Below are 115,343 nucleotides of genomic sequence, written 5' to 3' on the forward strand. Positions count from 1 at the left end.
GGAGACAGTGCCAGCGAACCATCGTCGCCCTTGGCTTGCTCGCTCGGCTTGAAACTGACGTGGCGATGGCAGTCCGTCAGATACTGGAAAGCATGTGGTCTTATTCTGCAAAGCGCATCTGACAGGCTGATGCAGATCTATGGCGGGAGCTCGCCGCCGGCATGGGACATTAAAGAGGGGCGGCATCGGCGCACGTGACCGTCCACCCCGCGAATGCAGACGCTTTATCAGGCTTTCGAGCCGAACTTCGCTCATGCGGCCACATAGATGACGCATTGGCCTGTTTCAGGCTCGCCGAGGAGCGAGGGCCTAGGAATGATCGAGTACTACGGCGACAAGCGCGCATCTGACCGAGGCGGCAACGCTTGTGGAAGCCACAACCATGTGAGGGCGCCACACGGCTTGCTGGCCATGACGGAAAGTCCGGACGAAACATGCTCGATAGGATTGTATTGCGCACGCCAGTCGACGCATCCGCGATGAAGGAGACCATTTGTCAGCGGCGCAAGTCCTGTGCTGCTCATTTATTCCGCCCACCGCCGCGACTATGCGCTCTCTGCGTTCGATCGGGTCGCTCGCAATGATCGCGTCGTAAACGAAGGCTGGGCGAGACGATCACCGGCCGAGCTGTCACGGGTTCGTAGGCCTGCCTTCGGGCGTTCTTCCTTCGCTTCCAACCGGTCCGTGTCAGTCGCGCGTCTTGCGGCCCGGATTGCGGTCGGCTCGCAAGACGGATCGTACGTGGGCAAGAGCGAGGAAAACCAAATCTGGGGCTGGCAAAGTCCTCCGGATCCCTGTCGCGCCGGGTTCTGTGAGAGCCGCTTTGCCATTAGGCGGTGATGAATCGGGAAAGCGCCATTCCGGCGCGCCGGCAAGACCGCTTGATCGAATTCTTCGAAGAGGGTCCTGAGCTTTCAAAAATGGGTAGTGGAGGGATGAATGATGACCGGCATCTGCGCCTTGCTTCGCAGATTGTTCGTGCAGCCGCTCACGCAGGCTGACCGGAATGTTGCATTGAAAACTCAACTCGCGCCGATCAATGGGACGCGGGACAACGTAATCCACGTGGATTTCAAAAGGATCCGCGAAGCGAAGGAGGGGGCATGCGATCACGGATCATAGAAAAGCTGGAGGCTGGCCGTATACGATCCGGCCGATTCGCCAGTGTTCCGGGATCAGGTCCCTGCGGCCTGTTCTTGGTCCAAGGGCCTTGCGGCTGTGAACTCAAGATCAGCGGACTGGTTCGCCCAGGCTGGGAGCATGTCTCCGCGTCGACGGCGCGGCGCTGCCCGAACTGGGAAGAGATGTGCTTTGTCAAGGATCTGTTCTGGGATGAAGAGGAATGCGTGATGCAGCTGCATCCGCCTCATTCGCAATATGTGAATAACAGCCGCTATTGCCTGCATCTGTGGAAGCCGACATATCGGGACATTCCGATGCCACCGCCAAGCTTTGTAGGCATTGTCGGACTTGGACCGTCGGACTCTGCAACGTTGTTTGCGCAGATGACGGCGACATCGTGACTTGATCGATGATGTCGGTAACTGGTCAATGACGTCGAGCGGCTGCAAAGGAGATCTGCTCGCCTTCGTTGAGCATCTCTGAAGGTCGGGGAAAGACATTGCCTTGCAGCTTCGCGGACCGGACGCCGAGCGCGGCAAATTGCCGCGCAGATTTCGGTTGGACGACGCTCGCCCATCCACCAACACCAGCGTGATCTAGGTGAGTCGCTTACTCGCGAACGGGCAGAAAACTGCTCCAACACGGTTTCGCTCCCAACGCTTGCCGATAACCGGCCCGTCCGCGCCAAGCTCGCAGCGCTCGCCACTCTTATTTCGAGCGTCGGCGCGGCGATCACGACCTTCGTCGTCCCAGTCAGTTCGCTGGCGGCGAACATCTCGCGATAACGCCATCGCTCACTCCACACTTGACGTCCGTTGCTCGGAAGAGGCAAACACCACATGCATGCCACTCGAACTATAGCACAAGAGGTCGAAGCATGATCGGGAATGAGCGATGAGGCAGTTGCTGCGCCCAGTATTGCGCTCGCCCTTACGACCGCAAGGCGAGAGGCTGCAATGCGCCACTGGCCCGAGCAGCAAAGCAATGCCGGCGATCTCTCTTGGCCCGCAAGCCAGGAGAGCGGCTCCGCTCGTTCTTTGGCGCCAGGGCCGTCGGGTGTGACGGCAGGAAGGACATAAGAGGATGCATATCGAACCGGGACTCGTAACGGGCACGAAGCTCGTGCTGGGCTACGCGACGGGTATGGCCGTAGGCGGCGTCGCACTCAAGCTCGCGGTCGAAACCGTTCGTGAAAAGGGCATCGCGTCGTTTCTGGTGCGGACGGGCGTGGCGACTGCGCTCGTCTTCACGTTTTTCGAGATCTTGCCGCACTTTCCGGTCGGGGTGTCCGAAGTGCACTTCATCCTCGGCTCGACGCTGTTCTTGTTGTTCGGTGCAGCGCCAGCTGCGCTCGGATTGGCGCTCGGCCTTCTGGTGCAAGGCCTGTGCTTCGTGCCGACCGACCTACCGCAATATGGCATGAACGTAACCACACTCTTGGTCCCGCTGCTCGCGATTCAGGCGCTTGCCCAGCGTATCGTTTCCCGCAACACCGCTTATGTCGACCTCCGATACTCGCAAACGCTGGCGCTATCGACCGCATATCAGTCGGGTATCGTGGCGTGGGTGGCCTTCTGGGCCCTGTATGGCGCCGGATTTGGCGCGGCGAACCTTTCCAACATCGTAACTTTCGCCGCATCCTATGCGATCGTCATTGTCATCGAGCCGTTCGCCGACCTTGCGGTGTTGGCGACAGCCAAGGCAGTGCGTGATCTGACCGCCGATGCGCTGGTGACGACCCGCCTCCACAACTCTGGCTAGCGATGATCGGCGGGACGGGATGTGCCGCCATTCAAGGGATGTGGCTCTGTTCCCGATTGTGTATCGGTTGCCGGAATACCGGGAAGCTGACGCTCGCCGCGGCTCGCACGGAATAGCAAACCGTCGACATTTCGTGGAGCTATAGGAGGAATGGGCCGGACTGCGCGTGAGGGCAGCTTCTCTCTTGCTCGTCGTCGATCATCGGGCAGACTGGGCGCCCACCGGCGTGGGAGCTCCTATGGCGGCGAGGAATTTGGTTCGCCACCCGCAGGCCTCCGACGCGACGGGCTGCAGCGAAGTCGGCGTCAAATCCAGTCGGCAAGCGGTGACTTCGCTATCCTGCAGTCGCTCAGCCTCGCCTTCAAGCGACTCTCTCTCGGTTATCTGGTGCCGGCGTTCATCCATCACGCTGGATTGACACCCAGCCTGCGCAGTTATGCGTGCCTGCCAGCGCGGCGCAAGCGGCGGCAACTGTGAAGAAGTGGCCTCGCGGACGGGCGTCTGGCCTGATCGTCCCGCTGGAAGACCGGCCCAAAAAGCCCGGCCGCCAGCTACAGCGACCGGGCGAAGGCAAATACGAATTTCATGAACGCTCCAATCATATGGCAGTCCATTCGGGACGGACATCCCCCGCCAATGCGGGGCCGCACCCGGTGGGCCTGCCGGCTTACAATGAAAATTGGTATCCTCCGGGTTCGATAATTCTCGCGCCAACGTTGCGGAACGGGCCAGAGCACGCCGAACTCAACTTGGACGAATGTCACGCCGAGACATCGTCAATCGTGAGTGATGCGGTGGAATCAGCCGGATCCGTTGTGAGCGCCGCCAGATAGCGAGCGAAGAGTGAGATCGTTCGGGTGTGCGACTCGAGGGCGCTCTTGCCGCTGCGGCCTCCAAGCCAATCGTTAAACAGTCGTTTGCGGCTAGCGCCAAGGTCGGCGTTTTCGACGAGGGTATCGCGTGCTGAATAGACCCTCTCCCGCAAAGCGGATCGGCCGAGGAAGCCGCCATTCCGGCAAAGCATAATATGCGCCTCCTTGGCGGACCGCGGACCACCGTCTCTGTCCGAATGCATCCGCTGAAAAACTCTAGCCTCGATCGCAGCGAACGGACCGATGTTCAAGCGGATAGCCTCCGAGGTGTACCGCCCATTCTTGTTGTAGACATTGGTAGGCAGCTGGCGCCAATTGCGAAGTGATACGCTGGTCTGCAGGAGGTCGAGCCGGAAAAGGCAAACGGTTTCGCGGCTTCCACTACGGCGTGCGGCTCCAGCTGAGACGAGGTCAGTCTCGCCCCAGAACGTCGGAGTGGGGGACAGTCCAGGAATTGGTGCCTCGCCCCGAAGCCTGCGCACCGCGTCCGGGCCGATCTGCCGGACCTGGTCGGCCGCCGTCGCCCGGTGGATATCCAATTCGATCGCGAGGCCCCCAAAGTTATCCTCGTTGTGAGCCAGCATGCCGGAAAGAACGTCGATGTAGTGATAGCCGGAATGACAAAGCATTCCGTAGCCGTACCGGTAGGGATGGTCTTCGCGGCAGAGTATCTCCTCCTCGGTGTTCCATACCCCCGCGTGATGCTCGATACCAATATACGTGACCGGGGTACCGAGCTTGCGAGAAGCGTGGCGCGCATACCATCCAATCAGTTCGTAGACGGCATTGTAACGGCGAGGCGTCATTACGGCGCAACGCCCGCCTGTGCGCCTGCAGATCTCCTTCAGCTCCGTGATTGCATCAACGATGCGGTTGGCTGCAGGGCGCCCACACGAAGTCATGGGAAGTATGACGGGCTTATCGACCAGACAATCGAGGCCAAGTCCGAGAGCCGCTCGGAGGTAGCCTAGATGAGCCTTTGGTTCCGTTGAGATGATTACTTTCGTGGCTGGAGTTGCTCTGGCTTTGAGAACGTCCTCCCCATCACGGGAGTACCAGATTCCGTATCGGCGCAGATCGGGGACGTATGAGACGCTCGCCGGCTTGCATGCGCGACTCCGAAAGAAGGCATTCACGCCATCTCTGGCGCTCTCAAGCTCAACGACATGAAAGTCCGACGCCAGCCTGCCGGCGACGGCATTCTCGATCAGAGGAATGTACTTCGCCCGGGCGTAGGGACCAAGCCCAACGAGTATGAGATCCCCTTTCATTCTTCTATCGCCCTCTCTTCTTTATCATGGATCGGAACTTCAGGTTCGATGTCAGCAGACAGCCGGCCCCAGCGGTGAGCGTCCAGCGGCTTGCGGCCCCCAATCGTTCAATCAAGAAAGTGCTCGCTGCTTGGCATTGTTCGCAGCCGGCGTCGGCAACAGGCGCTGCCGCCGGCGTCTGCTGGTGGTTGGGGCCGACGAAGGTCCGGCAAGCGGCCGTCGGACGGATTTTGGTGATCGGTTGCTGTTGAGGCCGGACCGCCAGCCGTCAATGGCGCCGGCCACGAAGATGCCGCGTCAACGAGCATCCGTGATCGGAGTGTGAAGCGATGGGATAGACCTGCAGGTTCTCCGGTTTCTTCGATCACGCCCAGCGGTGCGTCTTCGTTGTCGATAGAAAGACCTGCAGCGACGCCAGTCTGATCTCGAAGGAGCCGAGACACGCGCAATGAAGAAGGTGGGAGAAAGATGCATCAATTCATATCTGGCGAGCGATGGTTGAATGTGGTGTCGAGGCAGATGACTTCACCTCGATCTTCTTGGTCTCGAACAAGAAGCAGGATTTGGGCCATTGCAAATGTTGAGAAATACCGACATTCCTTGTGCGGCAAATGTCGCGCAGCAGACAGCTTGGCGGACTGCAGACACCGGATGGCTTGCCTGCAGCGAGCAGCACGCGGACGCCTTGGCAGTCCAAGCCAATCGTCGAATCTCGTCAAGTATTGACGTCATCAGCCTTTTGCTTGCAGTAAAGGAGATCCGCATCATCATTCCGCCGAGAGTATCGAGCGCGCCGGCGTGCAGAACGCTCTTCTTGCAGAGATTCGAGATCATCTGATGTGCTCGAGACGCGATCCTTCGCTGCCACCGTTTTCGGTTCTTGGAGCGTTGACCCTCCGGTGGGCAGTAGATCGCCAGGCTCGCGTGCGAGTGGCACCATCGATGCTAGCGACGCCCTGAACCATCGCCAGTTTCGGGATATCTACAATATACGTTGATATACGTTGTGCGTGGAGAGCTGCCGTGTAATTGCGCTTTTCGGACAAGGTATCAATGGACCTCCACGCCGATGGGAAAAGAGCCCATGTCTTCCGCAGAAGTGCACCGGCACATTATTTCGCTTCTCCAGAAGCCAAACCCGGTCATCCTGGATATCGGTTGCAACGACGGCACCGATACGAAACATTTTCTCAAGCTGTGCCCGCAGGCGCAGCTCTATTGCTTTGAGCCGGACCCTCGAGCGATCGCTCGTTTCAAGAACAACCTGGGACCGTGCCTCGACAAGGTGAGGCTGTTTGAGGTCGCGATCAGCGATCGAAATGGATCGATCGAATTCCACCCAAGCAATGGGGAGGGAGAGGCGAAGGAATGGGATCTCTCGGGCTCGATACGCCGGCCCAAAAACCATCTCACCGAGTACGGGTGGGTCCGGTTTGACAAGCCATTCTCGGTTGAAACGCGACGGCTGGACGACTGGTGTAGCGAAGCGAAGCTGGACAAGATCGATTTCATTTGGATGGACGTGCAGGGAGCAGAGTCCGATGTGATCGCGGGCGGCAGAAAGGCCTTCAGCAATACGCGCTTTATTTATACAGAATACAGCGACCGGGAGCTCTACGAAGGGCAGCTATCCTTGCAGGCCATTCTTGAGCTGTTGCCTTCGTTCGAAGTGGCAACCCATTATCCGGGCGCGGTAGAAGGCGATGTGCTGCTCAAGAACACGCGATTTTAGAACGATCGCCGCTTTTGGGCACGACAGGCGTGCCATCCAATGTTCGCATCGTGGCCGACCGTGAACCACAGGGTACTCGTTTTGTGATATCGACCCTGCCAGCTTCTATGCGGCACGTTGCGAAGAGGAGCGAGATGGTGCACGATTGGTTTTGATGGCGCATCCTCGCTTCAATCCCGACCGTCGCGCTTGAATGGTTGCAATCGGCGCAATCTTCAGTCCTAACGGTACTTGGCAGTCAGCACGACCCATCTTCGTCCAGCATCAGACCCGCCATGCTCCTGTCGAGCGATCTCGCGCGCGACTATTGATTCCCGGCGCCGCCTGCGACCCTGCATCGATCAACGGCATCGACCGTCTTTGCCTCGCCTCAGGCGCGGCAAAGGATCTGCAGGCCAACGAGGTGAAATTCGTCGCGCCGGATCTACGCGATCGTCCCAGACGGCCGGGTTTCCCCGTCGGTTGATCTGGTTTCAGATATTACAATATGACGCCACGTGCGATTCAAGACCCTTGAACTGGCGGTCGCTCGAATATTTCAAGGCGGCCGCTTCTCACAGGCGAGAGCTCATCCGCGCACTAGTCCGAGGCGTACGCTCGCGCCGTCTTCGGATGGGCTTGTTCCGCATAAGCAGTTGAGGCACATTGCGCTCCATACTTTTTGAGTGACGTCCCATGTGTCGGCCTGCTTCAGAAGCTCGCCTATTTCTCGTTGCCCTGTAGTGGTCCATGAATCTTCAGGTGACCATTTTGAAGCTGCTTGTTAGCTATCCGAATGGCCTCGCCAAGCTCGACGATCTCAAGCGCGACATTGCCATTCTGGCCACGAGCGGCCAAGATTGGTCCGAGCGCACCAAGCGCCTCGCTGCCAGGGTACCTGATCTGAGTATATTTTCCATGAGGCTTGTCGAACGCTACCCGTTCGGATGGCACATCACGGAGAAGGGGCGTGGCGTGCTGGAATACATGGAGAGCCACGAGCGGCCGTCAGTCGTCGACACAAACACTCCAGAGCCCGAATGTGCCCTTGGTAAAATCCCGCCGATGAGGGGTAAGGCATCTCGGCGAGCTCGTGGAAGATCGCGGCAACGGCGCAGTCCACGCGCCCACATCGCCTGAATATTCGATACGCGGTCGATCAATTCTATCTCCGCGGCCGTGCGTCAGAACGTCATGGTTTCCTGGTGGTGATCAAGCCTATGGAGCGAGCCGATGGGTTCCGCCGAAAGAGCGCGTTCAGGAGCTCAATTTGTCCTGCCTGGCTCAAGAAGGTTCCGTGTTTGCCCGAGGTTCGGCAAAAGCCGTCGGTATCGACTGACGTTGCGGCCCGGGCCGAGCACGATCGGCGAGAAACCGTCCTCGGAATCGTCAATGACCAGATGATTGCGGCGTCCATGTCGTGGACGCAACGCGGGCGCTGGTTGGACGATTGGCGCAGAGCGAACGGCCTCAGCAGGAGCCGATGTACCTCGATAATCCGGCGAGGCGGATTTCGTCCTATATAATACGGCCCGCATCATGGGAGAATTCGAGCAGTTCACCAGCACTCTCTCTGGAACCAGGACATCGAGGGTCAAAATGATGGTCGTGTTGGATCGCGTAAAGGCCGGCTTTGCTGTTCCAGAGGAGACGCCATCCGACCACTGAGCGAATGCTGACATGTCGCGATCTTGCCAATCGCTGCCTTTGCGTCTTATTGCCTACATCTGCGCGACCGTTTTCTATAAGCCGATCGTGAAAGTCCTGGGTCGTCCTTCGTTGGTGACGGCGTGTTTTCGTCAATAATCCTCATTTTGATCTGAGGTGCTTTTATTCGGCCATGGACAGTCTTGCCTCGAGGTCCGCACTGATCTCGCGCTGGCCTGCAAGGGCACCAACGCTGGTACGATCCGGACGGCGCCGAAACTCGTCGGCCGCCCAGCGCCGAGCAGCGAGGTATGGCAGGCGCTGGTTTCGTCTAGGACGAGGACAAATTCCCGTAGTCTGCCAAATTTGACAGTGACAATGGCGGGTGTCTCAAGCGTCGCCCGATCTGCCTGGCATGCTTGACAGTTGCCGACGCTTTCGCAGATATGGCGGCCTCTCGCAAAATAGAGTGGATACCCGCGTCGATGATCAAGTCCGAGCTCGTTCAGCGCATCAGCGACCGCAGCCCGCATCTTTATCAGCGTGACGTCGAGAAAATCGTAAGCGCAATCCTGGACGAGATCGTCGACGCACTCGTGCGCGGCGACCGGGTCGAGTTGCGTGGCTTCGGAGTATTTTCGGTCAAGCAACGCCGGGCTCGCACGGGCCGCGACCCACGAACAGGGCGGAACGTTCACATTGACCAGAAGCGCCTTCCGTCCTTCAAGGCCGGCAAGGAAATGCGCGAGCGCCTGAAGCGCGAGATGCAATGCGAGACGGTATCCTCACCATCCGACAAGCAGCTCGACAGATGTATTTGGCCAAAAGAAACCGCGTGACCACAGGGCAACTGATCTTCGCCCGCAATCACCACAAGGCTGTCTTTTGTTTCGTCTATGCGCAATGCGGCCGTACTCGCCATGCGGCCGGCGCGGACTCAAATTGAAGCGTTTTTCTACCTGACCCATGACCGTCACCGCTGAAATCGGATGGTTAGGTTGACGACGGTGAGCGGTCAAACCACGACCGTCGACAGCGGACATTCTCTGCGGCCCTTGATATGAGGCCGGCTGCGCCGATCAGCGCGGCAATGATCCATTTCGACCGAGGGGTGAGCCATTCGAAGCTCGTGACGATCGCGCAGAAAGAAGGGCGCTTATGCGACGTCGTCCAGGACAGTCTACGTGCCTCATGCGCCTCGACGAACCCAGACATGCATATGCACGCAGTTGTGTCCGCTGTCCTGGCTGTAGGCTGCACGTGCAACGCGACGTTCTCAGCTTCCCTCGGACAACGACGGCATCAAAGTCCTTGCCGGCTTTGGGCCCCGTGGAGCGCGGTGGTTCGCCTTCACGGCGCGTGTAAAACAATCAGGACGTCCGGCTAAATGAAGGCAAGGACGAGCAGGCTCGAACAGAGCAGCGCGAAGCTGGTCGCAGTCAGTGCGAGAAGGCTGCCGGAGACAAGGTCATGATTGCGCATCAATCACCCTCGATTGCACAATTAGACAAGCCAGGAGCGGTAGTTCCAATGCCCACTTTGATATAAAACCGATAACTGATTCCGGATGCACTATTCCTGCTTCTTCGAGGACATCATGCATCTTCGCTGCGCCATTGGACTGAAGTTCGTTGAACTTTGGCGCAGGCAGGCTCTTTGAGAGCCTTCCGAAAAAGGCAGGATCTGATGCGGCGATTGTCGAATGTTGATCGGCACGCCAGGCGAAGCTGAGACCAATGACCCGATCGCGGGCCGATGGCCAGCCTTTGAACTCGCTGTGGAACCTGCGGGAAAATCGGTGTTCGGTTGTTTAGTGTCCCAGACGGTTCAACTCTCAGCAAGCTGGTCCACCCGATCGGCCGGGGCGGCCGGCTATTGGTGCCTTTGCCGAGCTTGCGGCCGTATTATCGCGGGTCCCAGTTCGGGCGTGTCGTCCTTCCAACGGACTGAGCCGAACGGCCTCTCCAACATGCGGCGGACGCGTACCGGGGCAGGGCCGAGATGGAAGCGAATGGCCCGCTGCTCCAATTCACGTTCCCACTGGGTCGAGCGGTTGCGCCAGCGCAAGTAGTCGAACCAGGTCGGGCAGTGATAGCGCTCGGTCCACAATTCGGGATCGGCAATGTCGCGCGCGATCGACCAGCCATAGGCCCCGTTGCGCTGGCGTGACAGTTGCACGTCCTGCATCACATTATGAAACGCTCGCGCATTCTCCTGTGCAACCCGATACTCGATCTCGACGACGAGCGGTCCGCTACGCCCGGTCAAGGCGAGACGTACCTCGGGATCGCCGACAAGCGCGGCTTCTTCTCCTCTCGCGCCGACGCGGGGCATGGGCAGCCAACGGCCGATCAGTGGAGAGGCCAGCATCAAGGCGGCCGACACCATGAGCGCAGTTTCGACCCCTGCCGCGTCGGTTAGATGACCCCAACCCCAGCTGCCGACGGCAATTCCGCCTGAGCTCGCCGCCTGATAGGCTGCGAGCGAGCGTCCGGCCACCCAGCGCGGTGCCGACAACTGCACCCCAATGTTGAACACGGTCCACGCCATCATCCAGACGGCCCCGGCCAGGACCAGTGCCGCCGCGGTCAACACAGCTTCGCGGCTGAGCGCGACCGCGGCGATCGCCGCGCCCATCGTCAGCGCGCAGGCGCGGATTGCGGCCTCGCCGCTCATCCGCTTGCGGATCTCGGTGATGTTCAGTGCGCCGACCACCGCGCCCAGGCCAAAGGCGCCGAGCATGATGCCGTAGGTCTGAGCGTCACCATGCAAGAGGTCGCGCGCCACCAGCGGCATCAGCGCGGTGACTGCGCCGCCGACGACGCCGGTCACCAAAGTGCGGACGAGCACAATCTTGATCGATGGCGAATTGCTGATGTAGCGCACACCGGACACTATCGCGCGGCTGAACCCTTCAGGCGGCAGGCGTGAGGGCGCGCTGCTGCGTTTCCAAAGGAACAAGGCGATTACCAGCGGCAGATAGAGCAACGTGTTAAGCGCGAATGCGGCCACTGCGCCCGCAGTCGCCACCACGACGCCGCCGATCGCCGGACCTACGCTGCGCGCGATATTGTAGCTGATGCCGTTCAGCGCGACTGCCGCAGGCAGCTGCGCTTCCAACGGCACTTGTTCGCCAACCGACGATTGCCAAGCCGGTCCCATCAGCGCCATGCCGCTGCCGACGATGAAGCAAAGCATGAGCAAGAGGTTCGGTGTGGCTAGACTAAGCCAGGCGACCACGGTGAGGGCGGTTGCGCCGGCGCACGCGATGCCAAGCGAGATCAGTGCGACGATGCGACGGTCATACATATCGGCGATCGCGCCGGCTGGTAACGAAATCAGCATCACCGGCAGCAACAGTGCGGTCTGCACCAATGCGACCTTGTCGGCCGAGGACGTCATCTGCGTCATTGCCCAAGCCGCACCAACACCTTGAATCAGGATGCCGAGATTCGAGAGGAGGCTCGCAAGCCAGATGCGCCGGAAGGTCGCGTGCCGAAGCGGCGCCGTGATGCCGTCGGCAGCGCTACGCATCTGGACTTTGGCTCGATCGATCATATCGGTTCGTGATGATCTACCATGATTCGAGTCGGGTGCGGATCACAAGGATGTTCCCGGCGCGATGCCGCGCTCAAAAGTCTGGCATGCGTGAAGCGCTGCGTCGATCGCCTGTGACGCAGACGATGATAATGGCGGCGTGCGAAGCGGCACCCTTACCGGCGTGATATCTGCAATCTCCTATCACGACATGATGCAACGAAGATGCAACAGGGAAGCGCCGATTGCGCTCTCGCGTACGCTTTTGCTCCTCGAGCCACCTGTCGCAACTTGTCCCACAACGTCCGGCGATCGCTGAAGACGATGAAGGCACGCTATGCCACGAGAAGAAGGCGGGCGTAGAACGATCGCATTGGTCCGTTTCGTACAAAGTGCGCATCCAACTGCGAGCACAATCTGTCAATATAACCCTGCCAGCGGTGTACGAAATGTTCTGCGCCGCGAGATGCGTGGTGAACTGCGCTCTCGATCAGACGGAGCCGACACATTCCATGTCGCGGGACTTGTCCAATATCAAACTCATACAGGTGTGCGGTGATTGGTGGAGTTTGCTGTCGCCTACCGAATGGCTTCGTGCCAGTGTGTCTGGCGCGGGTTCTAACCCGTCTCAGGCGGCGATGCTAGCGAACGAGCTCCGCCGAACGCAAGATGGCGCAAGAGATCGATCTCGATTGGAGCTGCGGGACCAACGATTGTTGAGGCCGCAGAGAGCGGGTCTATCGCAGGTGGAATGAAAGTATTCGAGAATCGAAATACTGACACCGTTGCTTGATCCACCATGCAATCTTCATCCTAGGGAAGCGAACGTGACGGCATACCGTGGACCTGTCTTTGACATGGCCGTGAAGCAATTCGAGGTCATCGCAGATTATCTATGCATACCGCAGGACGCGAGAGCTCGGCTACTGATGCCAAAGCGCGCGGTCACGGTCTCTTGTCCGATTCATCGTGATGACGGCACGATGGCGGTCTTCGAGGGCTATCGCGTGCAGCATCACCTAACGCTTGGCCCAACGAAAGGTGGTACGCGCTTCGCTGCAAGCGTTGATCTCGGCGAAGTTGCGGCACTCGCCATCTGGATGAGCTGGAAGTGCGCACTGGTCGGATTGCCCTATGGTGGCGCGAAGGGAGGAATCAACGTCGATCCCTCAAGCTTGTCCAAGCGCGAACTTGAGGTGCTTTCGCGTCGCTATATGCAGGAGATGATTCCGTTCGTTGGACCGCATACAGATGTGATGGCGCCCGACATGGGAACCAACGAGCAGATCATGGCCTGGTTCATGGACACCTACTCTATGTATCAAGGGCAAACAGTCACGGAAATCGTGACGGGAAAGCCCGTCAGCGCCGGCGGAACATTGGGACGTCGTGAAGCCACAGGCAGAGGCGTCGCTCATTTGGTTCATCGTGCCGCAGATGAGCTTAAGATCCGTCTCAGTGGTGCAACCGCGGTCGTACAGGGGTTCGGAAATGTCGGTTCGATCGCCGCGCTCGAACTGCACAATATGGGTGTGAAAGTGATTGCGGTAAGCGATCACACCGGCGCGCTATATCGGCCCGCGGGCCTCGACATTCCCCAGTTGGTCAGGCATGCAGCCTCGCGAGGGAGCCTGAACGGCTACTCCAGCGAACTTGCTTTGGACTCAATGGAGATGCTGACGTTGCAGTGCGATGTGCTTGTTCCAGCCGCCGTGGAACGGGTCATCAACGGCAAAATTGCTGGTAACCTGCGTTGCCGGATACTTGCTGAAGGAGCGAATGGTCCGACCACGCCAGAGGCCGATCGAGTTCTCGAGAAGCGTCAGAAGGAGATCTTTGTGATCCCGGATATTTTGTGCAACCCAGGAGGTGTGGTGGTCAGCTACTTCGAATGGGTGCAGGACCTTCAGCGATTGTTCTGGGAGGAGGAAGAGGTGATGCGGCGAGAGTACCAAGTGCTCGATCGCGCGTTTGAGCGCGTATTGTCGCGAAGCAGGCGAGACAAGATTTTCAACCGGAGCGCCGCTATGGCAATTGGTGTGGAGCGGGTCCGTGGTGCAAAGGACACGCGTGGACTGTTTCCGTAGCGATATCCGAGCACCGAATTGACTGAGCGCGACGCAGCCGCGAGAGACTCTCAAGTGGAACGGCCAGCGACCGTGCTCGCGTGTCGTTTGGCGACCGCGATGACGGCAGGCATGTGTCGAGCGGTTACGACCGCACCAGGGCGGAGCACGGTCGCCCCGGCGCTCTGCTCCTTCAGTCCATTTGGCGGTGCGTCGGGACACAGTCAGAGCCATATTATGCTGATGCAATGTCTGGCGCATCCGTACGATACGCATGATGAATGGGTCCAGATGCGGCACGGCTCAACCCGAGTTGCCGTCGGCGACGCTTCCGCCGCCGCATGCGCTGGCTCAGGCTTCTGTTGCGGCAAATCCTGTCTCGTCCCGCCGCCGCGTCCTTAGTCGTTGCTCCGGCCTGAAATCAGGGGCTTTCGCCGACGATTGCCCAGGCGCAACCGAGGGTTGAGGTGCCGGTGCTTGTCGGAGTCGAGGAGCGCGCTCGTCGCACCAACAGAGTCCAGAACGCCTCTCAGCCAGCCTGCCGTCATCCGAGACGGCAGACCCAGCAGCGGGGGCTCACCCTTCTCCTCGCGTTAGTCAGCTTCTCGAAAGCCAACCTTCCTAGCATTCGAACCTGGTCTCTAGGTGTCGATGCCGTCCATGACTGAACTGGTCACAAACCTTGGGGTACCCGCTGGGCGGATCGGCGAGAAGCTTAGTTCTCATAACAGCGAGGAGGGCAATATGGATTCCAATCGGATAAGCGGTACCGGCTCGCCAGCGGCGCCAACGCGGTATATTGGCGCACAGGAGGATCATAGTCTTCTATTTGGGCAGGCTCTGAATGAAGCCAGGTCATCGTCTGCCACGCCTGGAAAGGCTCCGATCTGGAGTTCGAGCGCTCCATACGGGAACTTCTCACGCGATGGCTACACTTGGAACAACGACGTATGGGGCGCGGGCGCCGGACTTCAGACGATTTCTGTGCGTGCGGTCAACCAGTGGGGCGTGTGGTCGAACCAGCCTAATACCGGGGGAATCAAGAGCTATCCGCACCAGGCTTTCAATGTCGGGAAGCCGCTGAGTTCAATCAACACGCTACGCTCGAGCTTCAATCAGGGTGTTCCTGCCGGCGGCGCCTGGGACGTTGCCTACGATATCTGGGACAGCTCAAACCAGTATGAGATAATGCTATGGACAAACTACACCGGAAACTCGGACGGCGGCGGCAACGTAAAGCCCATTTCATATCATTACTCTCCTTCGCGGGCGGCGATCCCGGTCTATCGAAATATCGATGCAGGCGGGGCGACTTGGAACGTGTTTGAAGGCTTCAATGGTCACAAGGTCATCTCACTCCTTCGCACTTCGAAGACCAACAGTGGGACAGTGGACATCAAGAGTATCCTGGAGTGGATCAAGTCGAAGGGCTACTTTGGCGACATAAACGTCGGTAGCGTCCAATACGGCGTCGAGATCACCTCGTCCCCAGGCGGAATGAACTTCAATTTCAACGACTGGACCGTGACCTCAAAATGAGGATCCACGGGCCGTGAGGTGACCTGCGCTTATCCAGTCGTGTCCATGCGCCGTGGGCTGCCTCGATCTGGCTGCGGGGATCGATGCTCGCCCTTTGACTTGCCGGAGGGGTCTCCACACCGCACCCCATGCCCTCGGGCAATGCGATTTCCGTTCTTTGGCGCGAAGCCGGATTGGAGGGATCGCCGGAGTTACCTTCAACTGGCTTAACGTTTTGGCATACCGCCAAAATGAAGCCGAGCAACTCGCTTGCCACCGCCGCAACTGCAGTTGTCTTGGCGTGCCTTCCATGCGAGGTCTTTGATAATTTGCTGCGCGTCCGCTCAACGGGTCAAGAGACACTGACCAACGCTGGCTCTGCTGTGACGACGCCACGCAGCATCCAGCAAGCTCTCAGACGGCAACGGCTCTAGCTCGTCGCAGAGCCGTTGGCGCCAGTGGCTCAGGTCCGAGCGCACCTGCGGGAACCCGTGCTGAAAGAACGTATGCTTCCGACCCCATGTCGACCAGCAACTCCCTTGCTTAGGCCGGGCCACATCGCGTCGTGAGCAAGGCCCGGCAATGCACAACTGGATCGTCCCAAGCCTGCGAGACTATGCTGTGAGTGTCTTCGGCAGGGTTTATCGCTCCCGCTGCGTGCCGTTCGATCGATCACCATTTCTGCCACGCCGTCACTTGCACATCGCTCTTGAGCGGGCCGAAGGGTCTCCATGGCCCGGCCCGCGTTATTTGATCCGCTGATGAAAGTCGAGCGCCAAGCGGCCGCAGCAGTATCGATCCATTTGCGGCGTTGGGCTTCGTGTGAACCTGTGCCGGCTCTAATCGGGAGCGGGAGCGCGGCCGCACGTGCACTGACTCTCGACTGATCGTTGCTGCAGGACCACCTGCTTGGCGGCCCTTGAGAAGCGGCAAGCGTATTCTTTAGTTCTGACGATGGAGAAATTGATGGACGCAGGACAGGCACAGCGGAGTGCAGGTTCTTCCCCGAACACGTTTGAAGAGGGGCCGCAGGAAAGTTACCTCGGCGGCTCCACCCGAGCCGTGGCGGATTGGGTCGAAGCCTTGACGGGGTATCAGACCTCCGCCTTCTCGCGCGAGCGAATCCTGAGAGACTGGGCTGGCGAGGAGGGGCTGGGCGAAGCCGAGGATCGGCAACGGGGGGGTCACGAATTAGGGCTTCAAACAACATCGGCTCGCGTTCGGTGGATTTGTCATCTCTGTCCCTGACCGCTTTGCCCGCCGCCCTGCCGCGAAGGTTGCTGCAACTTCGCGCCACCCACAACGAGCTGAGCAGCCTGCCCGCTGGATTCCCGCCCGGTCTCCGACAACTTCTCATCAGCCACAACCGTTTGACCAGTTTGCCGGACACCCTTCCGGCGAGCCTCGTTGAGCTGGACGTGAGCGATAACATGTTGGGCAGTCTGCCGGCCACTCTGCCGGCTCAGCTCGAAATCCTGAGCGCAAATAACAACCAGCTAAGTAGCCTGCCCGCCTCTCTTCCGAGCACACTCTCCTCGCTCGCGATTAGCGGCAATCAGCTGACCGACCTGCCGTCCCTCCCATCGGGGCTCATCGAGCTCGACGTCAGCGGCAATCAATTGACCGACCTTCCCGAACCCCTTCCGAGCTGGCTTCAATCGCTCAATCTCAGCGGTAACCGCCTGACCAGCCTGCCTGAGGGGCTTCTTGAGGGCCTTCTACTTAGTTACCCGCATTTGGCGAACCTCGAGTTCGGGGATAACCCACTGCCGGCCGCCGTCCTCGCTCATCTGGCGGCTGAGGCGTTACCGCGGCTTGCGCAGCCGTCTCTGGACGAGGCGGCCGCGAACTGGCTCGGGGACGACCCGGCGGCACTGGCCGAATGGCAGCACTTTGCGGATGAGCCAGGCGCCCAGGACTACGCACGGTTTCTAGAGAGGCTACGAGGAACCGTGAACTACCGCAATGACGCATTTCGGCAGGCAGTGGCTGATGATCTGCGGCAGGCGACGACCCATCCGAGATTGCGCGAGCTGTTTTCGCACAGGCTTCCGAGGCCAATGAGAGCTGCGAGGATCGTGTTACTTTGCACTGGAACGGTATGCGGACCGCGCGCCTTAACGCTGACGTCGAGGCCGGGGTATATGACGATCGGCTTGCCGAACTGATCCAACATGGCCGTGTTGCGTTCCGCTTGGAGGCGCTGGACCGGATCGCGCGCGACAGGGTCAACTCCGACCCGAGCATAGACGACGTCGAAGTCTACCTGGCCTATCAACATCTGCTGCGCACCCCGCTCGAGCTCAGTCACGTCGCCCCTGACATGCGTACAATCTGGATGGGAAGCGCGCGAGCAGGGGCTTGCGCAGATTTGGAGCAGCTCCCTCTTCGCGTATCGTCCTGGATGATGCCAATAGTCGGCTGACCGTCCCGGTGGCGAGCGTATCAAGCGCGTCGGCGCCTTGACTGCGTCAAGCGGGCGGACGTTCTGGCCCAAGGCAATAGTGCAGCAAGCTGTTGCACAAATTCGCCATTCGACACGCCTCAGCGAAGGCGCTCATGTCTTTAACGTTTCGGGCAGACAGCCTGGTCAAACGAGGCCGAAGTCGTCTTCGGCCGGCCTCCCTCGCTCCCCTTGCCATCTGGGATGTCAGACATACTGCACCAATTTGAGGTAATCGTCCGTGAGGACTGGTGAGCGGATGGAAGAAGCCGCGTCGTGAAGGAAGGTATTCAGAGTCCGGCGAGCGCGAATGCGGTCTTCGAAAGATAGCCGCTTCGGCGCGCGAGTACGGAGAATCGCTAATTCGGAACTGACCAGGTCCGCTGCGGCCGCCGAACAATCTGAGGCCGAGAAGCAACCGGCAGACATGACAGCTTGTGCCAGTCCGAGTGTGGTGAGCCAACCCGCATAGACGAGTACGGCGCCGTCTGTCTCATTGAGCCCAGACAGATCCTCAATTGCAGCAGCGTGGACTTGTGCCGCACCGAGAGACCGAAAGAGAGCGGCTATTTCGTCACGTGTGGCTCGAGAGAGAAGGCAGCGGCCGAGATGTGATAGCAGCGTCTCGGTCGGACCTTCGAAGATGCGGAGAATGCGTGCGTCTCGATAGATCTTAGCGACAGGCGTTCCCTCATCGTAACCACGTCCGCCCAGCAGTTGGACGCATTGATCAGCGACGAGGCCGCACCACTCCGACGACAAAACCTTCGTTGCTGACGCAAGGTGGACGTTGGGTGCGCCCTGCGTTGAGACAAGTCGGCAGGATGCAGCCAGCATTGCCTTCACGATTTCCCGCCGCAGTACCATCTGTCCAAATAACTGCTCGATATAGCTGTTCTCGAGCATGCGCAGCTTGCCTAGTCGACGATGGCTTGCATATGAGGCTGCGACCTGGATGGCGCGTTCAAGCGCTCCAAGGCCCATGGCTGCCACACCGATGCGCCCGCGGTTCATACTGGATGCTGCCGCTCCCCAGCCGTCCTGATCGCGAGAGAGCACGTAAGCACTCGGCAGCTCGACGTCGTGGAACTCCAGGGTATTCTGAATAATTCCGCGTAGACCGAGCGTGCGATGCTCGTGCGTGACCTTTAGGCCAGGAGCCTGCCTATCAACCAATACGCCAACGACCCGGCCTTTCGCATCGGGACCGGAAGCGCGCGCAAAGCAAACGATCCAACGAGCCCAGTCAGCGAGGCCGATCCAAATTTTGCGGCCAGAGACGCGAACTCTATCTTCGTGCATGAAAGCCGAAGCCTCTATATGTCGCGGGGCGGAGCCAGCTCCAGGCTCTGTTAAAGCGAAAGCGCAAAGGTCGCCGCGTGTTGCGCCCCGCATGACCTGCCTCTGTCCAGGGATATGCGGTGCCGCTTCGATGCAGGGCAAGGCCAGGAAGTTATGGATCACGAGGGTAGAGGCAGCCGAGACATCGAAGGACGCAGTGGCGGAGATGAGGTCGATGGCGTCTTGCAGGGGAAGAGCTAGCCCGCCATGCTCTGTTGGTGTCGTGAGCCCGAATAGCCCATGCTTTGCCAATACGCTGTGCAGGGTCGGAGGGAATGCTCGACGGTCATCCGCGTCTGCGAAATTCAACTGACTGAGGTCATCGATCAAACGAGAATATAGGGCAGTAGGTGCACCAAGTTCAGACGTGCGTTCCTGCGCCTCATCGCATAAGGGATAAGCTTGAGTGTACATAGCCATAAGAGCAGAATGATTGCGTGCGCGCTTCGTGCCAATCATCCGCGTGGCTAGCTCGTATAGACATTGGTATAGATGGATGCCAGCGTAACGTAAGCAGGCTATCCCGGATCGGGATTTATCGCGAATGCTGCTGGGCTGGCTTCAAGATGCCTCTTGCACGACGAACCCCAGCGTGTTCGCGACCGCGCAGTACCGCACGGTGCGCACCAGGGGCTCGTTGTGCAGACCACCGCCAGGCTGATGGTGTGATCGCCGCGTCAAGGATCTGGGGCAGCTCAAAGACACGGATCAGTTGCCGAAGCTCACCGCAGGACGTCAGATTCGGATGTCGGCGAACCAGCCGCCTGAATAACCTCGTCACCTAAGATCCCGTATAGAAACCAGCGAACTGATTGGCGGCCAGCTCAAGTGCAAGACATTTATCGCAACTTCGTGAATCGCTCGACATGCCCAATTGCCATGGAGGCCTGTGGCCACGCGAAGGTTGATTACGTCGAGCCACGTAGTATCAGAGTGATGGCAGAAGGCTGGGAGGATCCGAACTATTGGGCGAGGTGGACGTGCGTACCGTTCCTCACTCGTCAGCTTCTCGAAAGCTCCCCTTGCAAAAATCTAGCCGAAACGACCCAACTCGACCCATGCCGAGATTTCATTGACGTTATGATCTCCTGCGCGAGCAACGACTATTGGAGCAACAACCGGGTGATTTTGACGCACACTATCCGCGGGCGGCGGCCGACGCCATTCCCCCGAGCGCCTCGGCGCGCTGTCAGCGCCGCTTCGAGGTCTGCGCTGATCACCTCATCCTCCGACTTCACCTCGCCCCGAGCTGAAGTGCTGGGTTCTTCACGGACGACCAATGAAGCTGGTCAGCTGAGCGACAGCTAAGCCCTCTAGCATACGAACATCTCTATCCAGACAAGGGCCAAGTTTGATGGGCTCACCAAAATCTGGAAGAGAAGGAGCTGCCTCCCCTCAACATACCGAACCGTTCGAGAAACCAGATCCGATCATTTTACAGACATTTGCGCGCGTCTCGATTTCTGACTCGTGACTCGCTCAAATCGGATCAACTTTGTTGGATTGATGTCGATAAGGCTACCAAAGGAAAAATGGAATGGACCCATTTCACAATGTCGACCCATCCGCGGCTCGGACAAATTACGTCGAGCCGCAACAGGAAGAGACAGGGCAAGCAGACTTTGAGCGGCGGCTTAGAGAGCCTCAGCCAATCCTTCGAACATCAGCTTCACCCGGGACTGGATCGACCCGCACTGTGACGGAAGGCAATGTGAGAGCGCAGTCTATCCAGGAGAACGAACGGTGCGCAGCTGCATCCTTTGTCAGAGCGCGCGCTCAGCTTGCCGCAACGCTGACCTGCGCAAACGTTGCGGAACTCAGAAGAGAAATCGAACTTGCTGCGCAAAGATCAGCACAATGGTCAAGCGCGACTAGGCCGTCAGCCAGCGGCGTCGATAGTGGTCGCGTTTACGACGACGTAGTGGCATCGTCGTACGCGGAGCTGCAGCGCTTTCAAGACCACGCCAGCCATTGCAAGCCACATGTGCTGGACCGTCAAAGCGCGTTGGACCATTTGCGTTCCATGGCGGCTTTGCGTTACGACGCCGCTCCCTGGAATATTTGGGGAGGCCAACAACTTGATCTGGGTCGCGCAGCGGCAGAGCACATGAGAGGGGACACCAATTCTTCACCTTTTGTATCACTGTCCGAGGACGCTTCACAACTGCTCGTTTCGCCGGACGATGACGACGGGTATGGCGCCAAAGCAATCGCGGAAAACGCGAACGAGTTGCACACTTACACGGTGCCGAGGGTCACCACTTGGACGGCCGAAGAGATCGTCAGGATTCTTGAGGACGGGACTGAGAATGATGAACCCAGTCTAGCATGGGTGAGCGATACCCCAACTGAGGAGCGGGAGGTACTGTTTCTGGGCGGGAATCTGGATGACTATCGGACCGCTAGCGAATCGAATCCATACAGAAAGTCAGAGACAAGAGGCTGAGGTAGAAGATCCAGAAAGGCGATATGTCTTGTTGCGATGCTCGAAAAAAAATCGGAAGCAGCGTTTGCGGCATCTATGATAGTCCGATCGAAGTGGCGAGCGGTGGAGCTGGCCGCGTACCGCACTTCGACAATCAGAGTTTCCCCCGAAGCCTGTACCGTTTTCAGATTCGCCGCGCTTGTCGTCGGACTGAAGACAGGGTATTTCGCTCGCCAAGATCCCATTATAGCACCGCTATAGTCTGCAGAGCTTCATGCGCGAGTCTGACGGCAATGCCAGCAGAGCAACAACGAGCTTCGCGCGACGGTGACGCAGTCATCATTGCACGAGGTGTCGCAGACCAATCTGACGACGGTCATGCGTGGCGACGACTATGCCGGTTCGCAGATCCTTTTCTCGTTTGAACCGATGGAGGCCGGGCCCCTGCCGCTACACGAGGGCGTCGCAGGCTGGTTGAGCAGGTCTCCAGCATGGCCGTGTCATATTCCGTTTGGGGGCGCTGGATGAAATAGCGCGCTAGTGCGCCAGAGGGTAGCCCTTGGCCGGTCCGAGCCGATCAATGATATCGAGGTCTACCTCGCCTACCAGATCCCGTTGCGCGAGCCATTGGAGCTGCGTGCGCTTTCTTACTGTCTCTCACGTCGCCCGAGACGACGTTGCCAGGGCCATGGCGACGGTGCCGGGCGAGGAAGCTAGAGGCTTTGCGGACTATTTGGCAACACGTTGGCATCCTTGGGACACCGTGCTGAGGGCGCATTGCCTCGGATGACCATGCAGGGATGGAAGATCGGCTCATCGCGCGATGGGCGATGAGTTTCAAACTCGCCTGAACGAGCGGCTCGCTGAAGAGGGTCTGACGGGCGATGCCGCTGCCGAGCGGACGCTCGGCCTCAAATCGTCAGTGAGATCGCCCGGGAAATCAAAAGCAAGGTCATGCTGCCGGGCGGTTGGGAGGCTTAGCGTCGAACTGTAAAGATCGGCCAGACCCATGATACGGATTGCTGTCATGAGATCGCACCCCTACGCAATGACAGCCCTGCCGAGGTGTCCGGGCTACGGAGGCATCGTCTATCGGCGATGCCATCGTTACTTTAAAGTGTGATGGCGACTGAAAGGTACATGGCTGCGGTACGCCTATGTAAGGCTTCGTACCGCGTTGTACCTTGGCAGGAGCGCCTCGCCATCCGCTTTGAAGAGGAGCAGCTCCGACCTCATGGGCCGAAGGAACTTAAGGAAGAACGAAAAGCCCCAGCACCTTCTGGCAGCCGTGGAAGCCAAGATGCTGAGGCCGTCGTAGCCTTATCCAAGAGATGCAAACGGATAGGCGGCGTCATTGTGCATCGCGAAGTCGATTCGTCAAACCGGCGGGGATGATTATCTCGCTGGCTTGCCAACCATCCGAAAGCCAAGTCTCGCCGGACGTTTGCCCGTTGGGTTCACGGCGGACCAACCATAGACCCTTCACGCCGAGCGCGACGACACCGTTTGGCTTCTGCCCTGAGATGAACACCCTGAACCTGTAGTCGGGTGGCGCATTGTGGTCGCGATAGCCTTTGTCGAGAACGAGGCGCTCGATGATGTTGCCGATCAGCGCCTCCATGTCCGGATCACGGTTTTGAGCGTGTGGCCGTCATAGGGGTTGCCGGGCAAGGCCTTCACATGGGTGACGAACTGGCCGCCGCAGGCCGGCGATAGCGTCGTGGCGACCGAGACCTTGACGCCGAACTCGTAGGGCCGGTGCAACTTGCTTTGCCGATGCACTCTACTCCGGCGCGTGCAGCGAGTAGACCTTCGGTCCTCGCTGCGCTGCTTCTGGTCAAGCACCCCTCGCGCCAGCGCCAGCATGCGGTCGAGCGCGATCTCATGAAGCAAGCCGACGCTACCTTCGAGCTTGCGGGTGATATCGCGGATGACGCGGCCGAGATAGGTTCGCAGCGTCCTCAAGGCCCGGTTGGCGCGCTTGAACTGCTTGGCGTGGGCATCGCGCTGGTGCTTGATCAGGGCGAACTTGCCCATCGACAAACATAGTATGGTCGGTGAGCCCGCCAGCCACGGTTGAGGCGACGCCCATGGCCCCGCTGGAGCTTGCCGAACGGGTCGCCGCGAACGCGCCGCTGACAAATTTCGCGGTGCTTCAGGCGTTGCCGATGATCGCGGAGGCCAATCCGCAGACCGGGCTTTTGATACAATCCCTGATGGCGACCGTCGCGCAGAGCGACAAGGAAGCCAAGCGGCGCATCCACGCATTCCTTGATCGCAAGACCGCTGTCACTGGGCGGTGAATACTCCCCAAATATGGGCATCGAAAATTCCCTAGCTGGCATCCCAGCCTGAAGGGGCCGCGGCGCGTAGGCCCCACATACCGGAGCGCTGCGGCCCCTTCAGGCTTTCCGCATCCGATCCTGTCCCGAAGTGATTCGGGGGGCGGAACGGATGATCCAGCTTGGAGATCTCATCGTGATTTTGGACCTTCACCGTCAGGGCTTGTCGATTAGCGCGATTGCCCGGCGCACGGGGCGCGACCCGAAAACGATCCGCAAATACATCGCGCGTGGTCTCGAGCCACCCGCCTATGGCCCTCGCCAGGCTGGCCGGCCGAACAAACTCGCACCCTATCTGGACTATCTGCGCGAGCGCATCGCCGCATTCCCCGACTTGAGTGCCATCCGGTTAACGCGCGAGCTTCGCGAGCGTGGCTACACCGGCGCCTACACGGCCGTGAAACGCTTCGCGGCTGCGATCCGTCCCGACAACGCACCTAAACCCTTTGAGGTGCGATTTGAGACGCCTGCCGGGAAGCAGGCGCAAGTGGACTTTGCTCGCTTCGTGACCATCTTCACCGACGAGCCCGGTGTGACACGGATCATTTGGCTGTTCTCGATGGTGCTCGGCCATTCGCGGTTCATCTTCGCCCGCTTCGTCATGCATCAGGACCTGCAGACGCTGCTGCGCTGCCACATACAGGCTTTTGCGGTCATCGGCGGTGTCCCGATCGAGATCCTTTACGACCGCATGAAGACGGCCGTGACGGGCGAGGACGGCGATGGTCACATCGTCTATAACCGGTCGCTCCTGGCGCTCGCACAACATTACGGCTTCCATCCGAGGGTCTGCCGGCCGTACCGCGCCAAGACCAAGGGCAAGGTCGAGCGTCCGTTCAGCTACATCCGGCAGGACTTCTTCCTCGCGCGCAGCTTCCGCAATCTCGACGATCTCAACACCCAGCTCGATGACTGGCTCGCGACGGTTGCGAACGTACGCGTGCATGGCACCACGCAGAAAGTCGTCGCTGAGGCGTTTGCCGCCGAAAGACCCGAGCTGCAGGCGTTGCCGGCAGGGCCGTTCGACGCGCTGCTCAAACTCGAGCGCCGTGTCAGCCACGACGGGCTCGTGTCGATCGGCGGCAACTATTACAGCGTACCAGACCGTACGCGGCGCATTGTCGAAGTGCAGCAATTGCCTGATGTAATCCGCATTCTCGACCAAGGCGAAATCGTCGCCGTCCATCCCGTTCTGGAAGGCCGCCGGCGAACTCGCGTCGCCCCCGAGCATCGCCAGGCCGTCAACCGATCCAGGTCGCGACCTGGCGTGTCCGAAGCCCTCGCCGGTCGGGCCGGCGATCACATCCCACGACGGTCGTTGGAGTTTTACCAAGCTGTCGGCAAACGGCTCGCCCACTCGGGAGGCCGGCCATGACCATCCACACGCAACCGGCAGCGATCGACAGCGTCAAGAAAAGCCTGGTCGCACTCAGGATGCCACGTGCGCTGGAAATATTGGACACTACGCTGCGGCGAGTCGAACAGGGTGAGGTCACCTGGATTGAGGCGCTCGATCAGCTGCTTGTCGAGGAGCTGACGTTGCGCGACAATCGCCGTGTCAGCACCGCGCTGAGAATGTCTCGCCTGACCACCGTCAAAACGCTCGCCGGCTTCGACTTCGCATTCCAGCCCTCGCTCGATCGCAATCGCATCCTGGCGCTTGCCGAATTGAAGTTCATCGACCGCGCCGAGGTGGTCCATCTGCTTGGGCCACCCGGCACCGGCAAGAGCCATTTCGCGACGGCGCTCGCGGTCGAGGCCGTCAAGGCGGGAAAGAGCGTCGCGTTCGCCACGCTCGCCGACATCGTCACCACCCTCGCAAAAGCCGAACGCGAAGGCACTTTGCGCGAGCGCCTGCGGTTCCTCGCCCGCGCCTCCTCCTTGTCGTCGACGAGATCGGTTACCTCCCGGTCGTGCCCGGCGGCGGCAATCTGTTCTTCCAGTTGGTCAACGCCCGCTATGAAAAAGGCGCGATGATCCTCACTTCGAACCGCGGCTTCGCCGAATGGGGCGAGGTCTTTGGTGATGCCGTCGTCGCCACAGCATTGCTTGATCGCCTGCTTCACCACGCAGTTGTTATCCAAATCGAGGGATCGAGCTATCGGCTTCGCCAGCACGCTGCCCTCGTACCGGAAAACGTCCGCTCGCGCCCGCTCACAAACCCGCCGCAGCCCAAGCGCCGCGGCCGCCCACCCGGAAGGACCAATAACGATCCCGATAGCGGCTGATCCCCGAACCACAATCACCGTCACCTAGGGAAATTTGGAAGCCCATTCTTACGGAAAGTTCGCTGCCCGTTGACAACCGCTAAGGTGAAGCCGACATGAGCGCAAAGCCTGATAGGCCTTCGCCGCTCGCCGGCGCGCATTTGCTTCGTCCGATCTCGTTCGGCAATCCCGAGATGACGGTCGAGCGGCGCGCCGACGGCACGATCTACCTTCGTCCGAGTCCCACATTCGCAAAGCCGAAACCGGAACGCTCGTGGTCTATGCCGACAAGATCATTCGCAAAGAGACGAATTCCGAGACCGGCGACGAAGCCGAACGGGCGATTCCTTTCATGAAGGGCTACACGGTCTTTAATGCTGAGCAAATCTACCAAGGGATGTGCAGGGTAGGTTCTGAACGTCGGTCGCTCTGAGGTTGGCAGTGCCGCTATTCGAATTTAGTTCTATGGGCATCGCCGCAGTCGCGTTGGCCGGCGGCGGCGGAGCAATCGCTGCCCCCCCCATAGCTGGTAGTTTGTACCTGCCGCTGAATAGTTAAGATACTAGGAAGACCGTTCAATGATCAAGCGACCGTCACGCCGAGCTATCCCGCCGGAGCGCGCAATGCATTCGCGAAGGAAGCCTCTTGTCTTCGTGATCAATTGAGGGAGCGCTGATGATGCAAGTCACCGCTTTGGCTACTTCCGACGCGTGCGCGACGAACCGGTGCGATGCGCAGTTGTCCGATCGACCCGTAGCGATTCGGCATCTTGCCGTCATCCTCGACGGCAACCGGCGGTGGGCGGAACGACTCGGCCTGCAGTCGATCGAAGGCTACCGGGCAGGGGGACGCAACGTTCATGCCCTGTTATCGTGGTGCAGCGAGGCCGGCATTCCGATAGTCACTCTGTGGCCGCTGTCCGCAGAAAACCTCACTCGCGATCCGGAAGAACTGCACGCACTGCTGACCGTCATCGCCGATGTTTTTGAGGAACTTGCATGCAGCCACCTCTGGCACCTGCGCGCGATCGGCGACCTGTCCCGTCTTCCGCCCGATGCGGAGCGCCGCATTCGCAACGCCGAGTGCCATACTGCAGGCATTGCCGGGCTCGACGTGAACATCGCCGTCGCATACAGCGGCCGCCTCGAATTGCTGCATGCCATCAGGACGCTGATCGCGGACCACCTCACGGCCGGCACCGTGGACACGCTGCAAACTGACCTGGGTCCTGAATCGATCGCGAGCCGGCTCTATACGGCAGGGCAATCCGATCCGGATCTCGTCATCCGGACGTCCGGAGAGCAGCGGCTGTCGAACTTTATGCTTTGGCAGTGTGCATTCTCCGAGTTTCATTTTACGCCGGTTTGCTGGCCTGATTTCAGCCGCGCGGATTTCGAGGAGGCGCTCACGGTCTATCGGTTGCGGCATCGCAGATTCGGGCAATGACGTCTCCTATCCCGAAGGATGGTTCGCGATCCTGGCCAGCGACAAGATCCGGCCGGGCGAAGTCGCCGCCGCGCGTCTGATGAACGAGGACGCCATGCTCTATCGTACAGACGCGCGGGTATATGAGACGTAGTGTCTGCACCTCGACGCGCATTTGGGCTACGGCGGTTGCGTCGACGGCGAAGATCATCTCGTCTGCCTGTTCCACGCATTCGCATACGACAAGCAAGGCGCATGCGCACGCACGGGGTGCGGCGACCGGCCGCGGCGCGTCTCGCTCGGGCACCGCCGGCCCGCGCACGAAGTCAACGGCCTGCTGTACATGTGGCATCGCCATGCGGGCTCGCCGCCGGCGTAGAAGCGACAGAATCGAAAGTAACGATACGTCCCGGAGATCGCATATGAATCAATCGGCACATTTGAGCAATCCGGAAAGCAGGCTCCTCCCCAACAGCACACTGCTCGGCAGCAAGCTGCGTCTTCCAGCGTTTTACTATCCGTTTCCGGAGGAGCGCGATCCGAATACCGACGCCGTGGAAGCCGAAGTCGTGGAATGGGCGGTCCGCTATGCGCTCGTCGGGCGCGGCGGCAAGGGTGAAGCCATGCTGCGCAGCCTCGGCCCAGCCGACGTATGCGGCCGGATGTATCATTGCAGGAACCGCGAAGCATTCCTGGCTGCATCGATCTGGAGTGCGTGGATGTTCCTGGTGGACGAGCACTTCTGCGAGACCGGCGCGTATCACGGTTCGCCGGGCCGACTTGCACAATTCCACCTCTGGCTAAGGGCGATCTTGACCGATCCGGGCGGATACGACTGGCGGTCGATGTGCGGGGAGATTGTCCGCGGCCTTCCGGCTGAGTATGCCGAACTTTGCCTCAGGACGGGAGAGGCGACCACCGACATGGCGCAACGCATCGAGAAGGTGAGCAGCTCGATGCAATACGTGCGCTGGATGGAAAGTATGACGTGCTATTTTCTCAGCACCATCTGGCAGCTGGGACTCGACATGAGCGGGCCGCCGCCAAGTGTGCAGGAGTATTTGCTCGGCCGGGCCAGCTTTTCCGGCGCGCCACCTACCTGCGCGCTGGCCGATATCGTCGCCGGATACGAGGTGCCGGCCAACGAGCACCAGCGCGTCGAGGTCAGACGGCTACAGACTCTCGTGGGTATCGTCCTCGGTCTATGCAACGACGTCATGTCATTCCCCCGCGAAATCGGCGTAATCTGGAATCTGCCGAACATCCTGATCGCACAGGGCATGTCGCAACAGGAAGCCATTACGAATACGGTGCGCATTCACAATGATGTGGTCCGCGAGTATCTCGACCTGGAGGCGCGGATCACGCCTTGGGCGGGTGCCGAGCTTCGGCGTTTCCTTCACGACATGGGCACGCTGATGCGTGGTCACTACGACTGGGCACGCCAGCAGAAGCGTTATGCCGCGACTGACAACTATTTCTTCGATGCGCCGGTCGAGCCAGACGATTTTCGGGCCGCCTGAACAGGCCAGCGCACGGGCGGTCGGACGTCAAGGATAATTGAGCAGGGACGGCATTGTCTGACTGCGCTGTTCAATCTGACTATTGATACGGGCGGCGACGTCACGCCGCCATCATGTCAAACTCGACATGCACGCGGTCATAGGGAAATTCCACCCCCCCACTTTCGGTGCGCTCCAAAATCCCCGCGCCCAGTAGCAGGGTCACGTCAGAGTGGACCCCCTTGAAGTCACGATCGACCCGACGTGCGACTTCCCGGATCGTCAGCGGGCCGGTTCCGGTCATAACGCGCACAATTTCCATGCGTTTGGGCGCAAGCACTCGCCAAAGATCGCTGACGCTCTCGAACGAAATTCGGTCGTCGCCGGCTTTACGCTGCCCGTGCGCACTCGCCAGGATGCGGCGCATCACGTCGCTTTGTGTCTCGACGCTCAGGATAACCGTCCGCATGCTCTATCTCCGTTTATTCACGTCGCGCGAAAAATCCGCCAGCAGCCGCTCCAGCCCACGAAACGCATATGGGCTTTCCTTGCCATCCAGATGGCGACGATCGCCCTTGCCGCGTTCATTGTCGTAACGCACGCGTCAGACGCCGTTCACCACATAGGCGAGCTGAACTGAAGCGCTCATTCACGATGTTCCAGTCGATCAGCGCTGCCGACCGCACCCGCGGATGACCCATGTCGATGATCTGATCAAGCGGCGGAAGCAACAAGTCTTTCTGGCGATCATCCCGCGGCTTGCTCATCGCAATTCGCAATGTCGACGACGCCGTCAGGGAATCACGAATCGCCCAAAAGCAAAACCAAAAACGCAAGAAAGCGAGGTCCAATATCCCCCTTTCCTACAAAATTGAATGCTACATCAAGACCAATTCTGCTTATTTCTCAGATCAATCCGCATTCTTCACGGACGACTCATTGCTTGAAGAAAATCCAGTCCTTGCGACTGTACCGAGCGGCGAGGATTCGCGCGGGCGCGCGGCGCTTGTCGCCAACAAGGCCCGCGCGGTGCACTTCGAGCCAGGCATCCGCAACACACCGCGAATAGCCTAAGCTCACATCACTAAGGCGCCGCGCGACCGCGAGAATTGCCACCCAACCCCGGCAAGGCTACGAACGATTCGAGTTGCAATGAAAACCCTCGGCGGCAAGAACCGGCGCGCCGCCGCCTCAGCTCGGAAAGACAAAATGGGCATTGGCGCTTGCAGTCAATGCGCTACAAGATCGGCCGCCCTCAACAACTATATCGCGGCGATGGCAAGTTCTAGCCGGGAATGTAGTCCTGTTCCCTGCCAGCATGCCACCGTGCTCGAGTCGGTCGAAGCCGTGTGGTGCGGCCTGCAGCGCAGCCGAACAAAAGAATGGAATTGCAGCGATCTCCCCAGTCGCCATCTTGGACATGAAGAAATTGCTTGTCCATCTCATCACGGAAGGTGACGTAGGGCCGTTGGCAGCACACGTCGGGCCTCGAACCAATGCAACTCACTGGTCCGGTGCGGACGACATAGTCGGGGTTAACACGTGATGTTCGATGCTCCGAGAAATGCGTCGGCCATTTCGGAGCGGAGCGAGAGGCAGACCATAAGCAGCGTCGCTCGTTCTGCGCGACTTAAGATCAAGGCGGCCGCGATGTCCGAGCTTATCCATGCCGTAGATGGACCCAATCAAGAAAATCAATTTTACCACTTGTGGCGTAGTCATATAGTCCTTGAAGGACGGCTGGGGCCAACCTAGGGAAGCGACTCTCGAATGAAAAGATTCGTGTTTGTGACTGCGAGCGCCCTCGCGCTTGGAACGGCGGCGGTGCCGACTTTTGCTGCGAAGGTTGCCGCGCAACGGGTCACCACCACGGTGCAGGTAGCCGATACGTCATATCCTCAATGCGCGGATGACCCGTTGGACGGTATCTGCGATCTCTTCTTTTGTTTGACCGATCCGTCGTGCGTGCAGCATTAATAACAGAAAACAAACCAAGCAGAGAATAGGATGGAGGTCTCGTGCACCGGCCGCTCGCGGGGACAGCGGCCGCGTCCTCTTCGCGTACGAGGGTGCGCTGCTAGATGGTACAAGGTGCGCCATCTTCAGTGTCTTCTCAGATGACAATTCCGCCCGACTAAGCCCACAACATAAGAGACAGCAAAGTTTGCGGATACTGCCGTTACTTGGGCATGTTGGTACTCGCCCGGCACTGCGGTCGGGCTGGCCGAGAGCGTAGGTGTGCGTAAGGACCCCTAACGTCCGGACCGTTTCCCGCGCTGGCCATTCCGATCGAGAGCGCCCGGCCTTCCCAACGATACTCGATTGTGCGCTCAATAATCATATTTAAACACCATCGAGATCGCGCGCGCTCTTGAGCGGGCTTTGCTGTGACACCGGAGGTCGGAGGCCAATGGTGCTTTCAGAAAAGGAATGGACAGCGTGAAAAGGGATTGGGCAGGCGTCACGCCCCGTACGGGCTGACTACATCAAGCGGGATCTCATCGAGCCCCGCTGGATTGGCTCCCGGCCGTAGCGCGAAGCACTGAATATGCGCCTCGCCGGGCAGGATGCCTCCCGGTATCAGACCGGGTGCTCGCCGACTCGCAAGATGAGCCGGAACCTCCTGTCGCTTGCAATTGCGGCCAGCGCAATGCTGTTGAGCGCACTCGAGTGCGCGCCAGATCGGAGCGGAATTCCCATCGAGACAGACAAAACCGTTCGATGGCCGGAATCTCAAACAGTCCAGGGCACTGCTGGATGATCAGGCACAAATCCATCCAGGACCGCCTCGATTGCCCGAAGGTTCTGGCTGGGTCTGGCGTCGGAACAGGCGCCAGGATTCGGCAGCACTAGCGCAAGATTGAAGATGCTTGTGGAGCGCGAGCTTGCCTGTGACGAGGTCCTGGTCGGCTTACTTCATCATCGCCTCGACTTCCGCACGAAAAGCCTGGCGCGAGGCGTCCCGTGAATAGAACATGTGCCCGCCCGGAAACACCATAAGTTTGACACGCGGTGTGGAGGCAAATGGCGGCAATTGATCAAGCACGATCTGTGATCCGAAATACGGCGTGACGAGGTCAAAAAGGCCATGCGCGACCAGCAATTTCATCTTGCGGTCCGTTGCCAGGATCTGGCGCAGCTCCGAAAGAGACTCCGGAGGGCTACGGCCGAAATCCCAAGCCGGCCGGACCGTGTCGTTGAGCAGCTCATAGGACCCATCCGGTCGCCAATTAAGTTTGCGCGTGAGGAGATCGACGGTGGCGCTGGTCAGAGGCGCCAGGAGCGTATCGCTCGAGGGATCGCCGGACAGCTGGAAATCGAACTCCGGATATGGATCGAGGCCACGCACTGAGGCGTCATAATTGCCGATTAACTTGCCGTTCTTACGGTCGAATTCACGGCGGAACTCGGCGAGCCCAAAGCGGCCCGCGAGCCTGCGACTGACCGCTTGGTCGATGCCGGTCAGCGCCGCGGCCTTGTCGGCCAGACGCGTGGTCGCTTCCTTATCCGCCTGGCCTTTGATGAGGTCGACCAGAAATTCGCCGCGAGCATAAGCTTCTACGTCGGCGAGATCGGCTCGCTTCACCGGGCTCTCGGCTTCACGCATGGTCGCGACATAGCTTGGTAGCCTTGCGACGTATTGCAGTAGGCTCGTGCGGGCAAACTGGCTGTAATCGAATGCTGGCGAGACCATGATCAGGCCCTTGATGCCTATGCCCTGCCGCGTCTGCAATTGGTGGGCAACCTTTGGCCCGCGAATGCCGCCATAGCTTTCACCCGCGAGATACTTCGGCGACAACAGCCGGTCATGCTTTTCGAGCCAGCGGCGAACCACCAGCGCGAGCGCGTTGACGTCGCCCTCAACGGAATAGAGCCGCTTGCGCACATCCTTGCCGGTCCCCACGAAACGGCTAAAGCCGGTGCCCACGGGATCGAGAAACACCAGATCGGTGAAATCGAGCCAAGTTTCTGCGTTTGGCCTTACTTCCGGCGATGTCGATGGCGTGACCTCGTCAGCATTGATTGGCAGCCGCCACGGTCCGGCATTGCCGAGCTGCAGCCAGGCCGATGATGAGCCCGGTCCGCCGTTGAAGAAGAATGTTACCGGGCGAGTGCCGCGATCGGTGCCGTCAAGCTGATAGGAGGTGTAGGCGATGTCGGCCTGCGGCTTGCCCTTATCGTCAAACAAGCGGATGGAGCCAGCGGTCGCGATGAAAGAAAGCGTCCGCCCAGGGAGCTCAAGCGTATGCCTGGTGCTGGAGTCCGGCGGCAGGCGATGCTGCTCGGTCGCCGACGGCATACTCGGCGTCTGGCCGGCGCCACCATTCTGGCCGTCCGCCGTCGTGATCTGGGTAGGCGGCGGCGGATCTGCGGCACGCGCGCTCCCCATTACACCGCAGGCAAACAGGATCACCGCAAGAGACGTGCGGTGCGGCGCGGTCAATTGCATCGAGTTGCTCCTGTCCCGACGCGCACTTTGGTGCGCGTGGCGTCTGTCAAACCAGCTCTAACCACTAGCTCAGGCCGGAAAGCAACAAACCTACTAGATCCAGTAGTCATCACCATCGTCAGATGCTCTATCAATCACGATGATAACCTGTCGCTGGTAGGCGACGAATCGAATGGGTGTAACGATCGAATAGGTTGGATCAGAACAGCCAGCTACAGCCGATCCGTACGAAGGTGACATTTGGACCTGGCCCGTGGATCACCATACCGGCGGACGGCTTCTGCAATCGTCGAAAGAGAAAGACCTGACAGACGACCGCGCTCGATCACAGGTCGGAGGGCTTGCACGACGGCGGCAACCGCAGAAGCGGCCTACATGAAGCACCGCTAAACCGACAACCGCCAGCGGTTAGCACCGAATCCCCGATCGCTTGTGCGAACGGCCGCCGGACCAGAAAGCGCGCCGACTATCGTCAATCTGCCGATCGTCTTGCCGACGAGCGCGGCCGTCGGGGGACCGACTACGATTGCGGAGTGTTCGTGGTGGATGGCACGCGGGCACTGGTTCGGCCGATTGGCGCAAAGACGACGGCCAGCGGTCCCACATCGACAACCTCCGCGCGATCGGCGACCACTCCAAAACCTAGTCAGGGCTCATCCGGCTTGGACTGATCGAGCTGGCTGGAACGGCTCTCGCCGATAGATCGGCAAAGCGCCGTACATAATGGTTGTAGACGCGGACCGTCTGGCAGTCGTAAACGGAAGGGGACCGGCTCGTCGAGCGGTCCGAGGCTCGGACCTGCCGGTTCAAAATTAGATCGTGAGTGCCCTGGCAATCACCGTCGAATGGACGGCGATCCTTTGGCCCATGCACAAATAACGCGACCTCATCGCGGCGAGGTCGCCCCCGATGCCGCGTCACTTGGCGAAACGATTGTCCCGTTTGGGCAAGGGCGCATGCGCCATAAAGAACGTGTACAGCAGGCAAAGATCAATCAGCATCGTGGCTGCCATGACGCTATAGGCCCATGGGCTTTCCATCAGCTTCAACTCGATCAGCACCCGCGATAAACCGAAGCCCACGACCCATGCATCGAAGCTCATGCAGATGCGGCGGAAGGTCTCCGCATCGATCCGCCGGATGATATAGGATCCCGCCGGGATACCCAGTACGACGCTAGGAACAAAAACATAAAGCAGGCTCGCGCTTTCCGAGACGAACAGGCCGAGCTTGTAATAGACGATGGCAGTCACGCTCGATTCCACCACGCGAACCAGCGCAAGGCCGGCGCGAAACTCGTTCTTGACCAAGCCCTGGTTGTTGAACAGCATCGCCAAGGGGGGGCCGGAGATAGTCGTCACGGAATAGAGGACGCCCAGCATCGAACCGAACGGCAGACCTATCAGCCAGTTCGCCCTGATCGAGCGCCGCCACCCCGCCGCCTGCAGCAAGATCAGGGGCAGAATACCTAAGTAGGTAGCGAACTTCATCCAGCCCGGCTGAAGCGAGGCCAGAACATAACCACCAATCGCAATGCCCGGTAAGAGCCCGAGCAAGATGGGAAGCACCCGTTTCCAAACCGCCCGGACACCGTTCAGATTGATCAAGAGGACGTAGAAGTTGACGAAGACCTCGATAATGACGATCGCGGGATTGAGGATACGATTGGTGTAGACAATGAGGGCAAGCGGTACTGTGAGGGACGAAAAACCATAACCGATGGCTCCGTTCACAAAGGCCGCAAAAAAGGCCGTTGCGGCCAGAAAGATCGCGGCGGCATCGAAAGGGGGCATTTCGTTAGCCTTCAGTTTCGGCGTGGCGCCGGACAATGCGTTACGCCACCAGGACGTGGGTATTCATCAGGCTCGCAGCGGCTTCATATCACTCGCAAATCAGCTCCGGTTGGCCTTCAAAGTAGCGGGGGCTGCGGTCAAGCACCGAACCTCAATAGGTGCGCCCGTTGCCAACTCCAGATCGATCACAACATCCTGGGAGACGTGCGGTGTTTCCCACTACCTGACCAGGACAACTCAGCCAATATGGGGCGATATCTTTTTTTATTGTTTGCGATCGAACCCTTTACAGCCGTCCCTCGTATCGAAATCTCCAGATCGAGCTGTTACGGCCTTCGCTGCATCGGTGACCGCTGATTTGGCTCAGCCCTCGGGATTGGTCGTCCATTCACATACGCTCCATGATGGGTCCGTCGGTCCGCTTACTGAAGGCGGGCTCTTGCCGTCCAGTGTCGGACGACCGGCCTTTAAACGGACGTATCCAAGCGCTGAGTTATACAGGCAACGTGGTCTGAGGTTGCCGAAAGCAAAAGCTTCTCCTCTGAGAGCCAATGAGGCAACGAAAGTATTGCTGTATTCGTTGAAGGAGCATGACTTCTCTCCTGGCGCGTGACCTGTCTCTTGGACCATCTCGAAGGCATCGACGTCTGCTCGCAGATCGCCGATCTGCCGATCCGCTTTCTCGTGCAGCGGGATGCCGACGCTCCGTCGGTCCCATCGCGGTGGCAATTTGGACTATCGCTCGTAGGCCAATCCTATCGGCGCGTACCAGAGCGGCGTCCATCAGCTGCGCGGGGTCGGGCATCATTTTGAGCCAATGTTCGACCTGGATTGAGAGGCCGGCCGACACCAAGTCGGCACCCGGGCTACTCTGTTCAGCCGTGTTCGGTTGGAGAGGTCTTATGTCAGAAACGATCAGGCTCGCTCTGCCGCGCCTTGCCGCGACGGCGAACAGGATTCCACGTCCGTTGGGGTTGGAGCAACCAGTATGAGTCAGGAAGACGCCGCTCCATCAGCTACCAGGATTAGTTGGGGGATCCTGCTCAGGCTCGGCGGAGGAAAATCACGTGCTGCAGGCCTGGAGGCCCCTGCATGGCCGTGTAGTTCACGCCGTGAATGGTGAGATTTGTCTGCGGCTGAGACGGGTTCGGCAGGACGTTGTGCAAGCGCATTCCTTCAATGAGGTCTGGCGGCGCCCATTGGTCGCCATGCTGCCAGGGCCCGGCGAGGCACAGTGATAGATTAGGCGGGGCAGGCGCCGCGTCAGCCGGTTGATATGGCGAGCCCAAGATCGACTCCTCGAGGCTGTGCTCCCAGCATGCCGAACTTGGTTGATTGACGCTTGGCGCTGGCAAGTGAGGCATTGAAGGGCCGCTCTGCCAGACGTTTGCCGCACCCCAGCTGTCGGCTGGCAACGGGCCGGCTTGATCCACCGCCCGCCAAAGCTCCTCTGGATCGAAACTTGCACTGGCGACGGAATGGTCTGCCCCTCCGCCTGGCCAGACCCGCCCGCACCGCGGGTAGCCTCGCCGAGCTCACGATACTCTCGAAGCGCCGTCAACGCGGCCTTCATTGGACGGTTGTTCGGGAATGACTTGTTGGCGTGAGCGAGCAGCGAGTTGTGACCGAGTGCAGCAATCGTTTGGCCGGGCCCGAGGGAATTGGCCAATCTTTGAAGAACCCCAGCATAATTCTGGGCAGACGTCGATTTCCATCCATGACGCTCAGCGCCTGCCCGGACTGCCGCGTCGATGAGGCTCTTGTCGTCCGCAGAGAGTTCATATCGCCGCTCGTCAACGGACGCATCGGGCTCGCGATATTTGCGAACCGCCGCCAATGCAGGCCTCATGGCTGTGACGCGCGGAAAGACCTGTTCGGCATGAGCGACCAGGGAATTGTGATCGAGCGCATCAATCGTTTGACCCCGAGAGCCGAGATCATTTCCCAATTTGCGAAGAGCAATCGCATAACCCAGGCACGTCTTTTCTTTCAGAGTCCCGTGCTCGGCCTCGGCCTTGATCGCGGCCTCGATCAGGCTCCGGTCTTGGTGAGACAGATGAGGATACCGGTCCAGAGGCGGCGGAGCCGCTGCGATGGGAGCGCTATCGGCTCGGCGCGCCCGGTCCAGGGTCTGCTCAAAGTCCTCTTGCCCGGCCTGCTGTCGTTCCAGCATGGCGTGATACATATCCCGCCACCCCGGGTCGAATGGATTGAAATTGTGCGGGTCCATTCTCACCTCGTACGTTCGCAGCACGACTAGCCAGTCTAGTCGTGCTAGCTTTCGACAAGCTGACGAGCCCGCCCTTGTGTCCGGATTCAATTTGGCATTGTGCCACGGCAGGAGCACTTGGCGCGAGGAGACTTCGTGAGTTGGACCCGGCAGGCATTGCGCGTGAAGCGGTTGCCGAACAGGGCATCGCGCTGCAGACCGCTTCATAGCCCAGACCCGGCAACCCCGCAGGTAAATGGACAGACGATTGGGGATGCCCCCATGTTGATCTCGCAAGCGTCTTATCGCGCGAAGGGCGGAAATGTTCGCAGAAGAATCATTTTATAGAACGCCCGGCTGCGCCGGATATCCGAGCAAGAGTCGGCCAGCGCTCTGAAGTGTTCCCTCGCTGAAGACCGCATGCTGGGCCACCACGAAACTGTCACACATCGCACGCGCGAGATTGCTCGTCGTGTACACCGAACCGGCTCCAGCGAGACCGCATGCGATCTTGCAAACTTCGGCGCTCTGCCGCGCAGCGTTTGTTGCGGCTAACCGCATCAGCATCGCCGTGTTCGGATTGATCACGCCGTTGAGCGCTTCGTTCCACAGCTGATCGGTAGCCTCATAGAAGAAGGAGCGGGCGGAACGCAGCATGGCTTCAGCTCTGGCCATCTCCAGTTGGACGTAGCCACGCTCCGCCATCACCGGCGCTCCAGTGATCGAGGTGCGACTTCCGGCCATGGCAATCACCTCGTCCAGCGCGGAGCGCGCAATGCCGACGCCGACGATCGCGTGCGCCTGGGCCGCGAAAACCACGGACGGATAACGGTAGATCGGCGCATCGAGCGTCGACGGACCGCCGCGGATCAAGGTCCATTCCTCCGGCACAACGACATCTTTGACAACCAAATCGTGGCTGCCAGTGCCTTGCAGGCCGATGACGTCCCAATTGGGGCGAATTGTCACCTTCTCGGCCGGAATGACGGCGATACGAGGAAGGCCATCGACTGGATCGCCTTCCACCGTGATGCCGACGCCGATCATCTCCGCACCGGGCGAGCCGCTGGCGAACGGCCACACGCCATTGACGACAAAACCGCCGATGCTCCGCTTGGCGGGCTGTAGCGGGAAAAGCGCACCTGCGTAGACCACGTCGGGACCATTCGCATATAATTCGCCAAGCGTGTCATCCGGGAGAGCAGAGAGATAGCATGCCCCATCACCGAAGCTCGCCACCCAACCGGCGGAGCCGTCCGCCTCGGAAATGCGCTCGATCAGGCGACAAAAATCGGCCGGAGTACGCTCCTCGCCGCCGAAACGTTTGGCGACCATGGCCCGATAGACGCCAACGCGCTTGAAGCCGTCGATGATGGCATCTGGAACCTTCTGTGCGGGGCCGAACTCGTTGCGACGCGCACGGATCTCGGCGAGGAGCGTCGACAGGGTGTCCTCGGCTGCAGCCGTGATGTCAGTCTCTCGCGTGATCGTCCCTGGCGGCGCGTTCATAGCTGGTCCTCGATGGCTTGGTACGAGTGGCGCTGCTGCACGGCGTCTTGGAGCGGCCGCGCACGTTTTGTCATGGCTTCCCAATTGGCGGTTTCACCAAGCGCCAACCACGGCAGCCCACATCTGTGAACGTCTGGTCGGTGACTACGAGACAGCCCCAGCCTGCGGATCCTTTACAGTCCTCCAGCAAACGACGTGCCATCGTCCTAGCTGCGTTTGAACGGAGGCGGGACCACGTGGTTCGGCCTCGTCAACGGGATGCTTGCGCTTCAGTGTCTGATTCAAGGCATAACGCGTCGTCAACCGGACATCGTGAATTGAATTCGGCTGGCGTGCATCCCGGCCGGGGGATCTACGCGGCGGGGTGGATTGTAAGTTGGATCGTCGCCAGCTCCGATCTCTGGGTATTGCGGGATCACTGTGACCTGCAAAAAAGCCGTCGCCAGTGTCAAAAACCTTCGCGCGGCGCAGCGGGGTCCGGCATCTTGGCGAAAGCGTTGGCCGATCAGCCGAGGGCGGAAAATAGGCACAAAAAAGCCCCGCCGAAGCGGGGCCCAAGTCTGGGAGTGAGCAGACATCGCCCGAGCGATGCATAAGCGAGTGGGTGCGTTGTCGGTGCGCAAATTTTGTACAGAATGGACTGATGTGAAGCCGACGCCTGGCAGGCGTGTTCTGGTAGCAACATAACGGTACGGTCCGTGCCACGTCCCACGATCCAGATTTGCCGCCCCCAGCGGAGATCACTTAGGAGGAGGCCGCAGGCTCGAACTGAGCCTTGGGTGGCCGATCCGGCTGGTCATGTTACCGCAGGCGGATCGTGAAGCCTGACCAAACTCGATCATCGGTTTCCTCGTCGCGACCTCGTTGCGTGCCGTCCTCGACATCGTCCACCTGGTCAATGAAGGCGCAGGTGTCCGACCCCAACTAGGTTGGACTTTACAAAGGGGCGTTTCTGGTGGTGGCCGTGCCAGTGGGTCGTCGTCGCACAAAAACCTCCGGCCGCAGCGCGGCCGGAGGTTCGCGGACATAGGCGTACGCGTTATTGGCGTTTGCCGCTTACCGGCGCGCCGCTGGTTGCGGAATCGCCAACTGTCCCCTTGTGCGTGGCGGTGCCGGCCGCACCCTTGGTGTCCTTAGTCGATTTCGTCGACTTCACGCCCATCTTTCCACCCGTGGCGTGAGGCTCAGGGGCCAAATCCTCATCTTCGCTCATGCCGCCCTGGATGCTCTGCGCGCCATTGCGACCCTTGGTGTCGGCTGACGGACCTTGCGCAAGCACAGGGCCCGCAAGCAAAGCCGAAAGGGCGCATGCGATCACAGAGGTCTTCACTAACGTCATCCTTGTCTCCTGGATTGAGTGTTTTGCGAGGGAACGATTTGATGATTCCCCGCGCCATTCGCCTCGACAGACCCGTCACATCGCGTCAATCGTGCGAACGGCGCGGCTGTCATAACAATCTGCTTCGTGTGGTCATCGTTGAGTGATTTTCAGGCGATTTCGCGGAATTACTCATCTCACTTTGCGGCGGCACAGAAGTTTGCGTGCAGCAACGATCGAGAGCGTCTTGTCGTGATCACAGAGCATTCAGCTGGCGTTCACCTTGCATCGCGACGGATGGCCAGCGGGGACCTTCGTGAAGTCGGGCCAGGGCCGGTTTATCAAGCGGCGTCACCTGCGACCGGGCAACGTAAGCATAAATGTCCGCCCATCGATCAAGCGGACCTCGGCGCGCCGGGTGCAGGCTGAACCCGCGATGCGCTGAAAGAAAAGCTTTGACAGTTCATGGACCCCGCCAAGCATGATGCTCGATCCGCGCCTCCGGCTATACGAGGGCGGTCGCGTTCAGATCCTGCGTGCGCCGCGCGCTTCTTGCGCAAACGTGCGGCCGGTCGAAGACCTACCAAATTCTGCGAGCGCGATTGGCTCCTTGGCGCCACGGAGTGACAAGCCGTTCTTGCCGCGGCAAACCTATAGTCGAGGGCTCACGCGGTTTTGGTGAGTTCGGTTGCCTTCACGCCACGACCGCAGCTCTTGGAGAGCAAGTCTAAAGCTGGCGGCCAGCAGAGCATTGGTACGATTCGTTCCAATCTGGAGCTGCGGAGACACGCTCGCGTAAGAAGCGGGATCTTCCGTACGTTTCGTACGGTGCCCATCGGAGCATTTATCTTGGATATGGCAGCAGAGTGCGTCTGAGCTGGTGTGACCAATATTTGCGCAATGAGAGGTTCAATTGCGATCCTAATCCGATTGGTCCACGACGCGCGGCACATAGTACCGAAGCCGCGGTAATGACAACGAGCATCTTGCCCGACTTTCTTCGTCGCCGGAGGCTACCCAAGACGGTTTGGCGCCTTCCGGCGGCGGCGGAGATCGCAATCGACAGGATTTCCGATCGGCCGCTTCCTTTGAGGTTCTATGTGGACAAACATCCGATCAACAATAATACGGGCGCTAATGTTCGACCGTGACGGTGAATTCTGGCCTCAACTTGCTGTCTATCTCTACGCTGTGGGCGTGGCACTGTCTGTGTTGTATGGCATTGGTCAACTTCTAACGACGAGCTCGCTTGACCTTGGATGAGCGGGCGTCAGGTATCTTTTCCGTATGGGGCGCAGGCGACCTCAACGAATGAGTGACGGAAGCGCGCAAACGGGATCTGCTAGCATCCGGGACATTGCAATGAACGTACCTCTTCCTCTGGGCTCTTGACGGCAGGCAAGCACCCTGTGACCAGGGCCTCGACCAATATCGGGAATCGGCTTTTGGCCGCACTGGCGCCTGCAGACTTCGGTTTGCTCGCGCCCCATTTTCGCAACCTGTCGTTGAAGCCAAACGCCCTGCTGGTTCGATCAGGCGAAGAGCTCGATCAGGTCTATTTTCCTCATAGCGGCGCCGTAACGTTTATGATCGATATGCCTGACGGCCAGACAGTCGCCACCACGTTGATCGGGCGGGAAGGCGCGGTCGGGCCGTTGCTGTCCATACTTGGACACTCGCAGTCTTCAGTTACCGCCATCGTTCGCGTGGCCGGCACCGTGTCGCAGATCTCCGCCGCAAAGTTTCGGTTCGCTTACGCGCGAAGTCCAGCCATCAGGCACGTTGTCGAGCTTCACACTCGCGCGCTCTTCCTTCAGCTGCAACACGTGGCTGCCTGCAACGCGCTGCACCCTGTGGAGGCTCGTATCGCACGCTGGCTTTTGCAGCTGCGCGATCGCGTTGCGGACGACGTCCTGCCTCTCACCCAGGAAGCACTCGCGCAACTGCTCGGGGTGCAGCGGACGACGGTGACGCTGGAGATGAGCAAGTTGCGGGCCGCCGGTGCCATCAGGTCTGACCGGCGGGGGATGATCGAGATCGACCGGCCGCGGCTCCAGGCCTCGGCTTGCGCATGCTACGCGCTGATGCGTCGTCGGATCGACGGGATGTATGCCGAGGAGGGGGCAACGTCGCGGTTTGAGTAGGCCTCACCACAAGGCTGCTCCAAGGCACCGCCTCTTTCGACGACTGGCGAGACGTCCCTGTAATCGGAACGTCGTTGCCGGAAGGTGAGGAGAGGCGATCAGCGGCCTGTCGCCTCACCCCGTTTGGCGCGATCCGCAGATGCTCGTCGAGCTTGGCAATCGCGCGTAACACTTTGGCCACCTCGCGCAGCTCGTTGCGCGTGGGACCCGGCTTCATCCGCCGTGCCCCTTCAAGAAAGTCCTTGGCCTGCAGCCGCCAAGTAGACATTGCGGTTGAATTTGCGTGTCGGCCATGATGTCGGTTCCATCGCAATCGTTGACCAAGCAGAGGACTTTCCTCAGACGAACGACTGTTGGGGCTTGGCGGGGCGGCACGGCGGCAAGGTGTTCGGCTCGTCGACCCACGCGTCCTGCGCGAACCACATATGATCGGCGCGGCAGATCGGGCAGTGGGTTCTGCTGAAGAAAACTGCGCTACGCCGAAAACCCTCACGATCGATCGTGAGGCCAGTCGGGATCGCGCGTCCGGTCTGCGGGCATTTGACCATCACCATACCCATGTGAGCCTCCTTGGATTTGGTTCTCGTGATTGAAACCGTCCGATTGGAGCAGCGCCACTTTAGCTGGGTTGACACAGAGCCTTCGTGACGCTCTTCCTCATCGGCTCTGCGGTGTCCTTCGCAAGTTTCTGCGCAAGCTCCAGGAGTTCGCGGTTCAGTGCCGATGTGGTCTCGAACGACCTGCGCGCCTCAGTTGCGGACAGGGTGAGGACGTCCGTCACTGATTTGCTCTCCAGGAGATGGGTGAAAAAATCGGTCGCGGACGTTGTATTGGCGTTGGAGAGTTCGATGACCTTGAGGCCATAGTCAGTTACGCTTCTGGCGTTCCGTGAGTACGTTTCACGCAACGTTGCCGCCATCTGCTGCGATATGGCCTTAATCTTCTTGCAGGCGTCTTGAGCGCTGGCGATGCTCTGGGCGGCGAGCTCGCCAGTTACGGCTGGCGACATGGCTCTCGGGAGCGCGAACAACGACATCGCGAAGCCGTGTTGTCCATTTGGTTCGCTCTCACTCATGGCGCCGTACCTTTCTCAAGCGAATACACATCCCGAGATTGCGGTCGCAAGACTGTCGCGGAGGCGGACGGTAGTTCCGCTCCGATGTTCGGCTATGAGCTGAGCTTCAATCCAACACGGATGGCAGTATGCTCGGCCAAACTCACACTGTCTGTTGGGTTTCCGACGCTTGTCCGCAAATTATTCTTGGAGAAGTCAAGACATACAATCGTCATATCTACAGAATGATTCGAAATTGCAGATAACCGGCGCGACCTGGCGCATCAATTTGGGCAGTGTGGCAGCCACGGCCGCGTCGATCAGTTCATGATTGTGACGAGCGCCCGTGAGCTAAAGAGTTCATCATTTATCTCTGACGGGGGAGGCGTTCTTCAAACATGTACCGCACGTCTGGTCAGGGCTGAGCTACGGTGTTGGCAGGCCTCGCGCGCGAAACTGGCCGGCCCCGCGGCAGAAAGCTGGCCGAGCGGATCGTCATATCGATTGACGGGTGAGACTTGAGTCGCCATCTTGAGCGAGCGGTCGATCTCGGTTCAGCGAATGGCTCTGTGGCCGCCCTATCTGATCGACCAGGACAGAGGAGCTCTTCATGCGCCGTCTTCTGTTTGTATGCGCTGCTGCCGCGCTGGCAGCGGCCGGATCAACTTCCGCCGCCGCTCGAGATTATCCTTACTGCCTGCAGGGGCGGATTTGGGGTTATCCAGGCAACTGCCAATTCGCAAGCTACGCGCAATGCATGGCGACGGCTTCCGGCACGTACGCTTATTGCGGCATTAATCCGAGGTTTGCCTTTGCGCGCGAGCGTCGTGTCTATGGGCGGCCCTACTGACCCAAATGCTCAGCGGTCAAAGCTGGTCGAGGGCATGACAAGCCGACCTGCATGCCGGCTCGCGGGGCAAAGCCATCCTAGTTCTGCCAGTTGAGCAAGGGGACATCACCCCGACCCGCTTGGCGGCCGGCGGCATAGATCTTGAACAACTCGACTCCAAACGCGCCGATCGCATCGGCGTCCGTGCGACAGCGTCACGATCGACCGCGGTATCGACGGACGAGCGACGAGTTGCCCGGAGGTCAACAGAACGAGAAGCGCTGCAGAGTTTCTCGCGCAACACAAGGTATGTCGAACCTGATCGGTGCGAAGAGTACCGTTGCCGTCGAGAAAGCCTCCAATCGGCAGGATCGTTAAGAAGCCGAGCGTCCATGTGATGCACTCCACCTGGAGAGAACGATGGGTTGATCGCGGCCCATTCTTGACGTTGATCGAGCCCGATGACGCGAGATGCCAAGCTTGGTCGCGGCTTGCAACATCAGGCGGCCCTTCGCGATTCTCTTCTAGAACGATGGCATCAATAGCCATCCGCCCTGCGAATCGCGCTCACGCTGGTGCCAGAGCGTTCTCGGTCTGTCGGACAACCCCATGCGGGCTTGGGACGCCGCGATGTCGTCGTGCCCCGATCATCTGCGGCGCCATGGAAAGCTCCTGAGATCCCATCCGCCAGCTGTACGAAACGATCCAATCTGAGGCCGGGATCACACACTCCGCCCAGAAGCTCGATTGTTTGTACCCGACGTACGGTGTTCGTCGGAGCATTCTTATCTTGCGCAGGTTTTACATCAATCATGACTGAACCATGACGACAAAGTCTCCATGAAGCATCAACAATGACAGACGAGCGCGGTGAGCTGGAGCGTTGCAAGCAAGAGAATGCGCGCCTCAAAGAGCTGGTTGTATGGCTATCCGAAATTGTCTTACGCGACGTCGTAAAACGCGCGGAAGAGCCGAACTGCCGCGAGCCTATGGCGCAGCGCGATTTATCGCCTCCTGACAAGAGGGACCCGGCCCGGCCCTCGTTTCGGTAGAGGCCGGGCTACTGACTGCGTGATGCACAAAACCGCTCGGCCGGAGAGGGACCATGACCGACCACGTGTCCGCCGTCGTCGACGCGCCTGCCGGTTCCAGAAATGCAGCTCGCAAACCGGTGTACGGCGCATGGCCGATGCCGCACCGGCCCTTTGCGACGCGTAAGAAGCGGCCTTTTGTCGAGAATGCGATCCTGACGAGCCTCCCCCTGCGAGACCGTACCGCGATCGGAAAATGCCTTGAGCCGATTGTGCTGAAAGAGCGCATGATCCTGCAAGAGCCGAAAGGACATGTCGAGCACGTCTACTTCATCGACTCAGGGCTCATCTCGCTTAGGGTTGCCGCGGGGGGAAGCATGCTTGAAACGGCGGTCGTGGGCTACCGGGGTCTGGTCGGCGGTTCGTTCTTGTGGGGAGGGCGTCGTTCGACGCATCAATCGGTTGTGCTCTTTCACGGGCGCGCGCGCAGGATCCCTGTTGAGGATTTGCGCCGGGTGATAAAGGGACGTCCTGTGATCCGAGATCGCCTCTTTGAGTACGTTCAAGCGCTGACGTTTCAATGCGTTCAGACGGGATTGTGCGGAGTTCGGCATAATCGGGAACAGCGGCTCGCGTCCTGGCTCTGTTTGGCGAGCGATGCTGCCGAAGCCCGCATGCTGCCCGTGACGCGTGACTACCTTTCCAACGTCTTGGGACTGGGTCGTGCAGGCGTCACGGAGACGCTGATCCGATTCGAAGAACAAGGACTAATTCGCAAGATACGGGGCTTTCTGCAGATCGACGAGCGCAAGAAACTCGAGCAAAAAGCGTGCTGTTGTTATAAGCTTGTCTCAAGCGCCTACGTCTCGTGTCAATCTGCAATCTCGGCAGAAGAACCAGTTGGTTAATCGAGGCCAAGGCGCTCTTCTTCAATTTTTCAGTTGATTGGCTTGGGTCGCGATCCGTCTCAAATGCTTGCTTAAGCGGGCTGGTGAGCTGGGCGAAACATGCGCGGCGCGAGGACGACCTTGGTGTGGTTGACGCGCGCTCCTCGCGGACGAGCCGCCCGAAAAGCTGAGACGGGCCTGGGATTTTCCGAAAGTCTCCTCGAGGCCAGCGAGGTGGCTGATAGGGTGATGTTCTTGTTGACGTGGACTCGCGACGTCGTCACGAAGTACACGTCATGCTGCACACGCGAAATCCGGCCTTTTAGCTTTTGCGGAAATCTTGCTCAAGTACGAAGCCAAAGCGCGATGATCAATGATCCCAATCTCATCGCGCTTTAGGGGCATCCGCATTCGAACGGCGCGGGCAGCAGGTGCATCCTCGCGGTTATGGGCCACGATTGCCATCGCTCATGCGAGAGTTCGTCGCGTTCGAAGATCTTGGTGCCGGGATAGACCCGCCCGGCGTAAGCAACAACCAACCCCCGGTCCTGGGTCTCAACAAACGGCGTCCGAAGCGGAATCGACGTCGGGGATTTGTCGTGGAGCGAGAGTGGACTCCCGTCGGAGGCTTGAGATGGTGGCCGTCGCGGCCGATGCCTTAGTGATGCGGTGCCTTATTTGAGCATCTGTCCATCTGCCGGTCCCCTTGCCTGTGTTCTGGCTGATGTTGCGTGCAACCGAATTGCCCCAGGGAAGGTTTAAGGACCCAGCAAGACGATTATCGATGATGACAGTCACAATGTGGCGGACGTTTCAGCACGAAACGCGTCAAATATCCGCTGCGCCTTGGCGAGCGTCTCCTCGTATTCGGCCTCTGGATCCGACATCGCAGTTATCCCGCCACCTGCGTGAAACACGGCCAGACCATCGTCGATCGTGACAGTTCGAATCGCAATGTTCGTGTCCATCTGCCCATTGAAGCCGATGAAGCCGATTGCCCCGCAATAGACCTCTCGTGCCACTTGCTCGATTTCGGAGATGATTTCCATTGAGCGCACCTTCGGCGCCCCGGTCACGGAGCCGCCGGGAAAGCAGGCCCGAAGCAGGGCGACTGCATCCTGATTGTCTGCCAGCTCACCCGTAACGACGGACACGAGATGGTGTACTGAAGCGTAGGATTCGAGGTTGCACAGCGCCGGAACGTCTACTGAGTGCGGAAGGCAGACACGTGACAAGTCGTTACGCAGAAGATCGACAATCATAATATTTTCCGCGCGGTCCTTTTCGGACGCGAGAAGCAGTTCGGCGCGGCGCCGGTCCTCTACACAATCCGTAGACCGCGCACACGTGCCCTTGATGGGGCGCGTTTCGACCTGTCGTCCGTCAAGCTTGAGAAAACGCTCCGGCGAGCTCGATGCGATGGTCAGCTTGCCGTAACGCAGCAGAGCTGCAAAAGGCGCCGGGTTCAACGAACGTAGCTGGGAATAGAAAGTAAGTGGGTCGAATAGACGCGACACCCTGGCGCTGAAACGTTGCGCGATATTCGCTTGAAACAAGTCACCAGCCAGGATCAATTCGATAACGCGCTGTACTGCCGCAATGTATCTCGCGCGGCTGAAGTTCGAACGCCATGCGCCCGCTGTGCCAGGGAGCACAATTCGCGGCGACCGTGGCCTGGCCAGCAATGCAGCGAACTCATCGGCTCGACGGCGCGCACGTTCGGCTCGTCGCGCGGGATCCTGCTCTGGCCATCCGGTCGAGACGATCCAGCATCTCTTGTCGCGGTGATCGAAGCTGACGACCACGTCATAGAAGTGCAGGATCGATTGGGGCAAATGCTGACCGGCAATCGCCGGCGCCGGCAATCGCTCCAGTGTCCGGCTGAGATCGTAGGCAAGAAAGCCGGCTGCGCCTCCTTGAAACGGCGGCAGATCGGGATCGTGCTCCTGCGGATACTTGGCGAGAAGGCTGCGAAGCACTTCCCATGGGTCGCCATCCAGGGGCTCTCCATCGTAACTTGCCTGTCCGTTCTCGACCACGTAAGTGCTGAATGGTTCGCAGCTCAGATAAGAGTAACGTCCGAGCAAGGTATGCATCGCTGCGCTATCGAGAAACGTCAGATGCGGTCGGTGCGACAGGCAGCGCATTGCCGTGACAGGCGCGATCCATTGCAATTCTCGGATGTGCGTTGAACGATTTGTCACGAAAATCACTGGCGACAGAGGCGCTTCCATTGTGAGTCCCATCCCAAAGCGAGAGCGCCGCTCGCCGGGATCCCGTAAGTCCTTGACGTCAATTGTCGGGTGGTCGCTCGCGTGTAGGCGCGGTGCGTCGGCAAAGTTGAATCATTCCTCCTATCGCCGCGTAGCGCGCATCTGTGGATACATTGTAGTCGGCCGCGAACCGCAGCTCCCGGAACGGCCTTACCAGCCTGATCGCCTGCTGGTACAGGCCGTGCGCTTTGTAGGCCGCGAGCTCCGTCTCGTTGTTGAACTCCGCATAGACCACGACGTCGATATCGTTGTCGAACTGGTCGGTCTTGCGATTGTGAGCAATCTCGATGCGGCGTGCATGCGGGATTGTGGTGAGTACCGCCAAGCCTTCGATGAGCTGATCAAGCCGAGCCTCATCCTTGGCAGCAAACAAGACGATGTGACGAATCATGGGTGAGGGAGCTTCTGTCGCAGATCGGTCAGATAACTATCTTGAGATCGACGGCTTCGCAACGTCGCTCCGGCCTGGCGCAACACGCGGGATGGCGGTTGGTGGTTCGAGACGACGAAGTGGGCGGTCGCGTTAGGAAAGATATAGTACGTATCGTACGTTTATGATGCGATTAGGTCACGACCGCTAAGTGCGGGCGCATTTGTCCGTTCTGAACGAAGTTTGCGCGCGCATAGCGAAGCGCAATATGCCAACAACACGACGCGGAGTGCGGAATTGCCCGCGCTATTCTGTGGTTCTCGTTCTCTCGGCGGCATTCGGGAAAGGCCCTTTAAGGTGCGAACGATCGCGGGTGCGGACGTCTCTGCATGGCGCTGGCATTGAGGTACGCGGCGGGGGCGGCACGGCATGGGCGAGCGTGTCGATGGTTGCCTCGGCATGTTCGCCCTGCTTGCCGATCCGCTTTGTGCAACGAAGCCAATCGTATGCCGATGAGCGACGCTGCCGCTGAGTGCCTCGATCCGACCGCACCGGCACGCTTGCTCGCGACGACCCAAACCCTGACGCATCCGGGCACGCGTCCTCGTCGCCGGACGTCAGTTCATGACCGATGACGTGCAGGCGCTGCGCGTTTTGGGACGGCGCGCATTGGATCTTCTTGCAAGTTCGTCGCGTGACAGAAGCCGATCTGCACTATCAGGATTCGATCCATCGCGGTGCTCAAAGCGACAGGATACCTGATCAACAAACACGCAGAAACCGACCAATATCGAAGCGAAGCGCACCCTGTCATCGATGTAATCAAGGTGTGCCCAATGATTCCAATCAGACCCGAATGGTGGATACACGAGTTGCGGCATCCGCAGAGAGGTGAACGCGCGAGAGAGCGAAACGTGCAGGGCCCTGAGTTGTGCCGGTTGACGGAGACAATTGTGGATCTTTCATCTGTCGTTTTGCGGCCATGAGGCCGTCATCGCGATGATGGCATCGGGCGGAGTGAGCAATGAACCCAACCTACATCGGCAAGCTTAACCGCTATGTCACGGCCTTGGAGGCCCTGAAGGACGATGACCGGCTGCGCGGGCTGAAGCCGCGCACAGGACTCGATTTTGCATCGAATGATTATCTGGCACTGGCGAGCGCGCCGCGCATGAAAGAGGCTCTGTTCGCCGCGCTTGGGGCCGGCACGCCAATTGGCGCAGGTGGATCGCGGCTCCTGCGCGGCAATTGTGAAGAGCACGAAGCTCTTGAAGCTGAAGCGGCGCAGTTCTTCAGAGCCGAATCAGCCCTTTTCTTCGGCGGCGGTTACATCGCCAATTTTGCTGTTCTGACAACGCTGCCGCAGCAAGGCGACCTACTTGTTATCGATTCGCTCGTGCATGCCAGTATCCATGAAGGCGCGCGAGCCGGTCGAGCCAAGTGCCAGATAAGCGGCCATAACGAGCCCCAGTCGGTCGAAGACACGATTGGCCATTGGCGCGCCAAGGGCGGAATGGGGCGCGTCTGGATCGTGGTGGAAAGCCTGTACAGCATGGACGGCGATTTTGCGCCGCTGAAGGATCTGATGGCAATCGCCGAACGACACGAGGCGTTCCTGGTGGTGGACGAGGCTCATGCCACAGGCGTTTACGGCAAGCAGGGGCGAGGGCTCACCGAGCCCTATGAAGGGCGAGAAAATCTCGTGGTGATCCACACCTGTGGGAAGGCGCTTGGCGCAGCGGGCGCGCTTGTCACCGCCTCCGGTGTACTGCGTGACTTTATGATCAATCACTGCCGACCATTCATGTTCGCCACCGCGCCGTCACCCCTGATGGCGGTCGCCGTGCGGGAAGCACTGTTGATCCTGCAGGAGGAGCCTGAGCGGCAGAAAAAATTGGTCGATCTGATGGAGTTCACGCACCGGGAACTCGCTTTGTGCGGCCGCCCGACCACCTCGAACTCACAGATCATTCCTTACGTTGTGGGCGACAACGCGCGCGCGATGCGGCTAGCCTCTGCGCTGCAGTCGCGCGGCTTTGACATCCGTGGAATACGGCCGCCAACCGTGCCCGTGGGAACGGCCCGGTTGCGAATCTCCCTGACGCTTAACGTCGGACAAGACGATGTATCCGATATGGTTGATGCCTTGGTCGAAGAGACGTGGGGTGACGCGCGGTGAATCCGCTGATCGTGATCATGGCGCTGCCGCCAGAGCGACACATCCTTCCATACGTCCAACAGCTCATCCAATGGCGACGAGATACCCGTGACGAGGCAGCTCAATGATGAAGCCATGCGTTGCGCACCAATGTTGTCCCGTGGGCACGGTGCGATCGACGCCTTATGGGAGGCCTGGGCTGGTAAACAGCAGCGACGTCGATAGAAAACCGAAGGAAATGGCGTTTCTGCACGTCCCCTCTCACTGATCCGCATCGGACCCCGCGTCGGAGCGCGCAGACCCCAGAACTGGCGACAAAACCCAGCGGACACGTGAACGTCGCTACCGGAGTTAACGGAGCGTCCCGATAGGACTGGACCATGAGCGGTTGCTGAACCGGACCGGCAGAGGGATGACGGCAATCGTGCAGAATGCGCTCGTGGATCCGTCCGTATCGTACGCCGGGTGTGTCGCTTTCGCAACGTCGTAACTATTCCACTCGATCGCAAGCTGTTTTTACTTCACACCCGCGGAAGTTCCGAGCTTATGGCGGGTCCAAAGTCATGGCGCGAGGTGGACCAGACCGCTTTTGGCGTCGGCGGTCCCTTCGTTTGCCTGATGCGGGAGAGCCTATCCGAATGCCAACGCGAGCATCAATCTTCCTCACGTCGGTGGGCTGGGCAGCTGTCGTGGTCGTAATCCTGCTCTATCTGGTCTTCAGTCCAGGCTGACCGCTTGATCCTGAGCAGGATGATTTGTATCGACGGCAACGGCAGATGAGCCACGAGAATATTTGCCAGATTGTCTCGCGTCGGCAAGAAACTCCATGGGGACAATGGTATCGAGCTCACCCACCCGTCCGCGTCGATGGGCTATGACTGGTCGATCTGCGAGGATGAATTCAACCACGTCGCTGAATGGATGTTCCGATGGAAGGTGGTGCTCAGACTCGGGTCGATGATGCTGATTAGTTCTTCATACGGTAACAGTTGAGGGCCGGCCCGCCGGACTGATCCGGCGCCATTCATGACGTTATGAACGAAGCGGTCTCCGCGCCGGGTCTGTCCTGCCGGGTTGGAGTGCACTCGATATTCGGCGGCCGGTCAAATCCAACGTGCCTCGGCGCAATCTGCCGCTCCAATCAACTCTGTTGGCTAGGGCGCATTGACGGCAGGTATTGACGCCGTCGGCCGTGGCGCGAATCTATCTTGGTACTGGCCCCGCGTTGCCAACATCACTACCAAGAGTACGAGGAGGATTAAGAGCCCACGCATATCAAAGCTTACTCCTGAAGCTGTACTGTAAGTGTGACGCAGCCCACGTTCGGCGCGTTGGCCTAGGTTGTGGCGAGAAGAGCCTATCGCCACCCCCAATTTTGTAAGGCCCGCAACGGGCGAGGGCTCCTCGATCGAAAACTCGGAACTCGAATATCTCCTGTCTTCGCCGCAAGAGGGTCAAAGATCTGTTCATGTGGCTGCAACACTGCGCCAAATCAAATGGTCGTTGTGCGTGGCGCGGGTGATCTTTGAGTGTGGTCGTTCGCAGTCGCGCGAAGCAACGTCCGATGTCCGCGTCAGTTCAGCATATCGACCCTGCCGGTGTCGAGCCGATAGAGGCCGCCTAAGACCTTCAGCTTGTTCTGATCAACTGCCGCGTTCAGGATGGGGGTTGCCGTTTTGAGCTTGTTGACGTTATCGATCACGTTTTGCCGGATCGCATTGGCGAACACATCGCCGCTTTGGTGGCGAGATGCCTCTACCGCGGGCCTCAGAGCGGTGACGAGGGACGAAATATGCCCCGGCGGTGGCTTGTTGTCCTTGAGCGAGTTGATCGCGGCGTCGACGGCGCCGCAACGGTCATGACCGAGTACGAAGATCAGCGGCGTATGCAGCACGGCCACCGCATATTCCATACTGGCGACGGTGTCGTCGTTGGCGAAATTGCCGGCGAGGCGGCAGACGAACAGATCGCCAAGTCCGCTGTCGAAGGCAAGTTCAGGTGCTATACGAGAGTCGGCGCAGCTCAGAACCGCCGCATAGGGATTTTGCCCATCGACCAATACTTCGCGCTCGTGCTTGAAATCGTCGCGGCGCGATACGCCCTGGACATAGCGGGCATTACCTTCCATGAGCCGCTTTAGGGCTGCGTCCGGCGAAAGCAAGTTATCCGGCTTTGGCGGCGCCTTTACGTCCTTCGCATCAACAATGCTGTTGCCAAGCAGCAAGCCGACAGCCGAAGCTGCGAGCAGCATCAGGGAACGACGAGAAGGGGAGATCGCGATCGGACGAGACATATTTGGGGAGAGGTCTGCACGCATATGGGTCATCTTATCGCGCGGCTTTGCGCCAACCAGTGGCCTCGGCCTCCGCTTCGCTGCAGAGCCAGCGCTCATCCGGTTTCTTCGTCACGTTGATTTGTCCGTAACTGAGTTGTCCGGGCAAGTGATAAACGCGCTTGCCCTTGCCGTCCACGGTGCCCTTTATCAGGCATTCGGGTGAGGGCGGGTCCGACAGCAAATCGGGTCCGAGCAGCAGTTCCTGAGCGTTGGTTGGTACGGAGCTCGCGCCGACGATGATCGTCGCTTTGTTGCGGTGACGCCAGTCCCAAGGCGCGATGAACGCCCCCGACCACAGGCCTGCATAGGCATTGCTCGCCACAACTTCATAAATATCGTAGCTATGGGTATATCGCCCCAATGAAAGTGCCCAGCCCGACCGTACCATCCAGGCGCTCACGTCTTCGCCTGCGATGAAGCAGTTGCCGAGCGACCTGCCGTACTGGTCGACACCTGTGGTATGACAGTCCCAGAGTTGGCCATTCGAATGCTTGATAAGTTCATCGCGGGCCTTTATGCCGCAGGCCCATTTCTGGCCATGGACGTCGAGGCAAATCTGATCTGTTTCCGGCGCGTCGATGCCCGAGAGCCGAATTTTGGTTTGCTCGATCTCGATCGTATTGCCGTCGATGACGCGCGCCGGACCGCTGAGTTTCGCCGCGCAAACCGGAGCTGCGGTGACAGCGATTAACGTGGTGATGACAACGCAGTGCTTCATCACAACAACCGTGTGCATTTGACCGATCCGCTCGTAAACACGTTCAATTCGGCCTTCCCATCCGGCCGCTTGATCGCACCATGTCTGTTATTCGGCTTGCGTTGCATCCCCGTCCGCGTCCTGCTTTGAAAAAGCGCGCGTATGAGTCCTACGCCCTGACGCAACGTGAGGTTCAAGGGATTTATTCCGGTAAAGAAGTGGCTCCCTCTGCTCCGGAACCGCGACCTCGTGAATTTCGGCGCGTTCGCAAAAAAAACGCCCGGCCGCTGTTCGGCGGCCGGGCGGAAGTGAGCCCGGGAGGAGCGACGCTGTTACACATCGCGCCAACTTCCATCGGTGGAGGGAGGGCTACCGACGGCTCGACTACGGCGAGGGCATTCGCCGTAAACTGTGGTCGCGAAAAACCCGATGGCCGAGCGAAATCGGGCCGCGGATCAGTCTGGCCGACTTGGACAACGTCCCGTGAAAGTCAACCCGGCCTTCGCGTGCAACAAAGTCGGTAATGGAGTCTGTGTCTCCTTCGCGTAACCTTGGATGGCTGTTGTGCCCTTGGAACGCCGACGACACGTCACGAGCCGGCCCATTGTCATCCGGACAAGATGTGACAGTGAACGAGCAGAGCATTCGCGTCAGATCCACCAAGGAGGTTGCCTTCATCGTTCAACCGACTTGACTGCATTGGACATTGGACCAGCGAGCTCGACTGTACGACCGCTTGGCGCCGGAAAATCGCTGCTCCGATAGTCGGTAGGCTAGACGCAGTTGAGACGTGGCTCAATTGCGCGGCGGTATGCGGCCAATATAGAATGGGTTTGGGAACATATACGAAGGTTTGCGACGTAAACCGTTCTTTGGCGGCGAGGTGCGCTCGACCAGCGGGCGTCGACATGGCTGACCGTGATGTGCCTGGATCGGTGCAATCGGAGCTCTTTTGCTGACAGGCTTGTTGAGTTGCTCGACGCACCTTAAGTGCGTCCGGGGACCATGAGCTCGTCCAGAATCTGCTTTGAAATGAGTGAGTGAAGCGCGAAGGTCCGCTTAACGGGGTGGGCTCTGCAGGAGCCAGGCACTTGCTTCTGCGACAGATACGATTGTCCTGCGCCGGAACGTAGTGGTCTGCTGGATCTGCGATCAATTTGTGCGCCGAGCGCCTCTTTCAGCGACTGTCTGGAGACGGTCGTCCTTCTGGACAGGACGGTGGCGAGTCGAGTTAAACCGCCCGAGTGTGGGGAGCTTCTGAACGAGGAAGATGAGCGTCGAACGCCGAGGCGACGCTTCTGACAAGGAACTGTGCACCGTCGCTGACGGTAAGGCGGTCACCGTCCATGATCACAACGCCGTCCGCGACAAGCCTGTCGAGCCGAGAACGGTCGATGATGGCCGATTCTGGATCCTGGCCATGAAGGCGAAGTATTTGAGAAAGATCGACGAACATGTCGCACATGATCCTTTCGATGATCTCGGCGCGGAAGCGATCGTCCTTCGTGAGCAGGTAACCCTTGGCGGTTGGGAGCCGATCGTCGATGATACGAGCGAGATACTCGCGTATCGCGACGGTGTTCTGGACAAATCCGTGGGGCAGGCGACCGATCGCACTGGCGCCGAGACCGATGAGAGCGTCCGCTGAATCGTCCGTATAGCCCTGGAAGTTCCTCCTCAGCGTGCCTTGCCGCCTCGCCAGAGCCAGCTTGTCGTCCGGGAGGGCAAAGTGATCGAGGCCAATGCGTACGTATCCGGCATCAACCAGAACTTCCGCGATTGTCTCGGCTTGGAGGTGCCGTGCGACGCTGTCAGGCAAAGAGGCTTCGTCGATCTTGCGCTGATGTTTCTTGAACGATGGAACATGACCATAGCCAAAAACCGAAAATCGAGCCGGCCGCAGCTCGAGGCACCTGGCTACCGTGTTCCGGCACGACGCGACGGTCTGCAGGGGAAGGCCATATAACAGGTCGAAATTGATCCGGTTCACGCCGGCACGGCGCAGCCACTCGACCGAAATTGCGGTCTGTTCGAAGCTCTGCCGGCGATTGATGGCGCGCTGCACCAAAGGATCGAAGCTCTGGACGCCAAGGCTCGCTCGATTGACCCCGCAATAGCCCAGCGCCTCCGCCATCGGCTCTGTCAACGTCCGCGGATCGATCTCGACCGCGATCTCGGCACCAGGCAACACAAGGAACGAATAGCGTAGCGCGCCGACGAGATCAGCGAAGGTTTCGGGCATCATGATCGTCGGAGTGCCACCCCCGAAATGGACATGAGAGATCGACAGTTGCTGACCGATGGCTTCTGCGACGAGGTGGGCCTCAGTGCGCAGCCCTGCCGCATAGGTCGCGATCGGTTCGCTCCGCTTCATGACAGACGTGTGGCACCCGCAGTACCGGCACATCGAGCGACAGAAGGGCACGTGCAGGTAGATCGATGCCGACTGCCGGCTCCGCAGCGACTTGAGCCATACGCGGTAGTCTGATTCCCTGATCGACGACGAGAAATGCGGAGCTGTGGGATAGCTGGTGTAGCGCGGTAGCCGGTCCTGCCCGTAGGAGTTTGCCAGATCCGGTCGCATTCGGTTTCCTTTCTTTCTCTCCGGCGCGACTATCGGACTTGCGGCAGACGATCATTGCGCTTGCTCAAAAAAATTGCCCGGCGTGCCCATGCAACCATCCTCAAGTCGGGATTGGCTAGGCGATGACCAGACGGCGCATAAATGAGTTCGCGGATGAACTGACAAGGTACGAGCGATATGCGCGTGCTACCAAGGTACCGCAGTTCTCGTGGCGGCCCATTCGCGCCTGTCATCGCGCAGAGTGGCCAAAGCCGTTCGCGCCCCCAGCATGTTCGGTGAGGCCTGTCCGTTGCCTGCGTCGGATCGCTTCGAGCCGCAAGTGACAGCGGTTCAAGGCAGGCCGTCTCGATCCGTTCGCCGACGTCGTGGGCGTCTGTCTTGACACGCCATCCAGCCGAGGTTTGCCAACCGGCGATAAACGGGCATGTCGTGAGGAACTTGGAGGCGCCTTCGCGCATGCAGTGTGGTTATAGGCAACGATGCCCATCCGGCTTGGTGTGATGTGGTCCGGCGCGGGACCCGAATATGCACATTCTGCGACAATCGCCGAAGTCGCCGGTTTGCAGTTACTTGACATCGCCGAAGATGACCCGCCGTCAAGGCAACGGCCCGTTTGCCTCGGTGCCGCCGCGTGCGACCACCGCCATCGCGGATGAAAGCGCGGCCGAGCGTCGTTCGGCTTCAGCCTCTTGCGCGAGTTCCAGAATGTGCGCTCTTAGCGCGTCGGAAATCGCTTCGGCATCCTCACTAAATAGCGGATCTCCATGATCGTTGAGGGCGGAAGCAGCGTCCGCCCAATCCTCAGCTGATAGCACCTTGAGGGCGGTGGGAAAGAGATCCCGTTCTTCCCACGTCATGTGATGTCGCTCGTGCATTATAAAATTGCGCACAATGTTGCCGACATCTTGCCGAAGGATCTCTCGATCTGCGAGAACGCCATCGATCGCTTCAGCGAGATGATGCAAACGATCAGCGCCTTCGTGATGCTCACATGTGATGTCTCCGAGGCTTGCAGCCGCATCCGGATCACGGATCTTCAGTTTGGCGAAGATCAAATCTTCCTGCGGGTGATGGTACAGTTCCGGGTAGACTTCGAAGTAGCTGATAATCGCGCGAATAACTTCATAGTCGGGACGATCCCCACGTTCAAAAATATCCAGTTCGCGCTGAAGCGCGTTGAGGAGCAGGTCGATATTGCGATGCTCTCGACGCAAACGATCGACGATCATTGTAGTGCTCCCAGGCAAGAACCTTCGACTTAGACAATGTAAGCTGAAAGCGATTGTGCCCAATTGCGCTGGATCAAGCCCGATCCGAGCCGGGATCCACCGGGCGCTGCCAGCCTAAATCGCAAAGAGGAGGCCGCAGTTCACCAGCCGTTCCGTCGCGCGCAGATCAGCTCAGGCCAATTGCGGTGCAGCAGGAAAACCGTCGACTTGCCGATCAAGCGAACGTTCCTTAATGCAACACGCTGCTTGGATGAGCTGATCTGGGAAAGGACCCGTCGCCTGGGTCCGCATGGCAGCATCGCAGCATCTGATCGATGGGTCTCGATCAATCGCTCGTGACGAAGAGGAAACCTGAGTACGTCCCGTCGGATCGACGGCGTCGCTGATTTGGTTCGCCGACGCTCATCGGCCATTAGCTTCAGATGCCCTCGATCGTGATGACTCATATCTGGCTGGCGCTGGGAGCATGCAGGAGGGAATGGCGGAAAATCGCATGGATGATCCCTCGCTCAGTGCGACATTAAGGTCGGGACGGTCATTGACCGAAGCAGATCGCGCCTCATACGGCCGAGGAGCTTTCCGTGCAGCCAGGAGGAGCTGCACGCGCTCATCACTATGAGATCGAAGATATCGTCCATTGCGCGCGAGAGGATCGATTGGAGCTTCGACCGGCGCACCGGGAGGACCGAGGTGACCTTCGCCGCGAGGCCCAGCCTTGCCAGATGCGTTACCAGATGGTCGCAGGAGCTTTCGGGCGAGACAGTGCCGCGGCCGGTGACCATGATGATGGTGAGAGCATCGGCTTTGCGCAGCAGCGGCATAGCATCGTGCACCGCGCGGGCTGCCAGCCGGCTGCTGTCCCAGCAAATCCCGATTCGCTTGGCTGAAAAAGGGCTATGAAAGGCGTAAGGCATGAACAGGACTGGACCTCCGGCCCTAAAAAGGATCTCGCTTGGCATAACGTTATCATAGCTGTCGTGGTCGCTCCGCGGCTGCGTGACGATAGTCACGTCGTGGACGCGCGCGCTCGCGCAGAGGAGCGCGCGCGCCTCGGATGGGACCGCACTGACCGCGCGGGTCGCGTAGGAGATGCCGGCGTTCCTCGCCTCCCGATCAAAGACGCGAATCGCCGCCTCAGCTCGCTTCAGCGCCCGGTCGTGCTCGACTTCGAAAATCGAGGTGACCGGTGCGCCGCCGGTCGCAATGAGGGGCATGATCGTTCTCTCGTATCCGATCGCCGTAGCGTCGAGATGGGCACCCGTGCTGACGGCGAGGGAGATCGATCCGTTCAGCGCAGGACGCACCGGAAGTTCCGTGGGAATGTGGACCAGTATGGTTCCGAACATTGCCCTTCTCCTAACATGAAAGGACGCGTTGCCCGTCAGACCCTGGCCTTCGCGGGGACAGTTGGACGTTTTGCATAATCGTTTGCCGACTTCGTTTGAGCGAGATCAACTCGGCCGCGGCGTATTTCTTGCAATGCTCTGATGCCGAGTAAGGAGAACCGGCATGATGCCTGTCGCATTAGTAATCGGTGGAGCTGAGAAATCGAGACCCGTTCCCGCGCGTCATGGGTGGCGGCTCGGACGATGCCCCACGATGCCGTCAATTCAGACCATGCGATGGGCGATCGCTCGGGCAGGCGAACTCTACGGTGGCAAAATCGGTCGAGCGCAGCCACTACACGCGCAATGTCACCCCAATCTGCGGGTTCCGGTTGTGATCGACTGGCTGCGTCTCGTGCATGTCAACACAGGCCTGCTGGTCGCGATAGCTCGCGATTCATGCAAACCGCCATTCTGCCGCAGCACAGATCGGACAATGAGGCCGACCCGGAAAGCTCGTCGGAGCCTTCGCATTCCTAGCCGCCGACGTGTGGTCGTCACGGGCGCGCTGTTTGCCACGGAGTGTCGACGATGTGGCCGAGGCGTTAGACATCTACGGCGTTGCTCAGGTCCCGTCGTCGCCGCAGGAACCGCAATCGGTGCGTCAGCCGCAGTAAGGCTTGCGGCGGCAGTGCTCCGATTGAGGGAGTAAACCGCGAGAGGGGATATTGGAGCCAGTTCATGAGCGGAATGACAGTTCGAACGCACGTGCACTCAGTCATCTGGATCGATCACTTCATAGCCAAGATATTTTCTGTCGGAATGACAGGCGCCAGCGCAACGGCCGTGCGTGCGCGTTTGCCATCCCAGCAGCTGCATCACAAAGCGAATACGACCGGCCCTGGCTGCATCCATGAAGATCCCACATTCTTCATCAGGGTCGGCGAAGCTGTCGGCGGCTGCACTGATCTGCTCATCATTGGGCCAGGTGCCGAGAAGACCGACCTTATGCACTTTCTGATAAGGGCGCGGCCGGACCTCACCGTGCACGTTGAGTCGTGCGATCGGCCGAGCGACCGGGAAATCGTGGCATTGGGACGAAAGCGATTCCACCTCGACTGAATGTAAGAGAGCAACCAGAAAGTCGGCCAAGACACGATGAGGGTGCTGCCCGAGTACATCGAGCCGATCAACCGCGAAATTTCGAATGGGGGCGGTCGGCACACTCTCGAGTGAAGCTCTCACTGGCGGGATAATGAAGAAGTTGCAGGTGGCTCGGGGGTAGCTGAGGATTGTGCCGCGAACCTCGCCGCTCTCAATTGTCCTTGGCTTGCGCCACTCGTGTTTCAAGGCCGTGGCGAGCGATCTAAATTAGCGCGGTGCTCGGAACTCGCCTGGTGCGATCGTGCCGATTGCATTGCGGCTTCCAGGGTGGCAGTCGAGCCAGCAGATGCGTCCCGATCCGCGGTGATGACATCCGATGCTATTCGCACCAGACGCGCCAATGGGTGGGCTGCACGGCGACGCGTTCTCCCGTCTGTACCTTGATCCAGCCACCGAAGCTGCGGCGGCAGGGGAAGACCAGCCGGTGAATGATGTTCCCCTCGATCACGGCAATCTCCAACACGCGATCAAAGGGCGCCGTTTCGATGCGTTCCCAAGTGAGATGGCGACCGGCTCCGCGGTGCCGTTCATCGTTGCTGGTTGACAAGATCAAGCAATCTTCCGGGCAGTGCGGTCCGCATCGCCTGTCTCGCCCGCGATGGCAAGACGCAACCGACCCATGTTGCAGGTCAACGAACGTCAAACGCGGCGTCGAATGGACGGCGGCGACGAGCCGGCGAGGCTAGCTGGATGTCTCCGCTGAATCGGCCGGGGCAGTGCAGCCATCTGAGCGGATGTGATGATAATGACCAAGATCAGACCGATCGACGCCGGGAGAATGTGTATCATGAATGGTGTGTCCTATGCGTTTTAAGCGTGCCTTCATCCCCCCGCGTGGTACCTTATCAAGCCGGTGCGCAATCGGATTGAGCGAGATCAAAATCTCGAATGCGCAATGATGTGAGGATTCTGGTGGGAAGAGAATCGAAGGAGAATCGCACTGGTTCGCTGTAGATCAGGGCGAGACGTGTGGTGACGTGGGCTGCGAAGCAGTTGGCGGATTGATTGCTTACCGCGGATTGTCGATGGTCTTTCCGGCACTGGTCGCGGCCACAGCTATGAGCACTGAAGAACCGAGTCTCGGCGGCATCGTGTAGGCTCGCATCAACCTGATCACTGGCTATGCGATCGCGGCCGCTGAGGGGCCCTCAAGAGCGACAACGCGTTGGTTTTCAGTTGCTCGCGAACATGAGATTAGGGAGACTTCTCTGTCGCCAATCCTTGTTGGCCAGCGGCGCTATCGCCACCGATAGACGGGTTTTTGTCACCAGGGAACGTAGCTAGCTCGCTGTCGCCGCAGATGCATTTCGGTGGGCGTTACCCGGGGAGTTTCTTCCCGCAAGTCGGGGTCCTATTTGATGGATGTCAAAAACCAGCCAGGCTCGGGCAGCTAAAGCAAGCTTGAGAAGTATCGCGCATGGTTACTCAACCTGCACATATTCGTGGTTCTGGACTGTTCAAAAATCTGCTCCGCAGGTTACGGGCGAGCCTCTCCCAGCAATCAGAATTGGCTTACTTGAGCCGGCAGGACATCGACTTTATCGCGCGGGAGCTTAATCTCTCCACGTCCGATTTTCGAGCGCTGGCGCAAAGTCCGAGCTTGCCCGAGCTCTTGAGCAAGCGTCTCGCGCGTGCCGGCATTTCCGAGGAATCGCTTGCCTCCGCGCAAGGCGACGTGTTGCGCGATCTTCAGCGCGTATGTGGACTGTGCTACGCCAAGGCCCGATGTGCGGCCAGCCTTAAACGAGAGAAGCCGGCAAGTGCCGTGAAATACTGCCCGAACGAGGCGACGCTGCACGCCCTCGCTCGTGAGGCGGACAACACCTGCAGTACGTTGGGGATTGATGCCAATCCGTCGTGCTCGGGGATACGATCTGATAGCCATTGTTCGATCCGAAGATGAGCGGCCTGGCTGTGCCCCTGCATCGCCCAACTTGTGGGCCAGTGATCGCTTAACACTTTACGCCACGGGTGCTGAGCTTGCCGTTCCTTGGAGTCAGCTCTGATCGGCTCTGGGCGTCTTATAGCGCAATGGACAAACCTGGCGTTCGGCGCCAACGCAATTGTCGTGGCCTCGATATATGGGCTCCAGTCGATCTGCAGCGCCCGCTTCGTGGGGGCTCGTACTAATCTCCAAGAAGCGCGCTGAGGGGCTTGACTATTCGTAGCGCTGTTCCATCTGATCGGGCCGCACATCGACAACATCCAGCGCCGCCGGACTGTGCTCAGATCTTCGGCATCATGCTCTCGACAACGCCGTGGATACCATCGTGAATGACATGATCAACAGCGGTGCATCGGTTGCGTATCGCAAATCCGCAATCGTTTACCCCAAGGCGTCAATCCGGCCAGTGCGCACTTCCGGGTCTCGACGAACGCCATCATGGTGTGCATGTCCGCGATGTGAGCGCGCGGAAATCTTTCGGACGCGTATCAGTCGGATCCGTCCCTGCACGGTGGACGAAGGTCAGGAATCCGGTGACGAAACAAAACGCGGATCGGAATCAGATGAGGAGACGGTCCAGGCGCCCGCGGTATGCTCCGATGAGCAAAAGGATTCGTCGGCTCGCCCGGAATAGGCGGGGCTGAAGCCGAATATGTTCCGTGCGAAGGTTGAATCGGCGATACCGCATGGAAGGGCCAGTAGTCGACTGCGTGGATACTCGTGTTGTCTCCGCGCCTGTTACTTCGTCATCGCGGCGGGGAGAAGCGCTTGTTCAGCGGCACATAAGTTGTATCCATTTCGCAGAAATGTCCTGCGCTATGGTTATGATGCCTCGCATCTCGTGTGAATCGTGCCGGTCAAGTAGCTGCACACAAAGTATATCACAGCAAGGCTGCATAGTTATATGGTGTATGTGTGAGCGGTGATCCAAACTACAGCGTGCGCTCCTGTGATTCCATGAGACGGGCCCATCTCTCAAAAAGGCGTCCAACAGGATGGAAAAATGAAGGAAAGAAACAGGGAACTCTGGGGTCGGATCATTTTCAGGCGTTGTGCGATTCGTCCTCGCTCAATAGCGAGCGCTGCCCTGTTGAAGCCCGTAAACGCGGATTGCTGCGTTTGCAAATGCGTAGCCAAGTCGGGCCGAAACCTGACGAATTCACGCAACGCCGCAGCTGCCATTGATAATCGCTTTAGCTCTTGGGTCGCCAAAGCAGCGCGAGTTCCTGTGATTGATCGTCTTTTATGGGTCGTCGCTGCGGAAAAGTTGTGCTACAAGCCGCTCCTCTGAAAGGAGCATCTACTGTGAAGCAAGCAAAGAAGAAACGCGTTAAGCGGCGCGAGTGGACCAAGGCAGATATCAAGGAGCTCAAGGCCCATTCGAAGGCTCGGACTCCGGTCACAAAATTAGCAAAGATGACCAAGCGTACTGTCGGTGCGCTACGCCAGAAGGCCTTGAATCTCGGAATTGGACTCGGACATCTGCGATAGCAACTCCGTGTCGCGGAACAGAGTAGGGCGGCTCGCGAGCCGCCCTTGTGAGCGATTGGAGATTGTGTCTTAGACCTGACTGCAGACTGCGTTGTTGTCCGCCACTCGTCCTCTGCGTTGTCCCGCACCATTTTCTGTTTGAGCGGGGTAATCCTGGAAACCTGCGGACCCCCTGCCGTACATTGTTGAGTGGTCGAATTGCGAGCGAAGCAGCTTGCTTATCGGCTTCCTCACAAGCGTTTCGTTTTCTTCACATGCTGCCGAGTAATTTGCATCGCCGCGGCAATCGGAATGCTAAGGTTCACCGCGGCGGGGAGGCCGGCTTCGCTGGCCGTATCAGTGCAGCAGAGATGAGAGCATTGCTTCGCCGTCCATGCCGAGTTCGTCGTGAAATTCAGGATCGCACGAAATAGATCGATGTACCCAGTAAGCCAGTAAGAGGCTTCCGGATTCCATCCAGGAGACGCAAGCGGCGGGCGTATGACGTTCCCGCCGGGGTTCGGCGCAATAGTGCTGCACGGCCAATCCCACTTAGGCTGGAGGGCCCATATCCTCGAGGTTGAGGCGATTTGCTGATACCGCCAAGTGCGGATCCAATGGTTTCCGAAGACCCCGAAATCCGCGGCAAGGTGCCAGAATGGCGGAGCAATGTGATCGCCTGACCCGAATGCACCGGCTGTTATCTTCAGCCGATGCTTGCATCGACTCGACGGGATAGCAGCCTTCCGCGACACTAGGCCGAGGCGTAATGCGGCAAATGCTCAACAACCGTCGTCAGTCGCACAGGCTCAAGAAGAGACAAATTCCGGAGCCGGCCATTCATCGAAGAGCCCGGTGGACCTGAAGTGTAGGTGAAAGCAAGCGCTGCGGATGGGTCTCCTGCTCGGTTTGAGTCCTCGACGTCCCGAACGATACGGTGCCCTGAGTAGCAACAAGAAAAGTGCTCGCGTGGCTTCATAGTTGGCGGCAGATCGGCTCCGTCCTGAGCATGTCATAATCCGCGCACCATCGATCGTGCAAACTGACCACAGCCAGCGTCGTCTGCGTTGCTTTAACAAAACGTCGAAAGTTGAAAGATCGGACACGGCATTTGTCCCTCGTTATTTCTGAGGATCGTGCAACTGGTCCTCAGAACTCCAGGGCGATTTTCAAGCGAGCCTTTTCCAGGCGACGCCTGACGGCGGCCAGCTTGCCAGCGAACTCGGCGAACTCCGCAGCGCTGAATTCGCCGAAAATGAACTCATCCAGTGCCTTCTGTTGCGTAGCAACGTTCGCTAGATGCTTGTAAGCTGTTTCCGTCAGCGACAGCCGCACAACCCGAGCATCGCTTGTGCAGGACTTGCGACGCACCAGGCCCTTTTTCTCCAGTGCCTTTGATTGGAGCGTGACGAATGAAGCGTCGGCGTGTATCAGCTTTGATACCACATTAACGGGAACACCATTCTCTGCCTTCAAATCTGCCAAGCCGACCAAGACCATCCACTGCGGCCCGGTAATGCCAAGCGCGTGCGCCAACAGTTGACGAACGTCCTCCAGGCAGCCGTTGATGGATCTGATCTCCCATGAGAACTTTCGCACCATCTCCTGATGTTCAGCAATGGTACGACCCCGCGCTTTCGCGGAGCTGGGCGGATCCGACAGCATTGTAAATCAAGATGTCCTTCTCGATTGTTCTCTTACCGCGAATTGGGAGTGTGGGTAAATGGCAGCTTGCGGAAAGCGGATCAAATGTTTGGTACGATCTGGACGGAATAAGGGGCTGAACGGCACGCGATGAAGGAGGCAGCTGTACCCGCAGGCGAGTTCGCGACGTATACTAGCATCGAGCGTGCCTGCAAGCTCCTCGTGCGTTGACCTGGAGTGGGTATCCACGCGGAAGGCGATCTCGTTCCGCCTAGGTGAGATGCTTGCGAATATCTCGCGGCACCCGGCTTGTTGGTGATGTATCGGCTGGGCCTCCCGCGTGGTGAGTTCCTTGCATCGTAGCGGCCTCGTCCACGCATCTCCGATCGTGTCGACCGTCTCTCCGTTCGACTAGCTAGCGATCTTGGAAGCAGCATCGAGGGCCGAGTCGTCCCGACAACAGATCCATGCGGATGAGCACTTGCGCGATAAACGTTCGTATAGTTTTTCGAAGCGATTCTATATCGGCTACTTATCTTCGTAGAATTGAACTCGCCGTTCTGTCTGCGTTAGCTCTGTAGGCCATCGGGCGATCCCGGGCCAGGACCTGAAATTGCTGACATCCGGCCAGGTCATCCGAGTTTGATGGCTCCCGGATGAAGAGTTGCAGCCGAAATCCTTCGTGCACGATGGCTCGGTCCGAGCGGTCCGCCTGTGTAGAATGCCGCGGCCACCATCATTTCTTTCCGGTGGGGAAGGGGTGGGCTGCGCTTGCGCTGTCCAAGGGGCAGAGGGAGCAGTATCATGAGCCGGGATGTTAATTGCGCACCTGCAGTCTGTTTTCTTCTCGGTCTTCCACGGTCCGGGACGACGCTGCTGGCGCATTTGCTCCAGCAGCATCCGGATATTGCGGCTCCGCCTGAACCTTGGCTCATGCTGGCGCTTGAGGCATTTGGCAGGTTGCGCCACGGTCATCCGGCTGGGTCATCACTGATTGAAGCCGCGGCCTCCGAATTCCTGGGTCGTATCGACCGCAATATGGTCAGCCGCGCTTTTGCAGATGCGGCATACGGTCAATATTTGGCTGCCGCGGGCAAGCGCATCATCATAGATAAGACCCCCCGCTATTGGATGGTGCTCGAATTTTTGGACGCGCTTTATCCGGACGCTCCGCAAATCCTCCTGATGCGCAATCCCTACGCCATTGCTGCATCCCTGAAGTCGACATGGGGAATTCCACTTCAGGCAGAAAACACTCGATCCGTCAGCGTCTCGTCTCTCGCTGATCTTATGCTCCGTCTACCCGACGGCATTGCGTCGGCGCTCGCCGACCTGGTTCTGGGCCTGCCCAGGCTCGCGGCGCACCGCGCTCGCCAACAGACGCAGGTCGTGCAGTATGAACTGCTGGTGGCGCATCCGGAGGAGGAAATACAGCGCCTGGTTGCCAGCCTCGGCTGTGAACCAATCAGCATTGGGGCGACGATGGAGCAAGCGGGCTATTTGCTGTCCAGCAGCTTTGGAGATCGAAAGATCCTGGAAAGAAGGACCATCGATGGCGGCTCCGTCCACGCGTGGCAAGCCCAGTTGAGCATCGAAGAAATGCAAACGGTAACCGATCTGGTCGGCGCCGAGCTCATGATAAAGCTCGGTTATGAGGAGGAGCTTCGGCATGCCCAACAAGCTGGAATCGTGGATAAGGGACGTGACGTAACTGAACTATATCGCCGGATATTTCGAATCTGGTGGGATTTGCGCACGTCCTCCGGCTTCCCAACCAACGCCGGCGAATTGACCTCCGTGGCTCGGCAGGCTTCAGACAATGCTTGCTCCCCGGAGTCGCAGCATACATCCGAGACCATAGTCGAGGCGAGTGCGCGGCTGGAAGCTGCGATGGCGGCTCCGTTGCGCAACGCACTTTCAGCCTCTGAGGCCGCTCGAGGTACGCAAGTGGAGGCGATTCGCGATCGCGATGCCACGATCGCGGCGTTGCGGGCCGAGATCGTGCGGCTCGAGCAAAGCCTCAAGGGAATCGAGCGATGACCGATAGGCTTGCCATCAAACTGAACGACCTGACCTTTTGGTGATCGTTGTCTCGCGACGAAGCACGTCAACAAAACATCCGATGGGCTGGTCGTGGAGAGCAACGAAGGAGCGGCAGGACGTCCACATAACTAGCCTTGCGACCGTCGCGGTATTTGACCCAATTGAAAGCCACGCGATATAGCACACCCGATCGCCGGAACGGCTGTGCGGATCGGAGCAAGTACGTCAATACGGGACTGAGCGAGCAGAGATCCTGCATCGAAGAAAGACATATGCTGCCGAAACATCTGCGCCGACTCGAAGCTGAATCGATCGAAATCATGCGCGACGTGGTCGCCGAGTTCAAAAAGCCGGTCATGCTCTATTCGATCGGAAAGGACTCGAGCGTCATGCTGCACATCGCGATCAAGGCCTTTTATCCCGCGGAGTTGCCGTTTCCCCTGCTTCACGTCGACACGACCTGGAAGTTCCGCGAAATGATCACGTTCCGGGATGAGACGGCCAAGCGGCTGGGCGTCGATCTGATCATCCATGTGAACAATGAAGGCATCGAACGCGGGATCAACCCGATCGTATCCGGTTCGGCTCTCCATACCCAGGTGATGAAGACCGACGCTCTGAAGCAGGCACTCGACCTCTACCAGTTCGATGCAGCCTTCGGCGGCGCGCGACGTGACGAAGAAAGGAGCCGCGCAAAGGAACGAATCTTCTCTTTCCGATCAGCGCGTCATGTGTGGGACCCCCGCAATCAGCGGCCGGAGCTCTGGAATCTCTTCAACACGCGAATTCGTCAGGGCGAAACCATGCGCGTATTCGCGCTGTCGAATTGGACCGAGCTCGACATCTGGGAGTACGTCATGTTCGAAAAGATCCCAGTCGTGCCGCTCTATTTCGCTAAGCGAAGGCCTGTCGTGCGACGAGGCAGTGCGACGATCATGGTGGACGACGAACGGTTGCCGCTTGAATGCAACGAAACCCCGGAGATGCGGATGGTCCGGTTTCGCACGTTGGGGTGCTATCCCCTGAGCGGAGCCATCGAGTCAGACGCGACCACGATCGAGGGCATCGTCGCGGAAATGCGCTCGGCAACGGCGTCGGAGCGTCAAGGACGCCTGATTGATACCGATGAGGCCGCTTCGATGGAAAAGAAGAAGCGGGAAGGCTACTTTTGATGGCTTCCACAATGACAACTGCACCCGTTGAGGCCGGAACAAAGGATCAGCTGCGATTCATCACCTGCGGTTCCGTAGACGACGGAAAGTCGACGCTGATCGGACGCCTGCTGCATGACGGCAAGATGATTCCCGGCGATCAGCTCACGGCGCTGGAACTCGATAGCGCCAAGCACGGCTCGGCCTGCAATGACATCGATTTCGCGCTGCTCGTGGACGGGCTCGAAGCCGAACGGGAGCAGGGCATCACGATCGACGTCGCCTACCGCTTCTTCACGACGTCGCGGCGCTCCTTCATGGTGGCCGACACGCCCGGGCATGAGCAGTACACCCGCAACATGGCAACCGGCGCCTCGAACGCCCAGCTCGCCATCATCCTGATCGATGCGCGCAAAGGCGTGTTGGTCCAGACCCGGCGCCACTCCTTTATCTGCTCGCTGCTCGGTATTCGCCATATCGTGCTGGCGGTGAACAAGGTCGACCTCGTTGCATACAAGAAGGAGTGCTTTGATCGGATCGTCGGTGACTACCTTGGCTTTGCCGCCGGTCTTGGCTTTACTTCGATCATTCCGATCCCGATTTCGGCCCGCTACGGCGACAACGTCGTGGACCGCTCCGCGCATACCAAGTGGTACCATGGTCCAAGTCTGCTCGGGCATTTGGAGAGCGTCGATATCCAGTCCGACGCCGCAAGCCGGGCTTTTCGTTTTCCGGTCCAATGGGTGAACCGGCCCGACTTGGATTTCCGTGGCTATGCCGGGTCAGTAGCCTCGGGGAGTATTTCGGCGGGAGACGAGATCGTTGTCGCCGCATCCGGACGAACGACGCGCGTCAAGCGGATCGTGACCCAGGCGGGTGACCTGCCCCGAGCCGAGGCTGGTGATGCCGTCACCCTTACGCTGGAAGATGAGATCGATATCAGCCGTGGCGATCTTCTGGCGCGGCCAGGCGAGCGGCCGAAAGTCGCTGATCACTTCGCCGCTTATCTGATCTGGATGGACGAGGAGCAACTCGTTCCGGGACGCAATTACATCCTGCGGATCGGATCGCAGACCGTGGCCGGCAACGTTACCGCAATCAGGCACCGGATCGAGGTCAACACATGTGAGCACCTCGCAGCCCGGACGCTTTCTCTCAACGAGATCGCATTCTGCAATGTTGCGACCGCATTGCCGGCCGTATTCGATCCTTACGATGTCAATCGGAAAACCGGATCATTTATCGTCATCGATCGTTACACCAATCGTACGGTTGGCGCGGGCATGATTGCGTTTCCGCTGCGGCGGGCCACCAATGTTGCCTGGCAAGCGGTTTCCGTGGGCAGGAGCGAGCGTGCCGCACTGATGAATCAGAAACCTTGCATCGTCTGGTTCACTGGCCTGTCAGGCGCGGGAAAATCGACAATTGCCAACCTCGTCGATCAAAAGCTGTTCGCAGCATCGCGCCACACCATGCTGTTGGATGGCGACAACGTCCGCCACGGATTGAACTGCGATCTTGGCTTCAGCGAGGCTGACCGCGTGGAGAACATCCGGCGCGCCGGCGAAGTCGCCAAGCTGATGGCCGACAGCGGCTTGATCGTGTTGTGCTCGTTCATCTCGCCCCACAGGGCCGAACGAGATATGGTGCGAAACCTCGTTGCTGAGGCGGAGTTCATCGAAGTCTTCGTCGACACGCCGATCGAGGAATGCGCGCGGCGCGATCCTAAGGGTCTGTATGCAAAGGCGAGGTCCGGAAAGATCAAGAACTTCACGGGCGTCGATGCGCCCTACAAAGCGCCGACGAGGCCCGAAATTCACCTCAGGACCGTGGGGCAGACGCCCGACAAATTGGCGGAGACTGTCGTCGATGTCTTGGCGGCGCGCGGAATCATTGGCGGTCGCTAGCATCGGGCACGCCCTGTAGGTCCATCACCGATTTTGCAGCACATGACTGTCACCGACAAGCTGGCCCGGTCGGGTCGACTCGGGTTAAGCCGTGCTCATTGATCAGACCAACTGGCCGAAAGGAATAAAATGGTCGCACCCACCCGTGAACTGCCGACTTCCGGTTACGTGCTCGAAGTCGACGGCCAATTGAAAGCCGAATTCTCGACCCGAGATGGAGCCTGGGCACGAGCGGAGGAGCTTAAGACGCGTCGTCCGATGCTTCAGGTCAGAATCTACAACACCCTGACAAAGGCCCGGGAGGAAGTCCGGCTTCCACGCGCTTGATTGTTCCGTAGACGTGTTTTTCCGCGCGTGCGGCTGGCGCCGCACCGGGCTCTCGAACCGAGCCACGCAGCGTCTCGGGGCAGCCGGCGTCGATCCCTCGCGCACCAATGAGGTATCCCCGTCGTGACTGGGTCCGGGCGATGACCTTCTGCCATACGCTGTGAACCGCTTCGGGGAGAAGCAGTCGGTTCCGAATTCTCGCGACCGGCGGCGCCATGCTGGTCCTTTCCTCGCGGCCTCGTTTTTGCCGGCCGCTCGGCCGGAGCGCGAACAGATAGACGGTTCAAGAGGCAGGCTGCCGGTCTGCCCGCGAACAAATCGGCGCCGAGGGCCGCAGCTGCAGAGCAGAGTGAGAGGAGCGCCCGCTTCGCCGTGACGGGTTTGTAGCCGCGAGAGAGTCTCGCGACGCCCGTCGCGGAGACTCGCGATGAAGCGAAATCCTTCCCGGGCGCGCGCCGGCCAGGACCGGGCCTGCTTCTATGACGAAATCACCGATAAGATCATCGCCGAACTCGAAGCCGGCCATGTGCCGTGGGTTCAGCCCTGGAGGGCGGCGCCGGACGGGGCGCCGCCGGCCATGCCGAGAAACGCCGCCACCGGACGCCGCTATGGTGGCATAAACATCCTGCTTCTCTGGAGCGCAGCGACGGAGCGCGGATTCGCAGCTCAGAGCTGGATCACCTTCCGTCAGGCGCTGTCGCTTGGCGGTCACGTCCGCAAAGGCGAGCGCGGCGCTACTGTCGTTTATGCCGATCGTTTCGTTCCGGCCGACGAAAAACGTCGTGCATGCGAGGCCGGCGATGAAGCGCAGGCGATCCCGTTCCTGAAACGTTTCACTGTCTTTAACACGGATCAGTGCGACGACTTGCCCGCGGAGATTGCGACGTGCGCGACACCTCCACCGCCGGGTATGATCGAGCCGACCGTCGACAATCTGATCAAGGCGATCGGCATCGATTTTCGGATCGGCGGCGACCGCGCCTTCTACGTTCCGGCCGAAGACTACGTGCAAGTGCCGCCACCGGCGGCCTATTTCGAACCGATCAATTGGCACCGCACAGCCTTGCACGAGATCGGTCACGCCAGCGGCCACCCCTCACGCCTCAATCGTGATCTCAGTGGTTCATATGGCACCAGGAAGTATGCCTTTGAGGAACTGATCGCCGAACTGAACGCGGCTTTCTGCTGTGCCTCGCTCGGGATCACGCCGACTGTCCGGCATGCCGATTACATCGCGTCATGGCTTGAAGTGCTGCGCGAGGATAATCGGGCCATCATCCGCGCGGCAAGCCAGGCCAGCAGGGCCGCGGATTACATTCTCGGCTTTTTGCCCGATTCCGACGTGGACATCGCAGCAGAAGGCACGGATTCACGTGGCTTGAAGCCTCACTTTACGGGCGAAGAGTGAGAGGAGGCGGGCGGGTTTCCGCGACGGGTCGGAGGTCGAGAGAGAGGCTCTCGGCTGCCAGTTCTGGAGAACCGAAATGATGATGGCTGTCCGAAACGACTACGGCGCGTTCGGCGTGCTGGCGCCCGGCAGGCAATATCGAAACCACGCGGCAACGGTTGTGCAAAGTTGTCAAGGAGCATCGGTAAACGGGAGGTCCGGTGATGCCGCGTGACGCTGCCGAGCTGGCGCGCCGCCTTGCCCGTGATGCCGAGGCGGTATGCCGCCATTACCTGTCCAACGGACGGCGCCAGGGCCGCTACTGGACGGTGGGCGACGTTCGCAACACGCCAGGCCGGTCGATGTTCGTCCGGCTGAGCGGACCGGAATCCGGTCCCGGCGCCGCCGGGCGCTGGACCGATTCCGCCTCGACCGAATATGGCGATCTGCTTGACGTGATCCGCGAGAGCTGCGGATTCATCGACTTCCGCGACGTCGCCGATGAGGCACGACGCTTTCTGAGTCTGCCGCGCGCCGAACCGCGCCGCAGCCCAAAGCACGTGGGCACGCCTGTCCCCGCCGGATCGCCGGAAGCAGCGCAGCGGCTCTTCGCGATATCGCAACCGATCACAGGTACGCTCGCGGCAGCGTACTTGCACCATCGCGGCATTACGACGTTGCACGACACCGCATCGTTGCGCTTCCATCCGCGCTGTTACTACCGGCCGGATGAGCACAGCACAACCGAGACCTGGCCGGCGATGATCGCCGCCGTCACCGACCTTGAGGGCAAACTCACCGGCGCGCACCGGACCTGGCTCGACCCTGACGGATTCAGTGAGGCGACGCTCGGCAAGGCGCCGATCGACACGCCACGACGTGCCATGGGCGGTCTGCTCGGCCATGCCGTCCGCTTTGGCGCGGCCGACGACGTCCTCGCTGTCGGCGAAGGCATCGAGACGATGCTGTCGCTGCGCTGTGCGCTGCCTGCCATGCCGATGGCTGCCGCGCTCTCGGCCAACCACCTTGCCGCCTTGCTGCTTCCGCTGACGCTGCGCCGCCTCTACATCGCCCGCGATGCCGATGCCTCAGGTGACATGGCGCTCGCGGCATTGACCGAACGCGCCGAAGCGGCGGGCATCGAGGCGCTTGCCCTGTCGCCGCAGACGGACGACTTCAACGAGGACCTGCGTGCATTCGGCCTCGGCGCGCTGCAAGCGGCACTGCGCATCCAGCTCGCGCCACAGGAGGTCGTTCGTTTCATGCTCTTCACTGAGGCCGAGGCGGATTGACCGATCGGCCTCCGGCGCCGCCGGCAATTGGGCAGATCATGTCGTGTTGTAGTGTTGCGGACTGCCGTCCATATTGGACGCTGGAGCGCACAGCCGGATTTGCCCACCCCTGCCGACTTGCGCGGTGCAGCAAGTCGGCAGCTATCCGGGGTACACGGGTCGTGGCACTGACGCATTCCGGAAGGCAGCACATGACCCAATGCGGGCCTCCCTATCAATGCTATAATATGGGCATTCACTTAGACGGCGGAGTGAGCACACTGTGACGGGCAACACGGCTAACGATAGCCTGATTGACCTTACGGCAACGGCCGCAATTGACTTGATGCGTCGAGGCGACGTCTCTGCGGAGCATTATGCGAAAGCTCTGTTGGAGCGGGCTCGAAGTTTTCTGACCTTAACGCCTTTCGAACGCTTGATCCCGAAATGTTGCTCGAAGCTGCTCGCGCTGCCGACATAAGGCGCAGGGCAGGCGGCGTGCTTGGCAAGCTGCACGGACTGCCCATCCCCGTGAAAGACAGCATCAACACGCGCGACTTCCCGACCTCCAATGGCACCCGTGCCTTGCGCGATTTCAGGCCCAAACAGAACGCAGCCGTTTCGAGCCACTGCTGACCGAGGGCGCAATCGTGATGGGAAAGACAAACCTGCACGAACTCTCGTTTGGCTGGACAAGCAATAATGAAACCTTCGGCAGTGTGTGCAACCCCTATGACCGCGCGCGGATTCCGGGCGGCAGCAGCGGCGGATCGGCCGCAGCGGTCGCCGCGCGCATTGCGCCACTGGCAATCGGCGAGGATACGTTCGGGTCGATCAGGGTGCCGGCAACATGTTGCGGGCTGGCGGGCTTGCGGCCGAGCTTTGGTCGCTACCCCGGTCAGGGCATCATGGCGCTGACCGACAACAAGTTTGATCAGGTCGGTCCGCTGGCGCGCGCCGTCGTCGATCTCCTTCTGTTCGATCGCGTCGTCACCGGCGACGACACGGCGCCGACCGCGACGCCGTTGCGCGGTGTCAGAATTGGCCTGTCGTGCGATCATCTCCTCAGCGGCCTCGACCCGGAGGTCGGGCGCGTTGTCACTGAAGCGTTCGGCAAGCTCCGTGAGGCCGGCGCGACGCTGGTGGAGGTCGCCACCCCCGATGTTGTGCGGGCGGCTACGGACATTGGAGGGACGATCCTGATCAGCGAACTCGTCCAGGGGGTCGCGAGGTACTTGCAGGAGCAGGGGACTGGCCTGACCCTTCGAGGCAATGTTTGCGCAAGTCGGCCCTTCGATGAAAACATACATCGAGACTCGAGCGCTGCCACCGAGCAGACCCAGTCGTGAGGCTTATGAGGCAGCGCTGGCCAGGCGCGATCAACTGAAGGCTACCGTCCGCGATTGGTACAGCCAACACAATATTCTGATGCTTGCACATCCCGTGATCATGGGTCTCCCACCGAAGATGTCTGACCGAAGTGAAACCGAGGTCGGCGGACAAAAGTGTCGCGATCGGGCGCAACATCGCCTTGGGAGTCTGTGCAAGCATGTCTAGCTTGGTTCTGCCAGCCGGTGAGACCCCCAGTGGTCTGCCTGTCGGATTGGAATTTGACGCATTGAGCGGACAGGACCGGGAGCTGCTGTCCGTCGGCTTATCGCTTGAGGCAACGTTGGGCCGCGCCAACCGGCCTCCTCTGTTGGGGTAGCCGCCTCGCCGCATGGATCGTTGTAAGTCTCCACGGTCGACCCAACGAAATGCTATGCCAAGCGACCGGCATCACGTTGCTCCATCGGAAACAGATCGGATCTATTACTGTCGCGGCTTTACCCCGCTTCCAAGAATGGCAGGCATGGGGACCCGGAAGCGGTCCCCGTTTCGGAACAGCTGATCCACGCCTTCAGCGACGGCGACGTTGATTGCCGAGAGAGCAGCGCTGTCTTGAGCAAGAAGAAGGGCCCTTATCCTTACCCCTCCCTGCAACGCCAGATTGACCAATCCGGTCGCAGTTTTCAGCAGCAGCGTCTGAGCCACAGTAGTTGCAGCGACATCGGAGAAGTCCACTTGCGCAAGCGCGGCCTTCATATCCTCCGGATCGCCGAACTGGAAGAAATCGGGACCGTGCGGCAGGGGAACGTCAACACGCCCGTGAGCTTTCACCGTCCCCAAGATAAGGCCGAAGCCATTGGCTGGTGAGGGTCGTTCCCAAACGCTGATCGCCACGCGGCCGCCGGGACGAAGGACACGATACATTTCCGCCAAAGCGCGGTCCGGCTCGGGCACATGGAGTAAACCGTAGCCGCAAACAACGGCATCGAACATATTGTCGGGATATGGCAAATCTTGCGCGTCCCCTTGGCGACAATCGACCGAAGGAGCGTTCCGGCGGGCGGCGGCGACCATGGCCTCTGAAAAATCGACAGCTGATACCTTCGCACCGCGCTCCGTAGCAGCCAGCGCGAGCACGCCGTGTCCCGTGCAGACATCGAGCACGTCACATCCGCGAATGACCCCAGCTGCATCGAGCGTGACATCAACCGACTGCGCCGTCAGCGGACCAAAGACAGCTTCGTAACCCTCGGATACTGCGTTCCATCCGCTTCGTTCAAAGTCTCGAAAAGCGTCCGGCTCGTTCGACACCTGAATTGGCATGTTCTGAACCCCGATCAGAGTTTCTTGGTGGCGTTTAGAAAGAGCCGCGGCAGTCGAAGATATCACCAACCAGAGGCAACGAACAGAAGCTGGGAGGTATCGGTGACTTCGGAAGGGCGACTGACCATTCCTGGCCCAACTCGGACCTCCCGAGTTGAGCGTTCCGCGCTGTGGTCCCGGCAAAGTGCCATTTGAGGCAATCGGGCTCCTGCGATTACCGCTCACATGTCGGCAACAAAATGCTAGGGTACCCCTTGTGCCAGCGGCGTGGTTAGTCTGGTCGTTTAGAGGGCGCCTTGACCGAGCAGCGGGTTCAAAGGCGATTGGCGGCGATTTTGGCCGCCGATGTGGTCGGTTACTCCGCGTTGATGCAACGCGCCGAGGAAGCCACCTATTCCGAGTTTGAGCGGCTCAAGCGGGAATTGATCGAGCCTGGCCTCTCCCGCCACGAAGGGCGGCTCATCAAGACAACGGGCGATGGTGCGCTCGCCGAGTTCGCGAGTCCCGTTGCCGCCGTGAGATGCGCGGTCGAGATCCAGGATCATCTTGCCTCAGGCAGCAGCCCCCTAAGGTTACGTATCGGGCTGAACCTCGGTGACGTTATTGTTGGGCAGGACGGAGACCTTTATGGCGACGGGATCAACATTGCTGTCCGGCTAGAGGGTGTCGCCGATCCCGGCGGCATCCTGATTTCCGAGAAGGTGTACAGCGAGGTCGAGGGTAAGCTGGACGTTGGCTTCGAGGACCGGGGTCAACAGCACCTCAAGAACATCTCCAGGCCGGTCCGCGCTTTTGCTGTGCGCGCGGGAGCGTCTGGCGGGCTGAGCGACAGGCTGAGACCGCCTCCGCCACTCGCGGACAAGCCGTCCATCGCGATCCTGCCGTTCCAGAACATGTCCGGCGATCCCGAGCAGGAGTATTTTGTCGACGGCATCGCTGAAGACTTGCTGACGACTTTGTCGAAAATCCAAGAATTGCTGGTCATCGCACGCAATTCGAGTTTCGTGTTCAAGGGACAGGCGCGGGATATCCGCGAAATCGGGCGAATACTTGGGGCTCGCTACATACTGGAGGGGAGCGTTCGCAAGGCCGGCAATCGCGTGAGATTGTCGGCACAGTTAATCGACAGCCTGAATGGCAGTCATGTGTGGGCCGACCGTTTCGAGGGCGACCTCGAGGACGTGTTCGAACTTCAGGACCGGATTACGCAGGACATCGCTGCCGCGCTCGAGGTCCGGTTGACGCTTGGCGAACAGGTGCGGGTGTGGCGCAAGCGCTCCGGCAGCCCGCTGGTTTACGAGCATTTCCTCAAAGGCCGTACCCTGTACGTCAATTTTGCCAAGCACACTCATGCACAAGCGCGCCTCGAATTTGAACGGGCCTTGGCCATCAACCTTGACTATACTCCGGTGCTTTACCTGTTGGGGCTCACATTAACCGACCAGGTTCGCTTTGGCTGGGAAAGAGACGAGGCGACAACCTACGAGGCGGCGATGGAGTGTGCTGCCCGGGCTCTGGCGGCCGACCCAGACAGCTACATGGCATACGTGGTGATAGGTTATGCGCGGTTGTTTCAACACCGGCATGATGAGGCTTTGGCAGCCGGCGACAAGGCGATTGCCCTCGGCCCGAACTGCGCGGATGCGTATCACATGGCTGGCATGTTTCACGGCTACGCTGGCGATTTCCGAAAAGCCGCTCAGTACGAGGAGCAAGCACAGCGGCTCAGCCCGCTTAGTATTAGTCAATCGATGGTCGATGAGGCACGGGCAAAGTTTCACCTTGGCAATCTTACCGCTGCACGCGACATTGCCTCGCGCGTCCTAATCGAGAGGCCACACTGGCTAACAGGGCAGGCCATTCTTGCAGCGTCGCTCTGGAACCTCGGCAGTGAGGACGAGGCTCGAGCAATCGTCAGGAAGATGCTGACAACCCATCCCAACCTTACCGCAAGCCGCTGGGCGCAGGGATTACCTTACCGCCACCAGGAACACCTGGACGCACTGATGAAGCCACTGCGCCTTGCCGGGTTACCCGAATGATCCAGTAGCCGCGATCAGCGGACGCTCGTCTATGCCGAAGTGGTGATCGAGTCAGGCAGCAGAATTCGAAATGGTAAGGAAACGGATACAGATGCGGGAGACGTCATTGGTTAGCGGGTGTTTACTTTGCGCGACGGCATCAGTGAAGAAGAGTTTTTGCCAAGATTGCACGCCTTCCTCCAGCATTTCATAGATATTGGGTTTGCTACCAGCTATCGCATCATGCGCCGCGAGGCACTGACCGGTTTCGGCAGAACGCTGCCGGTTTTCATGTATCGAGGCGAACTCATCTATCCAGACCTGGAGCGGGAGCATGCCGCGTACGAATACGTCAAACAACGTGGCGAGCAGGTACACTCGCTGCATGTAACGATGAACTCGATGGTCAAACCCGACGCCGACTTCTTTTTGGAGACGCAGATCGGATAGACCGCGAATGTCTGCCTCTATGCGTCGGCTGTCGGGGATACACCGGGCAAATTGTCTCAGGGGCCGGCCGTCGTTCTTGACCCAAGCGGTCCGTAGTCGATTTTAAATCTCCAGGATCGGCCGAACAAAATACCATGCCAAGCGATCGGCGTCACGTTGCTCCATCGGTAGATGAGGGGCGCCTTTGTTCGACGTGGTGAATTGTGTTCCGAACAGGTGCGGATCGAGTCCTACACTGGTAAGCCAATCAGACAGTAGCCGTGCGTACTGGTGCGTGGTTAGGCTGCAGTTAGGTCCTCGCCGGCCGGTGAATAAGTATTCGTCCGGCTTCTTGCCCGTCGCCCTCAGATAGGCGTCGATGGCTTGGCGCGTTGACCCGGTGAGTTCGAATCTGAGCGGCCGTCCCGTCTTCTTTTGTCGGACGCTTGCACGATCGGTCGTCGACTTTCAGCGCCACGACATCGCAGCCACGAAGTTTACCGTCGATGGCCACGTTGAACAGCGCCAGATCACGGACCCGGCCTTCCTTCTTGGTAATGCGCTTCGATTCGGGACGGCCGACGAAGTGCTCGCAGCGGGAGAGGGCATCAAGACCACGCTGTCGCTGCGATGCCCAGCTCCGATGCTGCCAATCGTGCAGCGCTCTCCGCAAAGCACCTTGCTGCGCTCCAGCTTCCGGCCGGCTCTACATGGTGCGTGGTGCCGATTCGGCCGGCGATACAGCAGTGTCGGCCCTGACCAGGCGCGCCGAACAGACAGGTATCGAGGCAATCGCACTGTTGCCCGGCTCGGGGAGTTCAATGAGGAGCTGCGACATTTCGGCCTCGGTCACTTGCGCTCAGCCTTATCCGCCCAGTTCAACTCCACAGGACGCCGCGCGCTTCATCTGTCCCGTCATGACCGGGATTGGCTGAATGACGAGTTCGTGGCGTCGTCATCCGATTCCACGAGGGCGTCCTCTCCCGGCCAAATCCGCACCCCAGCCTTCTGAAGGGCGATCGGACGGCAAGCGGCTCGGCCCTTCAATGGCATGGATCGCGGCTATTTTCCGCCGGCGCTTATCAGCGCCTTTGCATCGCGAAACAAAATAGCCGCGCCTCTGCCATCCTCCGCTGACGCTTCGGCCCTTCGCTGCGCTCCGGGTTCTGGTCCATTCCGCTTGCCGTCGGGTGATCGCCACGAAGGCCGCGATGGGCGCGGCCGAGCCGGCCAAAGGAGCCCACCCATGGCAAGCGACCACGACGACAGCGACCTCGAACCGCCCCACAGTCCGTCCCCGACCGCTCACATCCTCGACGAGCTTCAGCTTTATGGCTTCCGTCCCTTGAAGGATGAACCCGACCCGAGGCCCCTTCCGGAAGGCAACGCTGTCGCCGGCGCCGTTTCCGACATTTTCGGCGCCCTGGTCTCGACCTTGCACGGCACTCGCCTCGAATCGGACCTCGAGGACCTGCTCTGGCAGACCGTCAACCTGTTTCACCGTGCAACAGGCTGGATCGAACGCGAGCTCGACGCCAACGAGCAGGCACAGCAGAGAAGCCAACACGAACAGAATGGCTCAGAGGTGCGATCCGTCGAACTCGAACGGCTCACGGCCGAGGGAATCACACTCGTCGAGCGCCGCAACGCGATGGAGCTCTTCCGCGATCAGGCCGCCGAACGATTCGAAGTCCAGATCGGTTCGCCTTGGCGCCCGCGCTCAGGTTCTGTCGTCAGCCACCGCACATTGACCGCCGCAATGATCGACTCTCGCGATTTCCTCGCCGCAAAGCGCCGCGCTGACGCCGAACTGATGCTGCCGCCCGGCCCGAAGATCGCGCTCACGGGCGGACTCGACTTCAATGATGTGTCATTCATCTGGGATCGGCTCGACAAGGTCCACGCAAAACATCCCGACATGGTTCTGCTCCACGGCGGATCGCCGAAGGGCGTCGAATTGATCGCTGCAAGATGGGCCAGCAATCGCAAGGTACCCCAGATTGCCTTCAAACCGGACTGGACGAAACATGCCAAGGCTGCGCCATTCAAGCGCAACGATGCCATGCTGGCGGTCATGCCGATCGGCCTCATGCACTTCCCAGGCACCGGCATCCAGGAAAATCTTGCCGACAAGGCGAAGAAGCTCGGCATCCCTGTCTGGAGGTTTGGCAAGGATCGCGCATGAGCGAGAATCTCCATCCGCCTCACGTGCCTGCGGGTGTCCGAAGCGCGCAGGCCGAAGTGCCGAACCTTGCGTCGAACTCTGAGACCCGATCCTACCGCCAGGGCTGCTGCAGCTGCGTCTTCTTCCGTCGCATGAGTGCACATGCAATTGCGCAACTGGTTTCAAGAACAGCAACCGTACGACGCCGCGGGCGCGGCTCGGTCCCGCGGTCCCTTCAATTCGGCCGCCGACTTTGACCTATTCGCCACTAGTTGAGGTGCGTGTCAGGAAATATTCACGCGACAACATCTCGGTGAGGGTTGAATCGCACCTAACGTCAAGTTGTACGGTCTCGGAATAGGCAGTGTTGGTATTCACAAACCGAAAAGCTTCGAGCGAGCAACAAAGGTACGAATGTCTCAAGTCTCAGTCTCAGTCTCATGCAAGACGAGCCCCACTGTTAGCGACACTGTAAGGCGGGCGATCTCCGGATCAGGATCGGCACGCGATGGTCTGACGGGCGCCGTTGGCCGAACGTCGACATCCTACGTAAGCAGATCGGCTGACCTGCCTCGCCTGCGATCGAAGATTGGCGGCAAGCTCAACCTGCCTGTGCGCAAGCTCAGGATCGAGCTGACCATTGTACCAATTGCGATCGGAGGCGTGGATCGTAAGCGCAATGTCCAAGAGAGCTCAATGACGTCAGCCACTGGTTTTGCGGAGATCGTTCCGCATCTGCGTAGATATGGAGGTTGTTGTTCGCGGACCTTCGAAAGGCCGACACGCGAGGCGCCATCCTGATTCCGCCGAGTGCCGTGTCGTTCAAAGCGGCCGCAATGAGGGAATCGTCGCCGGCTTCCGGGCTTGACAAAGCGCCGTTTCTCGGTCGCGCCGCAATGCTTCAGATCCGTTGAATACAACAATGAGGGGGATGGTATGACAAGGCAGCGCTCTCTGCTGACGCCTGGTCCAATGTCGCTGTCGGCGGCGGTTAAGACCCAGATGCAATTTGATCTTGCATCGCGTGATTGCGAGTTCAAGGAAGTAACCGCCCGTATGAGGCGGCTGATGCTCAATCTGTCGGGGAACCCTGAAACCTATTCTGTGGTGCCTATTCAGGGTGGCGGCTCTTTTGCCATGGAAGCCGCTCTCTGTTCGTTCGTTGCCCAGGCCGACAAGCCGCTCGTTTGCATCAACGGGATCTACGGGGAGCGCATTCTCAAGATCTTGCGGCTATGGGGCGTCGACGCGCTCCACTTTGTCAAGCGAGCCACCGAGCCTTTGGATCCCCAGGAGGTTGCTGAGCGTCTCAGTCAAAATCCAGGCATCACGCACATCTGCTTTGTCCATTGCGAGACCACGACCGGGATCGTCAACCCGCTGGAAGCGATTGTGGCGGAGGCGAAGCGGCGTGGCGTGAAGACCATTGTCGACGGGATGAGCTCGTTTGGTGCCATCAACACCGATCTGAGCCACGACGGACCGGAAGTCCTTGTCACGTCTAGCAACAAGTGCATAGAAGCGCCGCCGGGAGTCGCTTTTGTCATCGCCTCTCGCGAGCTGCTGGAGAATGCGGCTCACGAACCAAGGTCATTTGTGCTCGACGTAAGAGACCAATGGCGTTCGTTCGAGCGCACGGGAGAGTGGCGATCGACCCCTCCCACTCATATCGTTCAAGCGGTTACAAAAGCGTTGGAGATTTTGCACGCCGAAGGCATTGATGCCAGGCGCCGCAGGTATGAGAAGATAAGGGACCATCTTATCAAAGAACTCGAAGGAGTAGTGTCTCCACTTCTGCCAGCCGACCTGCAGTCGCCCATTTGCGTCGCGTTCACCGCGCCGACCGGAATCTCGGACCAGGTCGCGTTCGATGGCCTATATCGTCATCTGGCGGCTCATAACCTTTACGTCTACTCCAAGTTGCATCCTCCTACCCGCAGCTTTCGGATCGGTTGTATTGGAGAAATCCAATCCAGTTGGATCGAACGGTTGGGGTGCGCTTTTCGCACATATTTCAGGTCAGGTCCGGCGCCGTTGGCGGGGCGGATGTCACCCCAGGAGATTGCCGGCCGGCAAGGCGAGATCTCGCGTCCGGTCGCGACAACCTCCCAGCCCCCATTTTCCACCGAAACTGCCGTTCTGCATGCGGGATACCGGCGTGATCCGACAACAAAAGCTGTCGCGGTGCCGATCTATCAGAACACGGCTTATGAACTCGACGGCGATCTGAACCATATCGCCGATGTCTACAACGTAAAGGCTGATGGTTTCACCTATACCAGGATCATCAACCCAACGACCCGAGCGCTGGAACGAAGGTACGCCGCCGTCGACGTGGGAAGCGACGCGCTCGCGGTTGCATCGGGTCAAGCCGCGACATTCCTTGCGATCGTCAACCTATCAAGCGGCGAGGTGGGGGACAACGTCGTCGCCTCTCCGTATCTGTACGGCAATACCTGGAACCTGCTCCACAACACGCTAAAGCGTCTTGGTATTAGCGTCAGGACAGCGGATCCTCGTAGGCCCGAGACCTTCGAACGTGCAATCGATGATCGCACGATATGTCTGTTCGGAGAGGTGATCTCGAACCCATGCCTTATTCCGCTCCCTGTCAAGCAACTGGCGGAGATCGGCAGAAAGCACGGCGTCCCCCTGGTCGTGGACAATACGACGACACCCTTGGTGTGTCGGCCGTCAGCGCTCGGTGCGGCGATCACGACGTACTCTGCAACCAAATACATATGCGGCCACGGCACGACACTAGGCGGTCTGATCGTTGACAACGGAGAGTTCGATTACCGGGGAGCGTCTCGCTTTCCCCTGTTCAATCATCCTGACGACGCGCATGGGGGAATTATCTGGCGCAACGCGCTGCGGGATGTCGAAGACCTCGGCAAGAGCGAGTTTCTACTGAAAGCGCGAATGACATGGCTGCGCGATACCGGGGCCGCCATCGCCCCCTTTGCGAGTTTTCAACTGATCCAAGGGCTCGAGACACTGCCTCTTCGCATGAAGCAGCACTGCGAGAATGCCAGGATCGTGGCCAGCGTTCTTCAGGAGCATCCAAAAGTGCGGCGCGTCTTCTACCCAGGGCTCTTTGAAGGAGCCGATCGGGAAACTGTCGATCAGACCCTCGATGTCGCGTACGGATATGGGGCGATGGTGATGTTTGAGGTGGAGGACGAACAGGCAGGGCGCAGGTTCATCCAGAACGTCGACTTGATGTATCACGTGTCCAATGTGGGGGATGCCCGCACGCTCGTGACGCACCCTGTGTCCACGACCCACACCACTGTCCCACGGGAAAAGCGTGAGGCCGCCGGCATATTTGGTGGCTCAGTCCGACTGTGCGTCGGCATTGAAGATGTCAACGACATCATCAAGGACTTGGACAAGGCGCTTTCCGCAATCTGACAACCTGTAAGCCCATCAGGAAGGGATTTCTCATGACACAGGCAGAGGCTTGGAAACTGAGGTCGTCGCGCTATGAGGCTGTTCAATTCAGCCGCGAGATCAACAAGCAGCTCTCCGAGCTGAGACCGGACAACATAACGGGAGCCGCCTATATCGCGAAAGATTACGCTGTCATTACAGCTTGCGCGCTCGCGACGGTCTACGTCTCATGGTGGCTCTATCCGCTCGCTGTTCTTCTGATCGGCGCCTACCAGCGGGGATTGACAACGATCGCGCACGATGCGGCTCACCGCACCCTCGCGAAAAACACGACCTGGAACTATGTCCTTGGCATTCTGTTCGCCGCCTATCCCTTGTTTCAGCGCCACTGGGCTTACCGGATTTCACATGTCTACCAACATCATCCCTATCTCGGCGACCCGCAGAAGGACCCTGATCTGAAGTTCTTCCTGGCCAGCGGCGTCTACGACGTCCAGCCCCCGGGACGCTACGCCTTCAACATGATCTGGAAGCCGATATTGGGTGGCGCGACAGTCGCGTACCTGAAGTATCTCTGGACCAACCGGTTTTCGATAACAGATGCCGATGACGCGAGCCGGTCGGGCATACTTATCGACAAGTATGGCTTCTATCTTTTCTGGACGACCATCTTGGTCGGATCATATGCCCTTGGACTGCTCCACATCGTCGTGCTGTTCTGGATCGTGCCCTATCTCTCCACGTTTCAGGTCCTCGGCTGGTTTATCGAGCTCGCCGAACACTCCCCCATGTGCGAGACGGAGACGCAGAACGTCTATCTAACCCGGAATAGGAAAGGAAACTTCCTCGAGCGAGCCATCTTTGGTCAGAACCTGGATGAATATCACCTCGAGCATCATCTGTCGCCCGGCATTCCGTTTTGGCTCCTGCACAAGGCACAGAAGATTCGAATGCAAGATCCTCATTACGCAAGCGTTGCTGCGACCTGGGGAGGGCTCTTCGTCAAGGGACCCCAAGGTCAACCCAGCGTCATGACTCAACTAAAGGAACGAAATCGACGCCTGTATGAGCAGTCGTTGACCAGCGTCGATACGAAAGAGCAACCAGCTTGACATCGCAACGGAGACTCTCGACCCGAGCCGTCGTGGGCGTCACGTCAAATCGCCTCTTGGTGGATGGCGTGCACCGCGACTGGTTGCGCCGCAAGTATCTGCACGCCCTCGCTCACTATGCCGGCGTGACCTGTGTGATACTGCCGACCATCGATGCTGAGGATGTGAACGCCGATGCCGGACTGGCGATCATGCCCAGATTGGACGGCCTCGTGTTGACAGGAGATGAATCGAACATTGATCCTGCAATCTTGCGCGCGCCCGCTTCCCTTGCGAAGACAAGCGAGCAGGACGTTGAAGGAGGCATCCGCGACCGCCCACGCGACCGGCTGTCGGCGGCGGCCATCGAGAGGGCCGTTGCCTACGGGATGCCGATCTTGGGCATTTGCCGTGGGCTGCAGGAGCTTAACGTCTACTTCGGCGGCACGCTTCACCCGTCGCTTTCGCAGTGGAAGTCCGAAAGTGGTCAGATGCATGCCGAGAAAGCAGATCTTCCAAGGGATCGGCAATACGATGTGGCACATAGCGTAAGGATATGTCCTGACGGCGCGCTCTTTCCGATCGCCGGCGCGACCGAAGCGCAAGTGAACTCCTTGCATAATCAAGGCATCGAACAGCTTGCCGCTGCGCTGAAGCCAGAGGCCTGGGCGTCCGACGGTCTGGTTGAAGCGGCGTCTGTCATTGGCGCGCCGACGCTGCAGATTGGCGTGCAATGGCACCCCGAATGGCACGTGGCAACCGACCGCGTGAGCAAGCAGCTCTTCAGCGCATTTGGCGACGCGTGCGCTGCGTACTGCCAAAGCAAGACATACTAGGGGCGGATCGTGAAGTTCCGATCGAAATGCGGCCCTGCGGAGCCGAACGGAGAATCCCGCAGGTCCGGTTCGCCGCAAGCCGCGCCCGGGCTGCTGACCAATCGCTTCGCCGCGGGAGTGGTCTTTGTGGCCCTCTACGTCACCGTGAGTGCCGCAGGTGAGGTCTATGCTGCTTCATATTTCCAGCAGGCAGACGCGTCCATCGCTCTTCTGCTGTCCTTTGGTCTGGTATGTATGACCTTCAACGTCTTGGCTCGCCGGGCAGGCGGACGAGTGGAAGTCACGAAGTCGTCGCTTCCGGTCTTTGTCTCACTCAATTTCGTGACCGCGATAAGCTGGGTTGGGCTGTTCGTCGGACTGACGTACGCCGAACCTGCCATCATCGTCGCGTTCATGGTGGCGTTGGGGCCTTCCGCAACAGTGTGGCTAAACGCGCTGATCAGAAAGCAGGGCATTCCCCCAAGGTCAGATATTGTCGTGAGCCTTCTGATTGCGGTCGTTGGCAGTTACATGATCTGGATTTCGGCGACCGGAAACGCCGGCGTCGCGTGGGGACCTCAATCGTCCTTTGGCATCTTCCTGGCAGTCGTGGCCGGTCTATCGCTTGCCCTTACCAATATCCTCGTGAAAATGCTGTTCGATCGTGGATTCTCCGGTCGTCAAGTGCTGGCCCATCGCTTCTACGGGGCGATCCTCTTGCTGCTTGCGCTGAGCGATCATTCCTCTATCGCGTCGGAGATCGCGCAGCATTGGTGCGCAATCGTAGTGATCGCGCTATCGACAATCATTGTGCCGTTGCTCTTGATACAGGAGGGCATTCGCCGCGTGGAGCCGTTCACGGTGAACATGGTCCTGTCCACGGCTCCGATCATCACATTTTTGTTCCAGTATTTCGACGCTCGCATCGTGCCGTCTTCATACACGTTCGTTGGAAATCTTCTCATCACGGCTATCGCCCTGTGCAACATCTACTTGCAGTATCGGAGATCCGCATGAAGGAACGGCATTGTGTAATAGTGGACGCATATTCAACCGGCCGATACCTGCCGGAGGAGTTCAAGCGGTATGGAATTGGAACGGTGCATGTGATGTCGTCTGCACAGATTCCAACCATCTTTCGCTCGCATTTCGACGATCGGTTATATGATGAGGTCATTCGTCCGAGCGAATGCATGGCTGACGATCGGCTTGTCGAGCATCACCTGCAAGCCCTTAGAGGTCGAGAATTCGACTTCGTGATAGCCGGATGTGAGACAGGAGTTGAGCTGGCCGACTGCCTGTCCGAACGGCTGGGCTTGCCGACGAACGGGACCGCCATGTCGTCTGCAAGACGAGACAAATCGCGCCTGGCTGAGGCGTTGAGGTCTGCGGGGGTACGATCGATCAGTCAACTGGTGTCTGATAATGCGGAGGACGTCATAAGTTGGATGCGTCAGGAACATTTCGACGAAATCGTCATCAAGCCGGTGAACAGCACCGGTACGGAGGATGTATTTTTCTGCGCGACTGATGCGGATGTCCGGCGAGCGTTAAGTGTCATCGTCGGAAAGACGAACCGCGTCGGATCGTTGAACCGCGTTGCCCTTGCTCAGGAGAAGATAAACGGTCAACAGTACACCGTAAATGCAGTCTCGATCGAGGGGGAAACGTTCGTCACCGAGGTGTGGACCTATGACACCGTTCCCATAAAAGGGGCGGGGTCGGTCTGCTCGCTCGAGCGACTGTTGGGAGGTAAGGAGCCCGTCGTTCAAGAGCTGTCCGACTATTTGGTCCGAGCATTGCAGGCGCTGAAGATCGTCAACGGACCCGCTCATGCCGAGATCTTCGTTGATGATCGGGGAGCGGTTTTGGTGGACTTTGGAGCAAGGCTTCAAGGGACAATGTCGACAAAGGCCCGGACGATGGCTTTGGGTCACAATCATATGACGCTGACTGCGTGGCGCTATGCAGATCCCGTCGGCTTTGCGGAGTATATGAGGCGGCGCGGGCCGTACATGCGGCGCGCTCACGCGCTGTGTGTCTCGCTCATCTCCGATGTGGGCGGTGTTGTTGCTGGATATCCGGGACTCGAGGCAATCCGCGGACTGCCGAGCTTTGCGGATGCGATTGCATTCGTTCCGATTGGTCAGAACCTCGTACCGACGATTGACTTGGCGTCAACGCCGGGCATCGTGTATCTCGTCAACAATAACTTGATCCAGCTCGAGGATGACTATCGAGCGTTGCGCGCCATGCGTATGGACCAGGTGTTCGAGTTGAAGACGCAAGGACAGCATTGATGTCGGGCGAAGTAAGGGGGAGCGCCGCGAATGGAGCCCGTGCGGCAATGATTGGCGTGTGCGACTTTGACGGCGTCCTTCGAGGCAAGCACGTGATGGCCGACGATGTCCTTGATGGAGACAAGCTCATCAAATTCTCGGAGGCCGTGCTCGCCTGGGACTGCGCAGACCAGGTGATCCCGGCGACTGTCACACAAAAGCCGACATCAGCATTCGCAGATGCCGACCTGCGGATTCTCTCACGCACTGGTCGCCCGGTGTCTCCTGATCGTCGTCAGTACCTCTATCTTGCTGAGTTTGTGGGAGCGCATGAGAGCATCTGCCCGCGTGGCGTCTTGCGTAAAGTCCTACGAAGAGCTGCCGATCACGGATATGGCTGCACAGCCGGATTCGAGTTCGAGTTTGTGCTATTCAAAGAAACCGCCGAGACAATTGACGGCAAGCCATTTGACCAATGGACTCCTTTGACGCACGGGCCGTTCGGCTATTCAGTCGCACGCGCCGTCGCACACAATGAGCTGTTCGACGAAATCCGCGTGCTTTGCAAGAACGCTGGAATACCTCTCAGCGGGCTTCATTTTGAAACGGGGCCTGGCGTTATTGAAGCGGCACTTCGCCATTGCGATGCCCTGGATGCTGCCGACCGTGCCGTGATATTCAAGTCGATGATAAAATCGTGGGCGCAGACGCGAGGCCTGATGGCGACCTTCATGGCCAAGGTGTCCGAGAACTGGCCGGGCCAGTCGGGCCATATTCATATCTCGATGTCGTCGGGCGGCGAGAATCTATTCTACGACCGCGAAACCAACCGTAACGTCTCGAAAGCCATGCGTCAGTTCGTCGGCGGACAGCTGAAGTACATGAAAGAGTTTTGTGTGCTCGCCGCGCCCAACGTGAACAGCTATAAACGGCTAAGGCCCGGCTATTGGGCTCCAACCTGCCCGAGCTGGGGGCTCGACAACCGCTCCTGCGCAGTACGCGTCATTCCGGGAGAGCCAGCCGCGCACCGCATCGAATACAGGCTGAGTGGCGCCGACGTGAACCCCTATCTCGCCCTCTCATGTGCTATCGGCTCCGGCCTGCTGGGGATCGAGGAGGACGTTGGCTTGACAGCTCCAGTTGCCGGTGATGCAAGTGCACTAAACTGCGCTGCGGCCGAGCGTCTTCCCCAAGATCTATCGGAGGCGACAGGTCGGTTTGTACAATCTCCAGAGGCGGTTGACCTTTTTGGAGGCGAGTTTGTCGAAGCTTTTTCGTCGTCCCGCCGCTGGGAGTGGGAAGTGGTTCAGCACCGAGTCACTGACTTTGAACGTCAGCGATACTTCGAAATCATTTAGAGCAGGCAGCGCGTACGGTCAGCGAACCAGTCGGACGACGGCTCAAGCGCCGGACGATGCTCTCGTCTGCATCTGAGTGGTTCCGGACAGCTGGTACGACCGCCTGCCTCTGTGCGGCCGTCAGTGTCGGCATAGCGCGGACGCGGATTATTGTTCTGGACACGCGCCCAGGCGGGCGTTCTGCATCTATGCCTCGACCGGTTCCGAGTGCCGACGCGAGAGGGATCGTCTTGCCGTCTCCTTGTCGACGGAATCCTTTCCATTATCGCGCTGACCAGCTTGTCGCCGGATGACGTGTCGGCGAACGCGCGGCCTGGGTCGCACTGAGCGTGCCGAGTGTCATTGGGCCCATGATGTGCCGGCGGCAGGCGCGTCGTTGCGGCATTGTGCCATTCGACGATTGCGCCTTTTCTTCGCATGCTCTTTCCTTCTCTACGCCCAGCCCAGACGACCCCTTGTGTTGGACAACGACGTCCGCCAAGTCTTGCTCTCCAGAGTGTTCAGCGCTCGGACGCACCTGACCTCGTTGGCTCGATCTGGCCGACGACCGGCTGCGCCTCGATCGTCTGAGCCGCAACGCCGGCAATCAAAACTTTCTTCCCCTGGGCTGACGCCCATTCCTCGCGAGACAAGAAAGTTTCTCGCCGGCGTCCTTCGCTGCGCTCCGGCCCAGAAGCGGGTGCGCCGCCGATCGTCGTCGGCCTGTAGATCGCCATCGAGGCTGCGGTGGTCGCGGGCTCGAACAACAGAAGGAGAAGAGACATGGCTAACATCGGTTCTTTCAAGAAGGTCGGCAACGATTTTCAGGGAGAGATCATCACGCTGAGCCTGCAGGCCAAGGGTGTCCGAATCGTCGCCGAGGCCAGCCGCGGAAACGAGAACGCTCCGAGCCATCGCGTCTATGTGGGTCGAGCGGAGATCGGAGCGGCCTGGTCAAAGCGCTCCGAGGAGGGCCGGGATTACCTGTCACTCAAGCTCGATGATCCGTCGTTCAACGCGCCGATCTATGCGAATTTGTTCGACGATGAAGCCGGCGAAGGCTATACGCTGCTCTGGTCGCGGCCGCGCAAGAACGGCGACTGAGGTCGATCCGTCGAAGCCCCGCCCGGTTCATCGGGCGGGGCGCTTCGTTGTTTTGTCCACTGGTCAGCGAGTATCCGTCGTCGCCGGATGACCCGCTCGCATCGACTACTCGATCTGCGCCCGAGGCGCTCGCTCGGCGTCCCATGCGATACAGTTGCGACCGCCAGGGCGCTCGCGGTCGCGACTTTGCTATGAATCAGGGCGGGCTGGTTCGCAGCTGGCGTACGCGCCGGCTGTTCGGGGAAACTCCAGATACGCGCGATCTCGGGCGACGGTTCGCCGTCGGCAGCCGACAATGGGCCCCCTCTGTAGTCGTCGTGCTGACTCCCATCGAGGCGCGGCGTGCAATCCCGCCTCGTTCTGAAAACGGTGCAGCTGCATAGCACGATGCCAGCACCGTCTTGAAAACGCTGTCGGTATCCACACTGCTGACGAGCGATCCGGTCATTGCAGGCCACCGTGTTGATCGTTGCTCAGCCAGCCCGATCTCACTCCTGAGCACCTCGACATTCGCCCCGGCCAGCGATGCAGCAAGTTCGGCGCCCCCCCTGACATATGATATCGCCAGGCAGCGATCGGCTTCTCGGACAGGGGGCACTCGCGCATCGCGGCTCGTCATTGCAGTCGGCCCAGTCTCCGAATCTGTCAAAATGGTAACGGGATCCAATGTTTGCTGGATTGGCCGCAACTCACTTAGCTGACACTCGAAGGCTGGTTGATTGGCGGACGCGTGCGCTGGTGAGCTGGTTTGTGCACTCGGGGCAACGGCCAGCCGACTTCAATGCTTCGTGGATCGATCTTCATTCTGTCCCCAACGTAGGCCGTTCAAGGTTTCTTCAGTATTCCAGGCGCGGCTTTCGAAAAGCGGACCTGACGGAAAGGAAAGCCATAGAGGCTCAAATTCGTTTGACTGTGGCCGGCTCGACCTCCATCGCTGAGCAGGAGAATGCCGCGCGAATGCAGCATGCGCCGGGTAAACCCCGCCCTTCGGCGCATCTAAAAGCTCCCGTTTGCCCCGTTTCGGTGCGCCCCAGTGGCCAGCGAACAGATGAGAGCGCCGACGGGGCCTGCCACTGATGCAGGGTGGATATGGCTGACTTCCATGAGCTGGACGTAGAGAGCTAGCGCTATCAGCTTGGGGTATCGAAAATCGGCCCCTCAATATTCGGCATCCCGCTCCGAAAACAAGCTCCTCCATAATGACCACACGCACGGCGGCGCTGCCGTGCGCAGCGTGCTGTCATCCAGGAGCTATCTAATGCCCGATCCAATGGCCGGCCTACCCCCACGCTTTCTGCGTACGGCAGAAGCGGCGCGTTATCTCGGCCTGTCCGGTCGCACGCTTGAAAAGCACCGTACATACGGCACTGGCCCGACCTATCGCAAGATTGGCGGTCGCGTCGTCTACGCCTTGGATGATCTGAAAGCTTGGGCCGATCTCGGCTCCCGGACATCAACTTCCGATCCCGGCAAGGGGGCTGTACTGCCGGCCAAGAAGCACCCGACCCTGCGCCCGTATGCGGGACAAGAACGCCGGTGAGCATCGGGGGGAGCTTGCGATGCGACTTAAACATCACTCCGAGCGAGACCAACTCCAGCTGTTTCGAGCGCTGCCTGGCGATCTCGCGCCCCGGGACACCCAGGATCTTATGGCGTATCCATTCTTTTCGCTCGCGAAAACGAAGCGGATCGTGCCTATCGATTTCCGCGCCGGCACAATAGCAATTCGCGTTGAAGCCGTGCCGGAGCACGGTATGGCCACCATCTGGGATGCGGATGTTCTGATCTGGGCAGCTTCCCAGATCGTCGAAGCACGCGACGCGGGCTTGAAGACTTCACGCCTCATGGCTGCAACGCCTTACGAGATTCTGACGTTTGCCGGCCGCGGGACAGGCGCGCGAGACTATGATCGGCTGAAGGCGGGCCTCGACAGGTTGCAGTCAACGACGGTGCTGACATCGATCCGTCAACCTGCTGAGCGGCGGCGACATCGTTTTTCATGGATCAACGAGTGGAAAGAAACTGCCGATGCAAACGGGCGCGCACGCGGGCTGGAGTTGATCCTCCCCGATTGGTTCTATGCAGGCGTTATCGACGACTCGCTCGTGCTCACGATCGATCGCACTTACTTCGATCTGACAGGCGGACTTGAGCGCTGGCTTTATCGGCTCGTGCGCAAGCACGGTGGCCGCCAGGTCGGCGGCTGGAGTTTTGACCTTGTGCACCTCCATGCCAAGTCCGGCAGCCTCTCGCCGCTCAAGCATTTTGCATACGACGTACGGCAGATTGTCCAGCGTCAGACATTGCCCGGCTACCGGCTCTTGCTCACCCGCGATCGGACCGGCGCTGAGCGGTTGAAGTTCGCGTGCACCCCGATCGGCCCGCTCACCCAAGGACTTCGCGGGCGCGGTATCACTCCAAACTCGGAGGACGGCCTGTGAATCAGCTCGTGCTATCGGGGACTGCGCCCCTCGTGCTATCGAGGACCGAATCCTCGTGCTATCGAGGACCGAAATCGAGCTCAAGTGCCTGTTTTTCAGCGCTTTGCGGTCGCTGTAACGTTACTAACATACTGACACTAACTTCTTGTTGTGAATCAGTGCGTTGTGAACAAGTCGTGCGCCGCTCTGGTGAGGATGCCTCATGCACGTTCTCTTTCTCGCGCGCCGCCCTTCTGCAATCCGATTCTCCTGTCGAAGCCACGCGTGCCTTCGCAGTCGCACGCAAGCGCTCGCGATCATCAGTATCGACATCGCTGCGTCGTGTTCGTCACTTTCCCTTGCGGCAGCTCACGCGGCGAGAAGAACTCTGCAATATCCGTGGTGGGCACGATGCCCGCAGCATGCCGGAAGCTGCAAAATGGGCACTCACGCTAAGCTGCGCCGTTCGTGATGACCTCAATGAGGGGCTCAAAGCCGCCGGCAACAAAAGTTCCGGTCTCACCCACAGCTCCGCCTCCTCGAAAGACGCCGCTCCGCCGTGGCGGAAGGCGAAGGCCCTCATGGAAGGGGCCGGGTCGCGGAGGTCCTTGAGCGGACGCCGCGACCCGGCGGCGCCTGTTGCCGGCGTCAAACTGGAAGGTCGTGCCGCCGATCCAGACCTTGAGCAGCAGTATGGTGTGCGGCCGCGCCATCAGCGCCGGGCGCTGCAGTTCGGCCAATCGCGGCGGCATCGCGTTTCGGGCGTGGACCAGCGACGCGATAACCGCCTCCGGTTTCTTCTTCCCGGCCATGATCTCGTGCACCCGCGCGTCAAGGCGGTCGACCGAGATCCTGCCGACTTTGAGGCAAAACGGGCGCAACAGGCCGCGGATCATGTTCTCCATGGGCAGCACCCTGCCGAGCATTGCCCTGCGCCGGACCAGCAGCGCCTGCAGGGTCTGTACGCCCTCCGACTTGACGTGGACAGCCCGGAACCAGCCGGTCCGTGCCTGTACGATGTCTTTTGCGTCGTTCCGATCGACAGGCAACCGCGGTCGACGAACCGTACCAAGATTTACATCTCTGCCCCGCCGCCGCACTGGTCCGCATCCAGGGCTTCGACGGATAGCGCTTGCCTCCACAACGGAAGAGCTGACGCATGAGCGATCTCACGCAAGTGGAAGTCCTGTGGCTTGAGAGGCGCATCGAAAACCGTATCCGGTTCGGTCGCATCATCGAAGAAAAAAAGGTCGATCGTCACCGCCGTATCCTGTCATTTGCGCCGCGCAGCATCTTCGCCTTTGTCCGCTGGACCTCGAACGACTTTGGAACGGTCATCTCACGAATTGACATCTTGCGCGCAGTTGCACCGGGGCAGCGCTGCTCAACCGTACCCTATGTGAAGCCTGGAGGGGAAATCCTGCTACGGCTTTCCGGTTGGCTGAGGGTCGAGCGGGTGTTGCAGATGATTGATGCGATTGAGGCGCTCGACATTGATCCAGCCGATGTTGCTCCTGATCATTGGCATCACGTTCACAACCGCCTCTCTGTGAATGAGAGCCCGCGTCCGTACACGAAAGCGCGACATCAGGCTTGGCTTCACCGGCGGAGAGTCATGCGATGATCAGCAAGCTGAAGATCATGATAGCGATGTGTGGGGCCGCTGCTGCGCTGATAACGACAATGGTGCTCGAATCAAATCCACTCTACATCTGGAACGGGTCTGCGAGTGTCCCGATCGGCCTCTATCGCTTGCGGCCCCTGGAAAAGCTCTTCGTCACGGAGCTGGTCGCCGTTCTGCCGCCGGAGCCGCTCGCGACCTTTCTCGACCTGAACGGCTATCTGCCCTCGGGCGTCCCGATGCTCAAACGCGTGCTAGCGGTTCCAGGACAGACGGTCTGCAGAACCGGACTCACGATTTCGGTCGACGGGATTGCGGTGGGCGAGGCGAGGGATCGCGACAGGCGCGGCCGACCGCTGCCCAAGTGGGACGGGTGCCGCGTGGTCGGGGACGCCGAACTCTTTCTCATGAATTGGCAGTCGGATGATTCACTCGATGGCCGGTATTTTGGTTTTCTGCCCGCATCGGCTGTCATCGGCCGTGCCTTTCCCATGTGGACGTGGGAGGAGTGATCGTGCGTGTTTCATGTGGCCAGCGCGCCATTCCTCTGTTCGATCAATTGAGGGACCATTCCTCCATCCCGACCAATGTCTGCAAGGCCGACGTGCGCAGCGGCGGTCCACCTCATCGCTTCAACGTGCATTGCCCAGAACGCTTGGACGGCTCTGCAGCGCTGGTCCTTCGACACCGGACTCCGCTTCTTGCGGAGCCGCTCTCGACGTTCTTCGCGACGCAATTCCGCGCGTATTTTCAGCGTTTCAGCGTCGATCAGATGCCGCAGCCAGCGATCGAATGTACCGCCACTGAGACGATGCTGACGACAATATTTGCGCTTGCTGAGACCGCTTCGCCGCCACGCTTCAACGTGTACCGACCAAAAAGAACGACGCGCGTCGTTCTTGAAATATTCCATACCCACCGGAGATCCTCCAATGCAGCAAGGAACCCGATATGGAACGACTACGCACTCTCGGAAAGTCGTGCAGGATTCGGACGCTTACCGCACGACAGCACGACGGCAAGATAAAAGGGGCTCGCCCGTCAAGCCGCAAGCCATTGTCATGGCATGCGTTCTTCCGTGCCGGCCGGTCGTGACGCGTGCCGCGCCTTTCGAATTCACGAGCAAATTCAAGACTGCCTTCGGCACTCCTGGCTTTCTTGCATCGGCGGAGGACCTGACATGATTGCGCGCGATAGCGATCTCCGCATCCGACCGGGACGAATCCGCAGCACACGGGCGCCAAAGCAGAAGAGCTTCATCAACCAGGTGCTGCGTGCGGCAATGAGGGCTGGCCACACCTCGACTCACGCAGGGGTCTATCGGTGCGCTTCAGGTCGCGGACGCTCGACGTTCGGGCGCGGCCGAACCCATTTCAGCCGTGATCGCCTGTTCAGCCCGACGCGTCGCGTCACAGTGAAAGCGCGCGTGGTGCGTCATCAGGGACGTGCGTTCCGATCTGCGTCGCTGAACGCTCATCTCGTCTATTTGAAGCGCGACGGCGTGAGCCGAAGCGGGCAAGAGGCCGCGATGTTCGATGCGCAGAGCGATCACGTCGATGGTGCTAGCTTCGCTGCCCGATGCAAGGAGGACCGGCATCATTTTCGCTTCATCATCTCGCCGGAGGACGCCAGCGACCTGACCGACCTCAAATCATTCACGCGTGACCTGGCCAAGCATATGGAACCGGATTTAGGCACCCGGCTCGAATGGATCGCCGTCGATCACTGGAACACAGACAATCCTCACATCCATCTGCTTATTCGTGGGGTGGACGAGACAGGCGGCGATCTCGTGATCTCCCGCGACTACATCAGTCGCGGTTTGCGCTCGCGTGCCGAAGAGCTGGTCTCGATTGAGCTCGGACCCAAACCGGAGCACGAGGTTCGCAATGCTCTTGAACGGGAGGTTTCCGCCGAGCGCTGGACGCGGCTTGATCGCGAAATTCGCCTCGCCGCCGATGAAACGGGCTACATCGACCTCCGTCCTGACAATCCTGCTACCTTCGATCCCGAAGTCCGTCGCCTCATGATCGGGCGCCTCCAGCATCTCCAAAAAATGGGGCTGGCCTCCTCGGCCTCCCCCGGCGAATGGATGGTGGGGCTTGAAGTCGAGCGCCACCTCCGCGATCTCGGCATGCGCGGTGACATCATCAAGACCATGCATCGCGCCTATGTGGAGCGTGGGCAAGAGCGCAGCGTTGCCGACTTCGTTATCGAGGGCGAAAAATCTTCAGCGCCGATCCTCGGACGGCTGGTCGGAACGGGACTTCACAACGAGCTGACCGGTGAGGCATATGCGTTGATCGATGCCACTGACGGCCGTGTCCATCACGTTCGCTTTAGAGGTGTTGAGGCCTTCGAACATGCGCCGCCAGTCGGAGGGATTGTCGAGATCCGGGAATTTGGAGCTGCCGAGGAACTGCAGCCGACGCGACTGCTTGCGAACCGATCGGATTTCGACCTCGCGGCTCAGATCAAGGCGCAAGGTGCGACCTGGCTTGACCATCGCCTTGTCGAGCGAGAACCCATGCCACTTGCGCTCAGTGGGTTCGGCCGCGAGGCGCGGGACGCGATGCAGGCCAGAGCTGAGCATCTCGCCGCAACAGGGTTAGGAAGACGGCAGGGCCAACGCATCATTTTCCAGCGCGATCTCTTGAATACCTTGCGCCGTCGAGAACTCGATGCAGTCGGATCTAGGATCGCTGCCGAGACGGGATTGCCGCAACGGAAGGCGGCCGTCGGTGAGCAAGTGTCGGGCACGTACCGGCAGCGTGTGACGATGACCTCAGGCCGCTTTGCAATGATCGACGACGGGTTGGGCTTTCAGCTCGTGCCTTGGTCGCGCGAGCTCGAGAAAAGGATCGGCCGACATGTCACCGGTACCGCCAAAGACGCCGGTGGCATCGAATGGAGCTTCGGTCGGAAACGAGATCTTGGACTCTAGTCCGACGTGATCCGGCCCGAACAGAAGTAAGAGCACTCAGCATGTCCGGAACCAAGATTCTATGGGGACAGATCATCATCGTGGGAACGATCGTGCTCCTCGCAATCTGGGGAGCCACACAGTGGACCGCCTGGCGGTTGGCCTACCAGCCAGAGCTGGGGCAACCGTGGTTCACGGTACATGGCTTTCCGCTCTACTACCCACATGCCTTCTTCTGGTGGTGGTTTGTCTACGATGCCTATGCGCCCAGCATCTTCGTGGAAGGCGCCTACATCGCCGCGTCGGGGAGTCTTTTTTCGATCGCGGTCGCCATCGGGATGTCGGTCTGGCGGGCACGCGAAGCCAAGGATGTAGAGACCTATGGATCGGCGCGGTGGGCGGACCCGAACGAGGTGAGGAAGGCCGGGCTGGTAGGTGTTGACGGGGTCGTTCTCGGTAGGCTTGCCAAGGACTACCTCCGCCACGACGGACCGGAACACGTGCTTTGCTTTGCGCCGACCCGTTCGGGCAAGGGCGTCGGCCTCGTAGTTCCATCGCTGCTGACCTGGCCAGAGTCAGTGATCGTACACGACATTAAGGGCGAAAACTGGCAACTGACGGCTGGCTTTCGGTCGCGCCATGGCCGGGTACTGTTGTTCGATCCGACGAACGCCAGATCTTCAGCCTATAACCCGCTCCTCGAGGTTCGCCGCGGAGAGTGGGAGGTCCGGGACGTCCAGAATGTCGCCGACGTTCTTGTTGATCCCGAAGGCTCTCTCGACAAGCGGAACCACTGGGAGAAGACCAGCCACTCTTTGCTGGTCGGAGCAATCCTGCATGTGCTCTACGCAGAGCGCGACAAGACGCTGGCCGGCGTCGCCGCCTTTCTGTCGGATCCTAGGCGGCCGATCGAGGCAACCTTGAAGGCGATGATGACGACGCCGCATTTGGGCGAGGAGGGACCGCACCCGGTCGTTGCCTCAACGGCGCGGGAGCTCCTGAACAAATCCGAGAATGAGCGCTCTGGGGTGCTCTCGACCGCGATGTCGTTCCTCGGGCTCTATCGGGATCCGGTCGTCGCCGAGGTGACAAGCCGATGCGATTGGCGGATTGCGGACCTGATCGCAGATCATCGTCCGACCACGCTATACCTTGTGGTACCGCCATCCGACATCTCCCGAACGAAGCCGCTGATCCGTCTGGTGTTGAATCAAATTGGCCGCCGCATCACGGAAGAGCTGCAGGCCAAGGTCCGCCGGCATCGTGTTCTCATGATGCTGGACGAGTTTCCGGCATTGGGGCGCCTCGACTTCTTCGAATCTGCACTCGCCTTCATGGCCGGATACGGGATCAAGGCCTTCCTGATCGCGCAATCGCTGAATCAGATTGAGAAAGCCTACGGTCCAAACAACGCAATCCTGGACAATTGCCATGTCCGTGTGAGTTTCGCGACGAACGACGAAAGGACAGCAAGGCGTGTCTCGGACGCGCTCGGTACCGCGACCGAGATGCGAGCCATGAAGAACTATGCTGGTCACCGCCTCAATCCCTGGCTTGGGCACCTGATGGTCTCCCGGCAAGAGACCGCAAGGCCGCTGCTGACGCCTGGCGAGGTGATGCAGCTTCCTCCGACCGATGAGATTGTGATGGTGGCGGGCACGCCACCGATCCGAGCCAAGAAGGTACGTTACTACGAAGACAGACGCCTCACGGAACGAGTTCTCGCGCCGCCAGATTCGGCCGGGTTGCCGCGGTCTTCGCGCGAGGACGGTTGGTCTAATCTTAGGCCGCTCGTGCCGACCAACTTGGCTGTGGAGGCCGAGCAGACCCAATCGGATGCCGCCAACACTGGTCTTCGCCGCGAGCCTGAGCTTCCAGATCATATCGCCATCGTCAAGGAGACGACTGACGTGACGCCAGCGGAAGAGTTCGCCGTTCTCGAGGACGACGATGACGCCGTTCGTCAATCCCGGCTTCTCTGCCAACAGATGCGCGGTGTCGTCCGCCAAGTAGCTCTCGACCCGAACGACGGTATCGATCTGTGAGGTTCCATGCGCAATCGCATGAACGTGTATTTCCCGCCCGAGTTACTGAAGCAGATTTCCGATCTTGCGGATCGCAAGGATCTCTCTCGTTCGGCAATCGTCGAGGCGGCTGTCAACTCCTTTCTGTCGCCCGACGGAGCTGACCGAAGAGAAGCGGCCTTCGTCCGCCGTCTTGACCGATTGTCGCGTCAAATGCAGAGGCTCGAGCGTGACGTCGGTGTGACGGCCGAGACTTTGGCCCTGTTCGTGCGCTTTTGGCTGACGATCACACCGCCCTTGCCGAACGAGGCTCAGACAGCCGCACAGATCAAGGGCCGCGAGCGGTTTGAGGGATTCGTTGAGACCTTGGGGCGTCGCCTGCAGAAGGGCCAGAGTTATTTGCGCGAGATCCCTGCGGACATTTTGCGCGGCGCATCGGATGATGTCGCCGACTGATGGACCTGGGCATTTCCTTTCACGTCAGCTGTTCTTATCCCGCCAGAAAACTGGCCGATCCTTTCTTTCCTCACGCCCGCCTACGATGAGGGGCCTTGCACTCTTGAAGCAGCGATCGCCCTGTCCTTTGTGAGGCGCCGTATCAACGGGGCAATTCATCCAGTCCGAGTGATAGCTAGGTTTGCACTCTGCGCGACCGTGCAGAGACCGCAATTCTGCGCTCGACGGAGCTACTCGCGCAAACAGCTGACGAGATGCGCTCCTTAGTGAGGTTCGCAATGACAAGAAAGGTATGCGTCCAGCTTTCCGAGCAGCTGTTCGAACAGCTTAAGGCCACAATGGAGCACTCGAGCGCAGGTAAGAGGATGGTCGTAGAGGCGGCTCTTGAACGGTACCTTGATCCAGTGCCAAGCGGCGAAGACATCGCCCATGGGCATCTCGATCGGATCAGCAAACAGCTTGAGCGTCTTGAACACGAGCTCCGCATCATCGGCGAAACTGCCGCTCTTCACGTCCGGTACCGCCTGACCGTCCCGCCGATGCCGCAGTCGCAGCAGCGCGAAGCGTGTCAGATCGATCATGACCGGCCCACGGTTCTCGCCGGGCAAGTCGACAGCCGCTTTCGTCTCGGCCGATCACTGATCCAGGAAACGATCAGCGGGCTAACCGTGCCCAACGTCGCGGGATCCCTGCTTGAGAGTCAGAAGGATACTTCGAAGAGTTCGAGAACAGCCGATCAAGAGACGCCTCCGATAGCCGCTGAGGTCCCGAACTCCGAGTTAACGGCTGCCGTCCGGGAGGACGGCAGCCCAATTTTCGGCACCTGCCGAACAAATTCTGCTGAGACGGCCGGTAAGGTCGAGCCTAGCGCGCCACGCGCGAAGGGCGATCGATTCGACAGTCAAATGTGGGGTATCGCGCGACGCCTTCCGACCTGGCGCCTAATCGCGGGTGTATTTCTGCCGTTCGCGGCCGGTTACTACCTTTCCTATCTATTCCGGACGATCAATACGCTGATCTCTGGTCCACTTGTCAGTGACCTCGGTCTCGATGCGGCAGAGCTCGGGCTGCTGACATCGGTGTATTTCCTGGTCTTCGCAGCTGCCCAGATTCCTGTTGGCACCCTCCTGGACCGGTTCGGACCGCGTCGGGTTCAGAGCGGGCTGATGTCAATTGCTGCCGCGGGTGCGGGCTTATTTGCCACATCAACGGCATTTGTCCCGCTCTTGCTCGCCCGCGCGTTGATCGCACTCGGCGTTGCGGCCTCCTTGATGGCCGGGCTGAAGGCGATTATCGTATGGTTTCCGAGAGAGCGGGTCGCGCTGGTCAATGGCTACATGGTCATGCTGGGCTCGCTCGGGGCCGTAACCGCGACCGCGCCTGCCGACGTCCTGCTGGGCTGGATAGGTTGGCGGGGGTTGTTCGAACTCCTGGCCGTGGCAACTGGCGGGGTGGCCGCGCTGATCTACCTGTTGGTTCCTGACAGTCCACCGGCTCAGAGCCAGCACTCTCACTCGCGCGCTCTCAAAGAAATCTATCTGAATCGGCGCTTCTGGCGAATAGCGCCTCTCTCTGCATCCTGCGTCGGATCAGCCTGGGCCCTCCAGGCCTTGTGGGCGGCGCCCTGGCTTACAGACGTGGAAGGACTGGATCGGCCGAGCTTGGCCACGCACCTTTTCGTTATGGCGCTAGGGATCAGCGTTGGTGCGTCGCTTTTAGGCATCGTCGCGGATCGGTTGCGTCGACGTAGGGTCCAAACCGAAGTCTTGTTTGCCGCACTGGCGGTGGTGTTTGTTGCGGCGGAGCTTGCGCTGATTCTGCGTCTGCCGTTCCCTTCGCTGTTACCATGGTCTGTCGTGTCAGTCGTGGGAGCGGCCTCCGTCCTCAGCTACGCGATCATAGCCGACTATTTCCCAACTGAACTTGGCGCCCGTGCCAATGGCGGCTTAAACCTTCTTCATTTTGGATGGGCCTTCGTGGTCCAATGGAGCACTGGCCTCATCCTTGGGCAATGGTTGCCGCAGGATGGCCATTACCCAGTGGTCGCCTACCGGATGGCATTTGGTGCCAGTGTTGGCTTCCAGGTGCTGGCGTTGGCATGGTTCATTTGGCCCAGTATCCGTCGTCTTGGCCGGACGACTACACCGTCGTTCGTGCGAGAGCCTTCAGGCGACTGGCACGAGTCGATGGTGCCGTCGGCGGACACCGCCATCCTGGAGCCACTTGAAGGAGCGGAATGGTGACGCCGATCTTTTGCGGTTCATGTCACATTCGAGGATGATCGTATACGGCATGGGTCCGGAACCTGCTGTGAGCCACTCCCAACCTTTCTTTTCATACGCCAGGCTACGAACGCGGCAACACCCTTGTTGATCCCGGTCTATTTCTGCCTTTTCTAATCATCCCCATCTGAGGGCGCTGCTTGTTCTGCCCTCGGTCGGCGGGGGCGGCAGTGGCAATCCATTCGTTTCAATCGGAGGTGACCTCGCGCGGTGCGCGAATGCTCCGCAGTGCACTAGGGCCCGCTATCGCTCGTTACCTTGAAGACGAGGCAATCGTCGAGGTGATGCTGAATCCCGATGGACGGCTATGGATCGACCGGCTGCCAGGCGGCCTGACCGAAACCGGTGAGCAGCTCTCCGCGACAGATGGAGAGCGTATCATCCGCCTGGTGGCGCATCATGTCGGTGCCGAGGTCCATGCCGCTGCGCCGCGCATTTCTGCGGAACTACCCGAAACTGGAGAGCGGTTCGAAGGACTCTTGCCGCCTGTCGTGGTCGCGCCAGCCTTCGCTATCCGCAAGCCCGCGGTCGCGGTATTCACGCTCGACGATTATACTGCCGCGGGCATCATAATGCCTGAGCAGGCAGTTGCTCTGCGTCTGGCTGTCGGCGCACGCAAGAACATCTTGGTCGCCGGCGGTACTTCGACGGGAAAAACGACGCTTACCAATGCCTTGCTTGCGGAGGTCGCGAAGACCAGCGATCGCGTGGTTCTAATCGAGGACACTCGCGAATTGCAATGCAAGGCGCCGAACCTCGTCGCGCTGCGCACCAAGGACGGGGTGGTCACGCTTTCGGATCTTGTGCGCTCCTCCCTTCGACTGCGCCCAGATCGTATTCCTATCGGCGAGGTTAGAGGCGCTGAAGCGCTCGATCTGCTCAAAGCCTGGGGAACGGGGCACCCCGGCGGCATCGGCACCATCCATGCGGGCACCGCCCTCGGCGCGTTGCGCCGGCTCGAGCAGCTCATTCAGGAAGTCGTCGTCACGGTACCGCGCGCGCTGATCGCCGAGACCATCAACGTCATTGCTGTCCTTTCCGGGCGCGGCGCCGCCCGCCGGCTCACCGAGCTTGCACGTGTCGACGGCCTTGGGGCGACCGGCGATTACAGCCTCTCACCAGCAGGAGACTTGACATGAGCTTTCCATTTTCAATCTCGCCGCGCGCGACTTGGCTGCTCGCAGCGGCGATGGGTATGCTTGCGAGCTCACCTGTCCGAGCTGCGGGCTCCAACATGCCATGGGAGCAACCGCTGAACCAAATCCTGCAGTCGGTTGAAGGACCGGTCGCGAAGATCATCGCTGTCATTATCATCGTAGTCACAGGCCTAACGCTGGCGTTTGGCGATACGTCCGGCGGCTTTCGCAGGCTCATTCAGATCGTATTCGGGCTTTCGATTGCCTTCGCAGCCTCGAGCTTCTTCCTGTCGTTCTTCTCCTTCGGCGGCGGCATGGTGATCTGATGGACGAGCCAGTTGCAGGGTTCGTCACGCCAGTGCGCCGTGCGTTGACCGAACCGATCCTGATGGGGGGAGCGCCTCGCGCGGTCGCCATCGTGAATGGGACCCTTGCCGCGGCTCTTGGACTCGGACTGCGTCTGTGGATCGCGGGCCTGCTGTTCTGGGCCATCGGCCATGCCGCAGCCGTCTGGGCCGCCAAACGCGATCCCGCCTTCGTCGAGGTCGTGCGCCGCCATCTGCGGGTTCCGGCTCATCTCAGCCTTTAGAGCCTTCCATGATGAATCTTGCCGAATATCGCCGATCGAATACGCGGCTTGCCGATTTTCTGCCGTGGGCGGCCCTGGTCAATGAGGGGATCGTCCTGAACAAGGATGGCTCATTCCAGCGGACAGCCAGATTCCGCGGACCGGATCTCGACAGTGCTGTACCGGCCGAACTCGTCGCCGTCGCGGGCCGGCTGAACAACGTGTTGCGTCGTCTGGGTTCCGGCTGGGCGGTGTTCGTGGAGGCGCAGCGCCATTCCGCTGGAGTCTATCCGCTGAACTCGTTTCCGGATGTGGCGTCCGCGCTGGTCGATGCGGAGCGGAAGGCGCAGTTCGATGAGGAGGGCGCCCATTACCAGTCGAGCTATTACCTGACGTTTCTGTACCTGCCACCGGTAGAGGACGCGGCGAGAGCCGAACGGCTTCTATATGAAGGCAGTAATCGCGCTCCGAGCAGCGACGCGCGCGAGGTTCTCGGTGGGTTCGTCGATCGAACCGATCGCATTCTGCAACTCGTCGAGGGGTTCATGCCGGAATGCGCTTGGCTCGATGACTCGGAGACGCTGACTTACCTCCACTCGACGATTTCCTCGAAAAGGCATCGGGTTCGTGTGCCGGAAATCCCGATGTATCTGGACGTGCTGCTTGCGGACCAGCCGATGACGGGCGGGCTCGAGCCAATGCTGGGCGCGGCACACCTGCGTGTGTTGACAGTCGTCGGATTTCCGACCGCGACAACGCCCGGCATTCTTGACGACCTCAACCGTCTGGCATTTCCGTACCGATGGTCGACGCGGGCTATCATGCTCGACAAAACCGATGCCACAAAACTACTGACGAAAATCAGGCGCCAATGGTTCGCCAAGCGCAAATCGATCGCGGCGATCCTCAAAGAAGTGATGACCAACGAGGCGTCCTCGCTTCTCGATACCGACGCCCAGAACAAGGCTATGGATGCCGACGCTGCGCTCCAGGAGCTGGGGGCTGACCAGATTGGTGAAGCCCTCATCACGGCAACCGTGACGGTTTGGAGCCAAGACCCGCGTTCGGCCGATGAGAGACTACGGCTGGTCGAAAAGGTGATTCAGGGGCGCGATTTCACCTGCATGATCGAGACGATCAATGCTGTCGAGGCTTGGCTCGGCAGCTTGCCCGGACATGTGTACGCGAACGTCCGGCAGCCGCCGATCTCGACACTTAATCTCGCGCATATGATTCCCCTATCAGCCGTGTGGGCCGGCGAGGCGAGGGACCATCATCTCAAGGGTCCGCCCCTGTTTTATGGCAAAACAGAGGGAGCGAACCCCTTCCGTTTCTCGCTTCACGTCGGAGACGTCGGACACACTTTGATTGTGGGCCCGACCGGTGCCGGAAAATCGGTTCTGCTGGCGCTCATGGCGCTGCAGTTCCGCCGCTACCCCAACGCCCAAGTCTTCGCGTTCGATTTCGGCGGTTCGATCCGCGCGGCCGCGATCGCGATGGATGGAGATTGGCACGACCTTGGTGGAGTGCTGTCGCAAGATGCGACGGGGCCGGTCGCGCTGCAGCCATTGGCCTGGATCGACGATCCGGCCGAAAGAGGCTGGGCCACCGAATGGGTTGCTTCAATCCTCACCCGCGAGAAGGTCGACATTACGCCGGAGGCGAAGGACCTTCTGTGGTCGGCGCTGACGTCCCTGGCCTCTGCACCCCGCGCGGAACGGACGTTGACGGGACTTTCAGTGCTTCTTCAGTCGACGGCTCTGAAGCGCGCCTTGCAACCATATTGCCTTGGCGGTCCCTACGGCCGACTGCTTGACGCGGAGTTCGAGCGCCTCGGCGAGGCCTCCGTCCAGGCATTCGAGACGGAAGGATTGATTGGAACTGGCGCGGCGCCCTCAGTACTTGCCTATCTATTTCACCGCATTGGCGACCGTCTCGACGGCAGTCCGACCCTCATCATCGTCGACGAAGGATGGCTTGCGCTCGATGATGTGGATTTCGCCGGTCAGCTCCGCGAGTGGTTGAAGACGTTGCGGAAAAAGAACGCGTCTGTCATCTTCGCTACCCAGTCGCTATCGGATATCGATGGGTCAGCCATTGCTCCGGCCATCATTGAGAGCTGCCCGACCCGGCTGCTTCTGCCAAACGAGCGGGCGATCGAACCTCAGATCACCGCGATCTATCGCCGCTTCGGGCTCAATGATCGCCAGATCGAGCTGTTGAGCCGAGCCACCCCGAAGCGGGACTATTACTGCCAATCTCGCCGCGGCAATCGCATGTTCGACCTCGGTCTCGGCGAGGTTGCGCTCGCCTTTACGGCCGCATCCTCCAAGACTGACCAGGCGGCGATTGAGAGGCTGATCGCAGAGCACGGCCGCGATGGCTTCGTGGCCGCCTGGCTCCGGCACCGCGAAGCGAGTTGGGCCGTGGATCTCATTCCCAGTCTCAGCAATCTGGAGAAGTCACAATGATCCGTCATAGATTCCTAGTCATCAGCATCATCGTATTGTCATTTGCAGCTACCGGACCGGCGCGGGCACTGATCGTCTTTGATCCCAACAACTACGTTCAGAATGTTCTGACCGCAGCGCGCGAGCTGCAGCAGATCAGCAATCAGATCACCTCGTTGCAGAACCAGGCACAGATGCTGATTAATCAGGCGAAGAACCTGGCGAGCCTGCCGTACTCTTCGCTGCAGCAGCTTCAGGCGTCGATTCAACGGACCCAGAAACTCCTGGCCCAGGCACAGCGTATCGCTTACGACGTGCAACAGATCGATCGGGCCTTCGCGACCAGTTACGCGCCGACGAACAGCAGCCAATCCGATTCCGCGCTCTTTGTAGGTGCACAAGCACGCTGGCAAAACTCGGTTGCGGCGTTTCAGGACGCGCTTCGTGTGCAGGCGGGTGTCGTGGGTAACCTCGATACCAACCGCATTCAGACCTCGGCCCTCGTGAGCTCAAGCCAGGGCGCAAGTGGCGCCTTGCAAGCGACGCAAGCCGGCAATCAGATCCTTGCGCTTGAGGCGGAGCAGCTCGCCGATCTGACCGCAACTGTGGCGGCGCAGGGCAGGGCTCAATCGCTTGAATCCGCGCAGCGCGCCGCTGCCCAAGACCAAGGGCGCGAGCAGCTTTGGCGGTTTCTGAGACAAGGCCAAGGTTATCAGTCCTCCAACGTCCAGATGTTTCACTGATGACCGACCTCAAGGCCTTTAGAGCACTATCGCTGGCTATTTCGGCGATCGCCGGACTGGCAGCCATCGTTGCCTGCACGATCCAACTGCGTGAGCCTCACAAGGTTGCGGGGCCGACGCAATCGAACGAGAAGGCGAACACTGCGCTCGAGTCGGATCTGGCACGTTGCCGTTCGGTGACGTCGGAGCAAGCACCCGCTTACGAGCGCTGCCAAAGGGCTTGGGCCGAAAACCGACGGCGATTCTTTGGTCACAAGGCAAACTCGCCCGGTATCGCCGAAGCTGATACCGGTGGTTCGCCATCATTGTCCGCACCAAAGGATCAAAGCCGTATCCCGCAGGGCAGTCCCTCGGTCGTTGCGCCACGGGAAGGTGATCAATGACGGGCACCGGAGTCATCGACCAGTTCCTCGAAACGTTCACCCGCTACATCGACAACGGCTTTGGTCTTGTCGGAGGTGAGGTCGGCTATCTCGCGACGACGCTGGCTGCCATCGACCTTACGCTGGCAGGTCTGTTCTGGAGCTGGGGCACGGATGATGACGTAATCGCGCGGCTCATCAAGAAGATCCTCTTTGTCGGGATCTTTGCCTATCTGATCGGGAACTGGAACAGTCTCGCCAGGATCGTTTTTGAAAGCTTCGCCGGTCTTGGACTGAAGGCATCAGGGACCGGTCTTTCGGCCGGTGATTTCGTTCACCCCGGGAAGATTGCGCAGGTCGGCCTCGATGCCGGCCGGCCGATCCTGGACTCGATCTCGAATCTAATGGGCTATGTCAGCTTCTTCGAGAATTTCGTTCAGATCGCCGTTCTGCTCTTCGCTTGGGCCGTTGTTCTGATGGCCTTCTTCATCCTGGCCATTCAGCTCTTTGTCACGTTGATCGAATTCAAGTTGACGACGCTTGCTGGCTTCGTGCTGATTCCGTTCGGTCTGTTCGGCAAGACTGCATTTGCCGCCGAGCGGGTCCTCGGCAATGTCGTCTCATCCGGCATCAAAGTGCTGGTGCTGGCCGTGATCGTCGGCATTGGATCGACCTTATTCTCCCAATTTACCTCCGGCTTCAATGGCGGCCAGCCGACTATTGAAGATGCAATGACGCTGGTTCTTGCCGCGTTGTCGCTGCTGGGGCTGGGGATCTTTGGGCCTGGCATTGCCAATGGTCTGGTTTCGGGTGGCCCGCAGCTCGGGGCGGGCGCCGCAGTCGGTACGAGCCTCGCTGCCGGTGGCGTTGTTGCCGCGGGTGCCGGTCTCGCCGCCGGCGGCATGGGACTCGCCAGCGGAGCGATCGCAGGTGCTGTGCGGGGAGGCAGCGCGATCGCAAGCGGAACGGCTGCTGCCTACCGGAGCGGCGGCGTTCTCGGCGTTGCCGAAGCTGCCACCTCCGCGCCAGGGAGTCCTCTACGCCGGCTCGCTGCGGCTGTGGGCGGCAGCGCCCAATCCATCGGCCAGGTGTCAGGGGGCTCGGTCGAAAGCCCGCCGGAATGGGCACGGCACATGAAGCGCACCCAGACGATCAGTCAGGGCGTTTCGGCGGCAACACACGCTGTTCGGTCAGGTGATCCCGGGGGAAGTGGCGGCTCAGTCGATCTGTCGGAGGGCGGGCGCTAGTTGGTCAAAAACTCTGCTCTGTTGGGGAAATGCTAATGTTCAAAAGGTCTTCAGTTCACTACGGGCGAGCGCCAGCGCCAGTCACACCATATCAAAAGGCCGCCCAAGTGTGGGACGAGCGTATCGGATCGGCTCGCATACAGGCGAAGAACTGGAGGCTAATGGCATTCTGCTGCCTGGTGTTGTCGTGCGGCCTAGCCGGAGGATTGGTCTGGCAGTCGACGCAGGGAGCGATCACGCCGTGGATTGTCGAAGTCGATCACATCGGGCAAGCACAGAGAGTTGCGCCCGCCAACTCGGATTATGAGCCGACCGATCCGCAGATTGCCTATCATCTAGCCCGCTTCATCGAAGACGTTCGCGGCCTGCCGGCAGACGGCATCGTCCTTCGTCAAAATTGGCTGCGGGCTTACGATTTCACCACCGATCGCGGAGCTGCCGCGCTCAACGAGTATGCCAGGAGCAATGATCCATTTGCCAAGCTCGGCAAGGCGCAGATCTCGGTCGAAGTCTCCAGTGCGATCCGCGCCTCTATCGAAAGTTTTCGTGTCGCCTGGATCCAGCGTTCTTATGAGAACGGATCGCTGGCATCGACCGAACGCTGGACCGCTATTCTGACTGTCGTCATTCAGACGCCTCACGACGCCGATCGCTTGCGCAAGAACCCGCTCGGGATCTACGTCAACGCAATCAGCTGGTCGAAGGAGCTCGGACAATGAAGCGGCAACCTTATGAACGCCGGACCGGAGTCATCGCCCCCAGATGTGCGCTGGTCTCAATGATAGCCATCCTCGTGTGCCCGTTGGGAGGCTGCTCAACATTCATCCCGCCCGAGATCTCATACGATTCCGACGTGCCGCCGTTACCGCCCGCGCCGGCGACCTTCGACGATCGGTCGCGGCCGCTCCACGTTCCGCCGGCCTGGAAGCCAACCCTTGGCGGGAAAGCAGGAACCAAGGAAGAAGCCGAACCGGTTGGCAGGATCGAGGTCGCGAATAGTGCGGCTCGGGTCGAACCGCGGAGACGAGGATACTTCAACGCCGCACAGATCTACAGTTTCAGTGCGGGCGCGCTCTATCAGGTTTACGCGGCGCCGGGAGAGATTACCGACATTGCACTCGAGGAGGGCGAGCAACTGGTCGGTTCCGGGCCGATTGCAGCCGGTGACACCGTGCGCTGGGTCATCGGTGATACCGAGAGCGGTAGTGGTGAGGCTCGACGGGTCCATGTCCTGGTCAAGCCGACTCGTTCCTCGATCGAGACGAACCTCGTTATCAACACCGACCGGCGGACCTATCTCATTGAACTCCGCTCCCGCGAGAAGCCCTACATGCCGCTGATCTCGTGGTACTATCCGGAAGAGCAAAGAAAGGGGCAATCACTATCTCTAACGCCCACCTTGCCTGACGCCTCACAACGCCGCTTCCGTTACGCGATCGAAGGTGATCGCCCGCCTTGGCGACCGCTCGCGGCTTACGATGACGGCCGCAAGGTCTACATAGAGTTCCCCCAAGGTATCGTTCAGGGCGAGATGCCTCCACTGTTCGTGCTTGGCCCGGACGGTAAGTCCGAAATCGTCAACTATCGTGCTTACAGCAATCTGCTCATCGTCGATCGTCTGTTCGCCGCTGCCGAACTGCGCCTGGGAGGGGAGCATCAGCAGAAGGTAAGAATTGTTCGGACCGACGGGAGGCCATCATAATGAGCCAGAATCTTTCGGACGATCGTCCACCTGTTGAAATGCAAGGTCCTGCCGAAACGCCAAACGCCTTTCGGCTCAGACCGGGGTATTCACGCGTTACGCGACTCTCTCGAAAGGTTCTCCTGGCTGGCAGCGCGATGGGGTTGACGGTCGTCGCTGGCGCAGCGTTTTGGGCCCTACAGAAGAACAAGACAACGGGCCCTTCCCCGGAAGAGCTCTATAGTACCGACCATCATAGCATTGCTGATAGCATTGCGGCTCTACCACGTGACTACGCTGCCGCCCAACGTCAGGTGCCGCAACTCGGGCCGCCGCTTCCGGGCGATCTTGGTCGTCCGATTCTTTCTGCTCAAGGGCAGTCGCCAACAGCCTTTGGGACTACACTTGACCAAGATCAGCAACGGCAGAACCAGGAGAACGAAGCTGCGCGTGTCAGCCGTCTCTTCGTGTCGACAAGCGTTCGAGGGAGTCAAAATCCGACAACGAACGAATCGACCGGCGATCGCGTGATTCCATCTACGTCGCCATCCAACAATGAAGATGGACTAACGCTGAACGCGCAGGACAGAAAGCTTGCTTTCGCCAACGCCGTCGTGGATCGCCGCACCACGAACGCGGATCGCATCACGAAAGCGGCGTCAGCATTTGTGGTTCAGGCAGGAACCGTCGTTCCCGGAGCACTCATCACAGGTATTCGCTCGGATCTACCTGGCCAAATCGTGGCGCAAGTAACAGAGAACGTATATGATTCTCCAACGGGACGTTTTCTGCTGGTTCCGCAGGGAGCACGCCTGATTGGTCTTTACGATAGTCAGATCGCCTTCGGTCAGTCTCGCGTGCTGCTCGTATGGACGCGGCTGATCATGCCGAACGGACGTTCCATCGTTCTCGAGCGACAGCCTGGTGCCGACGCCGCAGGTTATGCTGGCCTCGAAGATGAAGTCGACAATCACTGGGGTGAGTTAGTCAAAGCCGCGGCGCTGTCGACCTCATTGGCAATCGGCACGGAGCTAGGTGAGGGTTCAGACGCCAATAGCAATAATGGTGCAATCGTTCAGGCGTTGCGCCACGGCGCGGCCGATTCGCTGAGCCAAACCGGACAGCAGGTGGTTCGACGCGGCCTGAATATCCAGCCTACTTTGACCATACGGCCGGGGTTCCCGGTCCGTGTCATTGTCCATCGTGATCTCGTTCTTGAACCGTACAGAGGGTGAAAACATGCCAAAGCTCAAAATTGGAGCGCTCCCAGACGACAGGTCGGTCAAAGTGAGTGTGGAATTGCCGGCGGCGGTGCACCGTGATCTCATTGCCTATGCAGAAGTCTTGACACGTCAGGGTGGTCAGCCGATCGAGGCGACCAAGCTCATCGCACCTATGTTGGCGCGCTTCATGGCCACCGATCGAGGATTTTCCAGGCTGAAGCGTGGAGCTCACGTGCCTGTCGCTGGTGAAGGATAGTCGTCCACTACCGCTTCACGAACCTGTCGACCACTGCTGAAGACATGCTCCGCATCAGCCGAAGCGGATCGCTCTCGTTGCAACGGCCGAGCCCGCCGGCATGTCGGGCGAGTGGGCGTGCGCAACTTGATCGCGGCAGCCCGACACGGAGTGCGCGTGGAGATGCCCTGTCGGGAGGTGTGCACCCGCGTCTCCCGGGATACCGCCGCGCTCACCAGGTTCTGTCGAGTTCTTAGCTTCGCGAGTGTTGAGCGACGTCGATAGGCGGCTGTTTGTTGACCTTGAGCCGCCTGACACTGTTTCGGCCGTCAACGCTGACGGGCACATCACCGTCGATTGTGGCACGTCGCACGACGCGATGCTGATCGCCATAGTCGTTGACCGCATAATGCTGTGTTGCGCGGTTATCCCATATCGCGACATCACCTTCCATCCAGTTCCAGCGCACGGTATTTTCGGGCGCGGTGATATGAGACTGGAATAGATCGAACAGCTTCTGGCCGTCATATTTGGGAACGCCGACAAAACGCTGCACCAAGGCGCCGAGCACTAGCGCCCGCTCGCCTGTCTCGGGGTGAACTCGCACGACGGGATGCTCAGTCTCGAAAATCGTTCTGGTAAAGACCTCGTCAAAATGCTTCTTGTCAATGTCGCGGACGCGAGCCATTCCGGCGTAATCGAAAACGTTGCTGTGAACGGCCCAGAGCTCGTCGGCAAGTCGTTGTAGCGGTGGCGCCAGATCGAGATAGGCTGCCGCTGTATTCGACCACACCGTATCGCCGCCGAACGGCGGCATTACAACGGCTCGTAGCACCAGAATCTTTGGATAGGCATCGGCGAATGTCCCATCCGCATGCCACACATCGGCGCGACCGCCGCCGCGGGTGGAATCCAGTTCGAGGATCGATGCCATTCCCTTGGTAACGCCGAGCATCGGATGCGGCACTAGAGTTCCTAGACGAGCGGCAAAGCGCTCCTGCTCGGCGTCATCGAGATGGCCTTGCCCACGGAAGAAGATTACTTTGTGTTCGAGCAGCAAGCTGTTGATCGCTGCAATCGTCCGGCTCGGCAAGTCCCCCGATAGCTTGATATTTTTGACCTCGGCGCCGATACGCACTGCTCGTTTTACGACGTCGGTACGCGGGATAACATCATCGATCAAATCCGTTTCGCTCATAGCGGTATTTTCCAAGCTTGCGGTTCGCTTCCTAGGCCCCTCGGTAGCGAATGATCAGCAGCAAGCATTGTGCCAGTCGCAAAGATCGAGCCTGAGTGGCTACGGACCGAGATGAGCAATAGGAATCGTGCGGTCACCGGATAGAACCGACGACTGGAACGGACAGTCAACGGGCTCGGTCGCCGGCATCATCCTTCAATATCATGGAGTCGCGAAGAAGCAGTGATTAGCAATAGTGACCAACGGCAGACCTTCGATCACTCAATTGAGAATGCGGTGTTTCTGCAAAATGGGTACTAGGTCATGGTGGTCATGTATCATGTAGTCCGGCCGTGCGGCGCGCAAGCGCGATTCGGAAACGAATCCGCCCGTGATCGCCACGCTGATAAGGCCGAGATTGCGGGCGATCTCCGTTTCGATTGGCATGTCGCCGACGACGACGGTTCTTTCGGCGGACAGATCATTGGCCTGCATGTACAGGCGCAGCCGGTCCTCCTTGCTCATGCTCCTAAACTGAGTTGCGCGGCTCTCAAACGCCAAAATCTCGGTGACGCAACTCTTGATGCCAAGTCTTCGCACCTGTACGCGAATTGGTTCGACAATGTGATTGCTCAGAATGACGGTTTGAACGGCTTGGCGATGTGCAGCTAGCAAGATATTTCGTGCGCCTTTCCGTAAAAGAGCTTTACTCGCCAAGGATTCGTAGGTGTCGTGAAAGATGGCGCTGTCGTTGCTATGCACGACTTCGACTTCATCTTCCGACATGTCCAGATTGCGGTAAAGAACGGAGAGCGGAAGCTCAAACTCCTCGCGAAACCTTTGCATGTCTACGGTCGCGCGACTGAACCGGCTCAAAATGGCATTGACGGTTTGCAACACCGCATTGGCATCGTCGAGCAGCGTACCATTCCAGTCGAATACGATCGCGGATTTCATGCGTGAACCTAGAGCGGTGGTGGCGCGGTAAGTCTGCTCGTGATTGTTAAAGTTTGGATCCATATGTCTGCGTCGAGCAGATCGTAAGGGTGTCATCTGAGCATACGAGCCACAAATGTGGACCTGCCTCAGTTACGTTTAGGCTCCAGTGAGGGATTGAGAGGTGCGTTGACCGCGTTGACCTTTCTTCCGAGAGCTAGACACGAGGATTTAGGAAAGGAGAGATTGCCTGCCGGTTTCGTGCCTTTGGATGCTCTAGGTCGGCTTTTGCTGGAGCAATGGTCGTGCCAGCTCTGCTAGTGCGTACTAAGCGGCTGAGTATCCGTTGGAAAAATATCAACCCGTGCTTTCGCGGGGTGTACTGAAGCCGACACAACAATTGTGCCGCTGTCGGAACATGGACAAGAACCTGCACGGCGGGCGGGGCGGAGGTGTCGAACTGACGACTGGTCATGTTGTGGTATTTCGGCTGTACGTTGAATCGAGGCTCGAGTCTCGCCTGCCGAACTTGGACCGATGACCATGGATTCCATGGACACGTCCATGCATGAGGGCCAAGCTTGGAGACCCAAGATACTCACCCGACGTTGCATCAGCTGTCGTTCCTAACTGGTCTTGTACATTTTCGTTACGCTCGCCTCAGGCCTGAGCTAGAATCAGGGCAGCCACTTCCTGATCCCGTGGCTGTTTGCTCGCCGCGAGGCCGGTGGCAACACCGATGCGGTCAGCCGCTGGACGATTTTGGCTCATCTTGCGCTTGCCTTCGATCTTGGTGATGGGAATGTGCACGCCAACAATTCCATAGAGCTGGGCGGCGATGAAATCAGCGGGGGCATCGCTGACTGACCAAGGCGTTGCG

The 115,343-nt window shown here is 59.6% G+C and carries 84 protein-coding genes and 6 pseudogenes (1 of these 90 running past the window's edge); 62 read left to right on the forward strand and 28 right to left on the reverse strand.

Translation table 11 applies throughout. From position 1 onward, the window contains the following. Positions 1-939 precede the first annotated feature (939 nt). Together P6U30_RS11790 and P6U30_RS11795 are read left to right on the forward strand one after the other, a co-directional pair. Positions 940-1,122 carry a hypothetical protein gene (locus P6U30_RS11790; RefSeq protein ID WP_280973059.1) on the forward strand — a complete coding sequence of 61 codons (183 nt, stop codon included), beginning with the start codon at positions 940-942 and terminating at the stop codon, positions 1,120-1,122. Between the two features lie 1,083 nt (positions 1,123-2,205). Further along, positions 2,206-2,883 (forward strand): energy-coupling factor ABC transporter permease, encoded by a 678-nt coding sequence (locus P6U30_RS11795; protein WP_407169232.1) that lies wholly within the window; start codon positions 2,206-2,208, stop codon positions 2,881-2,883. Positions 2,884-3,643: 760 nt separating this feature from the next. Here the strand turns inward: P6U30_RS11795 and P6U30_RS11800 are convergent. After that, a complete protein-coding gene (locus P6U30_RS11800) occupies positions 3,644-4,561 on the reverse strand; it encodes a hypothetical protein (RefSeq protein ID WP_407151252.1) in 918 nt (305 codons plus the stop codon). Between the two features lie 1,549 nt (positions 4,562-6,110). Between P6U30_RS11800 and P6U30_RS11805 the strand changes: the two genes are divergently transcribed. From P6U30_RS11805 to P6U30_RS11815, 3 genes are all read left to right on the forward strand, one after another. Further along, entirely contained in the window at positions 6,111-6,758 is a 648-nt protein-coding gene (locus tag P6U30_RS11805; protein WP_280973055.1) for an FkbM family methyltransferase, read from the forward strand. 729 nt (positions 6,759-7,487) lie between these two features. Beyond that, positions 7,488-7,877 (forward strand): hypothetical protein, encoded by a 390-nt coding sequence (locus P6U30_RS11810; protein WP_407169233.1) that lies wholly within the window; start codon positions 7,488-7,490, stop codon positions 7,875-7,877. A 992-nt stretch (positions 7,878-8,869) separates the two neighbouring features. Further along, on the forward strand, positions 8,870-9,223 hold the full coding sequence (locus tag P6U30_RS11815) for an integration host factor subunit beta (RefSeq protein WP_280973053.1): 354 nt from the start codon (positions 8,870-8,872) through the stop codon (positions 9,221-9,223). Between the two features lie 1,033 nt (positions 9,224-10,256). Here P6U30_RS11815 and P6U30_RS11820 read toward each other — a convergent pair. Continuing rightward, a complete protein-coding gene (locus P6U30_RS11820) occupies positions 10,257-11,918 on the reverse strand; it encodes an MFS transporter (protein WP_407151253.1) in 1,662 nt (553 codons plus the stop codon). 830 nt (positions 11,919-12,748) lie between these two features. Here P6U30_RS11820 and P6U30_RS11825 point away from each other — a divergent pair. The 3 genes and pseudogenes from P6U30_RS11825 to P6U30_RS11835 all read left to right on the forward strand — a co-directional run bounded on the left by P6U30_RS11825 (position 12,749) and on the right by P6U30_RS11835 (position 17,930). Next, positions 12,749-14,008 carry a Glu/Leu/Phe/Val family dehydrogenase gene (locus P6U30_RS11825; RefSeq protein WP_407169234.1) on the forward strand — a complete coding sequence of 420 codons (1,260 nt, stop codon included), beginning with the start codon at positions 12,749-12,751 and terminating at the stop codon, positions 14,006-14,008. 639 nt (positions 14,009-14,647) lie between these two features. Further along, entirely contained in the window at positions 14,648-15,526 is an 879-nt protein-coding gene (locus tag P6U30_RS11830) for a glycoside hydrolase family 12 protein (RefSeq protein ID WP_407169235.1), read from the forward strand. Positions 15,527-16,935: 1,409 nt separating this feature from the next. Beyond that, positions 16,936-17,930: pseudogene (locus P6U30_RS11835) on the forward strand (NEL-type E3 ubiquitin ligase domain-containing protein). A 225-nt stretch (positions 17,931-18,155) separates the two neighbouring features. Here P6U30_RS11835 and P6U30_RS11840 read toward each other — a convergent pair. Beyond that, positions 18,156-19,748 carry an acyl-CoA dehydrogenase family protein gene (locus P6U30_RS11840; RefSeq protein ID WP_407169236.1) on the reverse strand — a complete coding sequence of 531 codons (1,593 nt, stop codon included), beginning with the start codon at positions 19,746-19,748 and terminating at the stop codon, positions 18,156-18,158. 1,462 nt (positions 19,749-21,210) lie between these two features. Between P6U30_RS11840 and P6U30_RS11845 the strand changes: the two genes are divergently transcribed. Both P6U30_RS11845 and P6U30_RS11850 read left to right on the forward strand, forming a co-directional pair. After that, on the forward strand, positions 21,211-21,735 hold the full coding sequence (locus P6U30_RS11845) for a hypothetical protein (protein WP_407169237.1): 525 nt from the start codon (positions 21,211-21,213) through the stop codon (positions 21,733-21,735). A gap of 667 nt (positions 21,736-22,402) precedes the next feature. Further along, a complete protein-coding gene (locus P6U30_RS11850) occupies positions 22,403-22,504 on the forward strand; it encodes a hypothetical protein (protein WP_407169238.1) in 102 nt (33 codons plus the stop codon). 720 nt (positions 22,505-23,224) lie between these two features. Here P6U30_RS11850 and P6U30_RS11855 read toward each other — a convergent pair. Beyond that, positions 23,225-23,757 (reverse strand): annotated as a pseudogene (locus tag P6U30_RS11855) (IS5/IS1182 family transposase); the annotation flags it as partial. Between the two features lie 56 nt (positions 23,758-23,813). On the opposite strand from P6U30_RS11855, the pseudogene P6U30_RS11860 reads away from it, so the two are divergent. The 7 genes and pseudogenes from P6U30_RS11860 to P6U30_RS11890 all read left to right on the forward strand — a co-directional run. Then, positions 23,814-24,017 (forward strand): annotated as a pseudogene (locus tag P6U30_RS11860) (enoyl-CoA hydratase); the annotation flags it as partial. Between the two features lie 151 nt (positions 24,018-24,168). Then, a complete protein-coding gene (gene istA, locus P6U30_RS11865) occupies positions 24,169-25,431 on the forward strand; it encodes an IS21 family transposase (protein ID WP_407169239.1) in 1,263 nt (420 codons plus the stop codon). Between the two features lie 59 nt (positions 25,432-25,490). After that, positions 25,491-26,284: pseudogene (gene istB, locus P6U30_RS11870) on the forward strand (IS21-like element helper ATPase IstB). Between the two features lie 223 nt (positions 26,285-26,507). Then, positions 26,508-26,651, forward strand: a pseudogene (locus tag P6U30_RS11875) (ArdC-like ssDNA-binding domain-containing protein); the annotation flags it as partial. 287 nt (positions 26,652-26,938) lie between these two features. Next, complete coding sequence (gene uppS / locus P6U30_RS11880) at positions 26,939-27,709, forward strand: polyprenyl diphosphate synthase (protein ID WP_407169240.1); 771 nt, start codon at positions 26,939-26,941, stop codon at positions 27,707-27,709. 154 nt (positions 27,710-27,863) lie between these two features. Then, positions 27,864-28,067 carry a hypothetical protein gene (locus tag P6U30_RS11885; RefSeq protein ID WP_407169241.1) on the forward strand — a complete coding sequence of 68 codons (204 nt, stop codon included), beginning with the start codon at positions 27,864-27,866 and terminating at the stop codon, positions 28,065-28,067. Between the two features lie 43 nt (positions 28,068-28,110). Further along, the gene (locus tag P6U30_RS11890) at positions 28,111-29,211 is read left to right on the forward strand and encodes a terpene synthase family protein (RefSeq protein WP_407169242.1); all 1,101 of its coding nucleotides are present in this window, start codon (positions 28,111-28,113) and stop codon (positions 29,209-29,211) included. Positions 29,212-29,311: 100 nt separating this feature from the next. Here P6U30_RS11890 and P6U30_RS11895 read toward each other — a convergent pair whose 3' ends face one another. Further along, positions 29,312-29,659 (reverse strand): transcriptional regulator, encoded by a 348-nt coding sequence (locus P6U30_RS11895; protein ID WP_407169243.1) that lies wholly within the window; start codon positions 29,657-29,659, stop codon positions 29,312-29,314. 3 nt (positions 29,660-29,662) lie between these two features. Continuing rightward, on the reverse strand, positions 29,663-29,791 hold the full coding sequence (locus P6U30_RS11900; RefSeq protein ID WP_407169244.1) for a DUF6516 family protein: 129 nt from the start codon (positions 29,789-29,791) through the stop codon (positions 29,663-29,665). A 158-nt stretch (positions 29,792-29,949) separates the two neighbouring features. Here P6U30_RS11900 and P6U30_RS11905 point away from each other — a divergent pair, with 158 nt between their 5' ends. Both P6U30_RS11905 and P6U30_RS11910 read left to right on the forward strand, forming a co-directional pair. Further along, complete coding sequence (locus P6U30_RS11905) at positions 29,950-30,264, forward strand: hypothetical protein (protein WP_280973039.1); 315 nt, start codon at positions 29,950-29,952, stop codon at positions 30,262-30,264. 696 nt (positions 30,265-30,960) lie between these two features. Continuing rightward, complete coding sequence (locus P6U30_RS11910) at positions 30,961-31,167, forward strand: hypothetical protein (RefSeq protein ID WP_280973038.1); 207 nt, start codon at positions 30,961-30,963, stop codon at positions 31,165-31,167. A gap of 934 nt (positions 31,168-32,101) precedes the next feature. On the opposite strand, the gene P6U30_RS11915 is transcribed toward P6U30_RS11910, so the two are convergent. Both P6U30_RS11915 and P6U30_RS11920 read right to left on the reverse strand, forming a co-directional pair. After that, complete coding sequence (locus P6U30_RS11915; RefSeq protein WP_280980478.1) at positions 32,102-33,640, reverse strand: S10 family peptidase; 1,539 nt, start codon at positions 33,638-33,640, stop codon at positions 32,102-32,104. A gap of 917 nt (positions 33,641-34,557) precedes the next feature. Then, a complete protein-coding gene (locus P6U30_RS11920; protein ID WP_407169245.1) occupies positions 34,558-35,469 on the reverse strand; it encodes a sulfite exporter TauE/SafE family protein in 912 nt (303 codons plus the stop codon). Between the two features lie 1,681 nt (positions 35,470-37,150). On the opposite strand from P6U30_RS11920, the gene P6U30_RS11925 reads away from it, so the two are divergent. Continuing rightward, positions 37,151-37,693 carry a hypothetical protein gene (locus P6U30_RS11925; protein WP_407169246.1) on the forward strand — a complete coding sequence of 181 codons (543 nt, stop codon included), beginning with the start codon at positions 37,151-37,153 and terminating at the stop codon, positions 37,691-37,693. Between the two features lie 291 nt (positions 37,694-37,984). On the opposite strand, the gene P6U30_RS11930 is transcribed toward P6U30_RS11925, so the two are convergent. After that, complete coding sequence (locus P6U30_RS11930) at positions 37,985-39,151, reverse strand: acyl-CoA dehydrogenase family protein (protein WP_407169247.1); 1,167 nt, start codon at positions 39,149-39,151, stop codon at positions 37,985-37,987. Positions 39,152-40,190: 1,039 nt separating this feature from the next. Beyond that, positions 40,191-40,490, reverse strand: coding sequence for a hypothetical protein (locus P6U30_RS11935; protein WP_280973032.1), 300 nt, complete (start codon positions 40,488-40,490; stop codon positions 40,191-40,193). Positions 40,491-41,914: 1,424 nt separating this feature from the next. Here P6U30_RS11935 and P6U30_RS11940 point away from each other — a divergent pair. Then, positions 41,915-42,613 (forward strand): Crp/Fnr family transcriptional regulator, encoded by a 699-nt coding sequence (locus P6U30_RS11940; RefSeq protein WP_280973030.1) that lies wholly within the window; start codon positions 41,915-41,917, stop codon positions 42,611-42,613. Positions 42,614-42,951: 338 nt separating this feature from the next. Here the strand turns inward: P6U30_RS11940 and P6U30_RS11945 are convergent, their stop codons facing one another. Both P6U30_RS11945 and P6U30_RS11950 read right to left on the reverse strand, forming a co-directional pair. Further along, positions 42,952-43,173: a hypothetical protein gene (locus tag P6U30_RS11945; protein ID WP_280973029.1), complete on the reverse strand. Its 222-nt coding sequence runs from the start codon at positions 43,171-43,173 to the stop codon at positions 42,952-42,954. Positions 43,174-43,232: 59 nt separating this feature from the next. Beyond that, positions 43,233-43,688 carry a phasin family protein gene (locus tag P6U30_RS11950; protein ID WP_407169248.1) on the reverse strand — a complete coding sequence of 152 codons (456 nt, stop codon included), beginning with the start codon at positions 43,686-43,688 and terminating at the stop codon, positions 43,233-43,235. Positions 43,689-44,277: 589 nt separating this feature from the next. On the opposite strand from P6U30_RS11950, the gene P6U30_RS11955 reads away from it, so the two are divergent. Continuing rightward, positions 44,278-44,517, forward strand: a complete 240-nt coding sequence (locus tag P6U30_RS11955) for a DUF3551 domain-containing protein (protein WP_280973027.1) — start codon at positions 44,278-44,280, stop codon at positions 44,515-44,517. 1,084 nt (positions 44,518-45,601) lie between these two features. Further along, a complete protein-coding gene (locus P6U30_RS11960; RefSeq protein WP_280985590.1) occupies positions 45,602-46,435 on the forward strand; it encodes a Crp/Fnr family transcriptional regulator in 834 nt (277 codons plus the stop codon). A gap of 773 nt (positions 46,436-47,208) precedes the next feature. Here P6U30_RS11960 and pabB read toward each other — a convergent pair. Next, entirely contained in the window at positions 47,209-48,648 is a 1,440-nt protein-coding gene (gene pabB, locus P6U30_RS11965; RefSeq protein ID WP_407169249.1) for an aminodeoxychorismate synthase component I, read from the reverse strand. A gap of 58 nt (positions 48,649-48,706) precedes the next feature. Continuing rightward, positions 48,707-49,078 carry a Dabb family protein gene (locus tag P6U30_RS11970; RefSeq protein WP_280973025.1) on the reverse strand — a complete coding sequence of 124 codons (372 nt, stop codon included), beginning with the start codon at positions 49,076-49,078 and terminating at the stop codon, positions 48,707-48,709. Positions 49,079-50,081: 1,003 nt separating this feature from the next. Here P6U30_RS11970 and P6U30_RS11975 point away from each other — a divergent pair. Beyond that, positions 50,082-51,236 (forward strand): 8-amino-7-oxononanoate synthase, encoded by a 1,155-nt coding sequence (locus P6U30_RS11975; protein WP_280980469.1) that lies wholly within the window; start codon positions 50,082-50,084, stop codon positions 51,234-51,236. 1,552 nt (positions 51,237-52,788) lie between these two features. Here P6U30_RS11975 and P6U30_RS11980 read toward each other — a convergent pair. The 6 genes from P6U30_RS11980 to P6U30_RS12005 form a co-directional block, all read right to left on the reverse strand. Beyond that, positions 52,789-53,532 (reverse strand): carbonic anhydrase, encoded by a 744-nt coding sequence (locus P6U30_RS11980; RefSeq protein WP_280980468.1) that lies wholly within the window; start codon positions 53,530-53,532, stop codon positions 52,789-52,791. A 10-nt stretch (positions 53,533-53,542) separates the two neighbouring features. Further along, positions 53,543-54,286, reverse strand: coding sequence for a thermonuclease family protein (locus P6U30_RS11985; protein ID WP_407169250.1), 744 nt, complete (start codon positions 54,284-54,286; stop codon positions 53,543-53,545). Between the two features lie 1,192 nt (positions 54,287-55,478). Continuing rightward, positions 55,479-56,831 (reverse strand): oxygen-independent coproporphyrinogen III oxidase, encoded by a 1,353-nt coding sequence (gene hemN, locus P6U30_RS11990; RefSeq protein ID WP_407169251.1) that lies wholly within the window; start codon positions 56,829-56,831, stop codon positions 55,479-55,481. Positions 56,832-57,427: 596 nt separating this feature from the next. Continuing rightward, the gene (locus tag P6U30_RS11995) at positions 57,428-58,060 is read right to left on the reverse strand and encodes a hemerythrin domain-containing protein (protein ID WP_280973019.1); all 633 of its coding nucleotides are present in this window, start codon (positions 58,058-58,060) and stop codon (positions 57,428-57,430) included. Positions 58,061-58,569: 509 nt separating this feature from the next. Next, the gene (locus P6U30_RS12000) at positions 58,570-59,406 is read right to left on the reverse strand and encodes a universal stress protein (protein WP_407169252.1); all 837 of its coding nucleotides are present in this window, start codon (positions 59,404-59,406) and stop codon (positions 58,570-58,572) included. 753 nt (positions 59,407-60,159) lie between these two features. Continuing rightward, a complete protein-coding gene (locus P6U30_RS12005; RefSeq protein WP_280973017.1) occupies positions 60,160-60,537 on the reverse strand; it encodes a hypothetical protein in 378 nt (125 codons plus the stop codon). 352 nt (positions 60,538-60,889) lie between these two features. Here P6U30_RS12005 and P6U30_RS12010 point away from each other — a divergent pair, with 352 nt between their 5' ends. Next, the gene (locus P6U30_RS12010; protein WP_280973016.1) at positions 60,890-61,093 is read left to right on the forward strand and encodes a hypothetical protein; all 204 of its coding nucleotides are present in this window, start codon (positions 60,890-60,892) and stop codon (positions 61,091-61,093) included. A gap of 873 nt (positions 61,094-61,966) precedes the next feature. Beyond that, positions 61,967-62,452 carry a hypothetical protein gene (locus P6U30_RS12015; RefSeq protein WP_407169253.1) on the forward strand — a complete coding sequence of 162 codons (486 nt, stop codon included), beginning with the start codon at positions 61,967-61,969 and terminating at the stop codon, positions 62,450-62,452. 2,661 nt (positions 62,453-65,113) lie between these two features. Here the strand turns inward: P6U30_RS12015 and P6U30_RS12020 are convergent. Next, complete coding sequence (locus P6U30_RS12020) at positions 65,114-65,629, reverse strand: MarR family winged helix-turn-helix transcriptional regulator (protein WP_280973012.1); 516 nt, start codon at positions 65,627-65,629, stop codon at positions 65,114-65,116. A gap of 783 nt (positions 65,630-66,412) precedes the next feature. On the opposite strand from P6U30_RS12020, the gene P6U30_RS12025 reads away from it, so the two are divergent. The 6 genes and pseudogenes from P6U30_RS12025 (at position 66,413) to P6U30_RS12050 (ending at position 75,043) form a co-directional block, all read left to right on the forward strand. Beyond that, a complete protein-coding gene (locus P6U30_RS12025) occupies positions 66,413-67,648 on the forward strand; it encodes a sulfotransferase family protein (RefSeq protein ID WP_407169254.1) in 1,236 nt (411 codons plus the stop codon). A 275-nt stretch (positions 67,649-67,923) separates the two neighbouring features. After that, on the forward strand, positions 67,924-68,823 hold the full coding sequence (gene cysD / locus P6U30_RS12030) for a sulfate adenylyltransferase subunit CysD (protein ID WP_407169255.1): 900 nt from the start codon (positions 67,924-67,926) through the stop codon (positions 68,821-68,823). Further along, the gene (gene cysN, locus P6U30_RS12035; protein WP_407169256.1) at positions 68,823-70,709 is read left to right on the forward strand and encodes a sulfate adenylyltransferase subunit CysN; all 1,887 of its coding nucleotides are present in this window, start codon (positions 68,823-68,825) and stop codon (positions 70,707-70,709) included. Before cysD ends, cysN begins: the two co-directional genes overlap by 1 nt. Before the next feature lie 754 nt (positions 70,710-71,463). Then, entirely contained in the window at positions 71,464-72,444 is a 981-nt protein-coding gene (locus P6U30_RS12040; protein ID WP_407169257.1) for an ArdC family protein, read from the forward strand. Positions 72,445-72,647: 203 nt separating this feature from the next. Beyond that, complete coding sequence (locus tag P6U30_RS12045) at positions 72,648-73,715, forward strand: toprim domain-containing protein (RefSeq protein WP_280973008.1); 1,068 nt, start codon at positions 72,648-72,650, stop codon at positions 73,713-73,715. A 426-nt stretch (positions 73,716-74,141) separates the two neighbouring features. Continuing rightward, positions 74,142-75,043 (forward strand): annotated as a pseudogene (locus tag P6U30_RS12050) (amidase family protein). A gap of 463 nt (positions 75,044-75,506) precedes the next feature. Here P6U30_RS12050 and P6U30_RS12055 read toward each other — a convergent pair. Continuing rightward, positions 75,507-76,346, reverse strand: a complete 840-nt coding sequence (locus tag P6U30_RS12055) for a class I SAM-dependent methyltransferase (protein ID WP_280973006.1) — start codon at positions 76,344-76,346, stop codon at positions 75,507-75,509. A 296-nt stretch (positions 76,347-76,642) separates the two neighbouring features. On the opposite strand from P6U30_RS12055, the gene P6U30_RS12060 reads away from it, so the two are divergent. The 10 genes from P6U30_RS12060 (at position 76,643) to P6U30_RS12105 (ending at position 89,896) form a co-directional block, all read left to right on the forward strand. After that, positions 76,643-78,388, forward strand: a complete 1,746-nt coding sequence (locus tag P6U30_RS12060) for an adenylate/guanylate cyclase domain-containing protein (RefSeq protein WP_407169258.1) — start codon at positions 76,643-76,645, stop codon at positions 78,386-78,388. A gap of 126 nt (positions 78,389-78,514) precedes the next feature. Then, complete coding sequence (locus tag P6U30_RS12065) at positions 78,515-78,817, forward strand: DUF6614 family protein (protein WP_280973004.1); 303 nt, start codon at positions 78,515-78,517, stop codon at positions 78,815-78,817. Between the two features lie 358 nt (positions 78,818-79,175). After that, positions 79,176-79,808: a hypothetical protein gene (locus P6U30_RS12070; protein WP_348637513.1), complete on the forward strand. Its 633-nt coding sequence runs from the start codon at positions 79,176-79,178 to the stop codon at positions 79,806-79,808. Between the two features lie 234 nt (positions 79,809-80,042). Then, positions 80,043-80,981: a DUF2493 domain-containing protein gene (locus P6U30_RS12075; RefSeq protein ID WP_280978189.1), complete on the forward strand. Its 939-nt coding sequence runs from the start codon at positions 80,043-80,045 to the stop codon at positions 80,979-80,981. Between the two features lie 915 nt (positions 80,982-81,896). Then, positions 81,897-84,374, forward strand: a complete 2,478-nt coding sequence (locus P6U30_RS12080) for a 2-aminoethylphosphonate--pyruvate transaminase (RefSeq protein WP_348638366.1) — start codon at positions 81,897-81,899, stop codon at positions 84,372-84,374. A gap of 32 nt (positions 84,375-84,406) precedes the next feature. After that, positions 84,407-85,465 carry a dhydrorhizobitoxine desaturase gene (gene rtxC, locus P6U30_RS12085; RefSeq protein ID WP_280973003.1) on the forward strand — a complete coding sequence of 353 codons (1,059 nt, stop codon included), beginning with the start codon at positions 84,407-84,409 and terminating at the stop codon, positions 85,463-85,465. A 32-nt stretch (positions 85,466-85,497) separates the two neighbouring features. Beyond that, on the forward strand, positions 85,498-86,280 hold the full coding sequence (locus P6U30_RS12090; RefSeq protein ID WP_407169259.1) for a gamma-glutamyl-gamma-aminobutyrate hydrolase family protein: 783 nt from the start codon (positions 85,498-85,500) through the stop codon (positions 86,278-86,280). A 9-nt stretch (positions 86,281-86,289) separates the two neighbouring features. Further along, complete coding sequence (locus P6U30_RS12095) at positions 86,290-87,276, forward strand: EamA family transporter (protein ID WP_407169260.1); 987 nt, start codon at positions 86,290-86,292, stop codon at positions 87,274-87,276. Further along, on the forward strand, positions 87,273-88,559 hold the full coding sequence (locus tag P6U30_RS12100) for an ATP-grasp domain-containing protein (protein ID WP_407169261.1): 1,287 nt from the start codon (positions 87,273-87,275) through the stop codon (positions 88,557-88,559). The genes P6U30_RS12095 and P6U30_RS12100 overlap by 4 nt, the downstream gene beginning before the upstream one ends. Next, positions 88,559-89,896: a glutamine synthetase family protein gene (locus P6U30_RS12105; protein ID WP_280980457.1), complete on the forward strand. Its 1,338-nt coding sequence runs from the start codon at positions 88,559-88,561 to the stop codon at positions 89,894-89,896. Before P6U30_RS12100 ends, P6U30_RS12105 begins: the two co-directional genes overlap by 1 nt. A 500-nt stretch (positions 89,897-90,396) precedes the next feature. Here the strand turns inward: P6U30_RS12105 and P6U30_RS12110 are convergent, their stop codons facing one another. Beyond that, positions 90,397-90,660 carry a hypothetical protein gene (locus P6U30_RS12110; protein WP_280972998.1) on the reverse strand — a complete coding sequence of 88 codons (264 nt, stop codon included), beginning with the start codon at positions 90,658-90,660 and terminating at the stop codon, positions 90,397-90,399. On the opposite strand from P6U30_RS12110, the gene P6U30_RS12115 reads away from it, so the two are divergent. The 3 genes from P6U30_RS12115 to P6U30_RS12125 all read left to right on the forward strand — a co-directional run bounded on the left by P6U30_RS12115 (position 90,659) and on the right by P6U30_RS12125 (position 93,420). Beyond that, positions 90,659-90,979 (forward strand): DUF736 domain-containing protein, encoded by a 321-nt coding sequence (locus P6U30_RS12115; RefSeq protein ID WP_280972997.1) that lies wholly within the window; start codon positions 90,659-90,661, stop codon positions 90,977-90,979. The genes P6U30_RS12110 and P6U30_RS12115 overlap by 2 nt on opposite strands. Before the next feature lie 1,258 nt (positions 90,980-92,237). Next, positions 92,238-92,519 carry an AlpA family transcriptional regulator gene (locus P6U30_RS12120; protein WP_280972996.1) on the forward strand — a complete coding sequence of 94 codons (282 nt, stop codon included), beginning with the start codon at positions 92,238-92,240 and terminating at the stop codon, positions 92,517-92,519. Between the two features lie 19 nt (positions 92,520-92,538). After that, complete coding sequence (locus P6U30_RS12125) at positions 92,539-93,420, forward strand: replication initiator protein A (protein ID WP_280972994.1); 882 nt, start codon at positions 92,539-92,541, stop codon at positions 93,418-93,420. A gap of 431 nt (positions 93,421-93,851) precedes the next feature. Here P6U30_RS12125 and P6U30_RS12130 read toward each other — a convergent pair whose 3' ends face one another. Next, on the reverse strand, positions 93,852-94,499 hold the full coding sequence (locus tag P6U30_RS12130) for a hypothetical protein (RefSeq protein WP_407169262.1): 648 nt from the start codon (positions 94,497-94,499) through the stop codon (positions 93,852-93,854). 59 nt (positions 94,500-94,558) lie between these two features. On the opposite strand from P6U30_RS12130, the gene P6U30_RS12135 reads away from it, so the two are divergent. Further along, positions 94,559-95,023, forward strand: a complete 465-nt coding sequence (locus P6U30_RS12135) for a DUF2840 domain-containing protein (RefSeq protein WP_407169263.1) — start codon at positions 94,559-94,561, stop codon at positions 95,021-95,023. Next, complete coding sequence (locus tag P6U30_RS12140) at positions 95,020-95,532, forward strand: S26 family signal peptidase (RefSeq protein ID WP_407169264.1); 513 nt, start codon at positions 95,020-95,022, stop codon at positions 95,530-95,532. Before P6U30_RS12135 ends, P6U30_RS12140 begins: the two co-directional genes overlap by 4 nt. Before the next feature lie 11 nt (positions 95,533-95,543). Here P6U30_RS12140 and tnpA read toward each other — a convergent pair whose 3' ends face one another. Beyond that, on the reverse strand, positions 95,544-95,933 hold the full coding sequence (gene tnpA, locus P6U30_RS12145; RefSeq protein WP_407169265.1) for an IS66 family insertion sequence element accessory protein TnpA: 390 nt from the start codon (positions 95,931-95,933) through the stop codon (positions 95,544-95,546). Between the two features lie 267 nt (positions 95,934-96,200). Here tnpA and P6U30_RS12150 point away from each other — a divergent pair, with 267 nt between their 5' ends. The 15 genes from P6U30_RS12150 to P6U30_RS12220 all read left to right on the forward strand — a co-directional run bounded on the left by P6U30_RS12150 (position 96,201) and on the right by P6U30_RS12220 (position 112,371). After that, a complete protein-coding gene (locus P6U30_RS12150) occupies positions 96,201-97,964 on the forward strand; it encodes a DUF3363 domain-containing protein (RefSeq protein WP_280972988.1) in 1,764 nt (587 codons plus the stop codon). 41 nt (positions 97,965-98,005) lie between these two features. Next, positions 98,006-99,988 carry a conjugal transfer protein TraG gene (locus P6U30_RS12155; protein WP_280972987.1) on the forward strand — a complete coding sequence of 661 codons (1,983 nt, stop codon included), beginning with the start codon at positions 98,006-98,008 and terminating at the stop codon, positions 99,986-99,988. A gap of 6 nt (positions 99,989-99,994) precedes the next feature. Further along, positions 99,995-100,423, forward strand: coding sequence for a CopG family transcriptional regulator (locus P6U30_RS12160; RefSeq protein ID WP_280972986.1), 429 nt, complete (start codon positions 99,995-99,997; stop codon positions 100,421-100,423). A 278-nt stretch (positions 100,424-100,701) separates the two neighbouring features. Continuing rightward, positions 100,702-102,666: an MFS transporter gene (locus P6U30_RS12165; RefSeq protein ID WP_348637511.1), complete on the forward strand. Its 1,965-nt coding sequence runs from the start codon at positions 100,702-100,704 to the stop codon at positions 102,664-102,666. A 209-nt stretch (positions 102,667-102,875) separates the two neighbouring features. Beyond that, the gene (gene trbB / locus P6U30_RS12170) at positions 102,876-103,844 is read left to right on the forward strand and encodes a P-type conjugative transfer ATPase TrbB (RefSeq protein WP_280972985.1); all 969 of its coding nucleotides are present in this window, start codon (positions 102,876-102,878) and stop codon (positions 103,842-103,844) included. Between the two features lie 50 nt (positions 103,845-103,894). Next, positions 103,895-104,167, forward strand: coding sequence for a TrbC/VirB2 family protein (locus tag P6U30_RS12175; protein WP_280978186.1), 273 nt, complete (start codon positions 103,895-103,897; stop codon positions 104,165-104,167). After that, positions 104,167-104,430: a VirB3 family type IV secretion system protein gene (locus tag P6U30_RS12180; protein ID WP_280972983.1), complete on the forward strand. Its 264-nt coding sequence runs from the start codon at positions 104,167-104,169 to the stop codon at positions 104,428-104,430. Before P6U30_RS12175 ends, P6U30_RS12180 begins: the two co-directional genes overlap by 1 nt. Before the next feature lie 8 nt (positions 104,431-104,438). Then, on the forward strand, positions 104,439-106,880 hold the full coding sequence (gene trbE / locus P6U30_RS12185; protein WP_280972981.1) for a conjugal transfer protein TrbE: 2,442 nt from the start codon (positions 104,439-104,441) through the stop codon (positions 106,878-106,880). Then, positions 106,877-107,602 carry a P-type conjugative transfer protein TrbJ gene (gene trbJ, locus P6U30_RS12190; protein WP_280972979.1) on the forward strand — a complete coding sequence of 242 codons (726 nt, stop codon included), beginning with the start codon at positions 106,877-106,879 and terminating at the stop codon, positions 107,600-107,602. Before trbE ends, trbJ begins: the two co-directional genes overlap by 4 nt. Next, positions 107,602-107,985, forward strand: coding sequence for a putative entry exclusion protein TrbK-alt (gene trbK-alt, locus P6U30_RS12195; protein WP_280980453.1), 384 nt, complete (start codon positions 107,602-107,604; stop codon positions 107,983-107,985). The genes trbJ and trbK-alt overlap by 1 nt, the downstream gene beginning before the upstream one ends. Continuing rightward, positions 107,982-109,211 carry a P-type conjugative transfer protein TrbL gene (gene trbL / locus P6U30_RS12200; RefSeq protein WP_407151282.1) on the forward strand — a complete coding sequence of 410 codons (1,230 nt, stop codon included), beginning with the start codon at positions 107,982-107,984 and terminating at the stop codon, positions 109,209-109,211. The genes trbK-alt and trbL overlap by 4 nt, the downstream gene beginning before the upstream one ends. A 35-nt stretch (positions 109,212-109,246) precedes the next feature. Beyond that, the gene (gene trbF, locus P6U30_RS12205; RefSeq protein WP_280972976.1) at positions 109,247-109,930 is read left to right on the forward strand and encodes a conjugal transfer protein TrbF; all 684 of its coding nucleotides are present in this window, start codon (positions 109,247-109,249) and stop codon (positions 109,928-109,930) included. A 59-nt stretch (positions 109,931-109,989) separates the two neighbouring features. Next, positions 109,990-110,913 carry a P-type conjugative transfer protein TrbG gene (gene trbG / locus P6U30_RS12210; RefSeq protein WP_407170436.1) on the forward strand — a complete coding sequence of 308 codons (924 nt, stop codon included), beginning with the start codon at positions 109,990-109,992 and terminating at the stop codon, positions 110,911-110,913. Beyond that, positions 110,913-112,127: a TrbI/VirB10 family protein gene (locus P6U30_RS12215; protein ID WP_407169266.1), complete on the forward strand. Its 1,215-nt coding sequence runs from the start codon at positions 110,913-110,915 to the stop codon at positions 112,125-112,127. The genes trbG and P6U30_RS12215 overlap by 1 nt, the downstream gene beginning before the upstream one ends. Positions 112,128-112,131: 4 nt before the next feature. Beyond that, the gene (locus P6U30_RS12220) at positions 112,132-112,371 is read left to right on the forward strand and encodes a DUF2274 domain-containing protein (protein ID WP_280972975.1); all 240 of its coding nucleotides are present in this window, start codon (positions 112,132-112,134) and stop codon (positions 112,369-112,371) included. Between the two features lie 232 nt (positions 112,372-112,603). On the opposite strand, the gene P6U30_RS12225 is transcribed toward P6U30_RS12220, so the two are convergent. The 3 genes from P6U30_RS12225 to P6U30_RS12235 form a co-directional block, all read right to left on the reverse strand. Further along, on the reverse strand, positions 112,604-113,548 hold the full coding sequence (locus P6U30_RS12225) for a TauD/TfdA dioxygenase family protein (protein ID WP_407169267.1): 945 nt from the start codon (positions 113,546-113,548) through the stop codon (positions 112,604-112,606). A gap of 261 nt (positions 113,549-113,809) precedes the next feature. Next, a complete protein-coding gene (locus P6U30_RS12230; RefSeq protein ID WP_407169268.1) occupies positions 113,810-114,547 on the reverse strand; it encodes an HAD family hydrolase in 738 nt (245 codons plus the stop codon). Between the two features lie 576 nt (positions 114,548-115,123). Beyond that, positions 115,124-115,343 carry the 3' end of an FMN-binding negative transcriptional regulator gene (locus P6U30_RS12235; RefSeq protein WP_407169269.1) on the reverse strand. Its footprint extends 410 nt past the window's final position, so the window shows 220 of its 630 coding nt (coding positions 411-630); its start codon lies off the right edge, out of view; it ends in the stop codon at positions 115,124-115,126.

Origin of the sequence: Bradyrhizobium sp. ORS 111 (assembly GCF_045571485.1) — a bacterium.
Classification (GTDB): Bacteria; Pseudomonadota; Alphaproteobacteria; order Rhizobiales; family Xanthobacteraceae; genus Bradyrhizobium.

Coding starts and splice junctions, on each gene's coding strand:
- pabB (WP_407169249.1), bottom strand. CDS start 48,648: ATGGAAGCGCCTCTGTCGCCAGTGATTTTCGTGACAAATCGTTCAACG.
- P6U30_RS11800 (WP_407151252.1), bottom strand. CDS start 4,561: ATGACGCCTCGCCGTTACAATGCCGTCTACGAACTGATTGGATGGTAT.
- P6U30_RS12025 (WP_407169254.1), top strand. CDS start 66,413: ATGAGCCGGGATGTTAATTGCGCACCTGCAGTCTGTTTTCTTCTCGGT.
- rtxC (WP_280973003.1), top strand. CDS start 84,407: ATGACACAGGCAGAGGCTTGGAAACTGAGGTCGTCGCGCTATGAGGCT.
- P6U30_RS11930 (WP_407169247.1), bottom strand. CDS start 39,151: ATGAACGCGCCGCCAGGGACGATCACGCGAGAGACTGACATCACGGCT.
- istA (WP_407169239.1), top strand. CDS start 24,169: ATGATCCAGCTTGGAGATCTCATCGTGATTTTGGACCTTCACCGTCAG.
- P6U30_RS12180 (WP_280972983.1), top strand. CDS start 104,167: ATGGACGAGCCAGTTGCAGGGTTCGTCACGCCAGTGCGCCGTGCGTTG.
- cysN (WP_407169256.1), top strand. CDS start 68,823: ATGGCTTCCACAATGACAACTGCACCCGTTGAGGCCGGAACAAAGGAT.
- P6U30_RS12110 (WP_280972998.1), bottom strand. CDS start 90,660: ATGTCTCTTCTCCTTCTGTTGTTCGAGCCCGCGACCACCGCAGCCTCG.
- P6U30_RS11820 (WP_407151253.1), bottom strand. CDS start 11,918: ATGCGTAGCGCTGCCGACGGCATCACGGCGCCGCTTCGGCACGCGACC.
- P6U30_RS11790 (WP_280973059.1), top strand. CDS start 940: ATGATGACCGGCATCTGCGCCTTGCTTCGCAGATTGTTCGTGCAGCCG.
- P6U30_RS11795 (WP_407169232.1), top strand. CDS start 2,206: ATGCATATCGAACCGGGACTCGTAACGGGCACGAAGCTCGTGCTGGGC.
- P6U30_RS11970 (WP_280973025.1), bottom strand. CDS start 49,078: ATGATTCGTCACATCGTCTTGTTTGCTGCCAAGGATGAGGCTCGGCTT.
- P6U30_RS12020 (WP_280973012.1), bottom strand. CDS start 65,629: ATGCTGTCGGATCCGCCCAGCTCCGCGAAAGCGCGGGGTCGTACCATT.
- P6U30_RS11955 (WP_280973027.1), top strand. CDS start 44,278: ATGCGCCGTCTTCTGTTTGTATGCGCTGCTGCCGCGCTGGCAGCGGCC.
- P6U30_RS12215 (WP_407169266.1), top strand. CDS start 110,913: ATGAGCCAGAATCTTTCGGACGATCGTCCACCTGTTGAAATGCAAGGT.
- P6U30_RS11985 (WP_407169250.1), bottom strand. CDS start 54,286: ATGCACACGGTTGTTGTGATGAAGCACTGCGTTGTCATCACCACGTTA.
- P6U30_RS11995 (WP_280973019.1), bottom strand. CDS start 58,060: ATGATCGTCGATCGTTTGCGTCGAGAGCATCGCAATATCGACCTGCTC.
- P6U30_RS12000 (WP_407169252.1), bottom strand. CDS start 59,406: ATGTTCGGAACCATACTGGTCCACATTCCCACGGAACTTCCGGTGCGT.
- P6U30_RS12045 (WP_280973008.1), top strand. CDS start 72,648: ATGCCGCGTGACGCTGCCGAGCTGGCGCGCCGCCTTGCCCGTGATGCC.
- P6U30_RS11805 (WP_280973055.1), top strand. CDS start 6,111: ATGTCTTCCGCAGAAGTGCACCGGCACATTATTTCGCTTCTCCAGAAG.
- P6U30_RS12070 (WP_348637513.1), top strand. CDS start 79,176: ATGGCTTGGCGCGTTGACCCGGTGAGTTCGAATCTGAGCGGCCGTCCC.
- P6U30_RS12125 (WP_280972994.1), top strand. CDS start 92,539: ATGCGACTTAAACATCACTCCGAGCGAGACCAACTCCAGCTGTTTCGA.
- P6U30_RS11850 (WP_407169238.1), top strand. CDS start 22,403: ATGGCGACGGTGCCGGGCGAGGAAGCTAGAGGCTTTGCGGACTATTTG.
- P6U30_RS11960 (WP_280985590.1), top strand. CDS start 45,602: ATGACCGACCACGTGTCCGCCGTCGTCGACGCGCCTGCCGGTTCCAGA.
- trbK-alt (WP_280980453.1), top strand. CDS start 107,602: ATGACCGACCTCAAGGCCTTTAGAGCACTATCGCTGGCTATTTCGGCG.
- trbL (WP_407151282.1), top strand. CDS start 107,982: ATGACGGGCACCGGAGTCATCGACCAGTTCCTCGAAACGTTCACCCGC.
- hemN (WP_407169251.1), bottom strand. CDS start 56,831: ATGCGACCGGATCTGGCAAACTCCTACGGGCAGGACCGGCTACCGCGC.
- P6U30_RS12160 (WP_280972986.1), top strand. CDS start 99,995: ATGCGCAATCGCATGAACGTGTATTTCCCGCCCGAGTTACTGAAGCAG.
- P6U30_RS11935 (WP_280973032.1), bottom strand. CDS start 40,490: ATGACGTTAGTGAAGACCTCTGTGATCGCATGCGCCCTTTCGGCTTTG.
- P6U30_RS11890 (WP_407169242.1), top strand. CDS start 28,111: ATGAATCAATCGGCACATTTGAGCAATCCGGAAAGCAGGCTCCTCCCC.
- P6U30_RS12135 (WP_407169263.1), top strand. CDS start 94,559: ATGAGCGATCTCACGCAAGTGGAAGTCCTGTGGCTTGAGAGGCGCATC.
- P6U30_RS12010 (WP_280973016.1), top strand. CDS start 60,890: ATGGGTGGGCTGCACGGCGACGCGTTCTCCCGTCTGTACCTTGATCCA.
- P6U30_RS12140 (WP_407169264.1), top strand. CDS start 95,020: ATGATCAGCAAGCTGAAGATCATGATAGCGATGTGTGGGGCCGCTGCT.
- trbJ (WP_280972979.1), top strand. CDS start 106,877: ATGATCCGTCATAGATTCCTAGTCATCAGCATCATCGTATTGTCATTT.
- P6U30_RS11840 (WP_407169236.1), bottom strand. CDS start 19,748: ATGATTGGCACGAAGCGCGCACGCAATCATTCTGCTCTTATGGCTATG.
- P6U30_RS11910 (WP_280973038.1), top strand. CDS start 30,961: ATGAAAAGATTCGTGTTTGTGACTGCGAGCGCCCTCGCGCTTGGAACG.
- P6U30_RS12100 (WP_407169261.1), top strand. CDS start 87,273: ATGAAGGAACGGCATTGTGTAATAGTGGACGCATATTCAACCGGCCGA.
- P6U30_RS12015 (WP_407169253.1), top strand. CDS start 61,967: ATGGTTACTCAACCTGCACATATTCGTGGTTCTGGACTGTTCAAAAAT.
- trbF (WP_280972976.1), top strand. CDS start 109,247: ATGTTCAAAAGGTCTTCAGTTCACTACGGGCGAGCGCCAGCGCCAGTC.
- P6U30_RS12075 (WP_280978189.1), top strand. CDS start 80,043: ATGGCAAGCGACCACGACGACAGCGACCTCGAACCGCCCCACAGTCCG.
- P6U30_RS11830 (WP_407169235.1), top strand. CDS start 14,648: ATGACTGAACTGGTCACAAACCTTGGGGTACCCGCTGGGCGGATCGGC.
- uppS (WP_407169240.1), top strand. CDS start 26,939: ATGATGCAAGTCACCGCTTTGGCTACTTCCGACGCGTGCGCGACGAAC.
- P6U30_RS12105 (WP_280980457.1), top strand. CDS start 88,559: ATGTCGGGCGAAGTAAGGGGGAGCGCCGCGAATGGAGCCCGTGCGGCA.
- P6U30_RS11945 (WP_280973029.1), bottom strand. CDS start 43,173: ATGGGTATGGTGATGGTCAAATGCCCGCAGACCGGACGCGCGATCCCG.
- P6U30_RS12150 (WP_280972988.1), top strand. CDS start 96,201: ATGATTGCGCGCGATAGCGATCTCCGCATCCGACCGGGACGAATCCGC.
- P6U30_RS11915 (WP_280980478.1), bottom strand. CDS start 33,640: ATGCAATTGACCGCGCCGCACCGCACGTCTCTTGCGGTGATCCTGTTT.
- P6U30_RS11975 (WP_280980469.1), top strand. CDS start 50,082: ATGAACCCAACCTACATCGGCAAGCTTAACCGCTATGTCACGGCCTTG.
- P6U30_RS12115 (WP_280972997.1), top strand. CDS start 90,659: ATGGCTAACATCGGTTCTTTCAAGAAGGTCGGCAACGATTTTCAGGGA.
- P6U30_RS11980 (WP_280980468.1), bottom strand. CDS start 53,532: ATGCGTGCAGACCTCTCCCCAAATATGTCTCGTCCGATCGCGATCTCC.
- tnpA (WP_407169265.1), bottom strand. CDS start 95,933: ATGGAATATTTCAAGAACGACGCGCGTCGTTCTTTTTGGTCGGTACAC.
- P6U30_RS12040 (WP_407169257.1), top strand. CDS start 71,464: ATGAAGCGAAATCCTTCCCGGGCGCGCGCCGGCCAGGACCGGGCCTGC.
- P6U30_RS12230 (WP_407169268.1), bottom strand. CDS start 114,547: ATGGATCCAAACTTTAACAATCACGAGCAGACTTACCGCGCCACCACC.
- trbE (WP_280972981.1), top strand. CDS start 104,439: ATGATGAATCTTGCCGAATATCGCCGATCGAATACGCGGCTTGCCGAT.
- P6U30_RS12175 (WP_280978186.1), top strand. CDS start 103,895: ATGGGTATGCTTGCGAGCTCACCTGTCCGAGCTGCGGGCTCCAACATG.
- P6U30_RS11815 (WP_280973053.1), top strand. CDS start 8,870: ATGATCAAGTCCGAGCTCGTTCAGCGCATCAGCGACCGCAGCCCGCAT.
- P6U30_RS12165 (WP_348637511.1), top strand. CDS start 100,702: ATGACAAGAAAGGTATGCGTCCAGCTTTCCGAGCAGCTGTTCGAACAG.
- trbG (WP_407170436.1), top strand. CDS start 109,990: ATGATAGCCATCCTCGTGTGCCCGTTGGGAGGCTGCTCAACATTCATC.
- cysD (WP_407169255.1), top strand. CDS start 67,924: ATGCTGCCGAAACATCTGCGCCGACTCGAAGCTGAATCGATCGAAATC.
- P6U30_RS11895 (WP_407169243.1), bottom strand. CDS start 29,659: ATGCGGACGGTTATCCTGAGCGTCGAGACACAAAGCGACGTGATGCGC.
- P6U30_RS12080 (WP_348638366.1), top strand. CDS start 81,897: ATGACAAGGCAGCGCTCTCTGCTGACGCCTGGTCCAATGTCGCTGTCG.
- P6U30_RS12220 (WP_280972975.1), top strand. CDS start 112,132: ATGCCAAAGCTCAAAATTGGAGCGCTCCCAGACGACAGGTCGGTCAAA.
- P6U30_RS12225 (WP_407169267.1), bottom strand. CDS start 113,548: ATGAGCGAAACGGATTTGATCGATGATGTTATCCCGCGTACCGACGTC.
- P6U30_RS12120 (WP_280972996.1), top strand. CDS start 92,238: ATGCCCGATCCAATGGCCGGCCTACCCCCACGCTTTCTGCGTACGGCA.
- P6U30_RS11925 (WP_407169246.1), top strand. CDS start 37,151: ATGACGCTCAGCGCCTGCCCGGACTGCCGCGTCGATGAGGCTCTTGTC.
- P6U30_RS11810 (WP_407169233.1), top strand. CDS start 7,488: ATGAATCTTCAGGTGACCATTTTGAAGCTGCTTGTTAGCTATCCGAAT.
- P6U30_RS12055 (WP_280973006.1), bottom strand. CDS start 76,346: ATGCCAATTCAGGTGTCGAACGAGCCGGACGCTTTTCGAGACTTTGAA.
- P6U30_RS12155 (WP_280972987.1), top strand. CDS start 98,006: ATGTCCGGAACCAAGATTCTATGGGGACAGATCATCATCGTGGGAACG.
- P6U30_RS11950 (WP_407169248.1), bottom strand. CDS start 43,688: ATGAGTGAGAGCGAACCAAATGGACAACACGGCTTCGCGATGTCGTTG.